93 protein-coding genes and 1 riboswitch (2 of these 94 running past the window's edge) are annotated in these 115,343 nt (G+C 43.3%); of the genes, 10 read left to right on the top strand and 83 right to left on the bottom strand.

Features of this window, described 5'->3' with window-relative positions:
- The 3 genes from BLS15_RS01475 to BLS15_RS01485 form a co-directional block, all read right to left on the bottom strand.
- Positions 1-1,133, bottom strand: partial view of a polymorphic toxin-type HINT domain-containing protein gene (locus BLS15_RS01475; RefSeq protein ID WP_254777261.1) — the 5' portion only. It extends 4,198 nt beyond the left edge of the window; 1,133 of the gene's 5,331 nt are visible here — the first part of the coding sequence; the start codon lies at positions 1,131-1,133; the stop codon falls past the left edge of the window.
- Positions 1,134-1,213: 80 nt separating this feature from the next.
- Positions 1,214-2,851 carry a hypothetical protein gene (locus BLS15_RS01480; protein ID WP_028531769.1) on the bottom strand — a complete coding sequence of 546 codons (1,638 nt, stop codon included), beginning with the start codon at positions 2,849-2,851 and terminating at the stop codon, positions 1,214-1,216.
- Positions 2,852-3,057: 206 nt separating this feature from the next.
- Positions 3,058-4,368: a hypothetical protein gene (locus BLS15_RS01485; protein ID WP_028531768.1), complete on the bottom strand. Its 1,311-nt coding sequence runs from the start codon at positions 4,366-4,368 to the stop codon at positions 3,058-3,060.
- A 181-nt stretch (positions 4,369-4,549) separates the two neighbouring features.
- Between BLS15_RS01485 and BLS15_RS01490 the strand changes: the two genes are divergently transcribed.
- A complete protein-coding gene (locus BLS15_RS01490; RefSeq protein ID WP_028531767.1) occupies positions 4,550-6,100 on the top strand; it encodes an NBR1-Ig-like domain-containing protein in 1,551 nt (516 codons plus the stop codon).
- A 106-nt stretch (positions 6,101-6,206) separates the two neighbouring features.
- Here the strand turns inward: BLS15_RS01490 and BLS15_RS01495 are convergent, their stop codons facing one another.
- The 8 genes from BLS15_RS01495 to BLS15_RS01530 form a co-directional block, all read right to left on the bottom strand.
- Entirely contained in the window at positions 6,207-7,892 is a 1,686-nt protein-coding gene (locus BLS15_RS01495) for an RHS repeat domain-containing protein (protein WP_028531766.1), read from the bottom strand.
- A 384-nt stretch (positions 7,893-8,276) separates the two neighbouring features.
- Positions 8,277-10,208: an RHS repeat domain-containing protein gene (locus BLS15_RS01500; RefSeq protein WP_028531765.1), complete on the bottom strand. Its 1,932-nt coding sequence runs from the start codon at positions 10,206-10,208 to the stop codon at positions 8,277-8,279.
- 716 nt (positions 10,209-10,924) lie between these two features.
- Entirely contained in the window at positions 10,925-11,197 is a 273-nt protein-coding gene (locus BLS15_RS01505) for an RHS repeat protein (protein WP_028531764.1), read from the bottom strand.
- Between the two features lie 561 nt (positions 11,198-11,758).
- Positions 11,759-12,298 (bottom strand): hypothetical protein, encoded by a 540-nt coding sequence (locus BLS15_RS01510; RefSeq protein ID WP_028531763.1) that lies wholly within the window; start codon positions 12,296-12,298, stop codon positions 11,759-11,761.
- A 6-nt stretch (positions 12,299-12,304) separates the two neighbouring features.
- On the bottom strand, positions 12,305-17,680 hold the full coding sequence (locus BLS15_RS01515; protein WP_028531762.1) for a polymorphic toxin-type HINT domain-containing protein: 5,376 nt from the start codon (positions 17,678-17,680) through the stop codon (positions 12,305-12,307).
- A gap of 368 nt (positions 17,681-18,048) precedes the next feature.
- Positions 18,049-18,315 (bottom strand): hypothetical protein, encoded by a 267-nt coding sequence (locus BLS15_RS01520; protein WP_028531761.1) that lies wholly within the window; start codon positions 18,313-18,315, stop codon positions 18,049-18,051.
- A gap of 25 nt (positions 18,316-18,340) precedes the next feature.
- Positions 18,341-19,552: a LamG domain-containing protein gene (locus BLS15_RS01525; protein ID WP_028531760.1), complete on the bottom strand. Its 1,212-nt coding sequence runs from the start codon at positions 19,550-19,552 to the stop codon at positions 18,341-18,343.
- Positions 19,553-19,644: 92 nt separating this feature from the next.
- Entirely contained in the window at positions 19,645-20,955 is a 1,311-nt protein-coding gene (locus BLS15_RS01530) for a GBS Bsp-like repeat-containing protein (RefSeq protein WP_254777262.1), read from the bottom strand.
- 324 nt (positions 20,956-21,279) lie between these two features.
- Here BLS15_RS01530 and BLS15_RS01535 point away from each other — a divergent pair, with 324 nt between their 5' ends.
- Positions 21,280-21,951 (top strand): hypothetical protein, encoded by a 672-nt coding sequence (locus BLS15_RS01535; RefSeq protein WP_028531758.1) that lies wholly within the window; start codon positions 21,280-21,282, stop codon positions 21,949-21,951.
- A 191-nt stretch (positions 21,952-22,142) separates the two neighbouring features.
- Positions 22,143-22,940, top strand: a complete 798-nt coding sequence (locus tag BLS15_RS01540; protein ID WP_028531757.1) for a hypothetical protein — start codon at positions 22,143-22,145, stop codon at positions 22,938-22,940.
- Positions 22,941-23,000: 60 nt separating this feature from the next.
- On the opposite strand, the gene BLS15_RS01545 is transcribed toward BLS15_RS01540, so the two are convergent.
- The 3 genes from BLS15_RS01545 to BLS15_RS01555 all read right to left on the bottom strand — a co-directional run bounded on the left by BLS15_RS01545 (position 23,001) and on the right by BLS15_RS01555 (position 26,100).
- Complete coding sequence (locus BLS15_RS01545; RefSeq protein WP_028531756.1) at positions 23,001-23,654, bottom strand: FG-GAP-like repeat-containing protein; 654 nt, start codon at positions 23,652-23,654, stop codon at positions 23,001-23,003.
- 36 nt (positions 23,655-23,690) lie between these two features.
- On the bottom strand, positions 23,691-25,289 hold the full coding sequence (locus BLS15_RS01550) for a hypothetical protein (protein WP_028531755.1): 1,599 nt from the start codon (positions 25,287-25,289) through the stop codon (positions 23,691-23,693).
- A 265-nt stretch (positions 25,290-25,554) separates the two neighbouring features.
- Positions 25,555-26,100, bottom strand: a complete 546-nt coding sequence (locus tag BLS15_RS01555; RefSeq protein ID WP_028531754.1) for a hypothetical protein — start codon at positions 26,098-26,100, stop codon at positions 25,555-25,557.
- Positions 26,101-26,385: 285 nt separating this feature from the next.
- On the opposite strand from BLS15_RS01555, the gene BLS15_RS01560 reads away from it, so the two are divergent.
- Positions 26,386-27,300 carry a polysaccharide deacetylase family protein gene (locus tag BLS15_RS01560; RefSeq protein WP_028531753.1) on the top strand — a complete coding sequence of 305 codons (915 nt, stop codon included), beginning with the start codon at positions 26,386-26,388 and terminating at the stop codon, positions 27,298-27,300.
- Positions 27,301-27,322: 22 nt separating this feature from the next.
- Positions 27,323-28,609 carry an MFS transporter gene (locus tag BLS15_RS01565; RefSeq protein ID WP_028531752.1) on the top strand — a complete coding sequence of 429 codons (1,287 nt, stop codon included), beginning with the start codon at positions 27,323-27,325 and terminating at the stop codon, positions 28,607-28,609.
- A 149-nt stretch (positions 28,610-28,758) separates the two neighbouring features.
- Here BLS15_RS01565 and BLS15_RS01570 read toward each other — a convergent pair whose 3' ends face one another.
- Complete coding sequence (locus BLS15_RS01570) at positions 28,759-29,076, bottom strand: MazG nucleotide pyrophosphohydrolase domain-containing protein (protein WP_021257581.1); 318 nt, start codon at positions 29,074-29,076, stop codon at positions 28,759-28,761.
- A gap of 73 nt (positions 29,077-29,149) precedes the next feature.
- On the opposite strand from BLS15_RS01570, the gene BLS15_RS01575 reads away from it, so the two are divergent.
- The 3 genes from BLS15_RS01575 to BLS15_RS01585 all read left to right on the top strand — a co-directional run bounded on the left by BLS15_RS01575 (position 29,150) and on the right by BLS15_RS01585 (position 31,196).
- A complete protein-coding gene (locus BLS15_RS01575) occupies positions 29,150-29,743 on the top strand; it encodes an LOG family protein (protein WP_021257582.1) in 594 nt (197 codons plus the stop codon).
- A 484-nt stretch (positions 29,744-30,227) separates the two neighbouring features.
- Complete coding sequence (locus BLS15_RS01580; RefSeq protein WP_028531751.1) at positions 30,228-30,638, top strand: YjdF family protein; 411 nt, start codon at positions 30,228-30,230, stop codon at positions 30,636-30,638.
- A 288-nt stretch (positions 30,639-30,926) separates the two neighbouring features.
- Positions 30,927-31,196, top strand: coding sequence for a sigma factor (locus tag BLS15_RS01585; protein ID WP_268632909.1), 270 nt, complete (start codon positions 30,927-30,929; stop codon positions 31,194-31,196).
- A gap of 217 nt (positions 31,197-31,413) precedes the next feature.
- Here the strand turns inward: BLS15_RS01585 and BLS15_RS01590 are convergent, their stop codons facing one another.
- Positions 31,414-33,162 (bottom strand): protoglobin domain-containing protein, encoded by a 1,749-nt coding sequence (locus tag BLS15_RS01590; RefSeq protein ID WP_028531750.1) that lies wholly within the window; start codon positions 33,160-33,162, stop codon positions 31,414-31,416.
- Positions 33,163-33,370: 208 nt separating this feature from the next.
- Between BLS15_RS01590 and BLS15_RS01595 the strand changes: the two genes are divergently transcribed.
- Positions 33,371-34,999 carry a gluzincin family metallopeptidase gene (locus BLS15_RS01595; RefSeq protein WP_021257586.1) on the top strand — a complete coding sequence of 543 codons (1,629 nt, stop codon included), beginning with the start codon at positions 33,371-33,373 and terminating at the stop codon, positions 34,997-34,999.
- Positions 35,000-35,171: 172 nt separating this feature from the next.
- Here BLS15_RS01595 and BLS15_RS01600 read toward each other — a convergent pair whose 3' ends face one another.
- From BLS15_RS01600 to cobD, 66 genes are all read right to left on the bottom strand, one after another.
- On the bottom strand, positions 35,172-36,224 hold the full coding sequence (locus BLS15_RS01600) for a hypothetical protein (RefSeq protein WP_254777263.1): 1,053 nt from the start codon (positions 36,222-36,224) through the stop codon (positions 35,172-35,174).
- Positions 36,225-36,295: 71 nt separating this feature from the next.
- Positions 36,296-37,135: an ABC transporter permease gene (locus BLS15_RS01605; protein WP_021257588.1), complete on the bottom strand. Its 840-nt coding sequence runs from the start codon at positions 37,133-37,135 to the stop codon at positions 36,296-36,298.
- A gap of 7 nt (positions 37,136-37,142) precedes the next feature.
- Positions 37,143-38,084, bottom strand: coding sequence for an ABC transporter permease (locus BLS15_RS01610; RefSeq protein ID WP_021257589.1), 942 nt, complete (start codon positions 38,082-38,084; stop codon positions 37,143-37,145).
- Positions 38,041-39,096, bottom strand: a complete 1,056-nt coding sequence (locus tag BLS15_RS01615) for an ABC transporter ATP-binding protein (protein ID WP_021257590.1) — start codon at positions 39,094-39,096, stop codon at positions 38,041-38,043. The genes BLS15_RS01610 and BLS15_RS01615 overlap by 44 nt, the downstream gene beginning before the upstream one ends.
- Positions 39,097-39,123: 27 nt before the next feature.
- Positions 39,124-40,299, bottom strand: a complete 1,176-nt coding sequence (locus BLS15_RS01620; RefSeq protein WP_021257591.1) for a radical SAM protein — start codon at positions 40,297-40,299, stop codon at positions 39,124-39,126.
- Positions 40,296-41,462 carry a hypothetical protein gene (locus BLS15_RS01625; RefSeq protein ID WP_231515062.1) on the bottom strand — a complete coding sequence of 389 codons (1,167 nt, stop codon included), beginning with the start codon at positions 41,460-41,462 and terminating at the stop codon, positions 40,296-40,298. The genes BLS15_RS01620 and BLS15_RS01625 overlap by 4 nt, the downstream gene beginning before the upstream one ends.
- A 31-nt stretch (positions 41,463-41,493) precedes the next feature.
- On the bottom strand, positions 41,494-42,954 hold the full coding sequence (locus BLS15_RS01630) for an ATP-grasp domain-containing protein (RefSeq protein ID WP_021257593.1): 1,461 nt from the start codon (positions 42,952-42,954) through the stop codon (positions 41,494-41,496).
- Positions 42,947-43,210 carry an acyl carrier protein gene (locus BLS15_RS01635; protein ID WP_021257594.1) on the bottom strand — a complete coding sequence of 88 codons (264 nt, stop codon included), beginning with the start codon at positions 43,208-43,210 and terminating at the stop codon, positions 42,947-42,949. Before BLS15_RS01635 ends, BLS15_RS01630 begins: the two co-directional genes overlap by 8 nt.
- Before the next feature lie 220 nt (positions 43,211-43,430).
- Entirely contained in the window at positions 43,431-44,303 is an 873-nt protein-coding gene (locus tag BLS15_RS01640; protein WP_021257595.1) for a sugar phosphate isomerase/epimerase family protein, read from the bottom strand.
- Between the two features lie 50 nt (positions 44,304-44,353).
- Positions 44,354-45,424, bottom strand: a complete 1,071-nt coding sequence (locus BLS15_RS01645; RefSeq protein ID WP_021257596.1) for a Gfo/Idh/MocA family protein — start codon at positions 45,422-45,424, stop codon at positions 44,354-44,356.
- Between the two features lie 55 nt (positions 45,425-45,479).
- Positions 45,480-46,343: a sugar phosphate isomerase/epimerase family protein gene (locus tag BLS15_RS01650; protein ID WP_028531746.1), complete on the bottom strand. Its 864-nt coding sequence runs from the start codon at positions 46,341-46,343 to the stop codon at positions 45,480-45,482.
- A gap of 374 nt (positions 46,344-46,717) precedes the next feature.
- Entirely contained in the window at positions 46,718-48,829 is a 2,112-nt protein-coding gene (locus tag BLS15_RS01655; RefSeq protein WP_090509566.1) for an endonuclease MutS2, read from the bottom strand.
- Positions 48,830-49,383: 554 nt separating this feature from the next.
- Complete coding sequence (locus BLS15_RS01660) at positions 49,384-50,340, bottom strand: helix-turn-helix domain-containing protein (protein ID WP_021257599.1); 957 nt, start codon at positions 50,338-50,340, stop codon at positions 49,384-49,386.
- Positions 50,341-50,527: 187 nt separating this feature from the next.
- Positions 50,528-50,749 carry a hypothetical protein gene (locus tag BLS15_RS01665; protein ID WP_139170625.1) on the bottom strand — a complete coding sequence of 74 codons (222 nt, stop codon included), beginning with the start codon at positions 50,747-50,749 and terminating at the stop codon, positions 50,528-50,530.
- Positions 50,750-50,784: 35 nt separating this feature from the next.
- On the bottom strand, positions 50,785-51,510 hold the full coding sequence (locus tag BLS15_RS01670; protein ID WP_021257601.1) for a dCTP deaminase/dUTPase family protein: 726 nt from the start codon (positions 51,508-51,510) through the stop codon (positions 50,785-50,787).
- A 36-nt stretch (positions 51,511-51,546) separates the two neighbouring features.
- The gene (locus tag BLS15_RS01675; protein ID WP_021257602.1) at positions 51,547-51,849 is read right to left on the bottom strand and encodes a DUF1653 domain-containing protein; all 303 of its coding nucleotides are present in this window, start codon (positions 51,847-51,849) and stop codon (positions 51,547-51,549) included.
- Between the two features lie 30 nt (positions 51,850-51,879).
- Positions 51,880-52,044 carry a hypothetical protein gene (locus BLS15_RS01680; RefSeq protein WP_231515061.1) on the bottom strand — a complete coding sequence of 55 codons (165 nt, stop codon included), beginning with the start codon at positions 52,042-52,044 and terminating at the stop codon, positions 51,880-51,882.
- Between the two features lie 178 nt (positions 52,045-52,222).
- Positions 52,223-52,705: a hypothetical protein gene (locus BLS15_RS01685; protein WP_021257603.1), complete on the bottom strand. Its 483-nt coding sequence runs from the start codon at positions 52,703-52,705 to the stop codon at positions 52,223-52,225.
- 184 nt (positions 52,706-52,889) lie between these two features.
- Positions 52,890-53,882, bottom strand: a complete 993-nt coding sequence (locus BLS15_RS01690; protein ID WP_090509569.1) for a phage lytic cycle repressor MrpR family protein — start codon at positions 53,880-53,882, stop codon at positions 52,890-52,892.
- 201 nt (positions 53,883-54,083) lie between these two features.
- Positions 54,084-55,262 carry a DUF262 domain-containing protein gene (locus BLS15_RS01695; protein ID WP_090509572.1) on the bottom strand — a complete coding sequence of 393 codons (1,179 nt, stop codon included), beginning with the start codon at positions 55,260-55,262 and terminating at the stop codon, positions 54,084-54,086.
- Between the two features lie 495 nt (positions 55,263-55,757).
- A complete protein-coding gene (locus tag BLS15_RS01705; protein WP_036592850.1) occupies positions 55,758-56,522 on the bottom strand; it encodes a peptidoglycan recognition protein family protein in 765 nt (254 codons plus the stop codon).
- A 25-nt stretch (positions 56,523-56,547) separates the two neighbouring features.
- Positions 56,548-56,805 carry a hypothetical protein gene (locus BLS15_RS01710; RefSeq protein ID WP_021257608.1) on the bottom strand — a complete coding sequence of 86 codons (258 nt, stop codon included), beginning with the start codon at positions 56,803-56,805 and terminating at the stop codon, positions 56,548-56,550.
- Entirely contained in the window at positions 56,792-57,139 is a 348-nt protein-coding gene (locus BLS15_RS01715) for a hypothetical protein (RefSeq protein WP_021257609.1), read from the bottom strand. The genes BLS15_RS01710 and BLS15_RS01715 overlap by 14 nt, the downstream gene beginning before the upstream one ends.
- A gap of 142 nt (positions 57,140-57,281) precedes the next feature.
- Positions 57,282-59,216 carry a CBM96 family carbohydrate-binding protein gene (locus BLS15_RS01720; RefSeq protein ID WP_021257610.1) on the bottom strand — a complete coding sequence of 645 codons (1,935 nt, stop codon included), beginning with the start codon at positions 59,214-59,216 and terminating at the stop codon, positions 57,282-57,284.
- A gap of 24 nt (positions 59,217-59,240) precedes the next feature.
- Positions 59,241-61,769, bottom strand: a complete 2,529-nt coding sequence (locus BLS15_RS01725; RefSeq protein ID WP_090509578.1) for a discoidin domain-containing protein — start codon at positions 61,767-61,769, stop codon at positions 59,241-59,243.
- 22 nt (positions 61,770-61,791) lie between these two features.
- A complete protein-coding gene (locus BLS15_RS01730) occupies positions 61,792-63,417 on the bottom strand; it encodes a discoidin domain-containing protein (RefSeq protein WP_090509581.1) in 1,626 nt (541 codons plus the stop codon).
- A complete protein-coding gene (locus BLS15_RS01735; protein WP_090509585.1) occupies positions 63,418-64,782 on the bottom strand; it encodes a hypothetical protein in 1,365 nt (454 codons plus the stop codon).
- A gap of 28 nt (positions 64,783-64,810) precedes the next feature.
- Positions 64,811-66,007 (bottom strand): hypothetical protein, encoded by a 1,197-nt coding sequence (locus BLS15_RS01740; RefSeq protein WP_090509588.1) that lies wholly within the window; start codon positions 66,005-66,007, stop codon positions 64,811-64,813.
- Between the two features lie 15 nt (positions 66,008-66,022).
- A complete protein-coding gene (locus tag BLS15_RS01745) occupies positions 66,023-68,047 on the bottom strand; it encodes a discoidin domain-containing protein (RefSeq protein ID WP_090509592.1) in 2,025 nt (674 codons plus the stop codon).
- 1 nt (position 68,048) lies between these two features.
- On the bottom strand, positions 68,049-68,762 hold the full coding sequence (locus tag BLS15_RS01750; protein ID WP_090509595.1) for a hypothetical protein: 714 nt from the start codon (positions 68,760-68,762) through the stop codon (positions 68,049-68,051).
- A gap of 34 nt (positions 68,763-68,796) precedes the next feature.
- Positions 68,797-70,905: a LamG domain-containing protein gene (locus BLS15_RS01755; protein WP_090509599.1), complete on the bottom strand. Its 2,109-nt coding sequence runs from the start codon at positions 70,903-70,905 to the stop codon at positions 68,797-68,799.
- Positions 70,906-70,920: 15 nt separating this feature from the next.
- Complete coding sequence (locus BLS15_RS01760) at positions 70,921-71,250, bottom strand: hypothetical protein (protein ID WP_021257618.1); 330 nt, start codon at positions 71,248-71,250, stop codon at positions 70,921-70,923.
- A gap of 13 nt (positions 71,251-71,263) precedes the next feature.
- Complete coding sequence (locus BLS15_RS01765; protein ID WP_021257619.1) at positions 71,264-71,884, bottom strand: hypothetical protein; 621 nt, start codon at positions 71,882-71,884, stop codon at positions 71,264-71,266.
- Between the two features lie 78 nt (positions 71,885-71,962).
- On the bottom strand, positions 71,963-72,505 hold the full coding sequence (locus tag BLS15_RS01770) for a hypothetical protein (RefSeq protein WP_021257620.1): 543 nt from the start codon (positions 72,503-72,505) through the stop codon (positions 71,963-71,965).
- A gap of 14 nt (positions 72,506-72,519) precedes the next feature.
- Positions 72,520-73,671 carry a hypothetical protein gene (locus tag BLS15_RS01775; protein ID WP_090509604.1) on the bottom strand — a complete coding sequence of 384 codons (1,152 nt, stop codon included), beginning with the start codon at positions 73,669-73,671 and terminating at the stop codon, positions 72,520-72,522.
- A 15-nt stretch (positions 73,672-73,686) separates the two neighbouring features.
- Positions 73,687-74,130: a PAAR domain-containing protein gene (locus BLS15_RS01780; RefSeq protein ID WP_028531731.1), complete on the bottom strand. Its 444-nt coding sequence runs from the start codon at positions 74,128-74,130 to the stop codon at positions 73,687-73,689.
- Positions 74,131-74,176: 46 nt separating this feature from the next.
- Complete coding sequence (locus tag BLS15_RS01785; protein ID WP_090509609.1) at positions 74,177-79,009, bottom strand: phage tail spike protein; 4,833 nt, start codon at positions 79,007-79,009, stop codon at positions 74,177-74,179.
- 19 nt (positions 79,010-79,028) lie between these two features.
- Positions 79,029-79,673 (bottom strand): phage tail family protein, encoded by a 645-nt coding sequence (locus tag BLS15_RS29260; RefSeq protein ID WP_254777264.1) that lies wholly within the window; start codon positions 79,671-79,673, stop codon positions 79,029-79,031.
- Between the two features lie 56 nt (positions 79,674-79,729).
- A complete protein-coding gene (locus BLS15_RS01795; RefSeq protein ID WP_139170626.1) occupies positions 79,730-80,731 on the bottom strand; it encodes a hypothetical protein in 1,002 nt (333 codons plus the stop codon).
- Entirely contained in the window at positions 80,728-81,318 is a 591-nt protein-coding gene (locus BLS15_RS01800) for a phage tail domain-containing protein (protein WP_028531727.1), read from the bottom strand. Before BLS15_RS01800 ends, BLS15_RS01795 begins: the two co-directional genes overlap by 4 nt.
- The gene (locus BLS15_RS01805) at positions 81,318-87,215 is read right to left on the bottom strand and encodes a phage tail tape measure protein (protein WP_090509613.1); all 5,898 of its coding nucleotides are present in this window, start codon (positions 87,213-87,215) and stop codon (positions 81,318-81,320) included. The genes BLS15_RS01800 and BLS15_RS01805 overlap by 1 nt, the downstream gene beginning before the upstream one ends.
- 60 nt (positions 87,216-87,275) lie before the next feature.
- Positions 87,276-87,698 (bottom strand): hypothetical protein, encoded by a 423-nt coding sequence (locus tag BLS15_RS01810; protein ID WP_090509617.1) that lies wholly within the window; start codon positions 87,696-87,698, stop codon positions 87,276-87,278.
- A gap of 444 nt (positions 87,699-88,142) precedes the next feature.
- A complete protein-coding gene (locus BLS15_RS01820) occupies positions 88,143-88,643 on the bottom strand; it encodes a hypothetical protein (protein ID WP_090509624.1) in 501 nt (166 codons plus the stop codon).
- A gap of 121 nt (positions 88,644-88,764) precedes the next feature.
- Positions 88,765-89,520 (bottom strand): hypothetical protein, encoded by a 756-nt coding sequence (locus BLS15_RS01825; protein WP_090509628.1) that lies wholly within the window; start codon positions 89,518-89,520, stop codon positions 88,765-88,767.
- 113 nt (positions 89,521-89,633) lie between these two features.
- The gene (locus tag BLS15_RS01830; protein WP_028531722.1) at positions 89,634-90,377 is read right to left on the bottom strand and encodes a hypothetical protein; all 744 of its coding nucleotides are present in this window, start codon (positions 90,375-90,377) and stop codon (positions 89,634-89,636) included.
- 114 nt (positions 90,378-90,491) lie between these two features.
- Positions 90,492-91,604: a hypothetical protein gene (locus BLS15_RS01835; RefSeq protein WP_021256332.1), complete on the bottom strand. Its 1,113-nt coding sequence runs from the start codon at positions 91,602-91,604 to the stop codon at positions 90,492-90,494.
- A gap of 141 nt (positions 91,605-91,745) precedes the next feature.
- The gene (locus BLS15_RS01840) at positions 91,746-93,224 is read right to left on the bottom strand and encodes an MDR family MFS transporter (protein WP_254777265.1); all 1,479 of its coding nucleotides are present in this window, start codon (positions 93,222-93,224) and stop codon (positions 91,746-91,748) included.
- A gap of 212 nt (positions 93,225-93,436) precedes the next feature.
- Positions 93,437-94,303 carry a hypothetical protein gene (locus BLS15_RS01845; protein ID WP_090509631.1) on the bottom strand — a complete coding sequence of 289 codons (867 nt, stop codon included), beginning with the start codon at positions 94,301-94,303 and terminating at the stop codon, positions 93,437-93,439.
- 264 nt (positions 94,304-94,567) lie between these two features.
- Positions 94,568-96,037: a hypothetical protein gene (locus tag BLS15_RS01850; protein WP_021256335.1), complete on the bottom strand. Its 1,470-nt coding sequence runs from the start codon at positions 96,035-96,037 to the stop codon at positions 94,568-94,570.
- Between the two features lie 128 nt (positions 96,038-96,165).
- Positions 96,166-96,726, bottom strand: coding sequence for an RNA polymerase sigma factor (locus BLS15_RS01855; RefSeq protein ID WP_021256336.1), 561 nt, complete (start codon positions 96,724-96,726; stop codon positions 96,166-96,168).
- A gap of 298 nt (positions 96,727-97,024) precedes the next feature.
- Positions 97,025-97,720, bottom strand: a complete 696-nt coding sequence (locus BLS15_RS01860; protein ID WP_028531717.1) for an ABC transporter permease — start codon at positions 97,718-97,720, stop codon at positions 97,025-97,027.
- A 13-nt stretch (positions 97,721-97,733) separates the two neighbouring features.
- Positions 97,734-98,633: a glycine betaine ABC transporter substrate-binding protein gene (locus BLS15_RS01865; RefSeq protein ID WP_028531716.1), complete on the bottom strand. Its 900-nt coding sequence runs from the start codon at positions 98,631-98,633 to the stop codon at positions 97,734-97,736.
- 215 nt (positions 98,634-98,848) lie between these two features.
- Positions 98,849-99,508, bottom strand: a complete 660-nt coding sequence (locus BLS15_RS01870; RefSeq protein ID WP_028531715.1) for an ABC transporter permease — start codon at positions 99,506-99,508, stop codon at positions 98,849-98,851.
- A gap of 6 nt (positions 99,509-99,514) precedes the next feature.
- Complete coding sequence (locus BLS15_RS01875) at positions 99,515-100,678, bottom strand: ABC transporter ATP-binding protein (protein ID WP_021256340.1); 1,164 nt, start codon at positions 100,676-100,678, stop codon at positions 99,515-99,517.
- Positions 100,679-101,003: 325 nt separating this feature from the next.
- Positions 101,004-101,519, bottom strand: a complete 516-nt coding sequence (locus tag BLS15_RS01880; RefSeq protein ID WP_021256341.1) for a DUF2179 domain-containing protein — start codon at positions 101,517-101,519, stop codon at positions 101,004-101,006.
- A 395-nt stretch (positions 101,520-101,914) separates the two neighbouring features.
- On the bottom strand, positions 101,915-103,453 hold the full coding sequence (locus tag BLS15_RS01885) for a cobyric acid synthase (RefSeq protein WP_231515069.1): 1,539 nt from the start codon (positions 103,451-103,453) through the stop codon (positions 101,915-101,917).
- A 160-nt stretch (positions 103,454-103,613) separates the two neighbouring features.
- Positions 103,614-104,447, bottom strand: a complete 834-nt coding sequence (cobS, locus tag BLS15_RS01890) for an adenosylcobinamide-GDP ribazoletransferase (protein ID WP_021256343.1) — start codon at positions 104,445-104,447, stop codon at positions 103,614-103,616.
- Entirely contained in the window at positions 104,444-105,013 is a 570-nt protein-coding gene (cobU, locus tag BLS15_RS01895) for a bifunctional adenosylcobinamide kinase/adenosylcobinamide-phosphate guanylyltransferase (protein ID WP_028531713.1), read from the bottom strand. Before cobU ends, cobS begins: the two co-directional genes overlap by 4 nt.
- 162 nt (positions 105,014-105,175) lie before the next feature.
- Positions 105,176-106,231: a nicotinate-nucleotide--dimethylbenzimidazole phosphoribosyltransferase gene (gene cobT / locus BLS15_RS01900; protein ID WP_028531712.1), complete on the bottom strand. Its 1,056-nt coding sequence runs from the start codon at positions 106,229-106,231 to the stop codon at positions 105,176-105,178.
- A 290-nt stretch (positions 106,232-106,521) separates the two neighbouring features.
- Complete coding sequence (locus BLS15_RS01905; RefSeq protein WP_174808929.1) at positions 106,522-107,391, bottom strand: ABC transporter ATP-binding protein; 870 nt, start codon at positions 107,389-107,391, stop codon at positions 106,522-106,524.
- Entirely contained in the window at positions 107,388-108,431 is a 1,044-nt protein-coding gene (locus BLS15_RS01910) for a FecCD family ABC transporter permease (RefSeq protein WP_028531710.1), read from the bottom strand. The genes BLS15_RS01905 and BLS15_RS01910 overlap by 4 nt, the downstream gene beginning before the upstream one ends.
- A gap of 17 nt (positions 108,432-108,448) precedes the next feature.
- Positions 108,449-109,450 carry an ABC transporter substrate-binding protein gene (locus tag BLS15_RS01915; RefSeq protein ID WP_021256348.1) on the bottom strand — a complete coding sequence of 334 codons (1,002 nt, stop codon included), beginning with the start codon at positions 109,448-109,450 and terminating at the stop codon, positions 108,449-108,451.
- Positions 109,451-109,898: 448 nt separating this feature from the next.
- A riboswitch (cobalamin riboswitch) is annotated at positions 109,899-110,111 on the bottom strand.
- Between the two features lie 196 nt (positions 110,112-110,307).
- Positions 110,308-111,099 carry a histidine phosphatase family protein gene (locus tag BLS15_RS01920; protein ID WP_021256349.1) on the bottom strand — a complete coding sequence of 264 codons (792 nt, stop codon included), beginning with the start codon at positions 111,097-111,099 and terminating at the stop codon, positions 110,308-110,310.
- A gap of 120 nt (positions 111,100-111,219) precedes the next feature.
- Positions 111,220-112,185, bottom strand: coding sequence for an adenosylcobinamide-phosphate synthase CbiB (gene cbiB, locus BLS15_RS01925; RefSeq protein WP_021256350.1), 966 nt, complete (start codon positions 112,183-112,185; stop codon positions 111,220-111,222).
- Between the two features lie 40 nt (positions 112,186-112,225).
- Positions 112,226-112,945, bottom strand: a complete 720-nt coding sequence (locus BLS15_RS01930; protein WP_028531708.1) for an adenosylcobinamide amidohydrolase — start codon at positions 112,943-112,945, stop codon at positions 112,226-112,228.
- Positions 112,946-112,972: 27 nt separating this feature from the next.
- Positions 112,973-114,067, bottom strand: a complete 1,095-nt coding sequence (gene cobD, locus BLS15_RS01935) for a threonine-phosphate decarboxylase CobD (RefSeq protein ID WP_021256352.1) — start codon at positions 114,065-114,067, stop codon at positions 112,973-112,975.
- A gap of 358 nt (positions 114,068-114,425) precedes the next feature.
- Between cobD and BLS15_RS01940 the strand changes: the two genes are divergently transcribed.
- Positions 114,426-114,884, top strand: a complete 459-nt coding sequence (locus BLS15_RS01940) for a hypothetical protein (protein WP_021256353.1) — start codon at positions 114,426-114,428, stop codon at positions 114,882-114,884.
- Between the two features lie 126 nt (positions 114,885-115,010).
- Here BLS15_RS01940 and BLS15_RS01945 read toward each other — a convergent pair whose 3' ends face one another.
- Positions 115,011-115,343 carry the 3' portion of a nitroreductase family protein gene (locus BLS15_RS01945; RefSeq protein ID WP_021256354.1) on the bottom strand. The gene runs 228 nt beyond the window's last position, so 333 of the gene's 561 nt are visible here — the last part of the coding sequence; its start codon lies off the right edge, out of view; its stop codon occupies positions 115,011-115,013.

Genomic DNA, 115,343 nt, shown 5'->3' on the forward strand with positions numbered 1-115,343 from the left:
AGAACATTGTATTTTGTACTTTTCTTCCCCTCTTTGGTAGAAGCAACAACCATAATTAGTTTCATGCCTCTATGGTAAAAGTCGAGAATGTTATCATATTCGTCTTTTATCTGCAGAAGCAGGCCGCCTTCGTCAAAATAGTAATCCAATCCCTGCTTGTAATCGGTAAGAACATATCTAGCATCTTTCGGCTCGTCAGACCCTTTCGATTCGCCGTAATGCGGGCCAAAACTCAAATCTCTAAAGGGATACCCCACCAGATCATATCCGTCTATCGCAAATGTTCCACGCTGGGGCAGATAAAGGAATTTTTGATCCTCAGCTACTTTAAGATAAGGAATATCCCACATCCATCCTTTCCCCAGCGAAGAACGATAATCTTCTTCCGACTTGCGGGGCAACTGTTTATGACTTTCCTCATTGTAATAAATATCATCTTTACCGCGCGAACTATCGTACACACGACGCAATTCGAAGTTCAAACCATTCGGTCCTGGAAGAATAAGATCAGTTTGCTCTACATGCAGAGAACCGTCGACTGTCGAAATGTTCTCGCCAACGCTCCCGACTGAATACGGTGCGTGATCGAACTTCAGCTCTTTTTGCTTCAATGCAAAGCTATCATAGTTCGAAGAAGAAGACAGGGATCGCTTGGAGCGACGAAATTTAGGAATCTCATACACAGAGTCTGTAACGCTTGGTTTCTTAACATTCCCGTCACTCTCTACTTTCGACAAATGATCATACACACTTGTCGTTACCGTAGCCGTATTATACACGCTTGTCGTTACTGCAATCTGTTGCGCAACACCAGGATACAAGCGGTTCATATACTGCTCGTACGATCCTCCGCGCTGCTTCTCCAGCAGCCCCTCATAGATATGGTGCAGCAGGTATCCTTTGGATATTTCACCGTAAACCCAGTCACCATCAACTTGAAATTTCTCAGCTACTGAGGAAATTGTAATAATATCTTGCGGATCTAGATCCTTAGGCTGTTGGCTGTACACTGCATCCGTAACTGAAAGATTAGACAGCTCAGCATCGGATGACATCACTTCTTGTGCAGAAGTAAGTGGTATGCTCGTAAACGCTAAAATAAATGTTAAAATTAGTGATATGTACTTTTTCACGCTTTTTCTCCTGTTCAATTAAGTATTTTGCTTATATGTATCAAAAAACACCTCAATTAGATGAATAGAGATTACATCATTCACTTTCTCTTTTCACGCCTAATTAAGTTGCCATTTGCATCATAGTAATGATAAATGATTCTACCATCCGGAGATGTTATCGTTTCCATCTTGTTGCTGGCATCGTATGAATATATCGTCGCATGTGCTTCAGTATCATAATGAATGGATATCGTCCAATTCGTACTATCGCATTGATTAGTACCGTTCGTATTAATTACAAAATATAAAACCCCGCCTTCGCTTATCGGCAGTACGATATCATGATCCACTCCAGCATCATTGTTATAATCCAGCTTCGCCTGCCAAACGGGAGTGAAGCCGTTGAAAATGGTTGCTTTGACACCATCGCCACATGCTGTATTACTTTTGGCTGCATGTCCGCTCACACGCACCGAACCTGACTTTGGAGCCACCCATTTTCGGACGGAATCAGACTTATCGGGATGCTGCATATTATGTGTAATGATCGAAAACGGATATTTTCCTCTCCACAGTTTTTCGCTAGAGTCCCATTCCATATCCTCATATTTGGAGTCTTCCAATTCTTGATAATACCAATTAGACTGCCCTTGTGCCGGACTAAATCCAGAAACGGATGAGTAAGTTAGATCAGCATTTGGTACCATATAAGTGATTCGCGGATCCCATGATGTACCGTCACAATCCGCATTGTCATTCGAAGCTACTAGAAAACGCAACTTATCATCTGCATGAACAGTCACATCATGTTGGACTTGGAGGCCTTCTGCATCATCAAATCGAACAGGCGCCGACCATACGACTTTGTTGTTTTTCTGAATGGATGTAATGATTCCATTTCCGCACTTCGTGTTCTCCTTGGCCACCTTTCCCGAAATTCGGATCAGTCCGGATTCCGGTGCGGTCCAAGTTCGTACAGAGCTTAGATCGGTTGGATGATGAAAAGAACGGCCTATGAGCGAATATCGATTTTCCCCCTTCCACACCTCCTCCTTCCCATCCCAATTTAGAAAGGAAAAAGTCCCCTCCTTACCCTCTTCATAATACCAATTGTTCTGTCCTTGAACGCCACTAAATCCTTCAGACGCAGAATAGGCTAATGAAGTGTTCGCGTCTAGATAAGTGATGCTTGGATCCCAATAGGTACCGTCACAATAATTGTTCTGTTCTCCCTTATTCACGATAAAGTAAAGTGCTTCACCAGAGTTAATGTGCGTCTCATAGTTTGTAGTTACCCCGTCGATGTCGTTATACTCGATATAGGTCGTCCAAAGTAATCTCGTATTTTTCCGAATCTCTACTCTTACGCCATCCCCACATCCGGGATTACTCTTTGCTACGCGTCCATTTATACGAATTAATCCACTTTTGGGCGCTACCCATTTCCTTGCAACATCCGTTTCATCCGGATGATGGATGCCTGCCGCAATGATGGTAAAGGGATGACTCCCCCTCCATAATTGTTCTGACTCATTCCACTTCAAATTAACGTATTCTTCCCCATTCCATTCTTGATAGAACCATTGATTCTCCCCTTGAATGGAACTGTAGTCTTTACTAGATACATATGTATTTTTGTATTGTTGAGCAAATAGGCTGTTCTCGCTATAGATAAAAATAAGAATGAAGAATGCAAGCATTACCGTAATTTTGATAAATGCTCCTTTTGATCGCAAAATATCTGACCCCCCTTTTTTAAACGATTAATACCTGATTCTAAAGGAACTTTACTATTAATTTTCATAGCTTCATATAATAGCATTATTTTCCCTACTGCACATTTATTATTTATTAGCATTAATTTGTATAAAATGGATATTCAATGGCTCTTTTATCTCTTTATATCATCAACTCACGTTATGTTTTAGCAGTATATAGGTAACTATTCTTTCACTATCTTTCTCCGCACCTGATTGCCATTAGCATCATACTCAATTTCAACTATCTTTCCATTTGGATAAATGATTCGCTTCACTTCATTACTTTGATTATATTCATAACGGATAAAACTAAGATTTCCTTCACTGTTAAGCAGATGTAGCTTTGTGTGATCTATGTCCAAATAAGCCCCAACTTCGCCACCAACTCCAAATCGGATACGAATGGATGCAACATTCGGCTGAACAACAAACCGAGTATAATGTGCTTTCCAATTCCAAGCTCCATTTCCATATACGTTATGAATTTCCCCTACGTTATTCCCCTGTGCGTCTGCTTGGATAATACTCATCTCAACTCGTCCCAAAGGCAAAGCATACCTTAAATAAGTGCTGAGTTCATACGCAGATCCCCCAAGGACGGGAATAGAATCCGATAAAGCATACATAAAGGATTCCTTATCGTCTAATCCATTGAATAAACGATAATGATATTTTCCATCTATAGGTTCATATGGGGCTATTGTAGCAAATGGATTTGTGCTGGTACCGTTCCTCCATACTGTCTCCCAAAAATCAGGTAGATTGTTAGAATTCTCGTCTTTCTCATATCCCTCGTTAATATCAAGCTGAGTTAACTCTACCTTATCAACATCCAAATAAGCACCGACTTCGCCACCAACTCCAAATCGGATGCGAATAAACTTGGTGTCTGGATTTAGAACAAAGCTATTGTTTTTTTCATTCCATTTCCATCCGCCGTTATTGTAGGTGTAATGAATTTCCCCATTGTTATTCCCTTGTGCGTCTCCTTGGATAATACTCATCTCAGCTCGTCCCACAGGCAAAGTATATCTTAGAAATGCTTTAATTGTATAAGCTGATCCACCCGTAACAGGAATCTGATCAGATAGCACATACTGATAAGATTGTGCATCGTCGTCCCCATTGTATAACCTATAATGAAGTTTACCCTGTACTGGTTCGTATGGAGCTAATACTGCGTAAGAATTCGAACTTTCCCCGTTTCGCCAAACAACTTCCCAAAAATCAGGCAACTGATTATGGTTGGAATCCCTCTCGAAATCACCATTTATGTCAACCATATTAGAATATGAACTACTGTTTACCTGATTAGCAACAGTCCCCAAAGCCATTGCAACTTTTGTACTTTCATACGTACCTCGTTCAAAGTTTTCTTGATTTACAAGCACTTTCTCTGTGAGACTAGCACTAGCGGTGCTTGAAATCAGAAAGGAACTTAACATTATCGTCACTATACCCATTAAATAACTTTTTTTAAAAGCTAATTTCACAACATTTCCCCCTTCTCTTTCCGAAGTATTTAGTATATAGTCTATAAGGCCTATTTAACAGTTATTATTTCCCACAATAGAAAAAGAAAATGGAACGCATTCGACTCGACTCTTTCCAATAGTCATATTAAAATTTACAATGAATTTACTTACTAACTATATAGGGGGTTCTAATGTTCTGATGATTAAAGTGTCTAAAATGGCTATCGCTTTTCTCTTATTATTTGCTTGTCTTATTCCAAATGCGATGGCGGACAATGGACAGAGGCGTTTGTTGAGTAATACGTTCGAAAGCCACGATAATGATAGCCTTGGAATGGTAACAGCATATAGTGCCAATGTCGGAGGTTATTATTCAACAATTCCTCCTGAGGCCTCTACTGTGAATGGCGAACTGGGGATCCAGCCTCATAGTGGAGTTGGATATTACCGCGTCGCTGGTCAAGACAAGAGCAATTCGGAGAACAGCTTCATTTACTTCAAGCTATATACGAATTTGAACTTAAGTATCCACGAAGGAATGAAATTATCCTATTGGGTCTATCACTACCAGTATACACAAAGTAAAAGAATGGCGATTGATCTCGTGTTCGAAGATGGGTCTACTTTGCGAGATAGCGGCATTACAGATACAAGAGGGCAGCGAATGCACCCTGCATATCGGAATGATCCATTAAATCAGTGGGTTCAAGTCGAGGTCGATTTATCTCCACACACAGGAAAAACAATTAAGGAAGTACTTGTCGCCTATGACGACCACGAGGCTTCGGAGACCGGGTATTTCAGAAGCTACTTTGACGATCTCAGCATCGCACCTTCCCAAGATTTAAGCGCCCAGATCGTCTCGAATACCATTCCAGATTCGATGCTACCAGGCTCTACGCATGAGGTATCGGTTACGGTCAAAAATACAGGAAAAAGAGAATGGTCGGAAGCAACCGCCGTTCGCCTCGGAGCCGTTGACGATAGTGATCCATTTGCCATTGGCAGACACGTCATTCCTAACGGTGGCACCGTAAAATACGGTGATACCGTGACGTTTACCTTCAATATGGTCGCTCCGGCATATGAAGGAGTATTGATCACCGACTGGCGAATGGTTCAGGATGGTGTCGCATGGTTTGGCGATATGATTAAAAAGGAAGTCAAAGTAGCTCATATCCCTAAGCCCTCTATTGCAAATCATTATTATACATATAACTCGGCAAATCAGCTGCTAGATGCACTGCATACAGATTACCGAATCGAATATGTCTATGACATCAATGGGAACATGCTTAAAAAAATGAAAACAAATAACCTGCTTCCGAACGCAAGCTTCGAGCAGGGAACTTATTTCTGGAATTTCAGCCCGACTATGGCCATCTCAGCACATTTGTCGCATGAAGGCTCACATAGCATTCGCTTTTATTCGGATACGCCCATACGTGGTACTTCAAGCGACAGCTACTTCATTCCGGTTAAACCAGATACGGAGTACGAGCTGCGAGCTAACATTTACAACAACTTGAAGCAGGGTAGCTTCTATGTGGACACCTATGAATTCGACAATCAAAACATCGGTGTATATGATGGGGATGCAGCATTGGTTCACCAACAAGGACAATGGGGACAAGCTTCTGTTAAGATTCACACGAAGCCGAATACGACGAAAATAATTGTACGAGTTGTTGCCGATTCGGGTGCCGTCGGAGAGGCTTTTGCCGATTCGATTTCACTTGTTAAGAAGTAATCTTGAATAACAGTATTGTCACAAAAACATGAAGAAGGATGGTACACGACCATCCTTCTTTTTCTTGATTTTATTGCAATGCTTATCTTCCATATATCTCTTGTTTTTACTTTATGCGTTGAAAAATGACGGAGTCTACAGTTACTTTCCCGGAGGCTTTGTCTTCTGATGCTAAGAGATTAAAATGGACTCTAGCTCGCACCGTATGAGCTGGTGGCTTTACTTGTACCTGAACACTCTTCCAGCTCGTATTGTCACTGTACTCGAATGGCGTTTCATTTCCTATAAAATTATTATTAACGTCAAAATAGTGCATGATGACCTGAAACTTAGCCTTACTTAGATTTGTAATTGCAATTTGACTGCCTAATGTATAAGGCTGACCACCTGTTACGGCTACGTCTTGGAAAAACGTATGCATTCCATCTTTAGGTATATTAGAGATGCTCATTTGCTGTGCATGCTTACCACTGGACACAGGCGAAGTTACTACCCGATAGTTTGCCTTTACCCCTGCAGATTCCCAATTGTCCCAGCCATCTGCGACCCCACTCGTTCTTGTATTCGTCTCAAATCCGGGGTTGATTAGTAAATTGCTCCGCTCCCCTTTTTGGAATGTCACGGAGTCCACCTTTACGATTCCTGATGCATTGTTGTCAACCGCTAGAACATTAAAATGAACTCTGGCTCGTACTGCCTTGGCTACGGGACGCACTTGTTCATTAATGCTTAACCAGCCCGTGTTCCCACTATATTCAAATGGCGTCTCATTCCCTATAAAATTATTGTTGATGTCAAAATAATGCATAATGACCTGAACTTTGGCTTTGCTTAGATTTTCTGTCGCAATTTGACCACTTAAGGTGTAAGGTTGGCCACCTGTTACGGCTACGTCTTGGAAGATCGTATGCATTCCATCTTTAGGTATATTAGATATAACCATTTGCTGCGCTTGTTTCCCACTTGACACCTGGGAGGTAACTACTCGGTAATTGGCTGGTACCCCTGCAGATTCCCAATTGCCCCAGCCATCTGCGACCCCACTCGTTCTTGTATTTGTCTCAAATCCGGGATTGATGAGTAAATTGCTCCGCTCCCCTTTTTGGAATGTCACGGAGTCCACCGTTAGGGTTCCTGATCCATCGTTGTCTAAGGCTATAATAGTAAAATGAAGTCTGGCTCGCACTGTCTTGGCCACAGGTCGCACCTGTTCATTTATACTCAGCCAGCTTGCATTTCCTCCATATTCAAATACCGTCTCGCTTCCGATGAAACTATTGTTATTATCAAAATAATGCATGTTAACGATTAATTTTGCTTTGTTTAAGTTAGCTATTGTAATCTGGCTGCTTAATGAATAGAGTTGACCATCACTTACTGATATGTCTTGAAAAAAGTTAGCCCCCCCATCTTTCGGCATATTGGAAATTTTCATTTGCTGAGCATGCTTACCACTGGATACGGGAGCAGTGACAACTTGGTAATTGGCTTTTACTCCTGCAGATTTCCAATCTCCCCAGTTATCTGCGACTCCATTCTTTCCCGTATAGATTTCAAATCCGGAGTTCATCAGCATATTAATATTTTTATGTAGTAGATTCCCATTCACGTCATATTGATATTCTACAACGGTTCCATCCGCTAGCTTCGTATTTACTAGCCGCCCGGAACTATCATAAACATTTACTGCCGTTTTCTCTGCGGCAAATCCTTTAGTTTGACTGATTGTTAGCAATGTAAGACTTATTAGAACTAGCACGAGCATGAATTTCGATGGTCTAAAACTACTCATATTCTACATTCCCCTTTTCCCAATTGTAAAACCGATATAGTATTCGTAGTCCTCTAAGCATCATATTCTTGATGAAATAACTTTTGAATAATACTTAATAAATTCGGTTCCCCCTGTTTAATTACAATACACCAAAATAAATTGTCATTTTTAATGGCTTTCATTATATCCTCTATTTGTATAGTGAAGAACCATATTATGCTTAGTGCTGTCTTATTTGGTTGACCACAGTATGGTATTATCTCTCTCAGTTATTAAAGATTCAAGAACAAAAACAACCAATTTAAGAGTTACCATAGCAAAGAGGCCCACGAGTCCATGAGCCTTCTTTGTTCCTATAATTTAGTTGTTCTGCACATCAAGTACACTGGAGTCCATATCCCATTATTCCATATCTATAACCCTTAATATATTTCCGTTCTTATCGTAACGATAGTATTTGTTCCTGCCATCAGCCCCGATCCACTGCATCAAGCGACCATTTTTATTATACACGTATTCATCCAAAACCCTTGTTTTGTTTACTTTAATGCTTTTCAATTCAACAGGATGTTTTCCATACCAGTAAACTCTGAATTCCAGTGCGTGCCCCGGATGTTCATTTCTGAATTGAACATTTAAATCTTGAAAATGATTGATAATAAACTGCTCTTGATATACATCCTTCTGCTGAATAATCTCTCCTGTATCAGCATCGTATATGTCAAGCCTTACGACAGGATCTTTGCTATCACTGCTATTCTTTAATTTCATCGACCAAGTGCTTATCCATGTCCCGATTTCCATACCTTTTTCATAGGGCCCGAAACTCATATATCCTGATTGATCCTGTTGAGGCTCCACAACCCATGCATTCTCAATAAGCTTTCCTGTTCTATGCCCCATTGCCGGATCAGACATATTCCACACTTTCCCGAATGAACTTGGATACGTTCCCTTCATTTGAAGGTTCCTCATTTTGATAAATGCATTGCCATACCAATAGGTCCGGAACTCCAATCGGTGACTCGGGTTTACTTGGACGAATCTCAAATTAAAACTTTTATATTCATACGGACGCTCAAATTCTTGCCGTCCGATCTCACGGAAGGATAGGATCTCATCGGCATCAACATCAAACACCTCTAAACGAACTACTTTTGCGTTATCTGCCGAATGATTGTCGATCATTAATGGCCAATTGATTTCCCATGACCCCACAGGCATATCCTTCACGTAAGGTCCAAAAGTCAGAAATCCTTCGCTGTCTTGCTGCGTATTCGCTGACCAGCCCTCTTCATCCAATCTACCAGTTCCGTGCCCAATCACAGGCTCTGATAAACTCCATGTTTTCTTATAGACTATATTTGTAGATTTGCCTATGGATATATCTTTGGCCGTAACCTTGGCTACCCCGTACCAGTAAATCCGGAACTCTAATCGGCAATCCGTTGATATATTGTCAAATGGAATTTCGAAATACTGCGTTACATTAGAATAGAGGAATTGCTGCCTCGTCACTTCCCGTGACGATAAAATCTCATCTGCATCGGGATCATAGACTTCCAAGCGAACTATTTTCGCATTATCCGCAGAGTTGTTATCGATTATCAATGGGAAGCTTACCTTCCATGCTCCTAGGGGGAGATTCTTCACATAAGGTCCAAAGCTTAAAAAACCTTCCTTATCCTGCTGCATATTGGCTGACCAACCCTCTCCATCTGCTCTGCCAATTCTGTGACCGAGTGCAGGATCGGACATCTTCCATGATTTTATAAAATCCAATTTTGCTGCTTGATGGACAGCCACATGATTCACTTGAAGTGTGGTTTCTCCATACCAGAAAACCCTAAATTCCAATCGTTGTTTTGGTTTTGTTTTCATAAACTTCAAGTAAAAATCCTGATAGCCATGAGATTTAGAAAATTGATAGCCTGTAAGCTCTTGAAAAGCCAATACCTCATTAGAATCAGGATCATAAACTTCCAACCGAGCAATTTTAGAGGAAGCATTTATACTACTGGACACCTTCATAGACCACGTTGCAGTCCATTCTCCTATATCGAGATCATCTACATAAGGTCCAAAAACTAAAAATCCGGGCTTATCTTCTGGAGGTATGGCTATCCAATCATCTCCTTGTGCTTTACCCGTACGATGTCCGATATTCGGAGAAAGCATTCCCCATTTTCTAACCTTATCACTCGTTGAACCTAACTCAATATTTAGTTTAGAAGACTCTTTGGCATCTGCTGAATGCTGTATTAGCGAAGCCAGCGCGACCAACAAACAAATACAAACAATACATTTTACGATCATATGAATATGACGCAGCATTAATAGCAACCATCCTTATTTGTGATTTAATTAAACTTCTACTCTCAACTCTACAGGGCAGCCAAGAAAGTAAAAGAGCCATCTTCCTGCTAGATTATCGGAATAGCTGTCTACGTAAGTAGCGGAAGAATTCGTAAAAACAGCATACAAAAAATACATGCTCCAACCATTAATATGTAATCAAGTTTTGGGGCACACTATTCCCTGAAGATGCTGTCATTTATTTTGGGGCCAAGATTGAGCTTTCCGAATCTCAATCAACCCGTGATTCCTTGCCTGAAATCACCTTATACATGTTAGCCTGCACTTCAGATGGTGAAAGCCTGTAATTCCAAATTCTCATCTCACCAAGCTTGCCGCTAAATCGATATAGACTCTTATCGCTGTTTTCTGATATGAACGCTGACGTCGTCGCTGCAACAGAATAGGACGTATTTCCTTTAACTGCGGCTAAATTTTGCTTACTCCGTTAATGTATAATCATTATCAACCGCGTTAGGTATACCGTTATAGAAAGTTGCAGCTACGTGCACCTAACGATTACGTAATGTGGCCGAAGATATGCCTATAATGTTGCTTTCACCAGTGTTAAAATATCCGTCTGCAAACCAAAGTGCATAATGGGTATTCCATGAAAACGGCATGACAGAATTAGTTCCATCCCATTTCATCCAAAACTCCACCGTATTTTTAGCACCTGATGTTTGGTATACAGATCAATTCTGCATCATGCTCTGATCACTCCCCTTAAAATGGAGAGTAGATAACTTATGCGTTATGTTCCCGTTGTTGTCATAAACGAAGTCTATACTTTGTCCAGCAGTGGATTGAGCATCATTTAACCGTCCAGCCCCATCATATGAATACTTACTTTCAACATTTGCAGCAGAAGCTTGGACGTTACCAATCTGTAATACCATACCGCAAATAAATAAGATTGCACACATCATCAAAATGATGCGTTTATTCTGCCTTGCTAACCAATTCATTCTTATTCTCACCTTTCTAATCCAACCTCCCAAGCTATTTATTGCTACTCTATTACGTATCACCATATTGCACCAGTTAATATATGTTATTTCAAACGTATATACAAAGACTCCTATCAACAATCGAATTCGCGCTCTCTCTTTGGAGTTTAATTAGTAATGGTTGATTCCGGCAACAACCATTACCAGATTGTCTGCTCACTATAGTAGTCGGACTATGTACCCCTTAAGTTGCGATATTCTCTTTCTCGCCCTCCTATCAACTTGGAAGGACTGTTCGTTTCGATTTTATTTACAATCTCAATTTATTTCGGAGAAAATGTGAAATAGCGAAGGTATGGTATTTACATCAAAACACGGTGGCATCTGGTGATTTTGGAGTTATGACAATGAAAGAGGTTTGTCATAAAGGGGGATATTATTAAACACTTTATACGTGCGTACAACCATATTGGAAAAATATCATACGGTTCTTTCGGGACATGCCGCCCAATTCATTCGGCAGGGGATGGGGGTAAAAGAAAGACCTTGAAGGCGTTCCCCCTCAAGGTCTATAAATATCTATTGGCTTACTTTTTCGAGCATTGACTGTAATTGAACTAATCTTTGGCTCATACTTATGAAAGGGTTTATTTGGGCTAAGTCTGAAATAAATTTCTTCGTATTAATAATCACCTCTTCGATAAACTCCTCCCTTTTGACTGTAATGTCTCTCCATTCGGGATAAACTCGATTCTCTAAAGGCTTGGTAATGACATACTCACTAATGAAGCTGTCCGACTGAATCACACTCACAAGCAAGTCATTATCAGCAGAAATAAACTCAAGCCATGTATTGTAAGATTCTGTGTCCTTTATCGCTACATACTTCGTATCATCTATTAGCAGACATACTTCTAATAAATTTGATAACCAAGTTGAAATAATGTCAAAACCCTCTTCACCCTCTGCCAGTTCCCTATCATGGCAATAACCATAATCAACTGAATGTAGGTTTAACTGAAAGAAGCCCTCAATTCCCCCTTCCTTTTCAATTTGCTCTAAGTTCATTTTTTTCCAGTGACTCTCATCAACAATAATTCGGTATTTTATCTCAAACAAATTTGATTACCTCCCGAAATCAGCCGGAGTTAACTTATGTTGACCAAATGCTGTATCAAATTTCCCATCCTTGAAGAAAATTTGAATGGTCTCACCCTTATATGAGTAATTATAGTAACCATTTGTGAATCCCTTACTAATTGCTTCATTCGCGCCGTTTTGAACACCAGTTATAATATCTTCCTTAGTCCAACTAGCGTTAAAGAATGAGTTTTTATTCAACTTTGCTGCTAGTGCTTTATCCGAAAGATGCGGTACTTGGTTGGCAAAATCGCTCGCAATATGCTTTCCGATGTGTTGGATATTATTACTACTTAAAGTAAAACCACAATTAATGTTGTGAACCCAAATCCCTAAACTGCTTACAAAGTAAGTATGGAAATCAGCAACTGTAAAGTTGTACACCTTTACTTTTTCATCATGATGTACAATTTCAATGTTTTCAATCTTTAGATGGTTTCCGTTACTTTGTACTAATTCATCTCCCACCTTCAAATCAATAGCAAGAACCCAACCCTTGCCTTCAACCCAAAATGGGTGATTATTAGTTGTCTCAATTAATTGATTGCCCACCGACAGCTTGTAGGTAGTATCTTTCTCGTTACGATGAAGGGCAACAACTTCCTTGTAAGCCTGTTCACCTGTCTCTTCATCCTTGGCGAGAACCTTATCTCCGACTTCAATGTCTTCGATATTCTTCTCCCCTTCGTCTGTTAATACCTTCGTCCCTGCAGTAAAGCAATTGCACTTTGCAAGTGCTTTTGTAACTTTACTAACTTTGGTTCCTGCTTTAATTATTTTTGCCGGAGGAAATAATCCCAACAACACAAGTCCCTTATCTGCTAATGAGCTATTAGGATCCAACATGGTATTTACATCATCTAGTACAAAGAAATTAGCGCCTTCAACTGCCAATGTTTTACCTGCTTCGGCCTGTGCTTTTAGAATCGTCTTGCATTGCCCCGGACTCGCTGCACACGTCATTGCAGGTGTTGGTGCCATCGGTATCCCAATATGTCCACTCGGATCTACGTATTTCAACGGATTATTCGATACATACGTATACAAATTCAAACTCAGCGGATTCTTGATTTCCCCTTCATACGTATCCTCATTAATAAACCGCCCTACACTTGGATCATACCATCTTGCGCGCAAATATTGCAGATTCGTTGCTGCGTCCCAATATTCGCCCGAGTAACGGAAAATGTTCGGAACCTGTTCCTCTTGTACCAATGGATTGCCCCAGATATCGTACGTATAGCGGTTCAATACATTGCCTTGTGCATCCCGAATCTCCGTAATGTCGCCGTGTCCGTTGGATACGTAATATTGCATACCTTGTCCTGGAACCTGACGAGCCAGTAGCTTGCCGTAATCGTCATGGACATACGATGCTGTAATCGTGATGCTGCCGTTCCCTTCCACCTTGCCTTCGGCTACGATTTTCGCCCGATCATCGTAGTAGTAACGGGTCGTTACGCCGCCTTCGGCGCGCTCCACCATCAGGTTATCCCCGTTGTAGCGGTAGCTGACAGCTTTGCCATCTTCTGTTGTCACTTGGGTCAGACGGTTGCGGCTGTCGTAAGTATAGCTTGCCCCCTTGATGTTCGGTACCTGATCGCTTTGCAGGGTGCTGCGGTTATCCCGCTGGTCATACGAATATGCCTCATTGAACTGACTTGATGTCTTGATTCGGTTCAGCGGATCGTAGCTGAACTGGAAGAACGCCCCGTTATCATTCTTCGCTATGATGTTGCGATTGTTATCATAGGTATAGCTGTAGTTTCCAAACAACGCATCTCCTTGCTTCTGCTGGATGCCCGTCCTGTTCATTCCATCATAGGAATAGACTTCATTCAGTCCGCTCGAAGACTTCAAATCAGCAATCCGATAGGAGTCATCATACGAATATTCAAATCGAGCCAGCTCTCCTCCGGTGCCATCCATTACTCTCATGCTCCTTGGCACTGAAATCGAGAAAAGTCGCTCCGTCTGACTTGCTAGGCGGTAGGCGCCCGACGCTATAGCTTGCTCTTCGCGCAATCCCCGCTTCTCATAATTGAATGACAACACCGTCTTGTCCGGATACGTAATGGATTCGAGTTCGCCCGATGGGTAATACGCATAGCTTGTTGTCCCTGTCTGATCCGTCATTGTCGTCCGTTTGCCTGTCGCGTCATAGCTATACGAAACTCTTTCGTCCGGCGCTACGACGGCCGTCAGGAAGCCCCGGCTATTGTATTCGAACTGTTGGATCTGTCCCTTCCGATCAATGCTTTTGATCACGCTGCCGTTGCCGTCATAATAGAAGCGTTTGCCTTGCTTGTTCGGATCGGTTTGCTCCAGCAGACGGCCGATGCCGTCATACCGCTTCTGCACGGTATTTCCGTCCGCATACTTGACTTCGACCATATCACCCGACAGATTATACCGATACCGCGTCGTCTTCCCTTCAGCATCCGTAACGGCGATCAATCGTCCCAGTACATCATACTCGTATTTCGTCACATTATGGTTTCCGTCGTAAGCTACCTTAACGTTCCCCGCATAGTCATATTCATAGCGAGCTAACAAAACTTCTTGACCCGACGACTTGATTTCTTCCTTCTTGATGACTCTACCCATAATGTCGTACGTTTCACGCATTCCATTATTTTCTCCGTCGAAGGTTGTCTTGGTGTTTGCCGCATCGTTATAGACAACGCGGTTCGATCTGGAACCAAATTTCTCCTTAATAATCCGATCCCAGGCGTCATACTCGTATTGAATCACGGATCCGTTAAAGTCCCCTTTGCGAATCAGCCGGCCGTTCTCATCATACGTGTGCTGAGCCATGCCTCGCCCATTCGTTTCAGCAATCAGGTTGCCGAGCGGATCGAAATGTTTCTCGATTTGCAGCCCGTTCGGATTGGTAATGAACATCTTATTGTTCTGATCATCATATACGACGGTCGTCTTCGTTCCGTCGGGATGAATTTCGGCGGTAATTCGTCCCAGCTTGTCATACGTATAGGAGGTCTGGTTTCCGTTACCGTCTGTATATTTCGTTGGAAGCCCGCTCTCCGGAATATATTCCATCTGACTTTTGACGAGTTCATTCTTGCCCTCTACGTTCTTTACCTCTACGGCTTGTTCGCTTAGATACATGCTCTTGAATTTAGGGCTGAAGTCTTGATAAATAGTCGTTTCCCCGACATCTCCCTTAATCCGAATCTTAATCGGGTTGCCGGCATAGTCATACTCATAGTTCAATTGTTGGACAATTTCGCCTCGATCATTTTTGGAAACGGCCTGCTTCAATCCCCCGCGATATCGATCGTATTCATATTCAGAGCTCAGCGTCATTCCCTGATCCATCGGCACACTACTACTCTTCATGCGGAACAGCTTATTCTCTACTACGTCTCTGTACTCATAACGGCTTGTTATGCCGATCGGATTCGTTTCCGAAGTCAGTTGTCCCCAATAATCATACTCACGCGTAGTAATACGAGGCGCAGATGCATATCCCTCTTGATAATGCGTCTCTTCAATCCGGGTCGGATTCGGATTCCTTCGGAATCTGTCATATGCATAATTGAACACCTGTCTATCATTTGTCTGTAGATCCTTAACTTCCGTTTTTGTGTTATAGATTGCCGAAGGTTTATCGTACGCAACAAACTGCTTCTCGTACGTATAGGTTGTCGTTTTGTATTTATCGTACACATCCACAGAAAACCTAAAATCCTGCTCGATGTACTTTCCTCCATCACCAATCCCCGCTCTATCTTTCACGTTACTATGATCCATTGTATATTTAAGGGTCATTTCATTCTTTTGTGTATATTGGGATGAACTATAGTAACTGCGGCGAGATTTATATCGCACCACACGTTCCTCCGCGAAATCTCCGATTTTCCGTTTAATCGTGCCATCAAATCCGTATTCCGTAATGGCTTTGGTCGGATGCTCTATTACGCCAAGTGCGATAACCTCGTTCTCTCCCCAATTTACCCTGTATGCTTCAGATCCTTCAGGTATTTCTGAATACGAGCTGACTAAATTAAAAAATAAGGGCTTCCATACGCCATAATCATACTTGGTCGAGCGACCCATTGGATCGATCACTTCTGTTAAAATATCCTGCTCCCGGTACAGATAATCGTTCTTTATTTTTTTGACTCTTTCTTTCTTATAGATCACCCTTCGATCTCCGCTTTGAATAGTAACTGTATGATTTCCGTTGTAGGAAATATTCATTTCATTCTTGCCTTGATAGTCTCTGGTCGAGCTTTTGATCTGATGCAGAACCCACCCTATGTCCGGCTGATACTTATATGAGAATTGAATGTAGTTTCCATCTGTGTCTTCGATGAAGATGAGATTGCCTATATGATTAAAATATTGGCTGACTCCCGTCGTCTTATTGAGGAGCTCATAAGAGGCTCGCTCATCGGACTGCAATAACTTATTTGACTCCATAAAGACCAAATCGCCGAGCGGATACCCTACCAAACGGTCACCTTCCAGCCCATATGTACCGACGCCCGAAATATAAATGTAGCCATAATTGTTAACCCACTTTAGATACGAGATATCCCAAATCCACCCCTTACCGAGATGAAAAATTTCTTCCTCCTTGGTCTCCCGCGTTCTGTTTCTACCGTTTTCATTCACATAGATATCGTCTTTCGCCAAGGAACTGTCGTAAATTCTCCGCAGCGCAAAATCCATGCCGTTCGGTCCCGGCATAACCATATCCGTTACTTCCACACGCAAAGAGCCGTCTACAGGCGAGATATGGTCGCTAACGGATCCGACGGAGTAAGGTGCTTGATCCAGCCGGATTGGTCGATTGCGGAGCGCTTTCTCATCGTATAGATTATTGCTAAGGAAGGCTAACGATCGCTTCTCACGTAATCCATACACTTGATCCGTCACCGACGGGCTCTCTTTCCCATAGACCTGTTCCGTTACGCTGGCTTGGTATACAGCCTCTGATACACTCTTCATTTGTTCTTGATGCTCGATTATCGGATCTGGAGCAGGCTTCGGATAGGTGCTGGTCATGAATTGCTCGTAGTCTTTTCCCTGCTGCTTTGCTTTTAACCCTTGATAGATTTGATGAAGCTCATAGCCCTTGAACAGTTCCTCTGTCACCAAATCCCTAGTCACGCCAAAGGTTTCAGTTAAGGAGGTAATCGTAATAAGCTCGTTTGGGTTTAAATCCGTGAATGTTGCGTGCGGATCATATACGCTATCATACACACTTGTAGTTACCGATGGATGATTTTCCTTGTTTGGAATATCAATCGATAACCTATCTTCTGCCGATATCAATGGTATGCTGGTGAACAATAAAGCAAATGCGAGAATAATTGACAACCATTTTTTCAAAATGTATCTCTCCTTATCAATTCTAAAATGGACTCGTACAATTGCGGCTTCTTCTGGCGGATTAAATTGTCCATGCAATCTAGTCCAGTCTATAGATTTATTAACATAGGCAGGTGTATTCGCCCCAATTAATCTATAATTTTGATCAAATAATGAATAGCTACGTAGAAGCCCGCGTTGTTCATTCGCTCGATTAACAATCTACCACTCACACTATATTTTTGGTTCGGGACAACTCGAACATCTTGATAAATATTCATAGAATCAAGTGAAATTTTCTGAGCATCGATTTTTTGAGCGTATTGTCCTGAAGATACCGAACTCTGCGTTACACGATAAGTTCCAACGGCTCCTTCCGACCTCCAATACTACCAACCAGATGCAACTTCCCCATTTCCGGCTGCCTCAAAGTCCCCGTTCCTAAATAAATTAGGATCTACAATTCTTCTGACAACGTCTCCATTCTTATCATAGATATACTTCACACGCATACCGCCAGAATCATTTACTGAATCTAACTGATTAGAAGTGTTAAACGTATATTGCTGTGAGGATAAAGCTTGGGCATTATGCGCAAATATCAGCAAGCACATACCTAGCGCATAAAAAAGTGAGGCTACGATTTTATTGTTCATCCATTCACCCCCTTATCTAATTTTGTTAATACACATAGATTAAATTGGAGCCGATGGCTGGCGTTTTGTACATTTCACTTTCAATTTCGATTGGATTTAATGCCCGATTCCAGACTTTCAACTCTGCTATATTTCCGTGAAATTGATATTGGGTATCATTATTCCAACCAGAGAAGTAAGCACTATCTGCAACATTTCTATTAGAGGCAGTCCCTATCTTCGCAAGAGTCTGTCTAACGCCATTGATGTACAACTCATTTTTGTATATATCTCCATTCGTGAATATTGCAGATACGTGAACCCACTTATTTACTAGCGGATCAGATGAGGTTCCATACAAGTCTCCATTGCCTGTATTGAAGCCAAATAATCGATCATTAAAGTACAAATCGTAAGAACTATTCGCCCAGCTAAAAGGCATTTCGATTTGGTTCCCATCCCACTTCATCCAAAATTGAACAGTTGTCTGGACATCAGGATTCGAATCCGCTTGAATGCCCGATAATTTCATTTGTTGAGATCCATTGAATTTCAATGATTGAACTGGTTCATCTCTTAGCTTCCACTCTCCAACCAAATCAGCTAATGCTACAGGATTTTTCGAAAACACACTGCTAGAAATTTCGGTTTGAGTTAGCTCCCGTTTCCAGATTTTAAGATCTGAGATTTGGCCTTTGAAGCGGTAATCTTCACTCTTTGCCCAACCTGAAATATTCGCAGTTTCCGACACCGATTTAATCAGTGATTGGCTGCCGTAGTGTTGCAACGTTTGCTTTGTTCCATTTACATAGATTTCACTTTTTGTAATGTCCCCGTTGTGAAAAATTGCTGTAACTTGAACCCACTTATTTGCGATACTTTCGGCTGGAAATCCAAATATGTCCCCGTTCTCCGTATTGAAACCAAACACATTACTATTAAGCCAAAGTGTATACCCAGAATGCCAGCTAAATGGCATCATATTGTCTTGACCTGTCCAGTACATCCAAAATTGAACGGTTGTCTTCGCATTATTAGCACTGCTAACTCCCTTGGCATTGATTGCAACTTTTTCTTTTCCTGTAAACGTCTTTTTCTCGGTGGGAATATAGCCACTTTCTGCAACATTTACAGCAGATTTTCGAATCAAGTTCCCATTTGCGTCATATTCATAAATGACATTGTTCCCTGCATAACTCGTACCCGCTGACAGCATTGTTACAAGAAATATTAGTAGTGATGATAGTATCTTTTTCATATGATTCCTTCCTCATCCAAATCTCATTGTTTAGTACTGCGTATACGATTACCGTTTTGATCGAAATCATATATAAAAATACTTATGAGTACTCAATCTATTACCTGAACATGCACCCATGCTACAGCCATCATATTCCCGTATTGATCAACCGTGTAGACATGCGTTATGTATGTACCTGATTCATTATTATGCTTGCCGAAAGGAATTCGGATTTTCCATACACCCGGTTTTACTTTTTCTCCTTTAATCCATGGACTTTCAAGATCATCTTGTCCATTGTGATCCGTCCATGTTGGAAATCTGACGTCATTAATGCTATTAGGGATTCCTTCTACTAAAATTTCATATGCACCGTCGCTTTTCTTTACTTCTTGTGGGGCCTTTAATTGAACGTTATTACCGCGAACCGTAACGATAAAACCATCTACAAACTTCCCATCCGCATAGACATGGGTAATATAGCTTCCCGCCTCCTGATTATGCTCACCATAGAGTACTGTTGCTTTCCATACTCCATTCGCTACTTCACTTCCCTCAATCCACTTCAAATCATCCTGACCGTTGTGATCAGTCCACGTTGGGAATTGAACCTTCGAAGTATTATGATCCAAACCATAGATGGTGATATCGTAGGACACACTTGATAGATTCGTCTCGATCGGATACTGAGTTCCACCCGTCACATCTACCAATGCTCCACCAAGCATCATGTTGTTTCCATATTTGTCGAAGCTATAGATATGTGTGATATACTTTCCTGTCTCATAATTATGCTTTTTGAACGGTATCGTTATTTTCCATGTACCGTTGCCTTGATTGACTCCTCTAATCCAAGGTTGCTCCAGATCGTCTTGGCCATTTGCCTCTGTCCAAGTTGGAAACCTAACTTCACTTACATTTTCGCCTATGCCATCTATGTAAATATCGTATGACTCGTCCTTCAATGATGCTTTTTGTGGACTGCGCACTTTCACGTTCATGCCCACATTAACGATTGTCGCTGCAACCATACGATCCCCATCATAAATATGAGTAATATAAGAGCCTGTTTCCATACCGTGATTTTTGAAAAATACAGTCGCCTTCCATACTCCGTCTGACACCTTCGTTCCCTTGATCCACTCCGTATCATCCTGGCCATTATGCTCTGTCCATGTAGGGAAATAGATCTGTTCAGCGTTACTTCGTATCCCTCTTATATAGATCTCATAGGAATGAGCCGATAAATTAATTGTCGGTTGTATCGACAGGTTTACTTTTTTCCGATTCGTTTGGTTTCCGTTAGAATCATAAATGTAAGACATATAAGTTCCGTCTGATAGAAAAGCAGCGATCAATTTTCCGTCAGAATCATATATGTAATCGTTCTTCTTCGCATCAGTCGACAAATTAATAAACACAAGCTGTGATTCCTGTTTCCCTTCTTGCGCAAGCGCTTTCTCACCTCTAAAAATGTTTGCCCCAACCATAAGAACAAACATTATGGTTATGCAGAAGAGTAGTTTCTTGGCATCCTTCACATATACCCCTACCTTATCTTTGATATATTCTATATTTACTATATCTACTGACCTACACAATTTTACAGACATTAATTTACATAATTATTAATTAGCGGGTATTATTTTGGAGTATTTTGCAACATCGTGTTTCTTTTTATCACCACTTGGAAGCGTTTCTATGTATACTATGCTCATATATTCATCATTGGAGGTTCAAAGTGAATGAAAAAACTGTTTTGCATATTACTTTTGCTATTTGGATGGGCTCCTGCAACAATTACTTCAGCCTTTGCTTCAGAGATAACAGAATTTGAATATGATGCCAATAACAAATTAGTGAAAACGATTTCTAACGAAACCCAAACAAAATATGAGTACGATAAGAACGGAAATATGATTGGCAAGAAAATAATTAAAAATGCAGTAACGATTCCTAAGAATCTAGTACGCAACCCTTATTTCAAGGAAACGATGGAAAACGGCGAGGCGAAAGATTGGAGAACAGAAACTTGGGGTGCAGCAAGCAGCAGCTTCTCTATTGTAAAGTTCGAAAATACAAATTTACAAAAAATAACTGGTGAGGGTATCGTCAACAACGGTATTGTTGCCGTTAGTCAGATCATCGATGTCGCCGCAGACAAAGAATTCGTTACAAATACTACATTAACAATAGAACAGTTAAATCATGCAAAGGTTCAATTGTACATAGACTTCATTGGAGCGGATGGATCCTATGTTGGAGCCAACGTCACGGAGTGGGATAAGCTTACAAATGGTGGATTCATCACTCTAACAAATCATGGCCGAGTTCCTGCTTCGGCCAAGAAAGCAATCGTGTACGCCTTGCTGCGTGCAACAAATGATGAGGGTTCAGGAATCATCAATGTAGATTAGATTCCATCCGTTTTGCATATAGCTCTGATCACAATCTAGTATCTAATCCCTCATTCCAATCTGAGGTTGGTTCTGAATTAGCAGATGATTGGAGAAAGATATGGAGTACCGGCAAATCAATCTTCGAAACCGCTCGATTTGAGAACAACCCTGTCCAGAAAATTTCTGCATCAGAAATGGGAGTCAATGACATGGTTGCTGTTAGTCAAACGATAAAAGTGGAGAAAAATCGTGACTTTACGATTAGCGGATTATTTCAAGTTGAGCAATTGAAAGGCAGCAAGGTTCAATTATATTTGGACTTTAAAGATGATAAAGACCAATTTATAGGCGCCAATATTACAGAGTATGAATATCCAACACATGGACAATTTATCGTTCTTTCCAATTCAGGGACAACCCCTGCAAATGCAGAGAAGTTAGTCGTTTATGCAATCATACGAAGTTTGACAAATCAGTCATCCGGCAGCATGTATGTCGACTCCATTCACTTCCAATACTCAAGTGAACGAAATTTATTATCTAATCCTGAATTTATGATTTATCCCGATCAAGATGAAGTCGGCGATGCTTGGAATAAGGGCGGTTGGTTGCATGAGCAAAGTAATTATCAAATCAAACGTAGCAATCAACAGCATATGCAAAGTATTTCGGGATCTGGAATTCAAACAAATGGTGCACTAACCATCTTTCAAAATGTAAAGGTCAATCCAGCGAGGAGTTTTGAAGTAAGTGGAGCTATTCATGTAAAACAATCGGAACGCGCTAAAGTTCAATTATATATCGATTTTATGGATGTTAATAACCAATTTATCGGGGCAAACATTACGGAACAATCTCAACCGACTACAGATTTTGTAACGTTGCGAAATAACGGGCAAGTCCCTCAAGGTGCTGTACGTGCTCTTGTATACGTAATTATAAGAGGAACCGATAATCAGGCTTCTGGCAGTATAGACATTAAAAAGCTAGTATTCAAATACAACTAGCTATATTCTTTATTTAAATAAGAGAAGTCCAGCCTAAATGGTCGGACTTCTCTTTTGAATTTACTCCATCCACTTCCTAATTAGATTCCCGTTCTTATCATACTGAAAATGCAATTGCTTACCATCCACAAGTGTTAATCGTTGCAGTTTACCAGAAGAATCATACTGATATTGAACATTGCCTCTCCACTTTTGAAAAGCACCAAATCGGTCGCCCCTCGAGAGTGACACCCACCATTCTCCGTTGTCGAAGTACACAATGGAATCGGCTTTGCCATCTCCGTTCACATCTCCTACAAATTGCTGGCTTGATCCTTCTCCATAACCTGCTATCCATCTTGTATAGGCATCAAAACCACTTCCATTTGAGAGTGACACCCACCATTCTCCGTTGTCGAAATACACAATAGTATCGGCTTTGCCATCTCCGTTCACATCTCCTACCAGCTGTTTAGTAGAACCAATTCCATGGCCTTCTATCCAGTTCGAATAAGCTTCGAACTTATTCCCGGTTGACAGCGACACTATCCACTCCCCGTTGCCATTATAAACGATAGAGTCCTCCTTTTTGTCCCCATTCACATCAGCAAAAAAAGACATACCGAGAGATGCATCTCTACTCCCTATGGGCATTCCGTATGCTACGGGATAAAATGCACTGTTATACAAAATACTTATAAAAATAAATAATTCAGGTAACCGTGTCACTCGCATTTTAACTGATCTCCTTTATGTTCTCGAACAACCAGATTATTTTTTGGATATTTTTATATCATCTATTGAAATCTCTCCACCATGTCGAATCCCCCAAATTAAATAATAATCACTGTGAGAGCCTGTAGTAAACGTAATGGTCTTGGTTCTAACAATGCCTGGTTCTTCGTTCCATGTTGTAAATGCCTTGTCATCTGCATAAGACTTGTATGCAGCCCTCGCCAGAAAATAAAAATACCCATCCTTATTTTCAATCTTATTTATTATCTTGTATGAGAATGAGATGGAATAGGTCGTATTAGGGTGAAACGCTACTTTGTTTAAATCTGTATGTAAGAACTCGTTCCATTCCTCATTTGGTGTGGAGATGCCAAGCCCTGAATATTTGCCTGTTATTACTTTAGCTGGATCGTTGGTTATTCTTCCTATATTTCTATATCCCGCAACAAAATCAGAAGCTAAAAAAGTCCCGCTCTCAAAAGAGTTGTTAAGCTTAGTTATTGTGATATCATCAATCGCAATGGCTCCACCGAAGCGTTGTCCCCATATCAGATAATATTGTTCGAAAGGCCCTGTAGTAAAGGTGATTGTTGTTTCTTCCACATCTCCTACTTGTCCTTTCCATGTGGTAAAAGATTTATCATTCGCATAATCTTGACCGAAGGCTCGAGCTAAAAAATAAAAATATCCTTCCTTATCCGGCAAATCAATAATTTTATATTTGAATGTAACGGAATAGGTCGTATTCGGCTCAAAATATGCTTTTTTAAAATCTGAATGCAAGAATTCATTCCACTCTTCGCTTCTAGGGGCTCTGCCGAGAATCGATTTACCACCTGATATTACTTGATTAGGATCTGTTGTTACTGTTGCTCCTAGAGGTCCTCCAGTTTTATAAGTTGTATCTTCTAGTTTATCTCCTTCGAATGATTCTGTTTCTTTTTTAATTCTTATATTATCTATCGTTATTGCCCCACCGAATCTTTGACCCCATATTAAATAGTAGTCATCAACAGAGGCAGTAGTAAACGTAATTGTTGTCGTATTGATGGTTCCGTTATCATAATCTTGCAGTTTGGTGAACGCCTTATCATTGATAAAGTCCATATTGGCGCTTCTCACTAAAAAATAAAAATATCCATCCTTCTCAGGCTTGGACATTATTTTATATTTAAAAGTAATAGAGTACGTTGTATTAGGTTCAAATTTAATTTTACTCCGATCAGAATGCAGGAATTCATTCCAATCTACCGAGCCATCTGCGGTTCCGTATGCAGAGTATGCTCCTTCAATCGTGTAGTTTGCATTATTGGTGATTTTTTGTCCTATGTAATCTGAATTCTGATATGATCCGTGTTCAAATCTTTCAATATCATTAAGCTCGATATGTTTGTTTACCATATTTCCATTTGCATCGTAAAAAAACCTTTCTATGAGATCCATGCCCCATTTTCGAAAAGGCATTTCAATGATTCGGTTATTTGAGTCATAAATATAATTTGCTTGTCCATTCTTCAGGCGAGGATCTGGAACAATTCTTGTCGAATCCATTGCAAATACGGCTATCCCGTCAACACTTAATAATTGTGAAAGTAACATTATCCCCATAATGAGTACGATACATTTTTTCCCCATTGATACCTCTCCTCAAATACAATTGATTATGTTCTAGTAGATGTGTTATCACGACTCGATTAATAGTAATTATCCTAACGTACTAGGTTGTTTAGTAATAAGTCCCCCTTTCAAACAAGAAAAAAAGGCATAGCATCAGGTACAATGCAATGCCTTAGCGTTCATTTGGACGCGGTATTGCTATAGCCATTAATTTCATGTTCATTATAGATTACATCTTTCCTTAACGTAAGTACCATTGTTTTTAAAATAAACCTGTCGATAACTACACCAGCTCCCTCAGCCAATAAGACAAGAACTCCCGAATACGTTCATCCCTCTCAGATTGCAGCACTCGCCGGAACATCCAGCGTACCCGCTCTCTTACCGTCCTATCCCGCTTCGCACACAACCCTAGTAAATCGATACAATGCAGCCGCTCAGCCGCGCGCCCATTCTCAAGCAGGTGGGCATATACAGCAGTTCCTCGGGCAACTTCCCGCTTGCAAGCATCTGCCAGACGCGGATTTCCGTACTCCAACTCAAGATCTGCTGGCTCGCCGGAAGCAATGAGAACAAGCAGCTCCAACATGTACGGGCGTGCCGTATCCGTCGTATTCTGAATCATGCTTAGCAAGCAAATGGCCGTCGGTACAGCCACCTCGTACAGGGCGCCCTGCACAACCACAATTGATTCTATCGATACACTGGCCAGCTCCGCTTCAGCTATTGTCGAAGCATCCTTCAACTGAAGGAGAGCCTCAGGCAGCCGTTCCGTTGCTTCTGCCCCCCGATATGTCGTCCAAGGTATGCGAATGATATCCCATGTCATCGTTCAGCCCTCCTTCATGGATGCCATCTCACCTATGATTAACATATTAGAGCTGCCTCCGAATCAGAAGCATATCTGCGTAATCGAAGGATGCCCCTAAGCGATAACAGATACCCTATTGTACTTCCCACCTCTCATCGCGCATGGGAAATCGATACTCCCGTGAGTAAACCATCATTATATCTAAGCGCAAGTGCAAGTTGCCACCCACTACCGAATATATTTAGTTGCATACACACGAATCGATTCATGCGCATCGATCAATCATACATGGAGGCGAAGGCCATGAACGTCATGAGAGCTTTAGGGTATGAGGAAACCGATCGTCTGCTCATCATTAATGCCGACGACTTCGGTATGTGTCATGCAACGAACATGGGGATTATGCAGCTGCTTGAGGAGGGATCGATTTGTTCCACCTCCATCATGATGCCATGCGGCTGGGCCAAGGAAGCAGCGAAGTGGAGTGCCGCTCATCCAGAGCTGGACATCGGGGTACACCTCACCTTCACGAGCGAGTGGGAAGGGTATAAATGGTCGGCGATGAACCGATCACGAGACATCTCCACCCTGCTCACCGAGGAGGGCTGCTTCCCTGAGGATTGTCTGACCGTCGAGCATCTCGCCGATCCTGAGCAAATTCGCTGTGAAATGATTAGTCAAATTGAAGCGGCAAGACGCATCGGCATCAATATTACGCATGCGGATAACCACATGGGCAGCTTATACGGACTCGCGTCGGGACGGGATTTCCTTGACGTAGTATTTGATGTATGTGCAGCGTATGGACTGCCGTTCCGCATGCCAAGACGTATTGGCGGCATGAAGCTGAATCCAGAACTCGAGAAGATGGCGAAGAGGCGGATCGATCTGGCAGATGCCAAAGGGGTTGTCATACTTGATACACTGCTCGGGCTCCCTTATGAACGGATTCCAGGAGAGACATATGCTCAGGTCAAAGCCAAGGCGGAAGCACTCCTACGCGGTCTTCTTCCCGGTATTACCGAGATGTACCTCCACCCCTCCATCGTATCTGATGAATTAAAGGCCATTACTCCACATTGGGAGAAGCGCGGCATGGAATGGAGATTATTCCGCGATTCAGACATCAGGCGTGTCATAGCAGAAGAAGGTATTCAACTCATTCGTTGGCGGGATTTGCGGGATGTACAGCGCGGCCAGCTCCCACCGCTTATGTAGGAACAAGGAGGAGGGTCATACCATGAGCATTGCGATATCCCCTGCACGCAAAGCTGCCTTCGCTTCAGGAAATATATCTGCCAACTTATTGGCCCAAATGTTCGCAGCCTATATTGTCTATTATTACGTTGACATCCTTGGCGTCCGTCCAGGACTCATCGGCATTGCGATGGTGATCCACGGACTCGTCGGCGCCTTTCTCAATCCATTGTTCGGCTATATGTCCGATCGGTTTCGTACGAGATGGGGCCGGCGCATTCCCTACATGGCATTTGGAGCGATACCGCTCGCGGCTGTATTTACACTCATCTGGTTCCCGCTTGCTTCCGGTAACGGGCTGTTCTGGTACTTCCTCTTGCTCGTACTGCTGTATGATATTTTGTATGTGCTCGTCATCCTCAATTACTCAGCGCTGTTCCCGGAAATGTTCGTTACGATGAAGGAGCGAGCATCTGCCTCTTCGTGGAAGCAAATGTTCGGCATACTGGGGATGATTGGAGGGGTAGCAGCACCGCCGCTAGTCTATACCGAATACGGATGGGGGGCTATGGGGCTTACCTTCGGAATCATATCCGCTATTTTTCTGGCTGTGATGATCTGGGGCTCGAAGGAGAATGAGCAGGCATCTGCTCGCTCAATCGGGTTATGGAAGGCTATTGTGTATACGTTCTCTAACCGTTCTTTTGTCGCCTATGTACTGGGCGGTTTCTTCGTGCAATTGACCTTTGCTCTTCTGACCGCGGCGATTCCGTTCTTCACCAAATATGCACTGCACGCAAATGAAAGCGCCAACACAATTATGCTTGGGCTGGTCTTCGTTACTGCGATCCCGTTGGTGTACGTATGGGCGCATTGGACGAAACGCTACGGACCGCGCAAAACGATGATTGCTGCCATCGTATGCTATATGTTTGCCTTAGCTCCACTTCTGTTCGTCTCATCGGAACTCGGCGCCTATATAGCAGGCGCATTCATCGGGTTCAGCCTTGCTGGACTTATCATCCTACTCGACATTCTCCTCTCTGAGGTCATTGACGAGGACGAGCGCACGACAGGGGCACGACGCGAAGGTATGTATTTCGGCATGAATGGATTTATTATTCGGTTCGGCGTCTCCCTGCAAGCCATTATTATGAGCACCGTACTCGAATCCAGCGGCTATGTTGCCAATAGCGCGCAGCAGCCTGACGCAGCCATATTGGGGATTAGACTGATGCTGGCAGGCATCCCAATCGTTGCACTCGTATTCGCCATCATTTGCTTTGTTATCTATCCGATTCGCAGCTCGCCGCAACGGGATGGATCTTAGCAATTTACACTTTAGACTCTTAGCTTTGCTTTTCGCTCAGCACTCAGCACTCAGCACTCAGCACTTTGCTCCTTGCTCTTTGCTACTTGCTACTTACTCTTTGCGCTCTTACTCTTGCCAGTAGTTCTCCCTAGTGTTTCCTTACCGAATCAACCGCCGAAACGCTTCGTCAGCTTGTCCATATGGGCTTGTGCAATCTCACTCAAGTCGATGTCATACTTCTCCGACAGCACAATGACATTCGCCAGCACATCACCGAGCTCTTCCACCAGTTCTTGACGCAGTTCATCGCGGCTGCGCTCCCCTTCATCTGGACGGTCACGGCCAATTTCCAGCGCCCGAACAACACGTGCAACCTCTCCCACTTCCTCCATGAGGAAGCCGACGCGAATAAAGGAATTATATTGCGACCATTCCCGCTTCTGATAAAATTGCTGCACCCACTGTTGAAATGGTTTCATCTCCATTGTAAATTAACTTCCTTTCCTAACCAATGATGTCTATACTTAATGAAGTATACCAGATGAGGAGGCATTACTCGTGAAAAGATTATGTGTGTATTCCGGATCCAACTTGGGGACGCACCCCAACTTCGCCTCTAGCGCGCAAGCTCTAGGCCGTGTACTTGCTGAGAAGAACATTGAACTTGTATACGGTGGCTCCAAAGTCGGTCTCATGGGCGAAGTAGCTAATGAAGTGCTGCGCCTTGGCGGCAGAGTAACAGGCGTTATGCCGCGCGGATTGTTCCGAGGTGAAGTTGTACATACCAACTTGACTGAGCTCATTGAAGTAAAAGATATGCATGAACGCAAAAAAACAATGATCGATCTGTCTGACGGATTTATCTCGCTGCCAGGCGGATTCGGAACATTTGAAGAGCTGTTCGAGGTCATTAGCTGGGCGCAAATCGGCATTCATCAGAAGCCAATTGGCGTACTGAATGTGGAAGGCTATTTCACACCTATGCTGGAAATGGTTCGGCACTCCATCCAAGCAGGATTTGTTAAGCAAGAGCATGAATTGCTCATCCTTGCTTCTGCTGACCCTGCAGAGCTCGTTGAGAAACTGCTTCAATATACACCGCCGGTATTCGGCAACAAATGGAGCCAGCTGGATTCTGAATCCGATAAATAGCTTCTGACTTTTCAACCTTGTCTAACATGATATACGCGAAAAATAGGTAACGCATCAACTCGTACAACTCATCATCCATGTTCATCTGTGGAAGCTCCAACGCGAGCTCCTCCACAGATCGGATGTGGTTCCCCCGTTTTCTTCCTGATGCATGCTCGAAGTCAACTAATTACTGTATCCGCCTATCCTCCCAATCACCCCATCCTAACTTTCAGTATTTTTATTTCTCTATTTTTGCTTATTTTTTCTTCTCACTTCTAACTTTCTAACTTCCTCCTTTCCCATCTAAATTTCATTCCTACCTGCTTTTTTCAATGACATCTTTATCTTGGGAACTCCATTCATTTGAGTTATACTCAAGTAAGAGTGTAAAAACACGGTTTTCGGTTGGTAGTCCGAACGTTCCGGCATGAAAATGTTCGGGATCAGTAACCTTCCCCCCTTGGGATGTCCCTCACTCTTTATGACAAAGGGGGAATGGAATGTGAAGTTAACCGTATTTTTTGAAGGACCGTTCTGGATAGGTGTCGTGGAAGACACGGAGCATGGAAGACTGAAGGCTTGTCGCCACGTATTTGGCTCGGAGCCGAAAGACACTGAAGTGCTTAAATTCGTGGATTCACTCATGATGCCTCTCATAGAACGGGTTACGCAAGGATCCGAGAACGCCCAAGAACCGCTGCGCCGTATCAATCCGAAGCGGCTGGCAAGACGTGCCGCAATGGAAATGAAGCAGCGCGGCATATCGACGCAATCCCAGGAAGCACTGCGTCTTGACTACGAGAGCAGAAAGAAGGAGCGCGTATGCCGCTCTCGGGAAGAACGCGAAGCCTTGCAGGAGAAAAAACGGAGCATTCGCATTCACAAGCGGAAAGAAAAGCATAGAGGCAGATAATCTGCTGCTTGACGCAATCGCCCCGCGCAGCACTACTGTGCCGGGGCGATTGTTGTTCATGAATGCAACGTGTCAGAAGAAAATAAAATTGATGAGGGAGGACTCCGGTTCTCCTTTTTTTTCGTGAAATTCGCAAAAAATCTTTCTTGCTACGATGAGAAGTTGCAAGTGAGAGCCTCGTCTATATCTATAAACAGACAACGACGAAGGAGGAGAGCCATGGGCTGCACCGAGCCAGACAAAGACATCATCGAGCAAATTCTTGCAGGCAGGCAGGACTTATAAGCGATTCTAGTCAACAAGTACAAACAGCGAATGTACGGCTTGCTACGAGGGATGGGAGCGACTCATGAAGATGCCCAGGATATTGCGCAGGAGGCATTTATTAAGGCATACCGCAAGCTGGCGGATCATGATCGAAGCAGAAGCTTCGCGTCATGGTTATATACCATTGTTGTTCGTACCTATCAGGATCGATTTAAACGCAAGCAGATTGCAGTGGTCGAATGGGAACAAGAAAAACCAACCTATTTTTTCATTCAATATCTTCAAGCATAAAAAAATCGGGTCAGGCATACACCGTGTCGAATCGCATGGTGTTGCCTAACCCGATTTTACATTTACGATTACAATATATGTTCATTTATTCATTAGTTATATACAACGTAATTCCACCCGCGAGAATCCAGCCGCATCCCCGTTCAGTACCTCTTTATCTTATCCTTACGAGATAAACCGAACCGAAATCCGCTTACATCTCAACCTTCCTAGACGATTAGGCATGTTGTTTTGCAGGGCGGCGCTCCAGCTGAGTTCTCAGCTCATCCAACTGTGCCAACAGCTGCTGCGAGATCTCATTCATTCGCCGATAGGATGCTGTCGCTGCATCGCGGTTGCCATTATCCATCTGACGAGCAGCTTCACCTGCCAAGCGATGAAGCATCTCATGCTGCCCCACCGTATCCTTGAACAGCGGAAGATGGGCCACTGGCGAATCGCTTCGCTGCTGCTCTGCTGCAATCCATTTGCCAAGCCGGCATTGATGGAAGTCCTCCATGACAGCAGGATCACTCTCATCGAAGCCGAGAAGCCGATTATACGTGCACCATTTCCATAGTAGATGATCGGTCTTCATAATTCGAATCCATTGTGCATCATCGATATGACGGAACCATTCAAGCGATTGCTTGCGCAATGTCTCAACCGATTGGCTTGTTGTATAGAGATGCTGACCGGTAGCCTTGGCCATAGACATCATTTCTTCTGTATTCTTCACAATGCCGGTCATGCTGGCAGTAATTTCTGTTGTAGCATCCGCTTGTTGTTCGACAATAGAAGCGATTGCATCCTCCGAAGAACCTACCTCTTCGACCGACTGCATCATACGATCCAACTGCTCGAAAGCGCTTTTATTTTTATGATGCTGGATATCCATTTGCTCCGACATATCCCGAGTCCGCGCTTGCACTGCTGTAGCCATGCCTTGAATGCTCTCAATGACATCATACACATCATGAACGGCATGCTTTGTTTGATCAGATAGTTTGCGTACTTCCCCAGCCACAACAGCGAAGCCGCGTCCTTCTTCCCCAGCACGTGCTGCTTCGATCGAAGCGTTCAGCGCGAGCAGTTGCGTCTCTCCAGCGACCGTGTCGATTAACTGCACGACGTCCGTTAACTTTTGCATGGAACGCTGTAATTGGTCAAAGCGAGTGCGTGTATCTAAGAACAAATCATTCATCTTCTCGAAGCCTTCGATCGTCTCTTCAACAATCTTCCGATTCTCCTGAAGCGCCGCAATCATATTCACCGTATTCGTTGCAGAATCTGCCGTCTGCACGGACACCTCTTCGATGGAAGCTGTCAATTGCTCGGTAGCAGCCTGAATGTCCAAAACATCTTGAAGGGATCGCTCAGCAGCGATCAACAGTGTGTGCAGTCCATCAGACTGAATTAACATTTCCATAATGTCACTATTGTTGTCCATCAGGCGATATTCCGTTGCAGACTGATAGGATTCCAATACAATTTGGGCATCCAGCATCACAATCCGGTGAAGCGCCATTAAGATCGAAGATGCATCATTTGAACGGAAATCATTCACGATGATGGGAACCAAGTACTCATATACGCGCAAGAACGAGGCAATGAACCATTCCGGCTCTAATTGTATGCGGCTGTGCACCTGCCCAATTCGCTCTCTCATTCGCACGTATTCTGCATCAAATGCAACCTGAGGGATCGATTGCAAATAGGCGATAAACGTTCCCTTGAGCCTTGCCCTAGTACTGTGCTGATCAATCATTCGCTTCATTTCTGGCAATCCGAACAGTAAATCATAGTGGCGGTCTGTGATCGCTTCTGCGTACTTTTCCATGTAGGGAGCCAAACGACGCAGACATTCGGCATCTTTCGATGTGATTTGTAAGAAATTCATCTTTGTTCGTAGGGAATCCAATACAACATTATCGGATTCGGTTATCGAGTGAGGTAACATCGGTTTTCGGAGAATCACCGAATTCATCCCTTTCTCTCTCTAGTGGTTGTTGATGTTTCCATAATTAATAGAATGCATATCCCCCTAAGTAATAGTACCATATCATTGATCATGACAAAACTGTAAGCTAACGTAAGTCAAATCAATAGATATGCTCCCTATAAATCTACTACAATGGAGTTAACATACAATTATGAACAACCTTACCTATTTATCGGCGGAAGGAGGGCCACCTATGAGCAACACATCGCGATTCCAACCGCGTCCAACACGATGGAAACTAGCTGTTACCTTGCTTGTCATCTGCCTGATGGCGCAGCTGCTAGCTGGGTGTGCGTTGGGCGGCAAGAGTGAGGGCAAGGCGAAGAAGGAGAATGCCTCCACCTCACCGATTCAGTATCAGATAAATGCCAATTGGAATGAGCAGACTCGAACGATACAATCGGAGGCCGTCGTTACGATTCGCAACGTATTCAATCGCAACCTTAAAGAGCTAGTCTTCCATTGGTTCGCCGACAGCTACCGCAAGCCAGAGACGATGCCTGTTCAGTTCAAGCAGCGCAACGAACAAATTCGCAATCAATCTCCTCAGGATGATGCCCATAACAGCCATAGCATCGATGATCGGTTCTTCGGGGGAATAACGACGAAGAAAGTAACGACTTTAGAGGGCAAAGCACTGCAATTTAAGCATGCAAACCAATCGATGACGGTTACGCTTAACAAGGGGCTTGCTCCTAATGAGACCGTATCGATTCGCATTCATTATGAAGTCCAAGTCCCGTATGGCGCACAGCGGTTATCCTATACAGATGATTATGTTGGCGGTACTTACTGGACGCCGCAGCTAGCCGTCTTCGATTCGATTCAAGGAGGTTGGAACCGGGTTCCGAACAATCCGAAATATAAGAGTGATTTCTTCTATGCTGCGGATTACGATGTAAGCTTGAATATGCCTGCATCATGGAATGTGGCGATGACGGGCAGCTTGATTGACCAGCGTGTGGAGAATGAGAGGAAGATTGTTCATTCAAACGTGCAGAATGTCCGTCATTTCGGCTTCTACGCAAGCCCGAAATATATAGAGACGAAGGTCGATCTGCCTAGTGGCGGACAACTGTCTGTATTCACCTTCGAGCAGCCGGACGAGGAACAGATGAAGAAATATACAGCAGCGCTGCAGGATGCAATCGGATTCTATTCCGATAAGATTGGAATGCTGCCAATCAAGCATTGGAAATTCGCCGAAGCCCCATTCCCCGAAATGACGGACAGCTTGAACGAAGTAATCTTGTTCAACCGTCTCGGTGCAGCGGGTAATGAGCAAGGTGTGCTGTCACAGGATGTGCTGCGATCGATTGCCAAGCAATGGTTCTCACTTGCGATCGGACATAATGCGCTTACTGAAGGATTTTTGGAAGAGGGATTATCTGAATTCGCAGCGCAATACTATCGTCACGAACAGGAGGGAGCACCTTGGGCGATGTCGATATGGAACGGACAGTATCCGAATCTATCATCGCTGGATGCATGGACGGATCCAGATGCAGGAGCCCTCGTCATCCCATCCGAGCAATGGCCAGCCGTACTGTTCCAGAAGCAGGTAACGACTCCCGCGTTCCATGTCGGCCAATATTCTGAGCTGCTCTACCGCGTCAAGGGCGCTGCTCTAATGGTGCAATGGGTGCAGAAGGCTGGCACCGAAGCACTGGACATCGTCTGGCACAAGTATTTCCAACGCTACAACGGACGGATGGCTACCATAGACGGATTTACGAATCTGATTGGCAGCACACTTGGAGATGCAAGAAAGTCAAACATGCAGGAACTGCTGTCAATGACAAATCCGAAGCCGCTTGCGTAAGTGTTTATCGAAGAATGATGGTAGAACACTCTGAAATCATCCTTATCCTATCAATGAATTTAAGGGGCAGCAAATGCTGCCCCTTTTGCATGCTTATTGGTCGTCTGGGACTTGGACTCAACTGCTTGGATTGCCCCTCCGTCATCCTGCATTCATAAGCGGATATTCTGTTCTATCTCCGAAGCTGGGCCTCTCGTCCAAGCTCTACATGACCGCTTGCGAGCCACTCTTGCTCAAGTCTGTACAATTCCGTGCACATCCGATGAACGACCTGACCATCCACACGACCGCTTTGTGCAGCCATTAAGAACACGTTCTTCAACTTATCCGCCCTGCGGGCAATGTCTCGGAGCTGCCGTACCCAAGGATGTTCACTTGACACCAAGGTCTCTACGAAGCAAGAGTAAGCATAACGGGAACCTGCTAGAAATTTGAACGCATGAGAATGACAGTCGTACAGCTCCGTCCATTCTGGGAAGAATTCCGGCTCCGGCTGATTCACCGTCCGGCAGATCATGTCATAGAACGTTGCATCGTCATGAAGCCCTCGCTGCCGCTCTAGGAAACGCTCCATGATCTGCCCCTTACCCGCTGAGTCATTCCGCTCGGGCCGACGTACAAGGAATACCTGTCTATCTTCTAGATGTACATACGGACTATCTACCATTCGACGGAAATCAGTCTCAGATACGAATCCTTCGAATTCGGGATAAGTATCACGCACCCAGTAACCTGCCCCGGCTGTGCAATCGGCCAGCTCAGAGTCTAGGCTAGACGTGCTGGATAGACCCTGAACCCACACCGAATGCACCGATTCTGGATGCCCGTAGAATCCTGGCTTCACATATGGCGACTCACCGCATACGATCCAGAGAAAGGCCGCTTGTTCTGAATAGTCGACGTCTTGCAAAATGGTATCAGCATCTTCATATGTCGCATACTGCACTTCATCATAGGCGACTCCGATTAGCCCCAGTTCGGACGGAACAAGGCACGGGGATTCATACAGCCATGGAAGCTTCTTATTTACATATAAGTGCTCATAAACCGAGCACGTGCTCTCCCACGCATTGTAATACAACAGCTCAACAGGAACTCCCCACTCCTGAAGCGCGATCGATACTTGAACATTCCGACAATCGAGAAAGCCTTGTTCATAGCGCTGTCTTTCTTTCACTTGCATCTGTGCCCGTTCTTGTTCTTGTTCTTGTTCTTGTTCAGACATTCGAATTCACCATCCTTCAGTACTTCCGTCCCTTATGTCCTCCCTATCCTCCATATAATTCCTTTCCTCATCTAGCTTCCAGCGCTGCTATATCCAACTACAGCCCGCTTCCAGCACCATCTCGTTATGAGAAGCAGCAGGAGCGGTGCTGCAATAGCCCACACAATATCCCATGCGGCCAGCTCATGAAGCACAAACTTCGGAGCATAGTTGCTAATTAGAAAAATCGGAATCACGTACACGCCGATACGCTGCAGCCAACGTGGGAAAATATCTAAAGGCATATTGTTCGCGTCCCAAATCGAATGGGCAATCTCGGTCACTGCACCAGTCTGAACGAAACGAAACGCAAGCAGCGCAGGCAGCAGCATGATGCCATACGTGACAAGCAGCGCAGATAACAGCAAGGCGAAGAAGCCGAAGATATTGCCATCCAGCGGCAGATTCGCGCGATGCCAGCCGATGCCGATCATAACCGCACCGGCGATGACATTCGGGATAGGCAGACCAATATCGACATAGCGCAACGACACAAGAAATTGCAGCGATATCGGCTTCGTCAACATCAGATCAAGCGTCCCGTCGCGCACATATTGCTGCAGTCGAATGAAATTCACATAGAACAGTCCCATGTAGAGCCCTGTCATCATCGTATAAGTGCCAATGAACAGCAGAATATGATCTGGCGTCAAGCTTCCGATATGCAGATCGGTCTGATACACAATTAGGATATATAATGCCTTGGCACAGAGGAAGGCGATCTCCACAGCAATGCCCATCCAGAAGTTGAACCGATACTCCATGCTTGCAGCGAGGCAATTTTTCACGAACACACCGTATAAACGCAAGTAACTTCTCGCACCGTCAGCCCAAGAACGACACGAAGATAACGAGTACCAGCTTGTTCTCATCCCCTCTTCAACCTCCCAGCCCGATGTACCGCTTAAGCCCAGCTCTCCAAGCGAGATGTGCTGCTCCGGCAAGCAGAGCGATCCAGCCGCACTGGATAAGCAGTCCCGTCAACGCTTCTCCCTCGCTCAATCGACCGTTCAGCACATTGACCGGGAAGTAAATGGTGTACTTGAACGGGAGCAAATTGAACCATCCATTAAGCGTATCACCGAATACCTCAAGCGGTACGATGCCGCCACTTAGAATTTGTACAAGTAGACCTGTGATCACGAAGAAGTACGAGATCTCTGCAAGACGAAACGCTAAGGCGCATATGGCGTAGGAGAGTAGAAACTGTACAGCTGCCGCAAGCAAAAGCGCAGCAGCAAATAAGGCGATGCGGCTTGAAGACAGCACAGCATGACCATAACGGGAAGCGGCGAACAGTACGGCTGCAACTAAGCCGAGCAGGATACTGTCCGTTACGACGCGGCTTCCTGCATAAGCTGATACCCGATACCAGAAGTAACTAATGGGGCGAATTAAGTAAGCGTTCAGCCCGCCGCACTTAATGTCTTCGGCGATTGTGTGTTCCAGCTGTGTCATGACGAACTTCGCAATAAGACCGGATAGAATCGTATACATGATCATTTGTCCGTAGTCATATCCGTAAAGTGTGTGCTGCTCCGAATTGCGGTACACCGCGCTCCATATCAGAGACTGAATGCCGATCGGAAAGAAGAGACTGATAAGTCCAATCACGAATTGGAACCTATATTCGAGCGATGATTGAAACCCGATCCCGAAGGCTGCAGCATACTTGCCGCCCTTTCGTCGATTGGATGCAGATTCCGCCCTATTGTAGGCTCGATGATTAGGGCCATCCTCATTAGGTGTATCCTGCCTATGTTCATCCTGATTACGGTTATCCTTCTGCTGCATGTCGTTCTGCTCCGGAAGCTTCCCCATCCGTCTCTTCCCCTTCTCGTTCTGCACATTTTGCTTCATATAGTTGTTCGATGACTTCCTCGATTGGAACGTCCTCGACCGTCCAATCCTCAACGAGATCATGATCCAGCAGCAATCTTGCCAGCGGCTTCACCTCATCCGCTGCCACTTCCAATTCAGCCGACATTCCTTGATGCTCCCGCACCACGGCAAGAAGACGAACAAGGTCTTGCAGCTGCTCAGGCGGAACGAATGCAGTAAATCGTACTTTCATTCGCTTGCGCCGTCCGAATGATCCGCTCATCCGCGCAAGCGCCCCGTCATAGGCAATTTCTCCGCTATGAATCACGAGCGCCCTGCTGCATACATGCTCGATGTCACGCATGTAATGGCTTGTTAAGAGGATTGTCGCTTTCTTCTCCTCCTTGTAGGCCTTTAGGAACTGGCGAACATTTTGTTGTGCCGCAAAATCGAGGCCGAGCGTAGGTTCGTCAAGAAACAGCAATTGGGGGCGATGAATCAGCGCTGCAATCATCTCCATTTTCATCCGTTCACCTAGCGATAATCGCCGCACCTGCACACCCAGCAAATGCGCAACGTCTAGCATTTCAGCAAGCTCATCCAGCGTTTTGCGGTACTCCAGATCGTCCACGCCATAGATGCATTTGTTCAAATAAATCGATTCATTCGCCGGCAAATCCCACCATAGCTGACTCTTCTGCCCCATGACAATCGCGAAGCGGCGCTTAAACGCTTGCTGGCGCTCCCACGGCACGTAGCCGAGTACACGTGCTTCCCCATCCGTTGGGTGCAAGATACCAGACAACATCTTCAACGTAGTGGTCTTGCCCGCCCCATTCGGACCAATGAATCCGACCGCTTCTCCCTGCTCAATCTCAAATGAGATAGAAGAAACGGCATGACGGTACAATTGTTCCCGATGAAATAAATTCCGAATGGAATGTGTCAGGCCACTCTGCTTGCGGTAATAGGCGAATGTCTTGCTTAGTCCTCTGACCGTAATCGCACTCATGGGAGTCCTTCCCCTTCCCGTCAGCGTTTAAGCGCCATTATTATACAGGAGCACGCACTTCGAACATACCGGCGTTAATCCACAGGACAATACTTCGCGCTGCTTGTTGTAGCTCTCTCCGTGGAAGACTTCTTTCAAACTAGAATCCCGCAAGTCCGCATTTGTGAATTCCGGGAAGAACTTGCATGGATTCACCTTGCCGTTAGGCAGCACATCCATGCGCGTAGATAAGGCCAGACATTCCTTCCGGCGCATGCCCGGACGCTCGGTGCCGAGAATGAACTCACGCACCTCGTCAGCTTCTAATGCAGGTTGAAAACGAATGCGATTATTCCAGACGCGTGTACGCAATTTCTCCATCTCCGCAAGCAGCGGCTCTAAGTTCTCCGGCGACAAATGATACGTGAACGAATGCCAGCTCTTCTTCATCGGATCGTGGGCCGCTTCCAGCCACCCGAAATGCTCGGCAAAGTACGTATCCATTCGCTCTGCAACAGCCTCCGGAATATACCATGGGAAAACAAAATAGACAGAATTGACCCCCACTTCTTCGAAATATTCCATGAACTCATATAGTCGAGTTACCATCGCGTCATTGATCGTCAGGCTGATCGATACATCCCCCTTGAACTCACCCGAGCGCTTCTTATCCAGCAACAGCTGTATAGCCGCCGTTACCTTCTGGAAGATCCCTCGTCCGCGAATCGCATCATTCTCCTCCTCGAATCCTTCCAGACTAGCCAGCAGTGTGACACCCTCCGGCAGCTTGAGCAGCGAATCCAACTTCTGCTCGACCAGCACCGCATTTGTGCAGATCGTCGCAATTCGAGGATCTGCCGCCAGCAGCTCGCACAGTTCATCCAGCTTCGAGTACATGAGCGGCTCGCCGCCCCACAGGAACATGCGCGAGCGGTAAGGTCTCGTTTCTTCAAATATTTTCTCGACTAACGAGAATTCGATTTCTCTCCGTGCTTCCTGACGCTCGAATTCATGATGGTAACCGTCGGGATTCCACTCGAAGCAGTGCTTGCAGCGCAAGTTGCAGCCATTGTTCAATTTAATGCCGATATCCCTTGGCAGATCGAAGGCAAAGGATGGATCCTCCTTCAGACCCCGGCTACCTGTGCTCATATTGTGAAGCGTCTGCTTCAAAGAACGGAACTCTGTCCGTGTTAACGTCGCACTTGTCTTCGGCTGCGTCATGAATACATCCCTCCGAAATCAGATAGTGAAAGCGTTTGGCTTTTTAAATTACAGTGCAGCTCATACAGCATTTCCCAAGAACAATCCGCCTCTAGCCAGCGGTCATAGGAAATGCCGAAGCCGAGCTCTTCCCATAGCTCTGCATTTGCCCGTTCATGTTCGCCAAATGGCTCAAGGAATATCAGCGGGGTTGCAGATGATAGCGAATCGATAAGTGTTCCGCCACCAGGCTTGCTGACGATGGCCAAGCTGTTTCGAATTACCTCATACAGCAGCGGCCCGTTCGTGCCCCGTTCGTAGGTGAGCGGTTCATTCCGTTTCCATTCAGCCATTGGCGGATAAGCTGTATCAATTTGATTGGATAGATTGGTTAGAGTGGTTTGAGTGGTTTGAGCAGCCTGCATAGTCTGATCATACGACAGTGATTCCTCCAGCCACGGGTGCCAATTCGGATCGGTCATATAGATTCGGTCGCACGGCAGCGCATCTAGCACTTCCTCTGAATGGTATGCCACGATGGCAAGTGAGTAATAGCGCTGGATATTCGCAATCTTGCTCCGATAAGTACCGATCCCCCAGCCACCTCCGTGAACGACAATTCGTCTCTCGCGCTCTGGATAGGGAACGAAATCTGCATCCGACATGGTCAACTTGGCATAAAGTTCGCTTGTACCCTCTCTCCCCAGTCTGTACAGCCAATGATGGCGATAGCGGGGATATACATCTTCATATGGACGATAGGACGGCGTATCCACTGTATCCAGTCGTAAGAACTCTGCGCGTATTGGCTCAGGATGCATCATCTTCTCATATCGCTGCAGAACTGGTATCCAGAAGCCTGTCACAGCAAGGAAGGCCGACCTTCCTTCATCTCTCCATCGCTGAAGCAGATTGGCTACGGCCCCTTCATCCAGTGTCAGACCAATATCTCGCGCCATTCGGGTTCCCATCTTAGCTGCCTCGAAGCTATTGTGAAAAAGCTGCTTCGTGCGAATCATGTTGCGGCGTGTCTCCTCAGGGAAGAGGCGCTCCAGCACTTCAGCTTCTGCTGGAATCCCGCGCCGTCTAAGTTGCTCTACAAGTCGAATCCCTGGTACATAAGCACCGAGTGAATTTCCCGAGGTAAGAATGGTAATGGGTGAAGTATTTAGCAGTGTGAACACCTACTTTGCGATCGATGCTGTTCCATCTTATCTATGAATAAATCCGGTAGCCGAATGCCAAAAGCGCTTGATGAAGCTGATTGCCTAACGCCTCACTCCCGGCAGCGTTATCCGCAACAAGTGACACATACCAGCGTCCTGAGCGGTTATGAACAGTTGGTGAGAAGAGAGTGTTCGCAGACAACGGCATCACGCCCGTGCGACGTTCCGGTGTGTATAACAGTTCAATTTCATCCAATTGCATCAACAATTGCTCGAATTGAGTGCTGGAGCTAGACAAATCTTGATCGGCGGTTCCTGCGGTTCTTGCGTCTTCTTCTACCATGCTTGCAGGCCGCATTGTCGATTTCTGCTCCCGTTCAGGGAGCCCAAGCTGGAGACATGTCAAGAAACTGCGCTTCCCCCAGCGTTCCAAGTGGGCGTCTAGGCAATGGTTCAGCATTCCCATGGAATGTCGAGCGTTAATCTCCACTACTGGATACACTTCACCGTTTTCCAGCAGCATAGAGTCAATGCATACGGGCCCGTAATAACCGTCAATATACATCTGAGCGGCCAAACGTTCCATATGTTCGAAGTAACCCGCCTCTGCCAATCGATTCATTAGATGTGTATCCGCTGCATATGAACCGCCATAATTCAGCTGTCTATTCACCATTCGCTGTACCCCGAGCAGTTCCGTCCATCCGTTCGATGCGATATGCAATTGGCAGGAGAAGTCCGCCTGCTTATTCAGCCAAGGTTCAACGATCAACTGTACCTGCTTGCCTGCCCGCTCTTGAGCACGTAGATAATCAGTAAGGCGAGTAAGAAGTGCCGAAGCGTCGACGACTAGATTCCCGCTGCCTGATACCCCGTAGGGATCCTTCAAGATGAGCTTGCCGTGACGGTTAAGCAATTCAGCGCCGATTTGCTGCACGGTATCCGCTCCCTCTGCAAGTCTGCCTGGAGGGTTCAAATCTAACTGCTGTGCAAGACGAAGCGAATATGCCTTCGAATTCACCTGTTTAACGGCTTCCGCATCAGGAATTGCGCCGTCCAGGCCATACTTTTGAACAAACGCCTCCGCAGAGGGAATAACCGCGTAAGCAGCAAGGGGGAGTTCCCGCATCAATCGCTTCCATTTCGGCTCTGTGCATTGCTCCGATACGAGTTGGAATACATCCTTATTTCTCTGCTCGTTCCCGTTCGTCTGAGCGTTGCTGCATGTCAACGAGCGGAAGTAAAATCCTGCATCATGCAAATAGGCAGCTTGCGCCGCATTCCGTGGATGACGGGTCACGGCGAGGCCATCTTCTCCGCACAATGGGAACAGCAGCTCGTCCATATAATCGGCAGCAGCGTGCTCTTGTACTGGCCGAAGCGATGGCAGCTTCGCCAGCTCGGAAGGGCGCCAATAGGCTTCCGCATCGAACATGCCCATGACAAGGCGCGGCCCATCATAGAGTGGCATAGATCTTAGCAGCAGTTCCTCCGGCAGAGGACTACGCATGCAGCTGCACCTCGGCGCCGAGTGATTCGAGAAACCCTAAGAACGCTCGAGTCGTCTGCAAATGCTCGTAATCGAATCGTTCAAAGTCCATTTGCACGTTGAACTGCTCCTCCACCTTCAACATAAGCTGAATCAGTTGAAGAGAATCGAGGCCAACCTCATCGACCAGGTTCGTCTCAGGAGTAAGCTTTATCTCCCAAGAAGCATCTTCTTTCACTTCGCCCACCATGCGTGCCAACTTGTCGATCGCGTGCACATTACCACTCCTATTCTCTGTACAAAATATCGAACTACCCTTCTTACCTTATGTAAAAGCACACATGAAATATGTCAGTCTATTTTTATGACATCGCTTTCATTTCATATTTTTACAGACTACCTTCCTATAAACGAAAGATCGCCCCATGATAGACAAAAGAAAAAAGAGACAGAAGCCGCATAACTTGCGACATCTGTCCCTTCTGAAACTCAAACTATTATCTATAACGCTTAATGAAATCCACAGCCTTGCGGATGTCTACTTCAGGTGTTTCGCCTGCTTCACGCTCAATCGTCAAATAGCCTTTGTAGCCGATATCAACGAGCGCTTGGAAGTAAGCGTCGAAGTCTACCTTGCCTTCGCCAAGCGGAAGCTCTTCAAATGGACCGCTCGTTGCCATTTCCGCAATCTTCTCATGCGACATTGGCTCGAAGCCCAGCATGCCGTATACGGTACGCGGGTCAACCTCACGCAATCTCACGCCATCCTTCACGTGTGTGTGGACGATGTAATCCTTCAGCGTATGTACGCCTTGAACCGGATCATCCCCTGTAACCATGACCATATTCGCAGGGTCGAAGTTGACAGCTACTCCTTTGCCGGACAATGTATCGAGGAAAGACTTCAAATGTGCCGCAGGCTCTGGTCCCGTCTCAATAGCGAAGTGTGCGCCAAGGCTGTTCGCATATTGGCTCAACTCCTCACAAGACTGCTGCATCGCTTCGAAAATATAATTCTGCTCATGCGGCACGATACCGATATGCGTCGTTACCACATTGGTTCCCAGATCAAGTGCCAAGTCCAGAATACGCTTGGACTTCTCCACCTTATCCGGATTCGCCTCCTTGTCTTGGAAGCCGTGTCCGCCCAAGTCACCGCACAGTGCAGATACGTGCAGACCGAGTGATTCGATATAGCTGCGCATTTCTTTGCGCGCTTGAGGCGATAGGTTTGCCGGATCCATTTCTCCGCTAACCGCATAGATTTGGACACCGTCTGCGCCCACTTCCTTAGCTTTCACCAACGCTTCCCGCACAGGAATGCGGAAGCTGTCTGTAATGACTCCGATAGGGTTCGTAATTATCGTCATGAAATTTCACTCCTTCAATTATAGTGGTAGTGCATCGATAGAAGCTTCAATTAGGAATAAACAACTTCTGTCCCTTTGGTGCTAGACTCGTAAATGCCGCACAAAATCTTCATCATTTCTACGCCATCTTCTGCAGGGCAGATCGTCTCTGTGCGACCTTGCACGCAATCGATGAAATGATCGACTTCGCCTTGGAAGCCATTGTTGAAATCAAATGTCAGATGATCAATTTGCGGCGTCATGTTTAAGATCGTGTTATGCTTCTCGCCAATGATCTTCAATTCAGGCTCTACTTCAGCGCCACCCTTGTCGCCGAACAATTTCACATACATATCATCCTTCTGCACATGAAGCGAGAAGCTGCAGTCCACCGCAAGGGATGCACCATTTTCAAAGCGGATAAGCGCATTTGCCATATCCTCAACCGTGTTCACCTTACCACCATCATAATCCGCTGCCTTATAGAAGTCCAAGTGCTCGATGTGGTTGCGATTGCCAAGCTTATAATACGCATTGCCGCTAACTGATTTCACCTTCGGCTTGCCCATCAAGTACCAGCACAGGTCGATTACGTGAACGCCGATATCGATCAATGGGCCGCCGCCGGAACGTTCCTTATCGCTGAACCAGCCGCCTGGGTTGCCAAGACGGCGAATGCAGGATGCCTTCGCATAATAAATCTCGCCAAGCTCGCCTTCGTCAATGAATTTTTTCAATACACGTGTATTCGTGCCATAACGGCGCACATAACCGATTTGCAGCGTCTTGCCGCTCTTCTTCTGTGCTTCTTGTACCGCAAGCGCTTCCTCAACTGTCATGCAAAGCGGCTTCTCTACAAGTACATGCTTGCCTGCTTCGAGCGCTGCAATCGCAATTGGTGCATGGGAATTATTCCATGTACAGATGCTTACTGCATCAATATCTGGATTTTGAAGCAATTCATGATAATCCGTATATACGATCGCATCTGGAGCTTCGTACTTGACTGCCTTCTCCTTCGCGCGTTCCGCATTCAAATCGCACACAGCGATAATTTCCGCTTCACTATTGTTCTTATAGCCATTAAAGTGCATTTCCGAGATCGAACCTGTACCAATAACCGCAACTTTTACTTTACTCATCGATTAGTCCTCCTAATTTTGATCTGTATGTTTCATCCAGAATGATCTGTCGAATTTATACTTCTTCCCAAATGCGGCGAGCATTGTCCATCGCAATCTTCGTGCCTTTAAGGCAGTCTTCCATCCCTTCGAATTCAATGCTGACATAGCCGTCAAATCCAGATGCCTTCACCGCGCGAACGATATCGTAGATTGGCAAGTCTCCTTGACCCACGATTGCACCGCGCAAATAATTGCCATGCAGAGAGCGGAACCAGCCTTGGCCAGGATTGCGATCGGCTGGACGAATATAGAAGTCCTTGAAGTGAACCATCGACGCCAATTCAAGGTTGTTCTTCACGGCAATGAGTGGATTCTCGTCTACACATACGAAGTTGCCTACATCAATGGTCGTTCTGTAGTTGTCGCGATCTACGGCAAGCACGAGACGCTTCACACGCTCGCTAGCTTGCGTATAGAACCCGTGATTCTCCACGCTTGTGACAATGTCATACTGGGCAGCATAATCTGCAATTTCCCGGCATGCTTCGACAAGCTGAGGGAAATCCTGCTCGAAATAAGCAGCACCTGTCTGTTCAAGCGGACGCGATGCCACATCATGACGCATGAACATCACACCAAGGCGATTCGCAACATCAACATGCGACTTCACACGCTCGATTTCACGCTTCAATCCCTCTTCGTCATGACCTGCAAAGTTCGCTCCAATGCAATAATTGGACAACTCAAGCCCAATTCGTTCTGCTGTTGTACGAATCTCTTCTACACGCTCTGGATGGTTGACCAGATCCAAATCCAAATCCACGATTTCTGCGTGATCCGCGCCATTCTCCTTCATCCATTCCAATGCTCCGGATATACTTAGACGTTTGTCCTGCAATGCAGCATACAAACTATAAATGCTAACTCCTAATTTCACAGCAGCCCACTCCATTTCGTCGTTGTGTTCGGTTAAATTTTCAATTCTCCACTTATTTGCAAGCGGTTACAACGAATACTAACTGTCTCCACTACATTATAAAAAAGTTTGTACGCCGCACATTGCACTATAGTCCACAAATATTGGACTTTCTTTCACAGATGCAGTTGAGGATGTGAGATACTCCCATTTGTTTCTCTAATACAGGAATATACAGGGGAAAGGAGACAGAGATGCGGCATCGGCTTTGGCTAGCAATTGCTTCTGCCCAAGACGTTTGTCTCATTTTACAGAATATTTTTGTTTATGTCGGATTCACCACGAACAGAGGCCTTCTAATAAAATAGAAGGCCTCTTCACATGGCGTTATCTCATTATTCAGATGGATACTCAATCGAGATGCCCTCGACATGCTTGCGGGACATGATCTTCTTTTTCTTGCGATTCTCCTTCGTCTCGAACACAATGTCCATGTCATAGTCCTCCGGGTACAAATCCCGCTTCTCAATGTACAGCGTTAGGCGTTTCTTGTTGATTTTCACCTTCTGGCGCTGGATAAGTACCCCTACATTCCCGCGTAAGTCTTCTTCTTCATACACGATGCCCGTACGCTTCAAATATGCAATGTGGACACAGTCCCCTTTTTGCAGCTTAGCGGGAGGGTTCTTGCTGTTATCGGAATCCTTAGAATCCTTAGAGCTCATAGACTCCTTAGCACACTTTGTGGGTGTTACATGCCTTTCCTCTTCCCTGCTCACAGGAAGATTTGCACTGCCATTCCTCTGGACGAGGTTTACTGTCTCAACAGCCCTAGCTTCATCCTCATTTCCAGCATCATTCCGGTCTGAATCCTGCTCTTCCCTGGAAATAGAGATATCTCCGTTGGGAGCTTCAGCCTCAGAAATTGCGGACTTCCCATCTGATGCAGCAGCAGCATTCTCAGCTCGGAAGGTTCCTGCACTAAGCGATTCTGTAACATGCTGTGAACGGCTAATAATATCGGCTGACAGACCCAGCTTCGCAGCAATAAGGAAGGCATAGCTGCTTCCAGCTTCCCCAATGCGCAGCTGATATCGCGGCTGCAGGGTGTCTGCATCGAATTCCATCCTTGCATTTTCAAAGCCCGCCGTAGCAGTTGCGAAATGCTTGATTTCATTGAAGTGCGTTGTGGCAAGTACAATTGATCCTCTTCTCCGCAGCTCCTCCAATATGGAGATCGACAGACCAACCCCTTCACCAGGATCGGTACCGGACGCCATTTCGTCAAATAATACAAGCGTGGACGCATCGGCTTCCTCAAGAATATGAATCACATTCGTAACATGGGCCGAGAATGTACTTAGCGACTGTTCCATGCTCTGACCGTCTCCGATATCTACACATACGTTGCGAAATACGGAGAACAGACTGTTCTCTTGGGCCGGCACCAGCAATCCAGATTGCGCCATAAGCGTAAGCAGTCCCACTGTTTTCAAGGCAACCGTCTTGCCGCCCGTATTCGGCCCCGTAATAATCAGGCAAGAGTAGCCACGACCGATTCGAAATGTAAGAGGCACCGTATGCGCGCCTAGCAGTGGATGCTTCGCATTACGAATGTCAATGATGCCGCAATCATTCAACTGTACCGGTCGACCATCTATCGCACGGCTGTATTTCGCGCGCGCGAATAGGTAGTCATATACCCCAACGGTATCCACATTTATCTCAATCTCAGGTGTCGATCTTTCCAGCAATTCGGTTAAATGACTCAACACCTTCATTTCCTCTTGCGACTCTGCAATCCGCCACTGGGCGAGATCATGCTGAAGATGGGCAATTTCTGTCGGCTCCATATACACGGTTTGACCACTTGCTGATTCATCCAATACGGTGCCATGGAACTGCTTGCGCAGCTCCTTCTTAATGGGCAGCACATATCTGCCCCCGCGCATCCCTACCAGATGCTCCTGCATCAGTGTTCTATGTTTATTCATGAGACTATCAAGTCTTTGCTTGATGCGGCTCTCCACCTGCATAACCTTCCGTCGGACTCTGCTTAGCTCCCTGCTCGCTTCATCTGCAATTCGACCATGTCGAATGCAGCGCCCAATCTCATCCCTTACGCTCTCCAGTTCATACATCGATGCAGCATACTGACTTACTGTAGGCGCAATTGCATACTTCGCGCGCATATACTTCTTCAATTGAGTGCAGCTGCGTAGAAAGACAGCCACATTCGTGAAATCATCTTCCGAGAATACGTAACCTGTATTCACGAGTGAGATAATATGCTCAATCCCTTGTAAGGTCGGCAGCGGTACACTCGCCCCCTGCTTCAGCATATCACTTGCCTCCGTCACTTCTGCCATCGCTCTTCGTACCTCATCGATATTCGTGAGCGGACACATCTTCTCGACGTGGCTTTTTCCCGCATAAGAAACCGCATATTCCGATACTTTTTCTTTAACCTTATGATAATCCAGTCTTTGCAGCATTGTTTCGTTCATGCCTCTTGATTCTCCTTTGATTGTTGTAGGAGAGCAGCCGCATATTATACCTCACGGAAAGAGGGATTCTGTTCACGGAAAACAGCAGCATGTATCGTTCATGCCGGGTATCGTCTGTATAACGCAAAAAAGGCAGAGCATGCGTATGTGCATACTCTGCCTATATATTCCTTGTTCTCATCAGTAACTGTCCCAGGCCATGTTTGAGTGCCCCTATGGTGGAATGCACACAATTCACGGTGATTACAAAAAAACGTGCTGCATACAGCACGGATCCGGGCAGCAAGAGAATGGAATGCTGGCGTAGATTTGCTTATCCGCTGTTCTTAACTCGTTTCCGGAGGACTAATAACAGCATGCTCAAATAAACGTCTCGCTGGACGTTCGTTCTCAGGGATGTTCCTATGACGAAATTCGAACATACACCTGCAGCAAAACCGTTGCCTCACTATGGAATTGACTAGTTAAGAACGCTCACCAACATTAAAATCTCCCCTTGCTTCATAATATCTCTTAGTATACAGAATCTTCAAATGCATCGTCAAGCAGCAGGCTTACGACAATGGACCCGCAAGTGCCTGCTTCTTATATTTCGAGGGCGACATGCCGGTATGACGCTTGAACATGCGTGAGAAATAGGCCAAATCATTGAATCCAGTGCCGAAGCAGATTTCAGTGACAGACTTATCCGTCGCGACGAGCCAATGCGCTGCCTTACTCACACGCAAGTCGATCAGATAGTCGTTGAATGTTTTGCCTGTAAATCGTTTGAATAAGTAACAGAAATACGTTTTGGAAATGTTGAATTGCCTGCACAGACGCTCAAGCCTAAGCTCCTCGGCAAAATGCTCATGAATATAGTCCATCACAGCCTTTATCAACTCTCGGTACTTCTCAACACGCTCGTCCTCTTCACTCGGCTTATCTGCCAACTTGGAATATTCACGAATGATGACAGAGAGAAGCTTCAGTAAATTTGCTTTGAGCACCAACTCGTAAAATCGCTTTGCCCCCCGGTACTCTTCCAACATTTCCGTAAGCAAACGACCGACTTCCATATCGATCTCTCCGGTCAAGGCTACCTTTGGCGTCACGTGCTTCTCATCGATCAGAAACTGCTCCAAATAAGAAAAATCAAAGCATTCTCCGCTCCATTCCGATTGCTCAAATCGTTCGTTGATAAAATGAGGCAGGAACTCACATCCGATCACTTCCATTCCTTGATCAGGAATCATATCGACCCGATGTACGGCATAGGGCGGAATGACGAATATATTTCCCTTCACCATGTTATAAGTCCGATGATTAATGGAATGCTTGAACTCCCCTCGAACAACATACCAAATCTGTATATAGTCGTGGGTATGATCCCAGATACTCCCCGATGTATGATCAAGCTTATACATTTTGCAGGGCAAATGAGCTTTCATCTGCTGCTCGGAATGAAAGACAATGACATCACTCGGCAAGTCAACGCCGACACCCTCCAGCTTCTTATTCTTATCCCCCATGTGCATCACCTATCACATCATAAAATGTGCTGACATGTACATTCCCAATTCATATCGATGGAGCATTTTCGCAATATGTATTTCAATAAAAAGCATGATATTCTCTATCATTTGGTCTTAAATAGTTTCGTCAGTCAAAAGCAAAAAACCTCTTCTCTTAGATAAGGTTTTTTGCTTTTGTATGTTATTACATTTTGATATGTTTATTGAGTTTTTGAATTAATTTTTTTGTCTTTTCCTCAATAAATGCTTCTGCTTTATTACTGTCATTATCAAACAAATCCACAGCTTTTTTAATAATTTTATCAACTTGATTTTCATTCACTAGATGTATCGCACTCTTCCCCATCTTAGAAGCCGAAATCAATGATAAATAAGCCATTAAGTCCATTACTTCTCGTTTTGTCATTTTGACCATTCAACATCCCTTATTAAATATCTTTATTAATTTGAGCTTAGATTCATCTCAATAGCAGGTATTTTGCGGAGTTGTTCATATGTAATCTCCTTAGTTCTTACTTTAGGACATATTTCTATAACCGCCTTAGCAATGGCTTTTGTTGCAGGGTAATAAATTTTATCATTGGTTTCAATAATTTCATTAACACTCGATGTCAGTACAACGTTTTTGGATCCCGAATTAAGAATGGCAATAAACCATTCATCACGGTAATTAGCGTCAATGATTCCTGATAGGACTGATAAGGAACAACTCGAGGCATTATTATTTTCTTTCAATACAAGTCTATACTTATTCAATAAAGAAGATGCGATTCCTGTAGGCAAAAATACGACTTCGTTCGGCTGAATGCTCACAGGATCTTCAACTGATTTTCCTTTTGGATTCAACACTGCATTTTTAATATCTACATAAATATCATAGCTCGCATCGGCATTCATGGAACTGGGCAAGACTGCCGTTTCTCTCACTTTGGCAAACAATACTGTATCACATGGCTTCTTATTACGAGTTGTCCGCTTATCCTTATCAACATCCCATACGTTTACGTACATTGTTTTGTATTCATTGTTTATTTTTTCTTCAATCACTAGCTCATATTTCTTTGCAGAAGGATTAATATTAAGTTCTTTCACAACCCCGAATCTTTTTTCTTTTTTCATCCACACAGTCTCACCAATTTTGTAATAGCGCTTTTTATCATACTCCACAACATTCACCTCTGTACTTTTTATAGTTTTTGATGATTAATAATCATTTCTTCTTTGATTAAACGGAGAGAAGCGTCGTTCTTCTTGTCCATCTATCATTACTGAACCCAAAAATAACTCTTTAGGTTGTACCCAATATCTTCCTTGAGCATCAACATAAAGGGCAAGTAATTCATCCGAATCCACATGAAAGGCGCCTTTATAAAGAAATACATTTACATGTTTCCCTGATTCAGTATGTATGGCCTCAAAGTATTTTTCCGCTTGCTTGTGGCTAATACCCGATTTCACAATACCGAGCAAATAACATTCATAACCTTCATAATGTCGATAAAACATAACATAGCCCTCCCTTTTCCTAATAAGTGTTTATGCCTTTGCTGAAGACGTAACATATTCATTCATTCGTCGTTTAATAATTCGTGCATGTACATCATTAAAAATGACCGCAATTAGAACCTTTACGTTGTGATCATCATCCTTCAAGAATAAGTTAAAACTATTTGTACCTTCTTCCAATTCATATTTGATCATGTTCGTCACCTCCATCCTTCAAACTATAATTTAGTACTTTATTTTGTTTTTGATTGTAAATAGATTATATTCCCTACTAGATTTTCCGTCAATAGCTTTTTGTATCGGTTTTGATCCGATACATTTAGGTCGTATTTTTATCCATCATCGATTTGCCTCTCATTTAATTTTTTTAGTCTTATATAATCGCTCTTTTCATTTGATCTTTATAATCCTTATTTATATGTAATTGCTCAATTAGGGTCACAATCTCTTTTACATTAAAGTCATTTCTATATGTAACAACTGCATCGTACAGTTGTTTTAAATTTATTTTCTGGTTATCAATCCAGTGAAGAACCTGTTCTATTTCCTTATTATTTTCTATATTAGCAAATAATCTGTTTATCAATGTAATTTTTTCTATTTTTAACTTACATTCTTTATATAGTTTTTCAAATTCGTGATATTCTTTATAGGATGATTTTTCTTTTATATATATAATGAATTTATGAACAATCATTGGTTTTGTCATATCACTACCGGATAGGAATATAAAATTATAAAATTGCTGTAATGTTGCTTCATCGACAATGACTAATTTTAGGTCGTCTAACATTTTTCCTTTAAATCCCATTCCGAATTCTAACTCACGCAAAATAATGCTGTCATAGTTATCCACTATTTCTCCCCCATTACAATGATGTTTACAGTAAAATAAGAACATATGTTTGTATTTTTATATTCCAATTATATCCCATTCAATACTTACCGTCAAATTTTTGTAGGAAATTATAGCTTCTCATTTAGCAGTTTTTTCATCTATGTTTAAGAAATAGACGCACTAAAAAACGCAATGGGATAACTTACTCCATTGCGTTCTTTATCTCGTCTATTTCGTGAGGATATAACGACCTAATCATTTCTATATTCAAAAAATCTCGAAGAGACCATTTATACTTCATATTATAAAAATCGCATATTTCTTCGATCTGCTTCCTTTCCAGTCTCCCATCCCTTTTTAAAATCTGTAATGCCAAGTATATCATACCGCTCCGTACAATATTTTTAGTAGTAAGAGCCTCACTGTACTCTTCTAATCCATCTACTTTTCTAATCGTTTCCAGTCTATTGTAAATCGTATAGAACTTGACTTTATCCCGATTCTCATCATTATTATTTATTGCACCTTTTAATATATAGGTTGAGCTCGGAAGTGGGATAGAGTCTCTGACTTTACTTGAAAAATCAATTCCCCCATTCGATTTATAATATAACTGCTCCTGATTCGTCAGTACCGCCATGCTAAAAATAAATGGATCCATCGGAGAAATAATTCGAGCGATATTTCCCTTTTCATCTCTTATATAAATTTTATTCTTATCAAAATCAAAGTCTGAAATTTGTAAATTTGTTAATTCCTTAACTTGCGTGCCTTGAATACCGTTCCATAATGCTTCAATAATAAAACTATCCTGTTTATTCACTAATGAATGGATAATTGCCTGCTTTTCATCATAACTTATATATTGTTTATATTCCTTTACGAAGGAATAAAAATATTCTTGTCTTCGTTTTAATGGATTAGTAAAATTTCTTGAGTAACTGTGATCCATCGCCCATTGTATGTAGGAAGATAGAACATTACAATACGTCCGAGCACTCTCTTTTGTTTTTGGTTTAAGCATATTTGCGATAAAATTTTCAATTTCATCATCACGAAAATCATATATATCCCGTTGGAGCTCTATTTCTGTATCCACTGCTTTTTTAAATAATCTTGAGTAAACTTCTCTTGTGTCTAAATTATCGAATTGCTCAAGATATTTCATTTTAATTTCTGCGTTATAAAAATCCATCTCTAACCTCCTTTATACATTTTATGCAATGGGCATCAACTAAATAAAGTACTACATATTTTTATTATATATGACACTTCAATAAAAAGAAAGGGTACTGAGCACCACCCCAATACCCTCCCATGCCAACTTTTTTCTACAGTAAATATCAAACGAAATCTATCTCTCACATTCTAATCCATTTCTACATTTTGTCAATAATCATATGCGAAGTGACCTGTCCAATTGTACGATTGCTTCCTCTACTTCCAAATTAGATTGAACAATAGATATAAATCGTTCTAAAGCTATTGACATTTCCGTAATTCTCTTCAGTACGTTTTCCTTTTTAGGTGCCCCTGCTTGACACGACTTCCCATATTCACTCTCTACGCGATAACATGTAACCAAAAAACTCCGAATAAACTCACCGTATAACTCCGGCTGCAAAAGCTGATTCATTGCTGCCTCTGCGCACCAAAAAATAATCGGTATGTGAGTCTTTTTCAGTGCTTTTTTTCTTTCATTTGAATCGAACGAAGCAAAAGCATCCGTAAGATACATTGAGATTTTCTGTATTTTTTCAACAATGTTTTGATCCAAAACCTTCTCTGTTTTCTTTAAGTCAAGAACATATTCTTCAATATTTTTTGCACCAAAGCCCTTTATTTTATCTATCCCATCTTCAAACAACATCAGGATTTGAAGTATCATTTCTTGATCTACAAACCGTACTCTAGCACGTTTGGATAAGCCTACATCCTCTTTGAAGAAGTGTAGGTTTGACAAATCATTAATAGACTTGATTAAATCGCTATGCTTCGCTCTTGTTAATTCTATTCTAGACAGTGGCGTGCCACTATTTTGCTTTACGAACATCTTATCGCGTTCTTCATCCGTCATATTTTCTATTTTGACGATAGTGATGGATTCATCTAATATTTCATCTTGCATCTCTTGAGGCAGATCTTTGAATTTACATCCTGCAATTTGATGTCCATATACATCCTCTGTATTTTTATGCAGTTTCCATACACCGTCAATAAAACTCATTATCGTTGTTATCCGTTGTTTCCCATCCAAAAACCACTTTTTCCCGTCATCTGAATCCTGAATAAGCACGGGTGGAATATAATACCCATAAATCAACGAATGGATTAAGTCGCTCCGCTGATGATCATTCCAGGTTGCATTCCTTTGGATTGCCAGATCAAACCGAAGAACAATCTCATCATGTTGATTCTGACTGATCCATGACCGATCTCTTCTCCATTCTTTGTAGAGACTTCTGATCGTATAATTCCTTGTAGATTTTTCGATTCGCGTTTTTCTATAAAACCGCTCTGTATTCTGATAAGGTTGTTTACCTAATTCATTATTGTTGGTATCAGCTTGATTCATAACCTAACTATACTCCTTCTTTTCAGAGTTAGACATGTTCAAAGTAATAAGAAGCATAATGACCATGCAATATAGAGTATAAATCTACTGTATTGCTTAGTACTCATCACATTTTTCTAGAGCAACATTATATCATCATAAACCTCATTCATGTATTACTTCTTATTTAGAATCAACAAATATCAACTTCATATTGAATATTGATGCTTATTTATTTCTTTTGGTCACATACAACTCACCGGACAACTGGATGGTAAGGCTCACAATTTCAGCTACAATTTTGGAATTTGTTCTTTCTTTGAAAAATGGCGGAAGCCGATTATATATCATGCATACAATCTCTGGCTCCTTATTTTGAATTGTTTTAACAATCGACTTAATAACGATTTCAATTAATCTATTATATATCTTATTTCGCTTAATGGAAATAAGTGTAATAACCGCTATTATGAATGCAACTAGAATATATTCCATTCGAGGCTCCTTTTAACACGTTTATTTGATTTTGCGATATTCCATAATCATATACGCCCATACAGGGAGACTTTCTTCCACACGAGCTTTCCAATAGTCAGGACTAGAAAGAATTCCTTCCTTTGCTAGTCGGTCAATGGCTTTATGCGCTTCTGCTACTGCAAGTTTGTCCAATTTCTTCACACCTTTCGATTCTCCATCTGATTTATTCATTTGAGTGCATGACTTCAGTTCATTTTGAACATCTTGAATGAAATGTTCTTTACTAATTCCCATGAGCTTTAAAGCATTTTTAAAAGGATCCACTTTGCGTTCTGGATCCAGTTCATCATGTCCTGCTATATGTTTACTAGGATCGAGTTTGAATGTATGGCACAAATAGGCGTGATACCATACATACCGTTTGTAAGCTTCTAGATTATTAACGGCGCCTCGCTTATGCGAATAGCATAATTCAACTCCTATCGCAATATCGTTCGCGTCGCCCCCGTATAATTCGTTGTCCTTCTTTACGTTATATCTTACATGCCAAGCTTTTTCAGGCTTGGCCGTTGTAGCTGGTATACATTCGATAATTTGTTTATCGTCGATGAATGTATGGGCCGATGCGGACATTTCATTATGTGAGTTTTCATAATATCTTACATTGGCTGAAGCAGAGCTGCCATCATTTCCGGTATCATGGCTTACGATAAATCCAACATAGGGCATCGATAATCCTGGCCGTCTTTGTGTCTTAGGTGTAAGGTATTGCTTAACAATTTCGTATTTCATTTTGAACATCATTCTCTCCCCCAATACTATCTACTTCTTATGGCAAGTTTTCTGTCTCCGTTTCAGAGAAGCTACTTTTTGATTTTTTTTTGCCGGGCGCGAACGCAAACGATTCCACACATTTAATGCCTGTAAACGCCCCCAGCTCATAAGCGAGCAGCATCAGCATATTGTCCGATATGTCCCCGATTTGCCACGCTTGGTACAAAGCCATACTTAGTGTGCAAAAAAATCCGATAATAAGTGCTGAAACTTTGGTTTCATCCAACGATAATCCATCTTTAATCCATTTCATGTTGACCACCTCGAAAAGATTGCAGCTCTACACGCAAATCATCGACTTTTACTTGCAGTCTTTTATTTTCTAAAGTCAGTTCGAGATTTGTTTTGTGAAGCTGAGCGACTTCCTCGCTAAGTACTCGAATCTCTTCCCTTGCTTCCTCCAGATCGGTTTTATAGCTATTTATAATCTCTTTCAGCTCTAATCTAAATGCTTTCTCATCTTCGCTTAGTGCCTTTCGGTCGCTAATCGTAACATCCTTGCGATTGGTACTCCTTGTTGCAACGAATGTAAATATAGCTGTTACTAACGCTGTAATAACCGGAATCAGTATTTGCAATGCCTCCACACATAACCACCCTCTTGCTTAATGCATCGTTTATCTTTCTAATTTATAAAGTGATAAGGACCCTAGAAATTCATCAAGAGAACATAAAAAAGAGGAGGATCGAAACCTCCTCTTTATCGTTTTAAGTTACTACTTCTTCATTTTAGATAATGAAATAATAGGCCCCACCTGTTTGAGATCTAATGCCAAAACTTGCATGCAAATCATTAACATCCCTTTGACGACAAGTAGTCTGAGACACAAGATCTTCGTCCGCTTGATATCTTCTAAATAGGTATCCGAACAGCTCTGGTCTGCTGCTCGTCATCTCAGCCTCAACTTCATGGATTGCTTTGATATCGATTGTCGCATCTATATCCTTGCACACATTGACCGTAAGAACTGAATCGATTATGGAATGACCTCTAACATCAATGCTGGAATTAAGATTGGTCACGATTTGAGCTAATACGGTTGCAACCAATTCAGGACTGCTTGAAGCTATGCTTGTCTCGATATCCTCATGCTCATAGACTTCCATATAGCTCTCTAAATCACTATCGCCCTTAATATAGATAAGCATCTCAGAACCCAACTCAGGTCTGTTGCTCCACATTACGGAAGATTTATCGTCATATTGTTCCGGCGTCGGTACACTTATAAACGCTGAAACATCATCATTTACTAAAGGTTTTGCCTGAATGATTCCTTCAAATAAGTCGTTGTAACTAAACACTTCCATTACTACACCGAGTTCAGGTTTGTTGGACTCCATTTGCGATTCTATATTTGCCCGTGGATCATCCTCGACAAAAGCCCTAGTCTGTAATGAAGCTTGGAGAAATGCATTTTTATCGACAATCATTTCAGAATGGAGCTCAGGTCTAGTCGCATCGATTTGAGTCTTTACGTCAGAAGATTGCAGTAACGATCTTACCGTTAAGCTTGCATCTCGATAGCTTTTAGCCGTTTTATATACAAACATAGAAGAATGGAGCTCCGGTCTTGATACATAGATATCAGCGTCATAGTCCATAAGCATCGGTACATCCGCCCGGTGTACATATAGGGAAGAATCCATCCAACTAAAACCGATATTGCTATTAACGTTGATCCTAGCATCCAGGTCGGCAAAACCACGTCCAATGACAAACATCTCAGCATCAAGCAAGTATCTAGTTGCCGTATAAGATTTAGATAAATCAATATATTGTACAAATAGTTTTGGCTGCTTATACCCTAACTCCCTAGTGAAAAACGTTACATACGAGTTCGCTTGCGATCTGATGCCTATACCATAATTCGGTTGTTCGTCGCGATACCATTTTAGTACAATATCAGTCATGTCTACTTCGATGTATCGCTCTTGTTTATTGTAAAGGAACTTGTTTGTTATCAGACCCAGGGGCATTGGAGCATTTGCTGCTGTGATACCGATTTCATTCCAGAACTCTTTATTTGTCGTAAATTCGAGATCTAGGCCTTCAACCTTATCATCAGCACAATATAGTCTTAGCGTGGCCTTTTCAATTAGTTTTTCTTTACCTAGAGCATACAAATCAAATTCGACAAATGACTCGAAGTTCTCAATATGTAAATAATCCCTCGTGTCCCTACCGACAAACATTTGTTTCTCAGTGCCCCAGTTTTGCGACTGATACCTTACACTATCCCTCGTAAAGGCATCCTTTACGGGAACTAGCTCTTGAATAATTCTAGGCGCCTCAAACAGTTCATAATCTCCGTACATTCGATTGTTGGGCGCTACTTCGATGACACTTTCCACGAAACTTCCGGCAATCGCCTCAATTGTGGATTCCTTATCACTGATCCCCTTATACATGATCATCGCAAATGAATCTAACTCTGACTTGTTTTGTACACGGACTATGAGAGACGAGTTCAAATCATTATAGGCTTTCTTGTATACAAACATATAGGAATCCAAATCTATGCTCTTGCCTGTATACAGAACATATTTGCCGGCCATTGTATTGACTGGTTCATCGTAGTGTCTAACATACATGCTTGATTCTACATCATCATGCGCATAACCCACCCATAGGTTCGCATTAAAATCAACATATTCTTCATGCACTTGCCATCACTCCATTGTATTGGACTAAATTTTTTGGGCCCGTGCTCTAATTTCGAATTTCCCATTCGGAACTGAGTTTGCCGTTCGCTCTGTAGCTAATCGGGCAAAAAACTCCACGGATTGATTGTAGTCTAGTATTGTATTCCAATTCAGTACTTCTTCTGGCGTGAATGGGAACTGTTCCTTTGATAATTCGATTCTGACTCCGTTAGGTAAATCAGCATTAATTCCCTTCACCTCAATATTCGTAACCTTGTGGCCATACATGTTCGTGAGCGTAATCTTATTTTCATAAGAGATCTGTCCCGCAACGAGCGTACCCGCATTCCAGTATTTCAGGATTTCCCCGATATCTGTTGTGTAGTACTTTCCTAAGTTGTCGCTAAACATCAATCCTGCATAGGTTCCGATAAAGTGAGTCGTCCATGAGTCTACACTGCCCCAATAATCCTTAAACTCTACAATAAGCGTGTTCTTTTCACCAATTTTGACTTCCGTATTTTTAATATTAAGAGCTATTGCCTCTGGAGAACCATGTAGATTCGTAAACTCGCCTGAGAGCGGATAATAGGGTTTATCATTAAGGAATACACGATATTGAACAAGACCCAAATCATAGTCACTTAATGTGCCTGATAGCTTGTTTCCGATAAATGAAAGGTTAATGGTTGAAGTTGTATTTAAAATATAGAGAGATAAATCACTTACACGCGCACCCTTCATGTACGTATTGATGCTTGCCTTTACGCTATCTACATCCACAGATCCTTTTTCGTTAAGCTTTGTATCAAACATGAACCCAATTTTAATAAACCCATAAATAGCTTTTGCTTTAAAGTCTTCTGTTCTCAGTGATTCAAATTCCCATACTCGCATACCATTTCTCTTCATATCATTCTCGTCTGTGATATCGAGATTCTTCCATTCACCTTGATTAAAGGACTCCCATTTCATGCCGTTATCGAATGATACAAATAATCGAATGTTGTCTTTGTAATCTTTAGTTAGCTCTATTGAAATTTTTTCAACATCATCATTTATGGAGATGTTACCTAAAGGAATAGAAATTTGACTCAATGGTGTGAATTGAGATCTCACAATACTTCTTGACGCATTCTTTGCAACATAAAGCATGTTGTTGTCTTCGGACATATCGGAAAGTAAATCGTGCGTATATCTCAGAAGTTTAACCTTCGGGTTAATGGCAGAAAGCAAACTCCAATCTTCCTTCTTAATCTGGTTTAGATCACTTATTCCATGTTTATATACATACTCAGTATTAGTTGGCTTTGAAAGTTCGAGCCACCCACTGTCGCTTAGATGGAAGAGGTTAATTTTCCTTAAAGCGACTCCAAGTACAGCCCCATTGTTCTCATAAAATCTCCATCTGATTTTTTTATATTGGTTCGTATTTGGAAAATGATAGGTTCGAACTTCGTTTTTATTCCAATTCACTTCGTTTCTGCGTTTATCCAGCGTTATCCATCGTGAACCATTCCAAGCTTCCAAATCCCATGCTCTTGGTGACTCGCCTACGTTTTCTTCTCTGGATTGCAATGCGTAGGTATTAAATAAAGTTGGGCTAATAAAATCATAAGACAACCATGACCTTACCTGAGTTTTTGCCGTAACCCATGCTGTATTGTCTAATCCGTCAAATACGCGAAATGCTTCATATGCACCCTCATGGGGACTTGATGTTGCAATGCCATTTGAGTTGTTTGTCGTCATGACAGGAACTAAACTTGTGAGGCTTTTTGTTTTTCCAAACAAATCAAATGTTTTGTATTTATTGTCATGATGGATTAGAAATCTCTCGTTGCTTACATCTTTACCAATTACCTTTTCCAAATCTAAATATGCTATATTAGCATTATCTTTTGTGAATAACATGTAAGAGCCAATCGAACAACAACCTAAAATAACTGATTCATAATTGTAAAAAGTAAAATTCAATTTGGAGAACTCTTCAGCCCCAAAATTCTCATAGTCAGGTATTTTGGCATAATAAATATGTGCCGGAGAACTTCCTCTGTGTACAGAAACAATAAAAAATTCATTTGTTATTGTAACTCCTAATGGATTACCATCTGTAGATAATGTAACAACAGCTAACTGCTTACCTGTTGTTGCATCGAAGCAATAGACACTTTTTTTATTGTCTGCCATATATAATAGGTTGCGTTTTTCATCAATGTAAAATGAAGATGCTCCATTATCCGAAATGTTGACTTCTGGCTTAACTAGTGCATTTAGTGTTTCGCCTGTGTGGATATCAACTTCTTTTATCATGTATGGATCATCAGCCAATCTGACAAAAAGCTTCCTACCATCCGTGCCAAGACCTCTTCCCCAAAGAGGAGTCATCAGTTGGAGCTTTCTTTTTATAGTCAAGGAATAAAAGTCCAACACATACATATAATTTTTCTTATCGCTAGGAACAATAAACACTTCGTCCTTTATTCTCGTAATACCGCGGCATTTTTCGGGCATTACGGTCCTAATATTCCCTTTAATCCCCTCGAAGCTGTGTGCATATAATCCTTTTCCCATCTTTAATCACACCCCTATGTGTTTACCTAAATAACTCCCTTGTATTCTTCAAATCTATTTCTAAGCTGTCTATATGCAAACTATCCACCTTTTCAGAGGTTTCATTTGCGAACTGCTTTTCTTCTATTTTTTCTGCAATAGGGTTAACATCACTATACTCAAGCACTTCAATGTCATTCCCTTGATAATCATCTATTGGGGAGTACTCTGTACTCAACTCAACTTCTGGCTTCCCATCCTCAGAATAGATACTTAATTCAACATTATTTTCAAAATAATCAGCTAATGATTTCTTTTCATTATCTTCAACAATAAACTCAACCTCTTCCGCTAAAGGACTTTCTGTGTACTTCAAAATTTCAAATTCATCTCCTACGAGGTTTGAAAGATATTCACCTTTTTCTACCTCTTTAATTAGAACAGGATTGCTTTGAGAAATCTCGGTGAAAATCTTAACTTCGAAATCACCATCTAATTGACGTAACTCTGCTGCTGACAAAGCTTCTACTTCATTTTTAGACATTCCGTATTTTATGAAGTCCTTGTCTGTTATATCCCTGCCGATTGTCTCCCAACCTTCTTCGACAAATTTCATTAACCCAATGCGTTTAACACCTACCGAATAGTCGTATGGTGCAGTTTTATGATAGCCATCACCAAACTCAATTTTATAGAATTGAAACGTCGGTTTTACTTTTTTGAAATCTATATATCTAATGTGACTACCATTTGAAGAATTGTATCCATCTCGATTTACATCCACTGAGTTGTTATCACATTTGTAAATCTGTGTCCAGTTGTTGTTATCGTTGGAACCAAAAAAAGTCCAATACTGGATTCCAAAATTGACACTATCCGCAATTCGTAATGCTTCAAGCTCAAGTCTATCTATAGTCGTAGGTACTCCGAAGTCATATGTAATAAATCGTATTTGATTCTGACCATTTACACTCACCCAACCAGAATTGACTTCATTGTTATAAACTTTCCACAAAGAATTAGGGTGATTTATATGTGTGTCACTACTATAAATATGTTTGCTACTTTCTTTTGCTTTTGAAAGATCAATATATTTTGGAAATTGGTATCTTTTGTATTCTCCCGATTCATCCATGAATAAAATTTTTTCGGCTTTTGTTTCGTATGTTTCAATTTCGAATTCAATCGGGTAGTGCATTTCCCATGTTGCATTAGCTGGATAATTATAAATATCAATACTACTACCATCCGTGATTGTTTCATAATTTACTTTGAGGCATCTTGAGTACACCCAAGGAACATAAGTTCTATACCAACCTCCTTCAGCAGGAACTTTAGTGTTTTGGTCGAAGATGATTGCTAGAAATGTTTCTTTAGGACAAGTAATATCAATGCCCTCAAAATAATAAATGTCATCCCCATATTTGCCGTCATTAATCAGCTCTCTAGCTAAGAGAGTTTTATATTCTCTGTACCTATTTGTCTCTTGCAGGATAGCAATTTTCATCTTTGTTTGGATGTTTGGTAGTCCTCTAAATTTAATCGATTTCAATCTGCATAAAGACAACTCATTGATTGGAACTTGGAGAAAGTACATTTCTGTCTCAGTGGTGGTTGTGTATACTTTTACAGGATGATCGAATCCATGCGAATAAATCTCGTTCTTCATTTATTTCACCTCATCTAACTTGATTTTTTGTACATTCTCTTTTGCTTTAAACTGATAACTAAATACTTTTCCTTCTCCCAACGCTTCATCTTTTTTACTCCAAACAAACTCTTTGATATAGGGCTTGTCGAATTCTATTTTTTGCCCTTTTTGCATACCATATAGCATGTAATCATTAACGGATACTTTTTCGGGAAGTACTGCTATAACATTTTCATATTCCATTTTGGAAACGATATTCTTAAACCCTCTAGGCATAAATTTTGCCTCTGTAAGAAGCTTATTAGACGTAGCCCCGCCACAAAAAATTGGTATAACCGGTTTTGGCAACTCTCTTACTTTTACTTTCCCCATACTCTTCCCATCGACAATAACTTCGAAAATGTTGTTATCTAAATCCATTGCTATTCCAACTCTTCGAACACCATATACTGAGTTAGGTGCAATCATAGTTTTCTCACCAATTCTCTCTGCTCCATAAACGTATAGATCCTTGCCATAAAAATTAAATAGTATATTGTTCATTCCCGTTGCAACATAATTTTCAGCATGTTTAGCAACTAATCCAACATTGAAATCATAATCTCCATCTTTGATGAACTCCATGTATAACTTTCCACCATAATAATCATCACCAAATAAGATACACCCTCCATTTCGTAAATAAAGATGGAAGATCCCATATATCGATAACGAACCACGACTACTAGGTACAAGCTTGAATCGATTTCGTTTCTCATTAATATCGTCGAAACTGAAACCCACGAATGGAGTTTTAATTCGTTTTGTAATACCTACATGCTTACCATCGACTTTCCGCTTAATTAGACTCCGTTCATTTTCTATGTATTCATAGCACTGAAATTCTGCAATTGAATATTCTGATTTGCCATTCCAGTCGCCCTGCTTTTCATACATATAAAGGATGAGAGCTTTAAACTTTTTGTCATTTTTAAAAGTCCACTCTTTTCTTTCTTGTTCTCTCCATGTTTCATTTTTTACATCTAGCAATAAAGTACAACCAATCCACGATGGCTCTTCATCCACTTGTTTCAAGCCAAACGTATTCATGAGATTCAGTGTATCGTCAGGAACTCCATAGAGCCTAAAGCTCTTAGGAGACTTTGACGCATCAGAAGTAGAGGTCATTGATATCTTTCGGGGGAAATATTCTTCTGAAAATTGGAATTTAGCATGTACTTTTTTAAAAGTGCTATTTGCCCATGCGGTATTCATATCTCCATCACACATGTTAAATTCGTTGTATTCAGATTTTGAAGTATGAAAATATTCACTAGTGGCAATTTCGAATCCTTGTTTTATTCGATACATTTCATTAAATAATGGAAGTATTGGTACAAACATATTTACACCTCACTCAAGAGCATCACAATCAAATTGTGATGCTCTTTATTTCTTTATTTTTATTGTCAAACAATTTAGAAAATATATTCCCACTACCATATTTCGTTTTATCTTTTTGGACAACCTTCTTAAGCACATTACTTGTGCAATAGAATTCATCACTTTTCATTCCGTATCTTTTATAATCTTCTGGCGAAGAAATAGATACCTCCTTAAGAAATGACTGATATTCAATCAGTTTAATATCGTTTATCAGTACATATTCGCTATATAGATCTACAAATGTAATCCTATATGAGAAATAAAATGCGGCATTATCAAATTCCATTCGAATTTTACTGAAATTACATAAAAGTTCTGCTTTGTATTCAGATAGTTGGTTCCATTCTTTATTAATCTCGTCATATCCTTCAATTCTGATATGTGCATTCTTCTTTACCCCTGATGACTGTATTTCAACAGCGTTAATTAATCTAGGTTCTTTAAAGTCAACCTTAATGCTTGGGTGTGCAAACAGCGTATGGCTCCTATCAGCCGATTGATAAGCACAAGCAAAGTCATCTATTTTATTGTTTTTAAAAACATGTTCTATTGGATTTTCTGCTGAATACTCTTTATATGCATCAACACTGTTAATTTCATTATCAAATTCGTCCTCAAAAAATAGTGGAATTGCACTAACTTCCTTTTTTTCTATAGTGAAACTTTTAGTGACTCCATTCGCTTTCTTTTCGCTTAAAATGAAATACCTTTGTTCGACCGCGAGTTCAGGTGTAGGAATGGTAGTCAATCGAAGAGACCCTTTGTTGCTAAATTCATAATCACTCAGATTTATAATGTAGGCTCTCACCAGTTCATCATTTGTATTGTAAAATTCAGCTTTAATATTGGTATGAATAAGCCATAACGGGGCTGTATCTAATTCAAATTTGCTTATTGCTTGAGGTTCTTTAAACACGATTTGAAAGTTGCTTCTAGCGTCTTGTTTCGCAACATCCATTCGAAAATACCCATCATGTAATGCGTCATAAACAGACCCATCATAGCGCGCCATTGAATCTAAATATGCAAATTCAGTCTCAAACCTTGTATGACTACTATTTGTAATGACTTTTCCAAAATTAATTTTTCCTCCATCTTTATTGTAGAACCTTATTCTTTGCAAGCTTACTACACTTGAACTTTTAGTTGATAAATTGCTGAACTTAACTCTCTTTATAAGCACTATCAGACACCTACCTTATTGCAAATTCAATTTATACATTTTCTGTAATGTAGAGAAGTCTAGTTCCAACTTATATATACTTCCAGAACCAAGATTATTGCTGAACGTTGCGTCCATTTTATTAATCTTGTTTTTTCTATCTAATATCGATACATCAGATATGCCCTCACTTTTAATAATCTTTTGTGAAGGTATTGTTGTAGATAACGGTTTCCAAAATGGGTTTACTTTTTTATACTTTGTTGGATGGAGATTGAGATATTGTATCGCAACATTTTTAATATCACTATTATTTGAAATGAATACAAATTTGAACAATCTAAACTTTACATCTTTGCCTAACGTAAATGTCTTTCCTTCATTTTGTTTCCAATAAACTCCGCGCCGCTTTTCGATTAAAGTCCAATCATCACCTTTCAAAGAACCGTAAACATCCCAATCTCTTGGAGACGAGTATATGTCTTGTTTTACAGTTGCATTGGCTGCGGGAAGTGTGTTTTCACCAAAATTGTATTTCATCACATACCCACCAACCGTTTTATCGGTTCCTTCTCCTAAATCAATTGTAATTTCTACTCCTGTCTCACCATCAGATGATACCCAAGAATCAGAATTGTTATTAAATAGTTTCCAGACATTTGTTCCATTGCTGGCAGTGACCTTTATTTGGTGCTGTGTACTTGCCATCGTAGAACCATCATCTATGAATTCATCAATTAGTCCCGTAGGCTCAAGAACTTGTTCACTTCCTAAATCGTATGTTTTATATTGCCCACTTGCATTGAAGAAATATCGCTTTTCGCCTCTTTTATTCTTCGGCTTAAGGATAAGTTTAGGTCTAAACCCTACACCCGTTGTTACATCATTTTCATATCTTTTTTTCGCATCAACAACTGCGAAGGCGCTTGCATCTCCGTTACCTCCACCTCTTATAACCACACCTACTGATGCTCCATGTGCAGGTGTGTTAGTGAAGGATGGGTACTTCAAATTCCAAACTGAATTGTCTCCTATCTTGTCCATTACGCCATTCAAATCTGAATTGATATACTTATCCCACTCATTGTATTCTATAAATCCCTCATCTTTTTTGGCATTAGAAGTAATTGACGTTATTATAGGATTAAAGTCTTTGAGCTTGTCATTGGTTTTACGTGTTGCGATTTCGCACATTTCCAAGTAATTTAATTTAAGTGGATCTTTGGTCAGATTCGTATTAGCGAGTCCAAATCGCATTCTCCAAAATTGGTGCTTATATGGGTGTTCATGATTGAAGTTCAATACATGCCAAATGTTGGCGGCATTAGTCCCGATTTTTATATCTAACTCCTTAGCTAATCCCCAGTCGTTCCCATCATCCGAGTATTCTAAATATAACTTTTTTAAATTATATACTTCTGTCCAGTATCTATTTTCGAATACTATATTTACTCTTTGAATTGACACTGGATCTTTAAATTGATACCCTATCCACTCTTTATCAAAGTTTGCATCTCCAAAGCATAGTCCTGTAGCCCAATATGTACCTTTTACGGCTGTTTCACCAAAAGCCTTTTGGCCTCCGTACTGATCAATATTACCATTCAGACAAGACGACCAGATGGGTGTTCCGCCAACACACATATTTTCGTATAAAATAGTCTCATGCTCATGATAGGATGTGCCGACTTGCATCAACCCTCCTTTATCTCCCCTTGCGTCATAATTTATCCAAGGTGTTCGATAAGAAATGTTTCTATCAGCTATACAGATAATATCTCCATTATTCTTTATATCAACAACAATAAATCTAAAATATCCGTTAGCCGCAGCAGTCCAATCCTTGTTAATCTGCTTAGTTTCTACTTCGTAATCTGTTTTTACAGCTAAATTATTTAACACCCATCTGTACTTTATCTCGTTTTTATAATGGTTGTTTCCGTCTGGAACCGTAATCTCGTCAGCAATACTATCAAATCTAACATCTGTAGTATAAGAATTACACCAAAAATAATCCCCCACTTTAAGCGTCTGTAAATTATTATTCAAAGATAAAGACATATTAATTCACCTCGTAAAGATGTCTAAAATCAAAAACTGGTCTGAATCCATTTCTATTGTTCCCAGTTGATGCTCTTCTACTTACATCTTGAAGCTCAAACCCTGCCCCATTGTTATTCCCACCTCTTGCAACACATTGTGCAGGATCTAAATAATGTGTACTCTGCGTAATTGTTTTATATTTAAAATGATGCCATACATCATCATCACACGCCTCAATTTTTCCATTTAAATTGGAATTAACAATATACTTGTCATACTCATTATCATGCGGGTAAGCGCCTAATATTGCCTTATTCGTATCATTCTCTAACATCCCTTTGTCATTTATTTGACTAACTCCTCCTGTTAGGCATCTCATATATCCGTATACTCCATTTATAGTCATGGCTTTGCCTTGGATGTAATTGTTATCTTTTTTTTCCTTTAATTCATTGTAGGAAATGATTGTTTTAATCACTCTATCCGCAATAAGAAGACCTTCATCTGCCTTAATAAAATAAAAAATCCCTCGTGCGTTATTTATTTCTGCACCGCTATAATCAATCTCTGGAAGCGTCAAGTAGTCACTTCCAGCACCTCCCCATGGACTTACCCCGCCAGTGAACTCGAATGGATTGTTTGAATACTCATAAATTCTCATGGGAATGTAATCCCCTACCTCCATTTCTAGAATGAAGTCTCGCTCTACACCGGACGTTTTAGGCTTGGCCATCCACCTTCACCTCTCAATTTAATTGTAATTTTATTTATCTTGAATACGCTCTTATTCGAACTATCCTCTTTATATTTTTCGCATATATCTTTGTTGACACGATATATCCCTTGTCCTTATAGCTATCATCTAAAGTCAAATCGTGCTGTTCCGTATAATCTACTTTTAGAAGCCCGTTATCTATTCTTGCGTACTCAGAATTATCGTAATCTATCATTCCATTAAATCCTTCAATTTCTGTCATTTTTCGGCTGCTGCTATCTGCTTGGATGATGACTTTAACTCTGACATATCGCGCTTTTGGACTAGCAATTGTACTATTCCCGCTAAGCTTTACATATGGACTCCACATGCGATTATCATGAGAAGTTTTAGTAAGAATTGTAACCTTGGCTCCATCAACAATTTCTTGAACGCTGACTAACTTATTAAATGCCGTATAATTATCAACTAAATCAATCACTTCTGACTCCCACTCGCCATTTTCAGCTAATGCATGAGTAAGTTTTTCAAAACCATTAAGCTTTGGAATCATACCGTTTGTAATAGACCAAACGCTTTCATCCCAATCTTTGAATACATTTGCATCCTTCAATTCTTTTTCGGTTTTTGCAGCGCCAGCGAAAGACGCTCCATTAAATAGTGGATGATTGTATGTATTGTAATCCGTGTTATAATAGATATTGCTTCTTGCAGCATAACTATATCCAACAACCGCTGCTATTGTGTCACTTTTTCTGTTTCCTATTAAAGTCCCTTCAATGATAATGTTATTAAGTAGACCAGCTCGATATAACCCTGCGAGGATACCTACAAATCTAACATTTGTACTTTCTGTAATATCTACATCTACATTGATATACATATTTGTGATAGTTCCCTTTACAATATCTCCGAAGACTCCACAATATATGTCTTGAACTGATGTGTGTTTTGTCTTTATTTTCCCGGTTACAACTACTCGATCAATAATACCACCATCAATTGTAGAGGTTATAATTCCTTGTCCATTTATATAAGCCACGATATCAACATTTTCAATGTATAGATTTTTGACAACACAATTATTGTTGATTGAAGAAAACAATCCTGTTGGCACACCTTCGATTTTTTGCGTGAAGTTCATTATTTTGAATCCGTTCCCATCCAGAACGCCATAAAAATCAAATCCACAGTATCTTCCTTCCTTGAAGGTTCCAACATTGAAATCAATATTCCGCACCAGTTTGTAATAGGCATACGGCCTCTTCCGCATATTAAAAAAATCATATGCATCTCGGATCAAATAAGGATCTGCTTCTGTCCCTTGTCCTTTATGATCCGCAGCATCTGACTCTTTAATTTCATAAAGCCTTTTCAACTGTAATTTACCCTCATCAACAAAAGTGTTTTTAAACACACCTTTTTCGAGGTTGATAGGCATGCCGATCTCTTCAACCTTCTGCCCTGACTGTAAAGCAATCTCACCATCAACAAATCGAACGCTGCCAACTGACTTCCCATTGTTTTTAGACTTTGAGTAGTCCTTTACTTCGTCATTTTGAATGCTGCTCTTTTCAAATCTCCAGTAACCGACTAACCCTGTTTCAGAACCTGTCAACACTTGAAAACGATCTGCACGAATTTGCGCCTCTAATCTTGCAAAATTCCAAAGTCGTACTTCATCCATTTTCCCTTTGTAGTCAACACCAAATCGAAACTGAGTAGATGTTGTTTCGAAAGGGGTCGTGTTTCCATATCCAAAGACTGACTCAACTTCTTGTTTGATTCCGTTTACATAAATTGTAATTCCTTTCATCAAACCACCGCCACTATACGTAACTGCGATATGATACCAATCGTTCCAGGATTGAATGACTTCATTTTTGGTTGCAATCATCTCACCACCAACACTAACTGCCACTTTTCCTCTTGTTGTTGGATCGTTATTCAGTGGATTAATGATAATTTCAAACTTTTTGACATTAGGATAGTCATCACCATATCGAACAGGAACCATCAATTTAGAACCGTTATCGTCTGGTTTCATCCAAAAATCAATCGATCTTGGCTTATCGCCTGTTGGAAGTCCAGCAGCGCCCATCTCTACATACTCGCCAGACGTTCCGCTAAAATGGATTGCGCCATCATTTTGAGTAGCCATGTATATTCACCTCAATTAATTAAAAATCAAGCTCTTCATTGTCCCTCCAAAGTTGTCAATTACTCCACCGCTCTTATGTTCAAAGACCACATAATTTACTTTCCCATCGTCATTTAACGCTCCACCTAGCATCACTTCGATAGGAATAGTTTGTTGCATAACTTTTTCCTTCAAAGCTTCAACAAGCGCCGAAGAATGTTTTTCGCGAAGGGTATGATATACGCCTTCCTCCAAAGTAATTGTGTATGAGCTGCCGTCAACATCGAAAGTTAATGTATCATTTGTGGCTTTCATAATTTTCACATCGCCTCTAATGTCCTTTGTCCCCCATAAGAACTCTGTCATACCTTTCATCTCCTTATTTCAATGTCCATGTAATATTCGTACTATGTCCCTTTTGCAAGGGTGATTCAATCTCTTCCACAACCAAGCCTCTGCGTTGAATTACGATTTTGCCATCGAGCTCCTGATCAGAAGCAATTTTGAAGGACATATACGCTTTATCTTGATAAGGAATGGATACAATCGCTTGAAAGTTAAATGTAATCCCATCCAAATCCAACTTCTTCTTATATCCGAAGTTATATTGCGTAATCCGGTTCGTAAACATTCCACAATCCGTTTGTTTTTGAAATGGATTCGCCTCACTAACCGCATCCTTATAAGAAATAATGTCGTTATAGAACAAAGATCTTCCATTCAATAGATACTCTTTGCCGTTTGCTACATAGGAAATTCTAAAATCTTGGCCGTTAATAGTAAAGACTCCATTCGCCGCTTCGAAGAATAGCTTGGAGCTATGGCCAATCAAGCCGAAACGAAGAAGCTTCATTCTATCAATACTATAGAAGCGATACGGATCCGATTCTTTTGTTTCAAGATCGTATTCACATAAGTGTGTCCCATCATAGTAGTCCGCCACCCAGATAAAATCCTGACTTAAAATCGGATGCGTGCCATTACTAGTCGAAAATATCATTACATATACCTCCACTATAATTTGCCTGTCAGATAAAGAAAAAAGGACAGGCTCTTTCGAGCCCGTCCTTCATCATCTTTATACAAATCGATAGGAAACGCGGATTTTAAAGTTCTGTTTGCCTGCACTTGCAGCCAGCGGAACCGCTGCCTGCAATGTTACGGTGACGAAGTTACCGCCTGAATCCGTTTGATTGCCGTTATTATTTATTCCGAGAATCTCTTTTGCACTAGGTGTTACAGGCGTAATTGTCGCACCTGCGTTATTCTTATCAGTCGACTTCGTAGTACCGATCGGCTTGCTTCCTGAGCGGCCAATTTTGGATGTATCTGCTTGGAGATCCGACTCTGCCAATGTATCAACTTGTGCATGGAACCAATCATCTCTTACAACCTCTACTATTTTCCCTTGTTTGTCGCCTGTACCGCCATCCATATCCCGTGTCGTGATATGGCAGTCTTCCATCTTGGATACATCTGTAGCCCCGCCTCGGTTATTCCAAATATTGAACGTAAAGGGGGGACCCCAATCCCCTGCATCAACCACTCCAAAGTCGAAGGGTGCCACAATTTCACTTGCATGATTAAAATCGTACCATTTAATAATCGGTGCTGTTGCCATTTGAATCAAACTCCTTATTGTGTAATTTTTATAATAACTTCAATTGTAATATCTTGGACATCTCCGCCAAGCTGGAGAATTTCCAAGCGAAAAATATCGTCTTTCGCCACATTTGCAACATCAACTTTCCTCAATCCATCGTCGAAGTGTTCTCCCTTGCGAAATACAATATTTCTAGAGAGTACATCCGACCAATTGAGCATATCTCTACTCTTCTGCAGCGAAATCTCAGTGCTTACCTTCGAATCTGCACTGCCTATCACTCCTCGAACATTGACAATCTCCCCTTTGAAGGGAAATCTAGCATGAATATGCTGAACGCCAATATCCGGGAACTGAGGAATTACAAAAGTAATGACTCTCTCTTTAAGTCGATCGTCATAGGAATTTAGCTTCGCCCAATCCTCCTTGGACATCAGCCCATTAACCCCTTTATTGGCTAACGGAATGTTGCCCCCAAGCAAATCGATAGGTACCCAAGACTTTCCATCCCAGCGGTATCGAATCCCGGAGTCATACACTTGAACGGTCCAACCAATTTTCGGATACGGATAATTACTAAAAATTTGTTGATACGTTTTTACATATGGCAAGAAGACGAGTCGCGTCGTTTCATAAGCATCATAAGCCATGTCTGTCGCTATTCTTGATTCTTCGATACTTTTTTTAGCATTTGTAGTGGCGACATCGGATGTAATGATCGTCTGCAGCAACTCGTCTCTGAGCTTCTCATAGTCCTCTGTTTTGGCATTTACATCTTTAATTTTCACATTTGCACGATCAATAATCGTCGCAAGGGACTCGACAACATCATTCATCTCATCCTGGTGATAAATTCGACTAGACGGGTATTGAATGAATCCTCTTCCCTTATAGGATACGTTGACGGCATTCGATTCTTGGGATTCATGGAATTCGATGACACCCGTTGAATAATTGACACCGAATTCATTTGGCTTAATCGCCTTTTTCGGAGTTCCTTCGTAGTTGGCTTCCATTAATCCAGCTATTTTCACTCGCGTGAAACGATCCGGTATTTCCGCAAGAATTACCTTATGATTCAGCACTTTCAAATATTCGGCTCTATCGATATAAGGATCTTCATTCGTTCCTTGACGCCATACGATATGTATCGGATCCAGGTATCCATAGTGATTATACGGCATGTATTTTCACCTCCTTTAATTGATATGCACATTGCTGCTCCCTTCTGCGATGGTCGTTGTAGTACGGGCATGCGTAGTCACAGAAGATCCTGCAGTAGCCACTTGTCTCCCGTTGACGTAAACGGTACTTGAGCCGCCCGTGATATGACCTGTTCCTCCTTCGTCGGAATAATCCAACTTCCAACCACCAAGTGAATATGACTCTGTTTCCGTAACAGAGTCACCAGTGCATGCGACTGGTCTTCCATTTACAAATACATTAGAGACACGATCACTATTAATCACTCCGCTTATATATGCGTCTGTATAATCTGTCTCCCTTACCTCATTATATTTAGCACATGAGCCATCTTCTCTTTCCCGAAGACAAGTATTACCTTCCACATAACGATATTTTCTTACGTGATTACTTGCAACAGAAGGGTTCGTCCTTGCGCCTTTATAAGCCATTTCTGCCATTTGATTCACCCCAAACTAAGAATGAATAAGGTACTGATCGCAACAATTAGTTCAAATCTATTCTTCCTGCATTCAATGAAATCTTATTTGGTGTCATCATAATCTTGCTTCCGCCACACTCCAGCACAATTCGAGTATCCGACTTTACCTTAATACTTCCTTGTTGAGCCTCAATGACGATTGCATCGTCCTGCTTATTTAATAGTTGAATCATTCTCTTATTCCCGATGTCGGTAGAGCCTTCAAAGTAAAATCCCTCTGAGGTTTTCTTAATAATACCTTGATTGCCTCGTCCGGTTCCTTGTCCCCAAATCATTTCAGGATAACTATGACCATCATTTCCTTTATTTAACTGTAGCACAAATTTCTCTACATCATCCTTTGCTGAATTACCTGTGAGCAATTTTATGAAATTACTTCGTACATAAACATAGTCTTGCTTCAGTCCAGGAGTTTCTAATGTTTTCAAGTTATTAACTAATAAATCAGAAATGTATCCGTTAGTTTCTTCATCAAATACTAGTTCTTTATCCATATCCGGTTCGATAATCAGCTTTCTTGCTCGCAAGGTACCATCGGGATTAACCCAGAACCGCTTCTTCTTATCCACATCGATGGCGATACCTTCGGTTGCATTTAAACGTATTTCTTCACCGTGGGCACCTATAATTTTGATCCCCTCTTTAGCACTTAAGCTAATCTTTTCGCCGAGATCGCCATCGTGAATATGCAATGCTTTTGTATTCAGCTCAACGGCAAATAGCTTGCCATCCTGATCCACATAGAACCGTTTGTCCCAATTTGGACTTGATCCCGAGCCGATGTTCTTCTCTATCTTGATCCCCTCTGTGGCGTTCAAGACGGTTCGATACATCTTATCTCCTCGAGTTACAACAATACCGTTATTCGCGTCAATAACCGTGTTATTATAATTTCTCCCTAACTGCAAGGAACTCTTTTCCAAGAAGTCGGCCAGAACAACCCTGCCATATTCATATTCTTGATAGAAGCTTTCCCACTTCTCATGGAATTCCGTGCGTGTGGATCTAAGATCATGGATAAGATGAGTGGTCGTATTCATGTTCGCAAAAATCGGCTGCATATAACTTTTCAATCGATTATAGCTATCCTCCAGCTCGTTGCCGGCTGTTACGAGCTTACTTTGCGCCTCATCCAGTTCCGCATAGGAAGATTCCCTGTCATTATATATAGTCATTGCATACCGATTAATTTGCGATTTTAGTTCATTGTATTGCTTCGTCACAATTTTGAACTGGTTGGCGAGCGTAATTTTCTCGGGCGATACAATTACGTCGTCCAATACGATAGAATCGAGCACAGTAAAATCAAGATTTAAGGCATCCGCATCCAGCAGCACATTGCCGATTTTCGTCTCGATCCGCAGCCGCTTCGCCACTAAATCCTCCGCGATCAAAGTGCCGTCTGTATACTCCGAGCTGCCTACCGCCGCGTATACTTTATTGGTCCATTTGTTCTTCTCCCATTTTTGCAGGGCCAAGCCATTGGTCGCATTCAGGACGGCCCGGTACTTGCCGTCACTCCGGAGCGCAATGAATCCGTATTCCCCGATCACGACATTGTTGTAGAACTTGCCCATATTGAGCCCGGAATAGAACTGCGCATCTTCAATTTCGTTTCTCAGATTTTTCTCTTCGTCATAATACGTCTTAAATGCAAGAATAAATTCCGAACGATCCGCGATTTCGCTCGTTTTTTCGGTCAATGGATCGTGAATAGCGATGTTCAGCGGATCTACGGAAGTAATTTTAATATATTGGGACATATATTCTATAAGCTTCCGATAAGCTTGCGTCAGCGGCTCCGTAGAGTACCGATCCTTAGTGCTTGGCTCCTTCGTGAAGAATTGGGCATTCATATTAAAATCATCATCGCGCTGAGAGCGCTTATACTCTTCTGCTTGCTCCAGCATGCGATGATATCCCGCTTCCACCTTGTACAATTCCGTAATGATCTGCATCTTCTCAATAGAAGTCAGCTTATTATCCATGACGATTGTCTTAAAATCACCGATATTGAAATAGTTTGACTCCGCATCTATGATCTTCTTCCCAATGTCATTGAACACTTTAATGTTCTTGGCGACCAGACCATGTGTGTAAAGCGTGCCGTCACGTTGATCAGCCCACATTACTTTTTCCCATCCATCAGGCCGCTTGCTGTTCGCTTTATCGATGACGAAGCCTTCCTTGTCCGTTACCTTGACGCGCGTAATATCGTTGAAAGACATGAGGCCGAATGCATCCGGATTTTCTTCGACAAGTCCCAGCTTCATGACCAGCTTGCCATGCCGATCGAATATTTCTCCCTTGGAGCCCTGGAACTTCAGAACCCCGCTCTCATCTTCAATGGCCAAGTTAACGCCCATGATCACTTTCCCGTATATCCGCTCGCCAACGATACCATCAGCCGTCAGAGCATGCTTCCACGTGTTGCCGCCATCATTCGTAATGGCGATCATCGAATTCAATCCAACCAAATAATGAAGCGGGTTCTTCGGATCCCGAATAATTAAGCCTCTGTCCGACAGCTCTACCACCTGGTCTTTGGCCCCGATAATCGCGTTTTTGTTCGCATCCCAACTGTTGTTGATAATCTCGTTGATTGCGCCGTTATTTTGCATGGACAAATCCCATTTCCACGAGTCGATCGAAACTTGGGTAGACGTATTATAGGACTTGTACAGCATATCAATAAATTTATCTTTGTTGGCATACATGTCCTTCATGTTGCTGATCGTAAGATTGATGCCTTTATCTTCGAAGTTATATTCGATCTCGGTAATTTTCGCTTTGTAGCGAAGACTGATTCGCTCATGCTCAATGCCGATCGTATCCCCGAGCCCCAATTTGTCCCAATTCCGTTGCTCCGTCACCATCGACAGGAAATTGACCAGGTCGACCTTTAGCGTAATCTTCTGCTGCTTTAGTTCATCAAAAGCCTTTAATCCTTCGGTTATTAAATCTTTCGGATCCTCAATATTGGAGTTTTGCCACTCTTTCTCAATGACGTACTGATTACGTTCATCCAGCAGTTCCTTCGTAAAGTTGTTGCGAATATCGAGCCGCAGCTTCAAGGCATTGATATGATTCATGATTTCTTGATGTTGCTGTTCGATTTGGGTTACTTCCGCTTCTTTGCGGCTGATTTGGGATTCCTTGGCCTTGATTTCAATAAGCTTCGCATCCAATTCATTTCGGAGAGAGTCCAGATCGCTCAGCAGCAAGGTGTAATCTTGAAACGTATTATCCGCATGATCGATCTCATCGCTCAGTTTCGCGATCCGCGTGTTCAACGTATCCCGCTCATCTAGCAGCATTTTCAATTGCGTGTTCAGTTGGTGCAACTCCTCATTCTTAATATGTAGAATGGAATTGTTTGCTTCACGCTTGGCGACCAGTTCGGTAAAAGCGTCCCGCTTCTCCTGCAACAAATCCTCATATTCCAGCAGGGCATGGCAAAGCGAGTCCGTCATATAATCACTATGGGACAACACCAGATGCTCTTGGGACATGAACTCTACATACTCTACTTCGAAGGGCTGATTTATGCTGATCAAGCCATAGGCGCCTTGCAAATATGCCGAATCATGGCCCGATAGGACAAGTCTGTCATCGATCCATATCTTTATATCCTGGTTATATACTTCGACTGCCATCCGATAGTGCACATCCGTGCTCCAGCCATCAATCGCATCTGTTAAGGCAAGCAGAATATCGTTCCCGTTCTCCCGTTTATAGAGCCGCAGCTTTTCCTTGCCCCAGCCAACACCGCCTTGAATTTTGCCGGACTCCCAGCCCATCCAGTAATAATTGCGATCATCCTGGTATCTGACAACGAAGCCCATGACATTGTCACCGCCGGTCGCTTTCAACGTGGAAGATAGTTTGTAATTTTGGCTTCCCAATGCACTGGAATTCACGATCGTAGAAAGCTGCTGAAGATTAGAGGTGGAAATAAGCTTACCATTAAGGACGCTCCATTCCGTATCATAATGATTCCAGTTCGCTTTCATGTCAGGGCCGTAATAAAATTGTTGGCTATAGTTTCGATCTTCCTTATACGGATAAATGAAATAATTAAAGTCCTCCACATAGGACGTGCCTGTTGGATTGATTCCGCGAATCGTTATGTCCTCTTTGCCGTACATCTTCAACCGCGTTACAATCTCTTCGGCATTATCCTCTTGATTAATGGACTCTAAGTATTTGCCGTATTTAATCGAGAATCCTTTATCAAGCCCAATAAGATCCGGCTTTTTTAGGCTTACGGTTCTATGGAGCGTATCCCATACGACCACAGCATTAAAGGTTTTGGCAATATCGAATATGACCTCCAGCACGGTATTGGACGATACTTCGAGCCCTCTTCGCTTCAGCTCGAATTCAGAATCGACGTAACCGACTTGCCATATGGATTCGATCAGCACATCCTTCATAAGCTCCGTGGCGGTCTTCGACACGGCCTTATAATCCCGAATAATTTTATCGTTTAATTCGTATCCCAATGACAAGGTCGACACCGACACGCTCTCTCCGTCGTCGCCGGCTCGCTTCCCGATTTGGTTCACTATAAAATATTCTTTGTAGGAGCCAAGAACGAGCTTTATCAGATATCTTCCTTTAATCAGTTCAAAGTTCTTGTTGCGCGCTACGATATGATGCTTGTCCAAATAAGCAGGGAAATCGAATGTAAGCTCATTAAGCGCGCCGAGCTTCAAATTAAATACGATATTATGCGCTTCCGCCAATTTGGATATCGCCTCTTTATTCGGCTTGCACAGAAACAGTTGGGGTCTAATTGGCTTTTTTTCAAAATCGATATCTCCTAAGCGTAACATCCTTTGTTCACCTCCCGAATTATCCCTGTAAGGTTATATACTCATGTCTAATTGTCAGTTCAAAGTCGCCTTCGCCGGTTAACAGGTTATCCCCCACCTCTAGTTCTAGAAATACGTTATTATGCTTATCGTAGCGATATACGAGCGGCAAGTCGGACACAATATCTTCATTCTCGCAGTCGATGTACACCTGCTCATTGTTGTTTAAATCCGCTAGTTGTAATATCTGGCCGTTCGTTTCATTTGTGAGCTTAATCGTTCCGGCCCCATTGCGCTTCGTAATCCACAATTCCGGCTTACAAGTGACATCCCCCGTATTAGTCAACAAGTATGAGCCGAGCAGGGAGAACGAGATACCGCGAAATTCAGGGCTCTTCGTACCTTCATTGCGCAGCACGACTTTGTATTGCAGGGAACATTGTTCCATATCATAGTAACTGTCTCTGAACAAATCCCGCTCATTGAAAGCAGCCTCGTTCAGTTTGATCCACTCCGTCCAGTTTGTAGAATCATAGGACAGTCTTATAAATACATCTACCGTCCCGTCATGACGTTCATATTGAACCTTCAAATCTTGAATATACGTTTCGTAATGAGAGCCGACATCGAACACTTGCGAAACATAAACACCCTTCGGTATATATAAATCAAGCCAACTGGTCATTTCCTAACCTCCTTCGATATAAAAATATAAGCTGCCCGAAGGCAGCTTATGCTTATTTAACCTATGACCGTAACCCGATATTGATTGACGGCAGGTACGGATGGAAATGTTAAAATAACACTATTCTCATCTATCATATTCATTTGGGCCTCTATCGCCGCAAACGGAGATTCCGCCTCCCGTACCATGACAACTACATCTTGCGTATTCAGTTGATGCTTGATTGTATAGGTCGTGGAAAGACCGTCTCCGAGCGTTTTGGAATATTTCCCGGTTGCCCCGAGGTTTCGTCTTGCTCCGTCAGCGTCTGTAGCTCCGGTACCTCCATGAGCCAGCTCGACAGTGTCTGCTTCCCATTTCCCCTTTTTAAGGGTGCCTACTGTCTCAATCGTGGCTTCTCCCTTATAATTACCAATCGTACCGAACGGCACGAATTCGCAGCTGGCGCCCATCTCTTTCCATTGAACGGTCTTATGCACATACCAGTGCACGCTGCCGTCGACAATGGTCGAACCGCTAATATTGCCCCAGGCAGGTTCTACGGAATCCGAAGCGCCTTCAATAATGCATTTATAGTAATAGCTCATATCACCATTCGTAGCAACGACAATTTCATCTAGCTTATAATGGTAAGATGGCTTCCATGCCGTATGTCCGTACAGATCATATACCAGACTTCCTGGTGTAGTCGGGAATGTTGGCTGCTTCATTCCGCTTGTACCGCCAATGATGCATTCATAATAATGGCCATTATCCGGAGAGGCTTTCACCTTGTTGCCTGCCGCATAGGAATACTGCTTCTGCCATGAGGGCGCAAATACGCCTTCCCGCACATTTACCCAACCTGCGAAATCGCCGCGCGATGCATTCTTATTCCAAAACTTCTTCCCTGCATGAAAAAACTCACCCATCTCGGGGTGAGTTGCTGCGTCGGATATTAGCTCTTCAAAATGATTATCGATCACTTGGAAATTTTCGGCCAACCATGCGATAGTTTGATCGACCTGATCCGATACTTGCGGCTTTTTTAACCCCATCTTCTTCGTCTGTATCATCATAGATCACTCCATTTCATTCCTGTATATTGTAGCCATGTCGTGCTTCCGCTCTTGACCTGCAAAGCTCCGTTGACGATTTCGATATTTTGCTGTGTACCCATCCCATTAGTAAAAGTGTTTTCCTGGATCGTTTTTGTCAGTTTTGTGCCGTCGAACATCATCTTTTCCTTCAAAGTCTTGGGCGTATAGGAGTATGGACCATCGCATCTCATCTTCAAGGTAATGTAGCCTTGCTTCAATCCATTATGAATGAGATTCACGTCTCCATCCGGCATGCAATAAAATACCCGGTTCGGATTATCGACGGTATAGAACGGTTTATAATAAGTCTGCGACAGCCAGCGGGCAACCTCCCGGATACGCCGTTCGTCATAATGGAATTCAAAGGCGAATGTGAGATTAAATTCGAGCGGGCTTAATTCGATGGCCTGAAAATATGGTTTATGTCTACCGCTTACTTTTTTCTCGACAATGCTTCTTGACGGCAGCAAGCTCTCCTCGAACATGCCTCCGTCTAGTCTGCAATTCAATAATCCCATATCGACGGAATAGATGCCGTCATAATAAAAATGTACGCCTTCCAGCATTAAAATCTCCCCCCTCTAGTACGCTTCAGTTTGTTCACGATTTCCGTTGCCACGATATCTGCCGTATTTCGGTCTGCATTTCCATTCACATTGACCTCAATGTTATATTCATGCTGTTCATTGGCTGGAGCGGGCATGACAGTCGGAATTGATGCCGGCATGAAGTTAGAAATAGGGAAGCTTGGCACAGCGGAGCGAATCTGATCGACGATGCGAGCCGTGTCCAAAATGTGCTTCGTCTGCTCAGCGTTCAATACGAGCTCCTTTTTATCCAATAGCGCTAATTTGCCGAAATTTCCGTTCCAATCTCCCGTATAACCACCTGTATCGAATTGGTACAGAGGCTTTCCGTCCTTATACCATGTTCCGTACTTATATACTGCACCTATTTCTTTCCCAAGCTTTTGGTTCTCTTCCTCTAATTTTTTTCTTTCCTTTTCATCAGTGGTCAGTTTCCACTTCTTACTGTTGGATATCATTTCAGTGATTTTGTCTTTTGTGGATAGTAAGCTGTTACTTGGGAGGCCTGCAGTAGGTTTATAATTGCCATCGAGGTTTTGGGGCTTCGTATCGTTGACGACCGATCCCATGGAACCGAGCTTTGAATTGTCTAATTTTTTGAGTTCGTCAATTGCTTCCTTTACTTTATCGGTGAAATTCGTCGTAATCGAATCTCCTAGTATATCGAATTTGGAATCGACTTCCCCCGACCAAGTGTTGACGGTTTCAAGCATTTCATTGAAGTTGCCTTCATATACTTGCTTGCGCATTTCAGCAAATTTTTGTTCGTTGTTCAGTTCATTTTCCCAGAACTTTTGCCGTTCCTCCGCTTTCTTTTCCAACAATTCGACCGTGTTGTTGTATTCCTCTTCCATCTTTTCTTTTTTGCTTTCCAGCTTTTCTTGCTCCGAGCTCAGCTCGTCCTCCAGGTTATTCTTTCGGAGCTCGATTTCCCGATTATGCTGGTATTCGGACAACTCCTGTTCTTTCTCGTTCAATTGCTTGATCAAGTCGGCTTTTTGACTTTTCGCTTCATAGGAATCATCCATGGACAACAAGTCGATTTGTTTTTTGAGATCGGTAATTTCTTCTTGTTTTTTGGATAAATCATTCTCATAGGTTCGCGTGGATTCCGTGCGATCAAGCATCTGCATTTGTTGATCGTACGCATCCTGCAACGCCTTGAGTTCTTTATCGATTTGCTTCATTCGATTCTCATGAACCTTTTTATCTCTTTCGATCTTGTCTTTGTAATGTTCCTCGTCCGCTTTTTTCATGAGTTCGAGTTTTTCTTTGTACAGCTCGACATATTGATCGGCTGCTTTTTCGTAAATGTCTTTTACGCTGCCATTAAGATCCTTAACCGACCGTTCTGTATCCTGCAGCTTATCCTCTTGTTTCTCGATTTCATCGGTCAAACGTTCCACGATATCTTTGTTGTTTTTATTTAACTCCAACTGCGACTTAAGGAATTTAATATTGTTTTTAATATCATTGGCCTCACCCTTGCGCAAGCCAGCGATTTGTTGCAAATATCCGATATGCTTCGCATAATCCCCATCTTCTTTATCCACGTCATAGCGAATATTATCCTCTAGTTGCTGAATGCTTTTGGCATATTTTTTGCTCTCGTCGTTCATGCGGTACAGATGCTTGTCGATGACGGAGTTGGCAATATCAGTATTGATTTGGTTTATTTCCGCATCTTTTTGCAAAATATCATTTTTGCTCTTTCGGATATTTTCCTCTATATCTTTCTTGTCTATCGGGTTTAAATCTTTGTTTTGCAGTTGTTTTTGATAATATGCCAATTCTTCCTCATGAAGCTTTTTCTGAACTCCCAATAGTCTGGCTTTTTCAGCGGCATGATCCCGGTATCCTTGCGTGGTTCGATCGTAGAGATTCATTGCATAGTCTTGATATGCAATGTCATCGGTCAATTCTTCTCTTTTGATGTTATATAGGGAAGCCGTTGCGTCGACTAACTTGCGACTTAAATTGTTGATATTTGATTCCATTTCGGACGATTGAGATTTCAAATCATTGAGCCTATCTTTCGCTTGGGTCACCTCTTGCTCAATTTCCGCTGCAATCGCTTGTTTCGTTTTATTTGCATTTTTATCTTTATCGACGGTCATATAGCCGGTTTTCTTGATTTGTTTTTGCTTGATTTGTTCGTTTAAAGAGCTAATTTCATCATCAATCGCTTTTTTCTTTTCTCCAGACAATCTAATCTCATCGCTAAGCGCCTTTCGGTGCTCGTAAGACCACGTACTATACTTTTCCTGAATTCTTTGTTGTTCTTCAATTGATCGGTTGAGTTTATCAATGCTTTCCTTGTATTTATCTACCACATAGATTGCATCTTGAAGTTCGGGTTTCGGGTTAGAAGAATGAGAACTCCCCCCAGAAGAACTACCACTAGAAGCTTGTACTTTTTTAGCAGCTGCTTTTTCCTTTAACTCTTTAAATTTTTCTTTATATCCATAATATTCGTGCTTTATATGACGATTATAACCGGCTTGTGTAAGCTCTTTTGCTGCATTTATTTCATCGATAGTAGTCGTGTAAATTCCTTTTTTTCGATTGCTCTCTATTTCATCATTTTTCTTTTTTGCGTCGTCATAAATCTTATCTACATCAACATCGTATAAATTTCGAGCATCCATTAACAATTCGAGAGCATCAATTTCGTTTTCGATTGCTTCAATTGTATCGACTGCTTTGTCCTTAGCAGCAATGCCTTGTTTCTTCTTCTTATCGATATCATCTTGAAATTCTTTTTCTCTTTGCTGCATTAAATCTTTTAAACCATCTGCAGTAAGTTGAATGTTCCCATTTTCAATATATATTGCATCATTTAAGGAAGGATACGTACTTAGCAATTCAGTAATCGAATCTTTAGATAGCTTTTGGCCATCTGCTAATTTATGATAAGCAGAACGGAGATTTTCAATCTCTTTCGCATTTTTCGGATCAATTTTCATTCTCGTGCTATTTATTTCTTTGGCTGCTTTTTGATGTCCGACTCTTATGTCATTGAATAATTTGAGGAACGGATTATTAACCGGATTTTTGCTCAATTTTTCTTTTATATTATCTATAACATCAAGCATATTATTAGCCTGTTCTGGTTTTACGTTCATTAAATCATCTATAGATATTTTGTTACTTTGAATTGCCCCCATTATTTCATTAATAAACGAAGGGATCTTTTGAGCAGCATCTTTTGTGTTTTCACCGAAATCATCTATATTTTCCGTAAATATTTGCTTTATGGATTCTATAAATAAAAACTTATTTGAACCTACAGGTATATTGCTTGAGTTAATATAATTCTGAAAGGCTAAGTTAATAGATTCATTGAATTCGGTAGAACCATGAATGACACTGTCCTTCAAGTTTTGATTTTCTACTTCATATTTTTCTTTTTCAGCGATAATATCATTTATAAACTTATCAAAATTTGCTAAGGCTGCACTTCTATCGGGTGATCGTTGAAAGCTATTTATTAGAATAGTATAGAACGGATCAACGTCTAGAGCTTTATCTTTTGGTAAGGCATCAAAAATTGGATTCATTTTATTTGTGAAAGCTTCTTTTATACCCTCAATATCATCAAATTTGATGTCTTTAATGTCCGTTTCGATAAACATTCTTGCTCTTTTTGCAAAGTCGAGCCGCGTATCTTGGAAGTCAATTTGTTTTTTGTTATTTCTGATTTTCTTAATATTTTGATCTACTTCTCCAAAACCGCCATCTAACTTTAACTTCAACTCTTCTTTATTATTTTTTAGTTCTCTTTGCTCTTCTTCTACTCGAAGCCTCTTTATTTCATCCGCACTTTTTGCTACAGCATTCCCATATTCATCATAGTGGGATATAAGTTCGGGCATCTTCGTTTTCATTTGCTCAATAATACCTAAATACTTTTCCTCTTCCTCTATTGTTCGGCTTTTACCTTTAAGTTGCAAATTCTCAAAGGTATCAACATCCATATTCTTTCCATCAAAAATGCTGTCATAGTCTTCTTTAAACTTTTTAATTCTTTTGGTATCGTCATCGAGGAATTTTAATCTTTCTTTTCGATCTTTCTCTGGTTTGTTGATAATATCAAATACGCCTTGAATTACTTCCCCAACCAGCAGAAGTGCACCCGCGTATGGAACAAATCTCGCTATACCTTTTCCTATTTTGAGGAATAAAGCCAATAGCCCTCCCCCGTCTAACAAGAGCCCTTTTAAGGGAGCAGTAAACCCAGCAAAAACGGTTGCAATAGGAAGAGAGCCCAATGTTTCTGTTACTTTTGTAAAAAATTCTACTACTGTTGTTAACCCCGAAATAATGTCTTTAATGGCTTCTGAATTGCTGAATGTATTCCAGAATTCAGTAAGAGAAGTTTGCAGCTTCCCGATGCGCGCCTCGAAGCTATCCGAATGTTTATTGAATGCTTCAGCCGCCGATCCGGCCGAACTCATAGCTGTTTCGGTTGCTCCCTTGGCCTTGCTCCAATTCTCAATGATGGAGGATACGACCCCGCTCTGATCCCCGCCAATCTTACTAGAAATATCTACTTTCTCTTCCTTCGACAACTTATCCCATACTTGAGAGAGACTCTGGAAGATTTCGTAGGTAGACTTAAAGGTCGTTTGATCCTCTTTCATTAAGTCTAGAGCGCCGCTGCCCATCAACTTGTATTTCTCATTGAGGGACGCAAATGTTTTTTCAATTTGCGGAACGACGCCCCTTACTTTTTCGCCGCTCTCTGAGAGCCCCTGCAATCTCATGGCAATGGTCTTTAATCCCTCTCCGGCCTTTTCCGGATCTTTCAGATCAATATTCGCTGCCGTAATCATTCCAATGGATTGCTGAACCGTATTTCCTGCCTTTTTCAGATCAGAAGACGAATCTATCAACGCGCTGCCCAAGCCTTCTGACGTGATGGAGTAATTATTCTTAACCGCCGTAAACATATCAACGACGCTGCGGACATTGTTCCCGTATTTATCGACTTCAATGTCGAATCCGCGCAAGACAGCTATGATGCTCGCGCTCGCGTCCCCTATGCCCATGCCGCCTACCTTGGACAGCAGCATACTATTTTCACTTAGCGCCGTTGACTGTTCCAACGTATAGCCCAGCTTCTGGAACTCAGTGGTTGCTCTTACTACGGAAGCTGAAGCAACGCCCATTTCTTTGCTGATTCCAAAGGCACGGTCTTTAAACGCATCCAATTCTTGCGAGCTTGCCCCGGACGTGCTCTTCAGATCAATCATAGCCCTATCGAGTTCAACGACTTGCTCAAACCCCTTCTTCATCTGATCGCCGAACTTGAACGAAAATTCAAATGACTCGGACGCGCGTTGCCATGACGGAATACCATTCATTGCAGCAGCCAGCTTATCTGGAATCGATTCTTCCTTTTTTGCTTTACTATCCGAAGAAGATGCCTTTGAGCCCGTACCTTGCACACTAGCCTCATTTTTCTCGGAAACCACCATAGCGGGTTGGTTTTGAGCAGCTGTTGTTTGCATTTTCAGCAATTGAGCATATGCCCCCACTAACTCATCCGTTTGGCGCTTGGCTTCTTTTTGCTGTTTGACAAATTCCTTTCCTACTTTTGCAACATCGATTTTAGACAGTTCCTTGATCGATCTTTTTAACTTACTGATTTCTTCACCGGCCTTGCCAAGCCCGTAGTCGATATCAATCTTGCCAATCGAGGCTATTAATTTTTGAATGCTATTTACTTCGCGAATAACACTGTCTTTGTTCTGGATAATAAGTTCCAGCTTGAATTTATACTTTTTGCTAATGTTCGCGATCAGTTTTTTTATATCTTTTTCAGCATTTTTCATATCTACGCCTACTAAAATTGTCTGATCATTCGCCATCATCTAACACCCCTTTTCAGTACATAAAAGAAAAAGGAGTGCTCTTCGCACCCCTCACCCATATCATTCATATGTAATCATCTCCGCAATATCGCACCATCTGTCATATTCCAAAGCCTCGCTACCTTTAAAAGTCTTATCGCACTCTAAAATTAATTCTTTTATAAAGAGCAGCATTTCTTTACGCTCTGTATTTTGCTCAACAATAAAATTCTCATTTAACAATAGAAAATACTCACCCTGGAAGCCTTTTCGATCAGGCACATCATACATTTGCTGACCGTTCGAATCGATAATGACAGGCTCACCGTTGCTGTCCAGCTTAGCGAACTCGCGAATCAATTCCGCATGCTCTTCTTGTATCAGCTTGTGACGCTCCATTAAGACTTTCACGAATCTGGTTCGCATTCGCGATTTCTGTCCCGTTAATTCAAAGCTCATCAAAAAGGTAATAAAGGGCTCAACCTCAGCATTTTTTAGTTCCATTTGAAATTTCTCCTTTTATTTTGTTTGACGTTCAATATAATCAAGCGGATTAGAACGAATTTTACGCTCCTTCAACAAATACAAGAAGAAGGACGACATCGAACTTAATCTTCGTTGAATTCTTCGTTCATTATTTCCTAGCTCCATAATGCAAAACGAAATAAAATCCTCAATTAGTGAGATCATTCTGTCGATCCCATTCTCAGAATTCAGACATTTTAATATATCCTCTTCTGACATTATTCCTTTTTCAACTCTGTCATGTAAAAAAACCAACCACTGATTAAAATCAGATAAGTAACTTAATTGGGAGGATTCAGTAAGACTTTTATATGTAAAATAACAACTCACATAATGTTTATTTTCGTTCGCTACCTTTTCTAACTTCTCTTTTGTTACGTATCTTATATATTTTCTGCTAGACAACTTACTATCCCCTGTTCTTTATTCCATTAGGCTTTTATCCACTAACTGTGTTTTCATTTTCTCTTTCAGTTCTTCAAATTCTTTAGCATTTGCATTGAAATTATCGATAGCACTTCGCAGGGTGCTAGACAATCTTTCGAGCTCTTTTTCCTCAAAACTCATATAAATCTGAAAAAGTGTCCCTGTATTAATCATGGTTTCAATGGCTTGAAGCTGCTCACTGAATGTAGAAGGAAGCTCTAATGTTGTAAAATGCTTAACCGTTAAAAACATCAAATACGGAACAATAATTTGTTCATATTTCTCCTTATCTTGCAATTTAGCTTGATCGAGCTTATCGATCAATTCTGTAATGCAAGAATCCATTTTGGCGGGACTAAAATATTTACAAATTTCTAAGCCGAAATGCTGGGCCTTTTCCCCAATGTCAATCGTAACGACAACCTTTTTCGTTTCGTTGAACTTCTCATTCATTTGTGAAATCAGTTCATAATTTAAGTTTTTTACTCGCTTTGCCATTTGTGTTCACTCCTGAATCGTCAATTTATAAATAAAATGTTCATTTTATTAAAATTCGAAAAAAAAGGCGAGAAGGAGAACCCTTCTCGCCTTCAATTAATACTTTATTCAGCTTTTGATATTAGTAACGAACAATCTTAACCATGTCTGTGCTTGCTGGATCTTTAAATACGTCCAATTTCATATCGAATACGGATGGATCTCCATCAGGCTGCATAGTCAATGTAAACTCGGAACCGATTTTTGCTTTTGGAATGACGATTTGAACTTTCTCATCCTTACCTGTCGTTTCAGAACGCCATACCGTTTTACCAACGACACGATAGTAACCGCTGAACTTATCGGACTTAATCGTAAGAACTTCTGCGTCACTCGCTGTTTGGTAAGTAAAGTACACAATAACCTTTTGACCAACTGGCAGGTCACTGGATGGAACCGTAATTTCCTTGTCCGTTACTGTGATTGATGCCGTCGGCACTTCTTTTCCTTGGCTATAGCCATCTTCAGAGAAGTAGATTTGAACAGAATCTTTATCTGCCTTTTCTTCAAGGACAATTTTCGAAATATTCGAACCGCCGTCAGTTGCCACGGCTACCACACGCTCATAAATCATTTCCGTGCGTTTCTCCAGCTCAGTGCCTGTTTGCATCGCAATGGATTTTGGATTCAACAGTGCGTCCTGGATATTAAATGTAGCTGTACGACCGAAATCCCAACCTACAAGACGGCTTCCGCCTTTACCGCCAGTTGCAAAGCTGCTTTCTGCCGTATTTTCCAGATTAGATAGCTTCAATGTATCCAAGTACAATTCTGCCTTATTCGTCAACAAATTGTAGAACATTACATCTGCTACCTCTTTAACTCCAAATCGTGCCATAATAAATCCTCTCCTTAATAAGTTATGTTTGAGTTGCTTACATTCTAAATAGTCACTTATGCGTAATGATTTATTGTTTTTTGGTTATTCTATTCTCCAATCCTATTTTCCCCTTAATTATCTCTACTTGACCAATGACGAAGCTGAACATTCTGGGCCCCTGCCAGCATCGATTGAATACTAATATCATACTGATCGATAATCTCAAGCCGCTTGAACTTCCTGTACACTTGGAACACCGTTAAGTCCAGCATGTTAATTTCATTGATACTATATGATTTAGAGGTAATGGCTGCGAGGATATCAAAGAAATCTAAATTGGCGTTATCTTCATCATCTAGTCTATTTTTCCGCCGCTTTAGTTCATCTCGTTGTTTTGCCAGCTTATCCATTTGTTCTTTTAAATTTTTTGTTTCTTCATCTGCCGGATCGAACTCATTTCCCTTTTTTTCATCAAAATGATTGATGTAATTTTGCCATTTAATTATTTCCTGAATCTCTTTATAATTCATTTTATTAATTTGACGTGTCTCTCCATCAGTCATTGTAACTATTAAGCCTACGTTTTCCTTATCCGGGTACACTTCAGCTCTGAGAAAGAAGGAAACTGACTGCAAGAGAAGATCAACAATCTCATCACCACCTCCCAATAACAATAGCTCAAGCGTATCCATATGATCCGGTGCCTCCTTCAGGAGATTGCTATTATCTAACGCAATCATGTTTAAATATTTCATGTATTCTGAATATCCTACATCAATAATGTCTCTTATTCTCAACGGATAAATGTCACCAAAATTCTTTGCATAAATCGGCCTTCCTCCTAATAATTTCAGTTTTAAATCAAGACTCTCCATTGTTCTTCATCTCGCTCCTATTCATATACGCAGACAATAAAATAATTAATAAGAAATAATTCTTCACAGAAATCACCGTACTCCTCATATAAATAGATTATTAATTATAGTACTTTATTTTGCTTTTGTAGTATGACATGACTCTCTATATTTGGATTTACGACATTGTTTACAAATCGAACGAAGTCCTGATTTCGAGTTTTTCATAGGACTGAAGTATTTTGTACTCGCAATATAGCTCTGCCTGCAACAGTTGCATGTCTTATATTTTCCACGCAATATATATGTATATAGCCAATCTTCTTTACTTTGTTTATATGTTTCTACGAGCATAGATGGAATCGTATCCCTTGTCATTTTACTAAGTGCAGGTTTGGTCATTTTTAATTGGTATTTTTGATTTAACCGCTCAATCATGATGTCATGTGTGCAACCTTCGATTTTCCACATGAATACATCCTTCATGTAGTCCTTCATTACGGTATGATCCATTAATTCTTCAAAATTAAGCATCACTAGCTTTAAATATCCGTGAGTATCTTCGTATGACTTCTCTTTCAACTCCGTATAGCATTCAAACAGTGTTCGAACAATTTCAATATCGTCAAATCGAATATAGGAAAGTTGGTTGTTATCTTTTTCAATTTTGCTGATTTTATTGAATCTAATGTATTGCTTAAGTTCATTTTTTACTGCAATTTCGTCCTTTTGAATGTCTGTCCGAATCCATTTTAGTTTTTTGATCTCTGTTGCTGGCATTTGCTGACCCTTCGAATCTGTTCTCGTTTTTATGAGCTTATTAATCTGCTCAATGGTCTTACCCGTTTCTTTTAGCTCTGCATATGCTAATCGATCCTCCTTAAGAACCTTTAGTTTTGGAATTTTGATAATGGACCGACTCGATTCTTTTTTTGACTCCTCGACCACAATTATTTTTTCGATGGCAGACTCACGAATTTGGTTTCGCTTTTTTCGATATGCCGTAATTGTATCGGAGGCTGCATCACTATCTTGAGTATAAAGCAAATAATTTGCTAACGATTCTAAGTCCTTCGCTACCCTGTTGCTGTCACTTAACATCCCATGTTGACCGATGTGCGGGTTATATACTTCGTCAAAATAACGCACGATATCCTCATCATAATTTGAAATGATTTCTTGTACCGATTTTAAGCGAGATTTACTATCTGTTATTTCATAATCTAAATGCTCCGACATTTTCCCCATCTTCATCCACCCCTTTTTATATCATCATAATAATACTTTCTTTAGTTTTAGTAAACTATCATTTCGTACTTCTTTATAAAAAAAGCAGAGCCCACTCCATTCAAGTGGCTCTGCTCATCATTCTATTATTCAATTATTAGGTTAGATTTTAGTTTTCTCAATAACTGATTTTTCCAGAGCAACTTTACCCTGCGTCTTCCCAAGCCAGTAGACAAATGGCAAGCCGATTAAGGTCATGACCATGCTGATCATGTTCACCTCATTGATACTCATCGTGAATGCAGTATTTTTCAGCAATGTCGCGTCGGCGATCACGCCATGCAGATCCCCTGCATGATGAAGCGCGCGTACAGCCAGCAAGGACGTAAACAGGCCGATGGACAAACTCGCCATCCCTTGACGCAGCCAGCTATTGATCGAAGATCCATACCCAGACAGTTCCCGCGGAATTGCCGACATGCCTGCATTCAAAATCGGGGTATTGGCAAGAGCAATCCCTACGTTGCGAACTGCCATCCACAGCGTAATGTAGCTGTGAGGCGTATCTACCTGCAATCGTCCCAGCTCGTACGTACCCATCACCATCAGCAGCAGACCGGTGGTGATCAGTTTCACTGGGCCGAACCGTTCATACCAGCGTCCTGTGAACGGCATCACGAAAGCCATTAGCGCTGATGCAGGAAGGAGGACTAGCCCTGATACAAGCGTCGAGGAGCCCTGTACCCGCTGCAGAAATAACGGCGTTAATAACGCGCCCGCATATAAGCTAATGGTAATGATCGTAACGAGGATCATGCTGAAGGCAAATCGTTTATAACGGAACACTCGGAAATTCAGCAACGGATGCTCAATGCGGAGTGAGCGGCGAACGAATGCAATTAAGATAACTGTGCCGACAATGATGCAGCTAATTGTCTTCCAGGAGCCCCATCCCCAATTGGACAAATTGCCGAAGGCAAGCAGCAGTAACAGACTGCCCATTGCGACGGAGAAGAAACCAAGCTTATCAAACGTTTCTCCACTCGAAATACGATACATCGGAATGTAGCGCAGCACCGACACAATCGCAATCAATCCAATCGGCACATTCATCCAGAACAGCCAATGCCAATCCCCAACATGGACAATTAATCCAGCAAGTGTCGGCCCCACTGCGGGCGCGAGCATAGCAGACAAGCCCCACAGGCTTATCGCCATCGCTTGCCGTTCACGGGGAATCACTTGATAGACGACCGACATCGTCGTTGGCATAATAATGCCGCTGAACATCCCTTGCAGGACACGGAAGACAATCAAGCTCCACTCGCTCCAAGAGATTGCACACAATATCGAGCAAATCACAAACCCACTAAGGGCAAATACATACAACCGCTTCGTACTGAATCGGTTGCCCAAATATCCAACAGCAGGAGCAATAATCCCTGTTGCCAGCATAAATCCCGTCAATACCCATTGGATAGTTGTCAGATCGGTATTGAAATGATTCATCATGACAGGCAGCGCAATATTGACTGTATTCGTACTTAATACGGCCAAGAAGTTGCCGAAAAATATAGCGAAAATAATACTCCAGAACATACGGTTGGTCATCATAGGTTGACCTTGTTCTTCCATAGACATACATCACAGCTTTCTATATTCGATTTCTAATGCGCCCGTTCATCCATGTCACAGCTTTTAGACGACATGGCTCTCTTTCTAGTGTAATCCTTCACCCTCTATTGTGTCAATATTGACATATGAAATTGAAAAAAATGTGTATTTTTTTCGGCATATATAAAAAAAGAGCCGCAGCTTATATTCCCCTAAAAGCGCGACTCTGCATCAACAATTCAATTTTTTGATGCCACCGTATGTCCAATTACATGTGCAAAATAGGCGTTGTTCCGATCCATTGTTTCACGATCGATTCTCGACAATTGCTGAAGCATCTGTTGAACATCCTTGCTAAATGTTTGCATATCCATCAGGTTCGCTTTATCAAAACGGCTATCTAGTTTCACAGGTAAGGCCTCTTTCTTAGCAGCATCCATTTCCTCTCGATTCTTCTTCATCCAGTCCTTATTTTGCGGGATTTGCTGTGCAAACTTCATTAGAACACCAAACCAGTCACCACCATTGATGATAGCTTCCTCCATCTGTTGGTGGCTTTCAGGCGCAAAACGTTTCATCAAATCCGTAATATTGACATAGTCGTCAGGAGCTCCAACTGGTTTTGGCGTGGGTTCCCTGTATGGATTTGCCCCAACTGCCGTTCCATCTGACGGATTTCGGGATAGAACAGCTATGTTATTGAGCGTGCTCAGCAATTCGGAACCCTCTTCTTTGTCAAAATAATGCCGAGCAACATACTTGGCTTGGGTTAGCCCAAGTTCCTGCAAGGCGTAACGATCAACTTCATCAGGCACAGATCCGCCAGGAGCAAGATTGGATTCAATGATCGTATAGACGGCTTTCCTAACTTCAGGGGATTTCCCTTCCAAGACGCGCTGCAAGGATTCATGGATATCCGCATTGCCATAGTAAGAACCAACGTGATGTTCAATAGCTCCGACAGCTAGCTGCCGTCCGGTCGGGCTGATTTCAACGGAGTCGTGCTTGACGTCATTCATTATGCCGGTAACTGTTCTCGTCTGCTTGCTCATTTGTCCGTTGCTGTCATACAGCTTCGGCGAGATTTGTACACTGTTTATTTTCATGATTGCCTCCTGCGTGATGGGATCATCGTATGATTTTATCGTGAATCAGAGATGAATATTTCAGGATTCTATACCCTATATCGTCCTATGACAGTCAATAATTTACATCGACTTCCAAAGTCAGTAAGAAACCATAAGCCAAAGCGATATAGAAAGCCCCCAATACGCTTGCAGGCGATATTGGAGGCTATTTGCTGCTTACTTATAATAATGAAAAGTACGAACTGATTAACCGTCGATCATCATATTCTCATCCGTGAACAATTAACCTCTTCCTCCGTACAAGCTATAAGCGAAGTGATAGATAATATCCGTTGCACTTACGCTCGGACGTTCAGACACTTGTACGTTAATGCCACTCAAGTCATAATAATGTGTAAAATTAATAGCTCCCGGTAAAAATTCCCTTATACTGCCTGTTGAAGCCGGCAGACTTAATGTTGCCGTAAAATTTCCGTTGGCATCCGTATATACGGAAGCAGCACGAGTTCTATTGCCGCTGCCCTCCGTCCAATTCTGGTTCAGCCACAGGACATCCACCTTCGCATTAGCAACCGCATAATTATCCGATGTTGTCACCTTGCCGTATACCGTGAGCGTATCCTTGGCGCGGAAATGTCTTCCGTATTGGTAAGTCGGATAAGAATTCGGGCCTTCATTGGAATTAAAGCCGGTAATGGCAATCTTATCTGCACGCAGTACCGGTCTAACAGTCAACGTGTAATTTGTATTATCATATTGGCCTGTCGTATAGACACGAACATAGAATGTACCCGTTCCTATTCGAACGTTGTTGTCTGCCGGAGATGACAGCAGCCTCATTTGATTGCCTTCATAAGCCCCGTATACTTCAACCTTATATCCTTTGCTCATGGAGACGTTATCCAATGTTAAGTTCAATGCGTCATAATTGCGATTTTCCGGTACGTTTATTGCAAACCAATCATTATCGATCGAGGAACTGATTGAACGCGTGTTCAACGATGACCCAGATGTGTTTACCGTAAATCCGTAGGCGTGAAATGCATTTTCATCCGTCTCATAGGCGTCGTATTCTGAGCTGATGGCAAGTGTGACGTTAAACGGATCATTAATGCTTCCACCCTGCTTGGCATGAACCTCGATGAGATACGCTTTATCTCCAGACGTCGTGTTTTTGGTGCCGACGTTTTCTGATAACGTGCGCGTTCCGTTGGCGTAATTATTCATATATGTTCCGTAAATCGAGTGATCGATTGGTGTCGTATTGAGATTGCCTGTCGCCATATCGAATTCGTACAAATACAAATCGTAGTTCAACTGAGGAGACAATGGTGGATCCAGCTGTACCTGAAGTACGTCGCCAGGCTTCACGTATATCGGATATAAATGAACCGCTTCTCCTTCCTTCGGGATAACCCCGCTATATGTGGCGGTCGTTACCGTGTTGGATGGCTCCGCTAATGTGCGCAGGGCGCTTGATTGAGGCAGTATTGCCTCGGCATCATTCAAATTTATGGGAGCTGTAATCGTATGCTCCAAAGTTCCGTCCAAGCCTTCGGCAGGCGCGGCTTTCACCAGTTGTGTAACAGGCTCCGCATGATCCATTGTGGCTTGAAGTGATAATTCATTCTCTTGCATGGTTGCCGGCAGCGTCTCTGAGAATTTGTCTTCGGCTGCAGACACTACACTCATTTGAAAGACAAGCAGCAGGACGAGGCTTAGCACCATTACGATTGAAAACTTTTTCTTCATCGTGGACTTACCCCTTTCTCGTCATTGTATGAGACCTTGTAATTGGGAGGAACGGAAGGTCTTATTACTAAAGACGCATCCACGATGATTTTTCTAACGAAAAATATCATGACATTCCGAATGCAACCTTACGACCATTTCTTTGAAAATTGCTGTCGCAGCTTATTCCGCGCTCTGGCCAGACGTTGGCTGATCACTTGCTCGGATAAGTGCAACTCCTTGGACATCTCCTTATACGATTTATTTTCAAAATAGTGCATATGAAGCAGGCCTCGGTAGTGGGACTTCAATTCCCATATCGCCTGATGCAGCAAGGAATCTCGCATTTTATTCTCAACTTCAATCGATATATCTGGTTCCGTAGAAAGTGAGGTTGGGTTCGCCATGTGAATCATGGACTCAGTTGGTTGGATATAGTGGCTTTTATTTTTGCGAAGAACATCTAACGCAGCATGGCGCGCGACTTGTTTGACCCATGATCGTATAGCGGCAGGATGCTGCACACGATGGACATTAGCCAGCACCTTCATCGAGGCTTCTTGAATGACATCCTCCGTTAAAGAGAGATCTTGAACGATGGCATAAATGTCCGCATATACAAGCTTGCGAAATTGATAATAAACGGCTTCCTGTAGCTCTAGATTCGCATTTTGTACATTGGAGTACAATTGAAGCAATGCTTGTCCCATTTTTGCTTTCCCCCGATCAAGTCATTGATATGAGGCGTTCTTGCTTCCGGTTGATCTGACTCGCTGCTGCTTACAAGCTCGCCCGTAAAAGCAACCCTGTTCGTTTTGAGTATAACGCAATTATTCCAAAATGTAACAATAATATAAAGATATTCATGTTTTGTTCACATCTAACTCTTCGTACCACATCGTCCTGTCAGTTGGATCAGTCCATAAAAAAAGCACCGATTCCCGGTGCTTCCTTCTCGATTATGCCTCGCAGCATGTAGCGTATAAATTTACTTTTCGTGCGTGTGCCTTACTTCGAAGACGCGGCACCTTGCTTGGATCCTGAATTCGAAGTCCGATGAGCGAAATTAAGTTTGCGCTGCAGCACACCGAATACAATATCAGCAACAATAGCGAGCAACGCCGCGGGGATCGCACCTGCGTACAGTCGGAGCGGGTTCTGTCCGTTCAAGCCGGAATAGATCTCTCTTCCTAGTCCGTCGCCACCAACAAGTGGAGCAATGGTGGCAACCCCGATTGCAATGACAGCCGCGATGCGAAGCCCAGAAATAACATAGGGCAGCGCAAGTGGAAATCTTACCTTGAACAGCAGCTGCAAAGAGCTCATCCCGAGCCCTCGTCCCGCTTCCACGTAGCTGCCGTTCACCTGCTTCAAGCCGACATACGTATTGCGTACGATCGGGTTCAAGGAATACAATAACAAGCCAACGACCACGGTCGTCGTTCCAAGTCCAAATACGAGCATTAACAGCACAAGCAGCGCCAGACTCGGTACGACCTGCAGCATGCTTGTCACGGCCAGAATGAACTTGGCCAGCTTCTCATTCTTGGAGCAGAGCACACCGAGAGGGATACCAATCGCGAGCGCCAGAACTATGCCGCCTATCACCATCATCACGTGCGTCACAAAATACTCCCACAGCATGCCGCTGTTCCTTCCCATGTAAGACAGTAAATCTGCAATTGACCATTCGTAGTTACTCATCCATATCCCCCTCTCATTCGCCCTGCAATAGGCCCACTTGTTTCAAATAATCAACCGCAACTTCCCGTTCGCTCTTCTTCTCAATATCCACCTGATAATTGAGGTCAATCATCGTCTTCTCATCGAGCGTTCCCAGAAGCAGTCCGATCACGCCATTCAGCTCCGGATGCTTCTCCAGCACATCCTTGCGAATCACTGGCGATGCATCATAAGGCGGGAAGAACTGTTTGTCATCCTGAATCGTGGTTAGATTGTATGCTTTCAAACGCGAATCTGTCGAATACGCAAGCACGATATCCACCTGATTGTTCGCCACCGCCTCATACACAAGGCTCATTTCCATCGGGAACTCCTTGCCGAAGGCGAAGCCGTAGGTTCGTTGAAATCCCTTGTATCCATCCGCATCGCGTTCCAGCCATGTCGTATCGACACCAAGCCGCAGCTTGTCAGCATCCTTCGCTACATCCGAAATTGCCTTATACCCCTTCTCATCCGCGAGCTTCTTCTGAATCGTGAAGGCATACGTATTTTCAAAGCCAAGCGGTTCATACCACTTGAAGTCAAAATATTTATCGAAGCCCTCTTGGGCCTGCTTCAACACTTCCCCGCGATCTTTCGTTTCCTTTACAGGGAAGTGGTTGTTGAAAATCTCTCCCGAATACAAGGTCGCCATCTGCACCTCGTTCTTCTTCATCGCATTAATGACAACGGGACTCGCCGCCAGATCCGGCAGCACTTTAACTTTAATATTTGTACGATCCTCAATAAGCGCCTTATACATTTCTGCAATAATCTTTGTTTCTGAAAATGTCTGGGTGCCGATAACTATCCGGTTATCGGCTCCGCACGCGGACAACAATAATGTCATCACCAGCATAAGTGCAGTACCGCCAGCAGCCCATTTGTGTCGCATTTTCATATGCGTGTCCTCCCTTATTCAGACGTTAGCACAGCTGTCCATGAAAATTTGACAACCATCTCCCGGAAGGTCGTCAGTCTACCATTTACAGCTAACTCTAAACTATCGGTAACTCTCATCTGTCTGACCGCGATTAGCAGCAGACAAACAATTAAACCAATTTCCCTAGTACATTTATCCGACTGTCCACCCCGTTCACGTACGGCAATTTATGCGGCCATGCTGCTCGTCCGTCCGAAACGGCGTGTCAGTGCTCGTTCAAGCCATCCCAGCAATGCGTCAATGACGAATGCCAGTACAATGGCCCCAACAGCTCCTGCAACGATCAATTCCGGCTTATTCACGCCAAGACCGGATACGATAAGCTGTCCAAGACCACCTGCACCGATCAGTGCTGCAAGCGTGGCCCAACTGATAATATATACGGTCGTAATTCGTATCCCCGACATGATATAAGGAAGTGCCAGAGGGAGCTGTATGCGAAGAATGCGCTGCATTGTGTCGTACCCCATACCTCGAGCAGATTCCAGCACACCGCGGTCGACCGACTCGAAGCCATCGTACGTATTGCGCAGAATCGGCATAATGGAGTACAAGAACAAGGCGATAATCGCAGGCTTCATCCCAATCCCCATCAGAGGGATCAGAATAGCAAGCAAGGCCAAGCTCGGAATCGTCTGCAACAAGTTCGCGCCGAAGAACACGATGCTGTTCACCCACTTCACGCGATTGTAGACGAGCAGGATTCCTAATGGAATTGCAACCAAGCAGCCAAGCAGCACGGAGGCTGCTGTAATCGTCAAATGTTCACGGAGTGCCGTAACGATGTCGGCACCGCGCTCCTGAAAGAATGCCCACCATTCATTCATCATCCGTTACGCCTCCTCCGCATATGCTTTGGCCAGCTTATCGACGACAGCTGGATATACCTCGGACAAGTGCTTGACGACGCTCCCCCGCGTAATGAGTCCTACAAGGGTTCCCGCATTGTCGATCACCGCTAAATTCGTCAAGCGATGATCATTCATGATGTTCAAGGCATCTGGCAGCGGCGTTCCCGCTGGTACCGAATAGCCAATTGGTTTCATGACATCCTTGACCGTCTTGCCTTCCTCGCCGTATTGATCGAGTACGTTGTAGATCGACACGATGCCTTGAAGCTTTTTGGCACGATCTACGATGAACAAGGAGTCTACCTTGCGATGCTCCATCATTTTAATCGCTTCAGCAAGACCGCGGTTCGGGAATGCCGTCGCTGGTGTTGTCACCATTACCTCATCTACAGTAGGAATCTCAATTGGGGACTCGCTCTCCAGACGCTTCTGTCCAATGAAGGTACGAACGAAATCATTCGCCGGATGCCGGAGAATCGCTTCCGGAGAGCCTGTTTGCACGACCACTCCATCTTTCATGAGTACGATGGTATCCGCGATTTTGATCGCTTCATCCATATCATGTGTAACGAAAATAATGGTCTTGTTGAAATCCTGCTGCAACCGAATCAATTCATCCTGCAATTGCTCACGACTGATCGGGTCAAGCGCACTGAACGGTTCATCCATCAGGATAACATCCGGATCTGCTGCAAAAGCGCGAGCCACACCTATACGCTGCTGCTGGCCGCCGCTCAACTCAGAAGGATACCGGTTGCGGTAAATTTCCGGATCTAGATTAACAAGACGCATCAGTTCGTCGACTCTAGGGTCGATCTTCTCTTTCTCCCACTTATTCAACCGTGGGACAACTGCAATGTTGTTCCCAATTGTCATATGGGGGAATAAACCAATATTTTGAATAACATAGCCAATATTGCGGCGGAGTTCTACGGGGTTCTGCGACGACACGTCTTTGCCGTCAATGAGAATGGTGCCGCTGGAAGGAGTCATGAGACGATTAATCATCTTCATTGTGGTCGACTTTCCGCAGCCGCTCGGTCCAATAAGAACGGTTAGCTCTCCCTTCTTGAACTCAAGATTGATGTCCTTCAACGCCTGAAAGCCATCCTCATACACCTTATTCACATGCTGGAATTGAATCATGCATCGCTCACCTCTTTTATAAGATTAGATAATATATTTCATAGCTATGAAAACGATGAAAACAATTATGTTTATTATTACATATATATTTTTTCATGTAAACTTTCATGCATTTTCCTGTTATGTAGACCTATGAAAAATCTATATATAAGTTAGACTTATAAGTATATATTAACCACTGCCACATAAGTAAAAACAACAAAAAAACCGCCCTCGCAAAAAGGACGGTTTTATTATCTTCATTAGTGTTAAGCGATATACCCAATATAGCCAATAAACAGCACTGTTAATACGTACCCAAAAAAAGACAAAGGCTCACTGCGCCTTAACGCCGTGTCACCTTTGTCCAGAAGCCGCCATGCAGCTGTGATGGTTCAGATGTAATAATAAAAGCCTTTGGCTCCATATCGAGGATTGAAGCCTGGAGCTTATTCCGATTTTTGCGCCGTGACAGCACTTCGAGCATTAAGCGTTCGCCGTCTCGGCCGCTGCCGATCCATGTCGTTACTCCATAGCCGTGATCGCGCAAATGATTCGGAAGCTCACTGTGCGGGTTGTTGACAATTACTTTCAGTACGACATAACCAAGCGCAATTTTATCCTCGATCCATGACCCAACGAGGACACCAATTCCATAACCAGCGGCATACACAATCAGACTAATTGGCTCGTTCAAGTACTTCAGCACCATATTCAAGCCGAGCACGTAAATAATAATTTCTACCGTACTGATCGTTGCAGCCAAGTAGCGCTGCCCCTTCAACGTCAGAATCATCCGCAGCGTAAAAAAGGAGACATATACGATTTGGATCGTGAAAATGGCAATCAGTATCGTAAGCATACACGCAAATCCTCTCTCGCCTGCTAAGCAGTTGTACAGCAGCAATGGACCATGCTTCCGATGTCCATCAGCAGTGCATCAAAGCAATGCAGCACCTGTACAGTACTTATAAAGCGCATCGTAATAAATTCAGTACCCTATCAAGGAAGCTTCGAAACGCCCTTCCCATGAATTGCTCCGTACAATGTCTCGAATCATTGTATGAACAAATCAACAGCCATCGTAGCCTTATGCAAAAAAAGAAGGACCTCGGTAACCATGTCCCGAACTCCCTTGATTGTAATGTCTTTAGTACGTCGAGGCAAGAGCAGAAGGCGATAGGGAAATCATTTCAAATTCGTGCTTTCCCATCCTTCTCCTGCTGCTGTGTCCGATTGCTCCTTCGAATCCCTCAGCTATACACTATCCTCTGGATTATCTACTTGAAGAATGCGATACAGCACATCCATCTGCAAGTTGCTCCGCACCAAGTCAGCTAGCCGATCAAATGCATCCTCACGCTTCGCATTATAATTCAGTATCGTCGGGATAGGGTTGAGCCCTTGCTTGAGACGCAGCCCGTTCAACCAGCCCCTGCGAAAGGCATCATTATGAAAAACACCGTGCATATACGTTCCAAATAGACGTCCTGATTCCGTTACACAGCCATCTGTTCCCCCATCGCCATCAAGCCTGAATAGGGGCTCAGCTTCAATGCCGGTGCCGGTATGTGTCGTGATCGTAGAACGCCCCATATGAATCTCATACCCTTCAACGGGAACTTGGTGCATGGGTGTTCCAACGAGCTGCGATGCGCTCACGACACCCGATACCCGCTCAGTTCGCTTCTCGGCGGCAAATTCCGTAGCCAGTGGGAGTAAGCCTAATCCCTCCATGGTCGCTCCTGCCTCCGCCTCAGCTCCTGCTGGATCAGATAAATGCTGGCCAAGCATCTGATAACCGCCGCAGATACCTGCGACTGCCCCTAGATGTTGTGCTGCGTAGTGCTGAACAGCTTCCGCCAATCCCGTGCTGCGCAGCCACTCTAGATCAGCCATTGTACTTTTGGTACCCGGAATGACGATTGCATCGGGATTGCCCAGCTCCTCCGGCTTTCTCACATATCGAACGCGAACATCAGGCTCAGCTATTATTGGATCAATATCGGTAAAGTTTGAGATATGGGGCAACGCCATTATGGCAATATCCAGATCATTTTCCGGTTCTGCCTTGCCTTTCCACTGTTCGAGAGCAACAGAGTCCTCTGCCTCAATATCGAGATCATTGGCGTAAGGAAGCACACCAAGTACCGGGATGCCTGTCCGTTCCTCTAGCCATTCGATTCCCGGCTGCAGAAGCGACACATCACCGCGGAATTTATTAATGATGATGCCGTGTACCCGTTCTCGTTCATGCGGCTCCAGCAGCTCCAATGTCCCGACGATGAACGCGAATACACCGCCGCGGTCAATATCCGCGACGAGGATAACTGGAGCATCTGCCCAGGTAGCCATGTTCATGTTCACAATATCATTATGCTTGAGATTAATTTCCGCTGGGCTTCCTGCCCCCTCCATGACGACAATATCATACTCATCGCGAAGCCTATTGACCGCGTCAACGACGATGCGCTTCGCCTCGGGTAGGAAGCTAGAGCGATAATCGCGAGCGCTCAAATTTTGATAAGGCTTGCCGTGAACGACGACTTGGGAGCTCATCTCCTGCATGGGCTTCAGCAGCACTGGATTCATATCCGTCGTTGCCATAACCCCACATGCTTCGGCTTGCACACCTTGTGCACGCCCGATCTCCTTGCCGTCAGGCGTAACGTAAGAGTTCAACGCCATATTTTGTGACTTGAACGGCGCCACCTTATATCCATCCTGCTTCAAAATGCGGCACAGCGCCGTGGTCACAACACTTTTGCCCACATCAGAAGCCGTGCCCTGCAGCATGATCGTCCGTCCGCGCCCGGGCTTGCTTCGTTCATGCTCTACCTTCCCGATTTCCTTCTGTCCGGCTTCTTCTTGAGCCGAAACAGAGCCAAGCACTGTCAAGGACACCTTATCTCCTTGAGCAGGAACGTTGTTATTTAACTGTTCATCCATCTCACGTTCACCCTTTCATTCCACACAAGAGCACCAGCAGCAGCATGAACACCATTTCTGTACACTCATTCAACGCGCCGTAAGTATCACCTGTCAGGCCACCGAGCTTCTTAGACAAGTATCGAGATACCGCCCATGCCGCTGCAACTCCTAACAGCAGCGAAGCAATGAGCAGCCACCAAGGCCAACCCGAGATAATCCCCGCTGGCATCGTCATCAGATAGCTGATTCGAATCGGAAGCGCCATAGCTCCAACAGCCACTGCGGTCAGCAGCCAAGCACAGCCATATGCTGCAGCCACATGATTCCGGTTGAGCCCTTGAAAATAACTGCCCAACCCAGACTCGGCCCGTGCATACGGTTCATTGGTCATCGCCCATACCATAGCAGCACGGGACCAGATGAACGGAATGACGATCCAGACATTCCAGGCATTCGCGTCAAATAAGGCGGTAAGCAACGACCATTTCAGCAGCAGCATCAGGACGCATGCAATAACCCCCATCGCCCCAACACGGCTGTCCTTCATAATCTCCAGCATACGCTCACGGGATCGACTGCTGAATATGCCGTCCGCTGTATCCATCAGTCCGTCCATATGCAGTCCACCTGTAAGCATAAGCATAAGCGCCAACGTTACTGCCGCTGCCGGCCCTGTCGGAAGCAGCAATGTCAACCCAGCTCCTGCTCCCCACACAATCAATCCAATTACCCCGCCCGCGACAGGAAAGAACAAGGTGCTGCGCTTCAGCACCTCATTCGTGAATGGTACTTCCTTCGGGATTGGAATGCGGGTCAGGAACTGCATGGCAGCAATACACGCATGTACATATTGCTTCATAGCTCAACCATCCTGCTCTTGAGCTCTATCGGAATCCCAGCCGTAACCAAATACACTTCGTCTGCAAGTGCAGCTATTCGCTGATTTAGCCGGCCCGCTGCATCACGGAATACTCGTCCAAGCTTGTAGGCTGGTACAACGCCGCTGCCAACCTCATTCGTTACCATGACGACGACACCATCGCGCTGCTGAATACATTGAAGTGCATCCAAGATATCGCGAATACGGCACTCCAACTGTGCCTCCATCCGTCCCTCATCCTCCTGCTCTGCACGCAGAAGCTCATTGGACAGCCAGATTGTTAAGCAATCAACGAGCACTGTCGGCTGTTCTTCTTCACTCAGCCAACTCGGGAGTTCCAGCGACTGGTTCACTGTGCTCCACGCGTATCCAGATGCCTCACGACTCGCCTGATGCAGCCGGATGCGCTCCTTCATCTCCTCGTCATGAGCCTCAGCGGTCGCAACATAGGTACCGCCCTGCGGGGACAACTTCATAAATAGTCGCTCAGCGAACGTACTCTTCCCGCTTCTCGCTCCGCCTGTTACGAGTACAATTTTCCCCATGCTCACTCATCCTTGCTTCAAGATACTTGCATTGATTATCCTTGTGTTAACATCATACCTAAGTTGATCACACTCGTGTGACAACATACATACATGCAATCGTCATGCTTGTTTACGTTTCTTGTTCATTTGGAACCATAATCCCGACATGCCAATTCACGATTACTCCTTGTTAGTTACACCCGCCTCTGCGAATGTTGCCATCTCTCGCATAATTCGCACTGCAGCATCAATGAGCTGGAACATCAGCACACCGCCAGTCCCTTCGCCAAGACGCATCTGCACATGCAAGCATGGATTTAGCTTGAGCTCAGACAATAGCGCTGTATGCCCCCGCTCCTCTGACAAGTGCGAGCCAATAAGATAAGGCTGTACCGCCGGAGCTAATCGTACAGCAGCCAGAGCAGCCGCACTGGAGATAAACCCGTCTATCACAACCGGAACCTGATTCGCCGCCGCTGCTAGAATAACACCCGTAAGACCGGCAATTTCCAGCCCTCCTACCTTCGCCAATACATCCAATGCATCCTCACGATTCGGTGCATTGATTTCAAGCGCTTGCCGTACCACATTGCATTTATGCTTCCACTGCGCGTCGCCGATGCCTGTCCCATGGCCTACTGCCTCTTCAGGCTCCATCCCAGTAAATGCACACAGCATCGCAGCGCTCGCCGTTGTATTTCCAATGCCCATCTCCCCTGTCGAGAACAGGCGATATCCTTCGCGAACGTACTGCTCCACAATATCAACACCTACTAGAACCGCAGAGATTGCTTCCTCTCGCGACATAGCAGGCCCCTTCGCCATATTCGCCGTACCTTTGCGCACCTTGCGCGATACAAGCTTCAGATCATCCAAGTCCGCATTGACACCGATGTCGACACATACCACGTCTGCACCAGCTTCGCGCGACAAAACATTGACCGCAGCTCCGCCACGGAGGAAATTATACACCATCTGCGGCGTCACTTCGGATGGGAATGCGCTAACGCCTTCCTCACATACTCCATGATCGCCAGCCATGACAATAACGGCCTTCTTCTCAAATTGCGGTTTAACCTCTCCTGTAATACCTGCAACTTGAATCGCAACCTGCTCGAGTACTCCCAAGCTTCCCGGCGGCTTCGTCAATTGATTTTGATGCTCGATGGCAGATTGGATTGCCTGCTCATCCAAGAGCTTAATTTGTGCGATCAGTTGATTTAATCGTTCATTCATGCTGCTCATCTCCGTTGTCAAATTGATTTTCATGTGCACAAACTTGTGTTCATAGATGTGCACATAGTTGTATTCATTTCTTAGTTCTGTTCTTAAATGTGCAAATGATTGTTTTCAGTTCTTAGTTGTGATCTTAGATCCGTGCACAGATTGTGGTTCTTTCTGACTATGACTCATATCCACTCTTGTTCCATGCAACATTCACTATATTCATCGTTATCGATTTTCAAGCGGAATGCTATAAATTGCGTTATTGCAAAATGACAGCAATTTATGCTGTCCAGGGCCGTCTATAACCCTAGCTTCGGTCGAATAAGAATCTGAGGGCGGCCCGTATCGGGATGCGGCACAACTGTCGTCTCTGTGGCAAAAATACGCGACAGCAGCTCCGTAGTCATGATCTGCTCAGGTGTGCCTTGAGCAGCAATGCCGCCGCCATGAATGACAACAAGCCTATCGCAATATAAAGAAGCCAAATTCAAATCATGGAGCACGGATACGACCGTCAACCCGCAATCCTGCTGCCACTCCCGAACAATATCCATAAATTGCACCTGATAATGAATGTCCAAATACGTCGTCGGCTCATCCAGCAGTACAACAGAAGGGGATTGCACCATTAGCTTAGCCAATGCCGTCCGTTGGCGCTGCCCGCCGCTAATCCGATCAAGTGGATGGTCAGCCAGCTCCGTCAGTTGCAGCTTCTCCATAATCCGGTCTACAATCTCTCCACTATCCTCAGATTCTGATCCAAGCCAGGATTGAAATGGGAAACGTCCCATCTCAACCACTTCGCGCACCGTAAATCCAAGTGGTGGAAGCGCTTCCTGCTGCAGCACTGCCATCATCTGAGACAGTGCTCTGCGCTTATAGGTACCCAGCATTTGACCAGCAAGCTGTATAGAGCCAGAAGTAGGTCGATCCACTCCTGACAACAAAGACAGAAGCGTGGACTTGCCACTACCGTTCGGACCAATGATGCCAACCCACTCTCCAGACTTCACAGCGAAATCCACATCTTGCAGTACATGCTTCTCCCCATAATGCTTGCTCAGTCCTTGAACCTCAATGATGCTGCCCTTCTCCATGTGAAAGGCATGATTGCTGCTCTCTGCATGATCCAGATATGCTTTCGGTAGATGTTCTCTTCGCTGTGTCATGACCATTTCCCCCGTTTCGCTCGCTTATTTCGCATAAGCAAGTAGGCGAAGAATGGCGCACCTAGAAACGCGGTTACAACCCCAAGTGGGATTTCTGTCGGTGCGAATGCCGTACGGGCAATCGTATCTGCCCACATCACATATATCGCTCCCCCAATTGCTGAGAGCGGTATCAAATATCGATAATCGGGGCCTACAATTAAGCGCAGCAGATGCGGAACGACTAATCCGACAAAGCCGATGACGCCGGAGACAGATACGGCAGCTGCCGTAATCATCGTTGCCGTCAGCAGCACTACCCATTTCGTCCGCTCTACATGAAGTCCGAGATGCGAGGCCTGCCGCTCACCTAATGCAAGCAAATTAAGCGGTCTTGCATATGCAATAAGAATAACAATGCCAATTGCCAAATAAGGAGCGAGCACCACTGTATAAGACCAACCTCGCATCGCCAAACTGCCCATCACCCAAAACAAAATCTCATTGATCGTCTGATTTGTCATGGCTACAAGAAAGGAGACGATGGAGCCGAGAAAGGCTTGCATCACGACTCCAGATAAGATCAGTGTCTCGATTGGAATCTTCCCCTGCTCACTGGCCAGCTTAATGACGAACATTAGGGTCGCTACCCCTGTAGCGAATGCAACGACAGGAATCGTCCATTCGCCGAACAGCGAATACTGCAAACCGAAGTAAATAAGGAATGCGGCTCCAACAGAAGCCCCTGAAGATACCCCTAATGTATACGGATCTGCCAACGGGTTGCGCAGCACTCCTTGAAATGCAGTACCTGCGACCCCAAGCGCCGCCCCTACGAGCATTGCCAATAGAACTCGTGGGAAGCGTACCTTCATCATAATTTGCGCGGAAGCGTCATCCCATGTCACCGGTATGAACTGATCCAGCCCTGGAATATGATGAAGCAGAATTTGAGCAATTTCCCCCATTGGCATTTGTACAGAGCCTACAGCGAGGCATCCTACAACGGACAAAAGGAGAAGCGCAATACCCGCTCCTCCATACCAACCCATTTTATTCATCGATTTCTCCACGATGATTATTTTACCAAGTCCGGATGAATCGCCTTCGCAACTGCCTTCAATCCTTCAGCTACACGAGGTCCCGGACGGCTGATCAGGTTCTGATCCACACCGATTACTTGATTGTTCTTAATTGCATTAATGTTGTTCCAACCGCTGCGTCCACGAATAATTTCTTCCAAGGATTTGTTCGTCTCTTTGTCCACTACACCTTGCGTGAACATGATTACATCCGGATTGGATTTAATAATATTCTCTTCGTTAATTTGAATCCAGCCAGCTGAATCAGCCGCAACGTTCGTGCCGCCTGCCACTTCAATCAGTTCGTTCATGAACTCGCCGCTGCCTACTGTCCAGCCTGGGGAGAATTCAATATACACCTTTTTCTTCTCCGCACTTTGAACGGCCGACTTCACATCTTCACGCACTTGTTTCATGTTGTCAACAATCGTCTTCGCCTTAGCTTGCTGATCCGTAATTTGACCATACAATTCAATGTTCTTAATCACATCATCGTACGTTTTTGGCTCAACCTTGAATATTTTAATGCCCAGTTCACGGAACTTCTTCACGACGGGCTCCTTCATGGAGATACCTGTGAATACGATGTCCGGCTTAGCTTTAATGATTGCCTCTTCATTCGGCTTCGTAATGCCGCCCATTTTCTCTTTGGACTTCGCTGCCTCTGGATAGTCGTCAAAATCAGACACCCCAACGATTTGTGCATCCAATCCAAGCGCGAACAAGGACTCTGTCTCAGCTGGGGACACGGATATAATACGTTCTGGCGCTTTGTCGAATGTGAACTCCTCACCAGTCGCATCCTTAACAGTCAGTGGATACGTCGTTTTTAGATCATCCTGCTTCGGTTGTTCTGTAGCCCCATTGCCATTGGACTCTTGCTGTGCAGTATTATTCTCAGCAGGCTTAGCCGCATCTTTATTGCCGCAAGCCGCCAGTCCTACTGTAAGCATAAGCGCCAATAGCGCCGCTACCGATTTGTTCAGCCATTTGTTCATGTCAGAATCTCTCCCTCGCGTCATTCTTCCTAGTCTCTAACCATGTACTACCCGTGCAGGTGTAAAGCGGTTCCATCCTTCGCCATGCGAACGATAATGCACTGCAAGCTGCACTTGCCGTAAGAATGTATGTACATCCCCATTCGGTATCAGTTGTCAATGAGCACTTGCATATACCTGAGCTGTAAATCCTACTGTGACTGAATTTGTGATATACATTCGTGCTGTGCAATTGCATTGAACTGCAGTTTACCTTGTACAAACGAAGTGCTTGATGGGATGTGAAATCATTTCCAAATACAGCAAAAACCCCCGATCCTTCGATCCGGGGGAACACAAAGTCATCTATCGCAATATTCAACAGACACCTAGAAGCAGGAAGCAAGCAGCTGCGCTGCCATGTTGCCTGATGCATTACGCCAATGACGTGATCCTCTCCGCGAAGGATACAGCTCGTCCATCTTCAGGCAGGTTTCCTGACTTAGGAGAATACGTTGCAGCTCGCCTTCCCATCCATAGCGGTACATACAGCACACACTAATGAATCCGACAGTGGCATCATGAGCGCAACACTCCATTCACAGTGGCGGGACCGCGCCGGGTTTACACCGGCTTCCCTATTAACCTCGAATATGCATCGGCCATACAATACAACGGTGTCTCTTACCGAACAACGCGTATGGATCCGTACCGCATACATACCCAAGGACCTGAAGTATCACGATTATTCAATATGGAATACATTTCGTCATCCAAGTGCTAAACTCGATAATTGATTATAGGGGAAAAGCCCCTGCGTTGCAATAGATTACATCATTGCGCGTATCCAATGAACCTGCTTTGACACACAAACGTCATCATCTGCTGGGAAGCCGTTCTGCTCGCAAGAACTTCCATTTGCGGGCACATCGCTTCGCCGTAATCATAACACCGCCACCGATTGGCGCAGCGGCTTCCCAGAATGACTTCCTTGGGAAAGCCAGCGTGTATAAGCGACGAACGACGCCACCGTGTGTGACGATGACAACATCCGGCCGCGGGGTAGGCCCGCTTCCATATGACTGTCTCTGCATCCGGCTTGTCTTGCTGCGCAGCACACGTCCACGTGGCAGCGGCGAAGAATGGTACGGTCGACGACGGATAGCGCTCTCTTGCCGTTCCATGTGATTACCGCTGCTGATGAAGGAATCACGCGCATTGCGCAGCACTTCCCACCATACATGCGCCGTTCGCGTACAGAAGGTCTGCCACGGTTCCCCGCGCGGCGGCTGGATGGCTGATGAATCGTCAAGCCATCTTCGATACTGTGGATCTTCCTTCAAGTCATTGTAGGTTAACCCTTCCCACATACCGAAGTCATATTCTCGCAGCCTTGTGTCCTCCACAGCTTGGATGCTGTCACGCGGACGCAAATAGGCGAGCGTGTCGCGACAGCGGCGCATATCGCTCGTGTATAGCAGCGGCGATGGATGCGCCAATGTTCGGCGAAGCGCTCGGAGCTCTTCTGTTGAATCCGGCAATAGCGGCACATCCGAATAGCTAATATATCGCCGTTCCGTATTCTCTTGCGTCAAGCCATGACGAACAAGTGCGAAACGCACAATTTTGCCGCTTGCTTGACTCTTTTTTCGTAACATATGTCTTGTCATTAATAATCGTTTCCTGTTGTTTTTCGATGCTCCTGAACGACGCCGGTTCCGATGAATAGCGGGAGCATTCCATTTAGTTGTCCGTGTCATCCCATTTGTACTCCTTCATCCGCCATTCGTCTACAGAAGCCATCCTCCTCGCACATATAGGAGCAGGCCTGCCAGAATAACAAAGACTGTCGAGCTGCTTACGAGCAACCTGCATACCGCAGGCACATGCTCTGCTTGCAGAGGCTGCTTCATATCCCCCATATAAGCGCGGAACGAACGTATTCCTTTATACACATTATAACCACCAAGCCTGATGCCAAGCGCACCTGCTGCTGCTGCCTCGGCCCACCCGCTATTCGGGCTTGGATGCTTGCTTGCATCTCGAAGCGCCATTGACCAAGCCCTGCGTGCATCATACCGATGAATCCAAGCGCTCAGCGTGATGAGCACAGCAGTGATCCGTGCTGGTATCCAGTTGGCGATATCGTCGAGGCGGGCAGATGCCCAGCCCAAATTCTGATATTTCTCATTTTTATAGCCGACCATAGAATCGAGCGTATTCACCGCACGATATGCCATAGCCAGCGGAGCGCCTCCGATAAGTGCGAAGAATAGCGGCGAAATGACCGCATCAACTATGTTCTCCGCTACCGTCTCGACGGTAGCGCGCACGACTTCCGGTTCATCCAATTGCTCTGTATCGCGGCCGACAATCATGCCGACTTCTCGCCTTGCACCCTCTAAGTCCTGCTCCTTCAGCCTCCGATACACAGCCATCCCTGCATCCTTCAGTCCTTTTGCCGCAATTGTCGTTCCAATGAGCAATGCCTCGGCAATCCATCCTACATATTCATGAACATGATATAGTCCTGTTAATATAAGCCAAGTCGACGCATACGCCCCTCCTACCACGATAATCGGCAGCAGGATGCCTAGCGGCTTGAGCGCCTGCTCGGAAGGACTTATCCTGCGTATAACACGTTCTACTCTGCTTATTCCTTTGCCAATCCCAACGACTGGATGCGGGATAGCCCGAGGATCGCCTACAATCCGATCCCATATGTATGCTGCTATTATGATGAGCGCTGCTGTCATATGTCTACCACCCTAGTAGGTTGTTCTTCTCTGTTAGCGGTCATGCTTCATGCTGAGTCTTGACGGACTCATATACGGTAGAATACACGAGTTGTCCGACCGCATGACCCAATGTGGTCGCTGTCCCTGCATAGCAATGCACAGGTTCATATCGTCCACTGTCTATCACGGCAAATGCAATTGCATCTGTCGTCGTTCCTGTGGCAATGCGCCCCGTCTCTGAATCTAAGATGCCCAGATCAGACAGAGCCGCACATTTGGCCTCCGTTGCCGTCATGAACACATTCCATACCGCGGCATCAGACAATTTGCCATCCATAATAAGAATGGAATTAATCGTCCCCGGCTTCAATGGTTCATATGCTGAGAATACGCGTCGCGGCATCCCAGCACGAGCCGCATTAGACGTTCCGGCAGTCGTTACGCACAGAAGCGAACATTCATCCGCATCCTGCTCAGCAACAGATGCATGGCTCACTTTAGCAGCGGTCATAAGCCCAACGGTCTGTTCCGGAGCGTACCCCTTCTCTACACACGTCAGACGAAGGTACTCTATCGGATCTGCATAATTGAACTGATAATGAACCATCTGATTCAAGATGCGATTGCCCGCCCATTGCCCTCCATGAAATACAGCACTGCTCCATATCGGCGCTATCTGTGGAAGTTCAACAGCGATGAGAGCATCCTCCCAACGAATATGTACTCCTGCAATATGTCTAGATGTATAGGTACAGTTGCTCTCTCGATATGGCTGCATCCCACTTCTCCTTCATTCTGTGTTTGTCTACTGTAACACAGCTTCAAGGGCTGACGCTACAATTGCATTCGCAGCGCGATCCTTGACTGCCAATCGGAAGTCTCTCTCCGTCAGTCCAGCATACATATCGCAATTGCGAATGAGAATGCCGGATCGGCATAATTCGGCCTGAAGCGACTTCGCCGTCCACCCTTCTGGAGCTCTGCATAATAGGAAATTCGCTACACTTGGCCATGTTCGAATGCCTAACCTATGCAGCTGCTTACGTAGAGCAGCCCGTTCTTCATCGATGAGAGCTCGTGTTGAAGCCGCGTATTGATCCGATTGCTCGTCCGTCAGGAGGGCCTCCCCTGCCGCTAGTGCCAAGCCATTGACACTCCATGCCACCTGCATAGCCGACATCGCCGCAATATGCTGCGGCTGGGCGATTGCGTACCCGAGACGTAATCCAGGAATCGCATAGAACTTCGTAAGTGAACGAAGTACAATAAGATTCGGGCATCGATGAACGAATGGAATCAAGGAATGCTCCTCTTCATTCGCAAAGTCAATAAAAGCTTCATCGATTATGAGAATCGTAGAAGCAGCTTCTGCTAAGGCTGCAAGTCTTCCTAGCAGCATACGATCATATAATGCACCATTCGGGTTGTTCGGGTGGCCGATAAATACGACATCCGCCTGCTCAATAAGCTCTGTCAGCTGAGGCTCGGTAGCACGGAAGTCGTTATCCTCACTGCCAACCCTATGCATCACTTCTGCTCCGAACTTGCGCGACAGCGTCTCATATTCAGAGAAACAAGGGGCAATAACGCCAACCCGTTTAGGCCGAATCGCCAGCAACAACAGCGCCATGCATTCTGCAGCCCCGTTGCCAATGCTAATCAGTGCCTCGTCGACCCCTAACTTCGCAGCTAAGAGCTTCTTCATCTGCCGATGTCCAGGATCCGGATAATGAACGATTGACGGCATCATCTCGCGTCTCAGACGATCTATAACAGCCGAAGGCGGTCCAAGCGGATTAATATTCGCGCTGAAGTCCAGCAGTGCTTTACGATCGACGCCGAACGCGTCCGCAGCCGTCCACACATCCCCACCATGCCCGAATCGTTCAATTATGCCCATTGCTGTCTTCCTCCCAAAGATGTCAATTGGATTTGTCCAAAGGTTGAAAATATATATGTACTGCTAGCTCCACGAACCGGAGCTTTCCAATATGGAATCGTTTCTACTCGTCCATTATGCGTAACTGAGCAATGTTCGTCAAACGAATTTTCCTGTAAATATGTGTAGCTCCTTCGTTTACTACAGGCGTTGCAGCACGATTCGCAAACAATTATAGTAGAATTGCAAACGTTTTATTACGAAATGCCAAAAAACATTGGTCAATCGCACACTGTAACACTTCTGTTAATTGCTGTATAATCTTGTTGCACCACACATCTTAACAGGTGTGATATGTCATGGATGAGGAGGGATGATTATGTCGGTGCATCACAAGACATCATGGGCTACTCTCGGCGCCGCCATCATTGTCACCATCTATTACGCTGCAATTCTATTTCGACTCAAGGGAGACATTGGATTATACAGCACGGAAATGATGGCCCTTGCCCGGAACGTGTTCGGAATTGCCGTCGTCGTTCAAGTCGTTATGCACTTTATCAATTTTATGTCCAAGGATGAGGCCGAGGACAAGGAGCTTGCTCGTTCGGTATCCATACAGGCCAATCAGTTCAGCCTACTCTTTCTCGTCCTTGCTGTAGCTTGCTGTGCGGCCTATTTAATATATGTATCGGATACACGCACCCTATTGCTGTCTCCGCTCGTATGCGCTCATTTGCTTGTCTGTGTGCTGCTGGCTGCGTGGGTGATCAAGCACTCCTTGGAATTAATGCTGTACCATCGTTTTATCAAGGCGGACCCATTAGATCATCCTTGATCATGTAACCGTTTACTTCGTGTATATTACTATCCGTGATACAAAAGATAAGGAGTGCCCGATCAGCACACGCTGCGAGGCACTCCTTATTGTTAGGACAGAGCCAGTTGCACTGGCCATCCTCCTTTATTGATCGATTACAGTGAAGAGCTGATCCGCACTCGTACGCGGGCGAGCCTTCGGCGCATCGTCAAAGTAGCCGATGCGGATTACCCCGACAAGCTTCTCGCCTGGTTGTACGCCAACCATCTCACGATATTGCTTGTTGTAGATATAGTCGCCTGTATGCCACAGCATGCCAAGACCATGTTCCCATCCAAGCAGCTGGAAGTTCTGAATCAGAGCGCTCACCGCTTCCAAATCCTCTTGCCAAATATTCGGACGAGGGTCTTCAGGCATAACCACATGCAAATAAGCAGGGACATGCATCAAATGCTCCTCGAACTTCTGTCGTTGCTC

Origin of the sequence: Paenibacillus sp. cl6col, assembly GCF_900102125.1 — a bacterium.
Taxonomy (GTDB): domain Bacteria; phylum Bacillota; class Bacilli; order Paenibacillales; family Paenibacillaceae; genus Paenibacillus_B; species Paenibacillus_B suaedae.

What these genes read in the sequence shown, in the direction of transcription:
- BLS15_RS01505 (WP_028531764.1), bottom strand. Translation starts at nt 11,197, where the DNA reads ATGAATTGGTTAGCAAGGCAGAATAAACGCATCATTTTGATGATGTGT.
- BLS15_RS01540 (WP_028531757.1), top strand. Translation starts at nt 22,143, where the DNA reads ATGGTTGCTGTTAGTCAAACGATAAAAGTGGAGAAAAATCGTGACTTT.
- BLS15_RS01680 (WP_231515061.1), bottom strand. Translation starts at nt 52,044, where the DNA reads ATGATCAAATATGAATTGGAAGAAGGTACAAATAGTTTTAACTTATTC.
- BLS15_RS01620 (WP_021257591.1), bottom strand. Translation starts at nt 40,299, where the DNA reads ATGACGCAGCCGAAGACAAGTGCGACGTTAACACGGACAGAGTTCCGT.
- BLS15_RS01905 (WP_174808929.1), bottom strand. Translation starts at nt 107,391, where the DNA reads ATGACACAGCGAAGAGAACATCTACCGAAAGCATATCTGGATCATGCA.
- BLS15_RS01525 (WP_028531760.1), bottom strand. Translation starts at nt 19,552, where the DNA reads ATGAAAAAGATACTATCATCACTACTAATATTTCTTGTAACAATGCTG.
- BLS15_RS01545 (WP_028531756.1), bottom strand. Translation starts at nt 23,654, where the DNA reads ATGCGAGTGACACGGTTACCTGAATTATTTATTTTTATAAGTATTTTG.
- BLS15_RS01735 (WP_090509585.1), bottom strand. Translation starts at nt 64,782, where the DNA reads ATGTTTGTACCAATACTTCCATTATTTAATGAAATGTATCGAATAAAA.
- BLS15_RS01780 (WP_028531731.1), bottom strand. Translation starts at nt 74,130, where the DNA reads ATGGCAGAAATGGCTTATAAAGGCGCAAGGACGAACCCTTCTGTTGCA.
- BLS15_RS01665 (WP_139170625.1), bottom strand. Translation starts at nt 50,749, where the DNA reads ATGACAAAACGAGAAGTAATGGACTTAATGGCTTATTTATCATTGATT.
- BLS15_RS01555 (WP_028531754.1), bottom strand. Translation starts at nt 26,100, where the DNA reads ATGACATGGGATATCATTCGCATACCTTGGACGACATATCGGGGGGCA.
- BLS15_RS01865 (WP_028531716.1), bottom strand. Translation starts at nt 98,633, where the DNA reads ATGCGACACAAATGGGCTGCTGGCGGTACTGCACTTATGCTGGTGATG.
- BLS15_RS01770 (WP_021257620.1), bottom strand. Translation starts at nt 72,505, where the DNA reads ATGGCAACAGCACCGATTATTAAATGGTACGATTTTAATCATGCAAGT.
- BLS15_RS01870 (WP_028531715.1), bottom strand. Translation starts at nt 99,508, where the DNA reads ATGAATGAATGGTGGGCATTCTTTCAGGAGCGCGGTGCCGACATCGTT.
- BLS15_RS01775 (WP_090509604.1), bottom strand. Translation starts at nt 73,671, where the DNA reads ATGCCGTATAATCACTATGGATACCTGGATCCGATACATATCGTATGG.
- BLS15_RS01820 (WP_090509624.1), bottom strand. Translation starts at nt 88,643, where the DNA reads ATGGCAAAGCGAGTAAAAAACTTAAATTATGAACTGATTTCACAAATG.
- BLS15_RS01570 (WP_021257581.1), bottom strand. Translation starts at nt 29,076, where the DNA reads ATGGAGATGAAACCATTTCAACAGTGGGTGCAGCAATTTTATCAGAAG.
- BLS15_RS01910 (WP_028531710.1), bottom strand. Translation starts at nt 108,431, where the DNA reads ATGAATAAAATGGGTTGGTATGGAGGAGCGGGTATTGCGCTTCTCCTT.
- BLS15_RS01785 (WP_090509609.1), bottom strand. Translation starts at nt 79,009, where the DNA reads ATGTTACGCTTAGGAGATATCGATTTTGAAAAAAAGCCAATTAGACCC.
- BLS15_RS01830 (WP_028531722.1), bottom strand. Translation starts at nt 90,377, where the DNA reads ATGGAGAGTCTTGATTTAAAACTGAAATTATTAGGAGGAAGGCCGATT.
- BLS15_RS01610 (WP_021257589.1), bottom strand. Translation starts at nt 38,084, where the DNA reads ATGGGGAAGCTTCCGGAGCAGAACGACATGCAGCAGAAGGATAACCGT.
- BLS15_RS29260 (WP_254777264.1), bottom strand. Translation starts at nt 79,673, where the DNA reads ATGACCAGTTGGCTTGATTTATATATACCGAAGGGTGTTTATGTTTCG.
- BLS15_RS01880 (WP_021256341.1), bottom strand. Translation starts at nt 101,519, where the DNA reads ATGCTTACGATACTGATTGCCATTTTCACGATCCAAATCGTATATGTC.
- BLS15_RS01640 (WP_021257595.1), bottom strand. Translation starts at nt 44,303, where the DNA reads ATGACGATAATTACGAACCCTATCGGAGTCATTACAGACAGCTTCCGC.
- BLS15_RS01810 (WP_090509617.1), bottom strand. Translation starts at nt 87,698, where the DNA reads ATGGAACTAAAAAATGCTGAGGTTGAGCCCTTTATTACCTTTTTGATG.
- BLS15_RS01675 (WP_021257602.1), bottom strand. Translation starts at nt 51,849, where the DNA reads ATGTTTTATCGACATTATGAAGGTTATGAATGTTATTTGCTCGGTATT.
- BLS15_RS01550 (WP_028531755.1), bottom strand. Translation starts at nt 25,289, where the DNA reads ATGGGGAAAAAATGTATCGTACTCATTATGGGGATAATGTTACTTTCA.
- cobD (WP_021256352.1), bottom strand. Translation starts at nt 114,067, where the DNA reads ATGGGCATAATTGAACGATTCGGGCATGGTGGGGATGTGTGGACGGCT.
- BLS15_RS01705 (WP_036592850.1), bottom strand. Translation starts at nt 56,522, where the DNA reads ATGATGTTCAAAATGAAATACGAAATTGTTAAGCAATACCTTACACCT.
- BLS15_RS01920 (WP_021256349.1), bottom strand. Translation starts at nt 111,099, where the DNA reads ATGACAAGACATATGTTACGAAAAAAGAGTCAAGCAAGCGGCAAAATT.
- BLS15_RS01760 (WP_021257618.1), bottom strand. Translation starts at nt 71,250, where the DNA reads ATGACAGAGTTCTTATGGGGGACAAAGGACATTAGAGGCGATGTGAAA.
- BLS15_RS01885 (WP_231515069.1), bottom strand. Translation starts at nt 103,453, where the DNA reads ATGCTGCAGGGCACGGCTTCTGATGTGGGCAAAAGTGTTGTGACCACG.
- BLS15_RS01535 (WP_028531758.1), top strand. Translation starts at nt 21,280, where the DNA reads ATGAAAAAACTGTTTTGCATATTACTTTTGCTATTTGGATGGGCTCCT.
- BLS15_RS01660 (WP_021257599.1), bottom strand. Translation starts at nt 50,340, where the DNA reads ATGGGGGATAAGAATAAGAAGCTGGAGGGTGTCGGCGTTGACTTGCCG.
- BLS15_RS01795 (WP_139170626.1), bottom strand. Translation starts at nt 80,731, where the DNA reads ATGATGATACAGACGAAGAAGATGGGGTTAAAAAAGCCGCAAGTATCG.
- BLS15_RS01800 (WP_028531727.1), bottom strand. Translation starts at nt 81,318, where the DNA reads ATGCTGGAAGGCGTACATTTTTATTATGACGGCATCTATTCCGTCGAT.
- cobS (WP_021256343.1), bottom strand. Translation starts at nt 104,447, where the DNA reads ATGAAGCAATATGTACATGCGTGTATTGCTGCCATGCAGTTCCTGACC.
- BLS15_RS01745 (WP_090509592.1), bottom strand. Translation starts at nt 68,047, where the DNA reads ATGTCTTTATCTTTGAATAATAATTTACAGACGCTTAAAGTGGGGGAT.
- BLS15_RS01490 (WP_028531767.1), top strand. Translation starts at nt 4,550, where the DNA reads ATGATTAAAGTGTCTAAAATGGCTATCGCTTTTCTCTTATTATTTGCT.
- BLS15_RS01850 (WP_021256335.1), bottom strand. Translation starts at nt 96,037, where the DNA reads ATGAAGAAAAAGTTTTCAATCGTAATGGTGCTAAGCCTCGTCCTGCTG.
- BLS15_RS01690 (WP_090509569.1), bottom strand. Translation starts at nt 53,882, where the DNA reads ATGGATTTTTATAACGCAGAAATTAAAATGAAATATCTTGAGCAATTC.
- BLS15_RS01940 (WP_021256353.1), top strand. Translation starts at nt 114,426, where the DNA reads ATGTCGGTGCATCACAAGACATCATGGGCTACTCTCGGCGCCGCCATC.
- BLS15_RS01765 (WP_021257619.1), bottom strand. Translation starts at nt 71,884, where the DNA reads ATGATATTTTCGACTAGTAATGGCACGCATCCGATTTTAAGTCAGGAT.
- BLS15_RS01825 (WP_090509628.1), bottom strand. Translation starts at nt 89,520, where the DNA reads ATGGCACGATTTGGAGTTAAAGAGGTAGCAGATGTAATGTTCTACAAT.
- BLS15_RS01695 (WP_090509572.1), bottom strand. Translation starts at nt 55,262, where the DNA reads ATGAATCAAGCTGATACCAACAATAATGAATTAGGTAAACAACCTTAT.
- BLS15_RS01855 (WP_021256336.1), bottom strand. Translation starts at nt 96,726, where the DNA reads ATGGGACAAGCATTGCTTCAATTGTACTCCAATGTACAAAATGCGAAT.
- BLS15_RS01645 (WP_021257596.1), bottom strand. Translation starts at nt 45,424, where the DNA reads ATGAGTAAAGTAAAAGTTGCGGTTATTGGTACAGGTTCGATCTCGGAA.
- BLS15_RS01730 (WP_090509581.1), bottom strand. Translation starts at nt 63,417, where the DNA reads ATGAAGAACGAGATTTATTCGCATGGATTCGATCATCCTGTAAAAGTA.
- BLS15_RS01930 (WP_028531708.1), bottom strand. Translation starts at nt 112,945, where the DNA reads ATGCAGCCATATCGAGAGAGCAACTGTACCTATACATCTAGACATATT.
- BLS15_RS01915 (WP_021256348.1), bottom strand. Translation starts at nt 109,450, where the DNA reads ATGAACAAATGGCTGAACAAATCGGTAGCGGCGCTATTGGCGCTTATG.
- BLS15_RS01590 (WP_028531750.1), bottom strand. Translation starts at nt 33,162, where the DNA reads ATGAATTCGGTGATTCTCCGAAAACCGATGTTACCTCACTCGATAACC.
- BLS15_RS01565 (WP_028531752.1), top strand. Translation starts at nt 27,323, where the DNA reads ATGAGCATTGCGATATCCCCTGCACGCAAAGCTGCCTTCGCTTCAGGA.
- cbiB (WP_021256350.1), bottom strand. Translation starts at nt 112,185, where the DNA reads ATGACAGCAGCGCTCATCATAATAGCAGCATACATATGGGATCGGATT.
- BLS15_RS01630 (WP_021257593.1), bottom strand. Translation starts at nt 42,954, where the DNA reads ATGCGTAGTCCTCTGCCGGAGGAACTGCTGCTAAGATCTATGCCACTC.
- BLS15_RS01805 (WP_090509613.1), bottom strand. Translation starts at nt 87,215, where the DNA reads ATGATGGCGAATGATCAGACAATTTTAGTAGGCGTAGATATGAAAAAT.
- BLS15_RS01520 (WP_028531761.1), bottom strand. Translation starts at nt 18,315, where the DNA reads ATGAACAATAAAATCGTAGCCTCACTTTTTTATGCGCTAGGTATGTGC.
- cobT (WP_028531712.1), bottom strand. Translation starts at nt 106,231, where the DNA reads ATGAATGAACGATTAAATCAACTGATCGCACAAATTAAGCTCTTGGAT.
- BLS15_RS01560 (WP_028531753.1), top strand. Translation starts at nt 26,386, where the DNA reads ATGAACGTCATGAGAGCTTTAGGGTATGAGGAAACCGATCGTCTGCTC.
- BLS15_RS01600 (WP_254777263.1), bottom strand. Translation starts at nt 36,224, where the DNA reads ATGTCTGAACAAGAACAAGAACAAGAACAAGAACGGGCACAGATGCAA.
- BLS15_RS01840 (WP_254777265.1), bottom strand. Translation starts at nt 93,224, where the DNA reads ATGTCTATGGAAGAACAAGGTCAACCTATGATGACCAACCGTATGTTC.
- BLS15_RS01750 (WP_090509595.1), bottom strand. Translation starts at nt 68,762, where the DNA reads ATGGCCAAGCCTAAAACGTCCGGTGTAGAGCGAGACTTCATTCTAGAA.
- BLS15_RS01500 (WP_028531765.1), bottom strand. Translation starts at nt 10,208, where the DNA reads ATGCTGCGTCATATTCATATGATCGTAAAATGTATTGTTTGTATTTGT.
- BLS15_RS01725 (WP_090509578.1), bottom strand. Translation starts at nt 61,769, where the DNA reads ATGGGAAAAGGATTATATGCACACAGCTTCGAGGGGATTAAAGGGAAT.
- BLS15_RS01655 (WP_090509566.1), bottom strand. Translation starts at nt 48,829, where the DNA reads ATGAACGAAACAATGCTGCAAAGACTGGATTATCATAAGGTTAAAGAA.
- BLS15_RS01615 (WP_021257590.1), bottom strand. Translation starts at nt 39,096, where the DNA reads ATGAGTGCGATTACGGTCAGAGGACTAAGCAAGACATTCGCCTATTAC.
- BLS15_RS01605 (WP_021257588.1), bottom strand. Translation starts at nt 37,135, where the DNA reads ATGAGAACAAGCTGGTACTCGTTATCTTCGTGTCGTTCTTGGGCTGAC.
- BLS15_RS01875 (WP_021256340.1), bottom strand. Translation starts at nt 100,678, where the DNA reads ATGATTCAATTCCAGCATGTGAATAAGGTGTATGAGGATGGCTTTCAG.
- BLS15_RS01495 (WP_028531766.1), bottom strand. Translation starts at nt 7,892, where the DNA reads ATGAGTAGTTTTAGACCATCGAAATTCATGCTCGTGCTAGTTCTAATA.
- BLS15_RS01835 (WP_021256332.1), bottom strand. Translation starts at nt 91,604, where the DNA reads ATGGGGAAAATGTCGGAGCATTTAGATTATGAAATAACAGATAGTAAA.
- BLS15_RS01755 (WP_090509599.1), bottom strand. Translation starts at nt 70,905, where the DNA reads ATGGCTACTCAAAATGATGGCGCAATCCATTTTAGCGGAACGTCTGGC.
- BLS15_RS01710 (WP_021257608.1), bottom strand. Translation starts at nt 56,805, where the DNA reads ATGAAATGGATTAAAGATGGATTATCGTTGGATGAAACCAAAGTTTCA.
- BLS15_RS01595 (WP_021257586.1), top strand. Translation starts at nt 33,371, where the DNA reads ATGAGCAACACATCGCGATTCCAACCGCGTCCAACACGATGGAAACTA.
- BLS15_RS01860 (WP_028531717.1), bottom strand. Translation starts at nt 97,720, where the DNA reads ATGAGTAACTACGAATGGTCAATTGCAGATTTACTGTCTTACATGGGA.
- BLS15_RS01845 (WP_090509631.1), bottom strand. Translation starts at nt 94,303, where the DNA reads ATGAAAATAAACAGTGTACAAATCTCGCCGAAGCTGTATGACAGCAAC.
- cobU (WP_028531713.1), bottom strand. Translation starts at nt 105,013, where the DNA reads ATGGGGAAAATTGTACTCGTAACAGGCGGAGCGAGAAGCGGGAAGAGT.